The following is a 108,415-nucleotide window of genomic DNA, read 5'->3' on the forward strand; positions in this document are numbered from 1 at the left end:
TTCAACAGGCCCGCCATGTCGAGCTTGACCGGCTCGAGCGCGAACGAGCGTGACGCCTCGGTCCAGACCGCGCCGAGATCGGCATCGACGGCCATCCAGTCGATCCCGGCGGCGACGAGTGCCTGTTGGCGCGGATCGGTCGCATCCAGCGGTGCCGCCATCTTCGCGACCAGCCGCAGCTTGCTCGGGATCGTTCCGACGAACTGGCCCCAGTCGAGGCTGAGGACGTCGATGTTGACCGGCTTGCCGGTGGCCTTGTAGGGCGAGGTGACACCCTTGATCTCGACCCCCTCGATCAGCGGGAACAGCGTGAGCGCCTGTTCAGGCGACGGCTTCTGCGCGGCGAACTGCGCCGAGAGCCGGATGAAACTGGCGACATCGAGCGACTTCAGCGCGAAGCGTCCGACTTTGAAGGGACCATTCGGGGCATTGCCGTCAAGTCCCTCGACCGCAAGCTCGCCGATCTTGCCGTGTTCGAAGTTGAACCGCATCGAGGCAAGCCTGAGCGGGCCTTTCGGAGTCTCGACCGAGAGCCCATGCAGCTCGGCATTTCCGATGCTGGCACCCGAATAGAGGCCGGCGACTTTCTCCAGCAGTTCGCGCGCCTGGGCCGGAGACGGCGGTGGACTGCCCGGTGGCGGGACCATTGCCAGCAGCGCCGGCAGTTGCATCTTTGACGGGTTGACCCTGACGTCGTCGATGGTCATCCCATCGATCCGCATGTTGAGGGGAGGCGTGGTCGTAGTGGTGATCACGTAGGGGCCGGCGGAAACGTGCCCCTGAACCCGGTACTCGCGGTCGTCGTTGGCCTTGGCGGGATCGAATATCGCCGCCATCGCGCCGACGTCGATATCGGTCGCGACCATATTCGCAAGATCGCCGGTCGTCTTGATCGCCTTGCCCGCCGCCTGCGAGTTGATCGTGAACGCGACCTTGTCGATCTTGTTGGTGCCGATCTTTCCGTTCTTCATGTTTTCGATGGCAAGGCCCGAATAGGCGAATTCGCCGCCGGCGCCGTCGCCGACATGTGCGGCGGCGCTGAAGGTCATCGTTCCAGTCAAGGTGGGCACGGTCACGGACGATGCGTTGATGCTCGCGCGCTGGGTGAATGCGAACCGGTACAGCTCGAAGATCGAGGACGAGGCCGGAAGCTGGGGCAGGCCGGCCGGACCGGAATAGTCCTTCACGGCGATGCGCGGCGCCTTGTAGGTCAGGGTGGCGATGGTCGGCGTCGGCCCCGTCGCACCGATCTCGACATCATTGAATGCGATATTGTCAGCGGAGATCCGGCCCGCGTCGGTTTGACCGAGGCCCGTCATGGTGAGGCTGGCAATCCTGACGTTGACCGGAGATTGCGACCCCGACTCGGTGGCGATGTCCGAAATCGTCAGGGTGCGGCTCTTGGTGTCGAAGGTGATCTTGCCGTGGCTCGCCTTGGTGCCGGCGGCACGGACCTGCTCGAAGGCGGCCTCGACGTCGCGCGTGACCCGGCGCTGGGCATAGAAGTCGAAACCGAAGTAGCCGCCGGCCGCGACGACTGCGACGGCGACCAAGCCGAGCAGAATTTTCTTCATTCGGTCAACTCCGGATCATCAAGGAAAAAAATTGCCAATCGGCGGTCGGAAGGTGCAGCATCGATGAACGGGCCCGCCCGGGCCTGTTGACGGGGATAGTATCCGATGTTGCATCCAAGCGGCGGGACATGCTTCACATCCGGCTCGATTTGCCGGACAACTGACTTTTGCCTGGATTAGCACAGAAACAAGAAATTTGGGCCGGAAACGCGGGAAGCACGCATGTCGTCATCGTCTGAAGAACTCCATAACGCCGCGCTCGCCTATCACCGGCTGCCGCGGCCGGGCAAGCTCGAGATCCAGGCGATCAAGCCGCTCGCCAACCAGCGCGACCTGGCGCTGGCCTATTCGCCGGGCGTGGCCGCCGCCTGCACCGAGATCGCCAAGAACCCGGCCGAGGCGGCGACGCTGACCGCCCGCGCCAATCTGGTGGCCGTGGTCTCGAACGGCACGGCGGTGCTCGGGCTCGGCAATATCGGCCCGCTGGCCTCCAAGCCCGTCATGGAAGGCAAGGCGGTGCTGTTCAAGAAATTCGCCGGCATCGACGTGTTCGACATCGAGATCAACGCCAATACGATCGAGCGCGTGGTGGAGACCGTCGCGGCGCTGGAGCCGACCTTCGGCGGCATCAATCTGGAAGACATCCGCGGGCCGGAGTGCTTCGAGATCGAGGCGCAGCTCAAGGAGCGCATGAAGATTCCGGTGTTCCACGACGACCAGCATGGCACCGCCATCATCGTCGCGGCCGCGATCGTCAACGCGCTGCTGCTGAATGGCAAGAAGCTGCCTGACGTCAAGATCGTCTGCTCGGGCGCAGGCGCGGCGGCGATCGCCACGCTCAACCTGCTCGTGTCGATGGGCGCGCAGCGCAAGAATATCTGGGTCTGCGACATCGACGGCGTCGTCTATGAGGGCCGCAACACCACGATGGACCGTTGGAAGGCGGTCTATGTCCAGAAGACCGACGCGCGCGTGCTGGCCGATGTCATTCCGGGCGCGGACATCTTCATCGGGCTGTCGGCGCCGGGCGTGCTGAAGCCTGAGATGGTCAAGCAGATGGGGGATGGGCCGCTGGTGATGGCGCTTGCCAATCCGGTGCCGGAGATCATGCCGGAAGAGGCGCGCGCGGCGCGTCCCGACGCGATGATCTGCACCGGCCGGTCGGACTATCCGAACCAGGTCAACAACGTGCTGTGCTTCCCCTTCATCTTCCGCGGCGCGCTCGACGTCGGCGCCACCGCGATCAACGAGGCGATGAAGCATGCCGCAGTCGACGCGATCGCGCAGCTCGCGCGCGATCCGCCGTCGGATGCGGTGGCCCATGGTTTCGACACCGGCGAGACGCAGGGGTTCGGCCCGGGCTCGCTGATCCCGAGCCCGTTCGATCCGCGCCTGATCCTGCGTATCGCACCGGCCGTGGCCAAGGCCGCGATCGAGTCCGGTGTCGCGACCCGGCCGATCACCAATTTCGACGAGTACGCCGCCAATCTCGAACGTTTCGCGTTCCGCTCCGGCCTCACCATGAAGCCGGTGTTTGCCAAGGCGAAGACCCAGCCGGTGCGCGTGATCTACGCCGAAGGCGAGGATGAGCGCGTGCTGCGCGCGACCCAGGTGGTGCTCGAGGAAAAGCTGGCGCGGCCGATCCTGGTCGGCCGTCCGTCGGTGGTCGAAACCAGGATCAAGCGCTTCGGCCTGTCGATCAAGGCCGGCCGCGATTTCGACCTCGTCAATCCCGAGGACGATCCGCGCTACCGTTCCTACGTGCAGTCCTACATCGACGTCGCCGGCCGTCGCGGCGTGACGCCGGAGGCCGCGCGAACAGTGGTCCGCACCAACAATACGGTGATTGCGGCGCTGGCGGTGTCGCGCGGCGAGGCCGACGCGATGCTGTGCGGCGTCGAGGGCCGCTACATGAGCCATCTGCGCCATGTCCGCGAGATCATCGGCTTCCTGCCGGGGGTCAGCGACTATGCCGCGCTGGCGCTGATGATCACCTCCACCGGCGCCCATTTCCTCGCCGACACCCAGGTGCGGCCGAATCCGAGCGCGGAGGAACTGGCGGAAGTCGCATCGCTCGCGGCGATCCACGTCCAACGCTTCGCCTTCAAGCCGAAGGTCGCCTTCGTGTCACATTCCGACTTCGGCAGCTATGATACGGACTCCTCGCGCAAGATGCGGCGGGCCACCCAGCTCTTGAAGGACAAGCATCCGGAGATCGAGGCCGACGGCGAAATGCAGGGCGACACCGCGCTGTCGGCGGTTGCGCGCAAGCTCGTCCTGCCGCAATCGCGGCTCGAAGGCGAGGCCAACATCCTGATCATGCCGAACCTCGATGCCGCCAACATCGCCTACCAGATGATCAAGTCGCTGGCCAACGCGTTGCCGGTGGGGCCGATCCTGATCGGTCCGGCGCGTCCGGCGCACATCCTCACCCCCGGCGTGACGGCGCGCGGCATCCTCAACATGACCGCGGTTGCCGCGGTCGAGGCCCAGGAGCGCGCCGGCCGCGCGCAGCCGACGCTGTTCGGCTGAGCAAGAGTTGTTTTCAGCATGATCTCCGCGCAAACGCATGGCGTTTGTCGCGGGGGAAAACCGCTAGGCACTTTGCGCTAGCGCGGCCCTTCGGGTCCGGATCATGCTCGAGACGGATTCGATTTGATCGAAGCAGGCGGGGCGGCCATACTCGCTCCGCCTGCTTCGTCCGATTTCTGCCATCCAGTGAGGCCGACCCATGCCAGCGTTCATTACCTTCGGGCGCATTCTGTTCGCCGTGCTGTTCCTCTATTCGGGGGCGAGCAAGCTGTTCGGCATCCAGGCGACGGCGGATCTGCTCACGGCCAAGGTGACGATCCCGGTAATCGTCGCGCCCTATACGCAGCAGATCGAAACCTTCGTCGGCATGCCATTCATGCAACTGCTGGCGATCACGATCGGCGGCTTCGAGATCATCGCGGGGCTGATGATCGCGGTGAACGTGCTGGCAAGGTTCTTCGCGATCCTGCTGATCATCTTCGTGTGCTTCACGACTTTCTATTTCCATGATTTCTGGAATCAGCCGGCGCCCGACAACGCCAAGACCCTGATCGACGCGCTGAAAAACCTGTCGCTGATCGGCGCGCTGTTCATCATCGCAGGCTACGGCCGCGGCCCGCGCCGCGACGACCCGGCGTATGGGGACGTGTAGGAAGATACGGCGTAGGATGGGTAGCTGCGTAGGATGGGTAGAGCGAAGCGAAACCCATCACCGTGCCGCAGGTTAGAAGTGATGGGTTTCGCTTCGCTCTACCCATCCTACGGGCATCGCCGCTTTCAACCCACCCGCCGCCATGGCGTGACGCTGACATCCTGCGCGGCGTCGATCAGTTGCGGCGCGCCGGCGTGAAGGCCGTGCGCTGACAGCACCTGCTGCGGGGTGCGGGCAGGGACGCCGGGAAAGCACGGCTCGCCGTCGGGGATGCGCACCTTGGGTGCGACCGAGAGCCAGAACGTGTCGTAGCGGTCCATGAACATGCCGAACACGCCGGGGCCGCCGATGATCGCGACCATGCCCGAGGTCACGCCGGCCTCGCGGCTCGCGGCCTCGAACGGGCAGCCGGCGGGATTCCACAACAGCGCCTTCGGATTGTCCGGGTCGGCTGCGATGGCCGCGACCTTGCCGGTCAGGATCAGGCGGCGCCGTTTCGGTGCGTTCGGCTGTTCTTCCTGGGAGTGGCGGCCATGCACCACGAGATCGGCACGGTCGAGGGCTGCGGTGAAGAACCGCTTGTCGCCCTCGACCTTGAGATCGTCGGGCATCACGTTGTGCGAGTTCGCCAGCCGGCCGTCGGCCGAGACGATGACAAAGCCCTCAATACGCAACGCAGACACCAGGATGGTCGCCGGCGCGGCTACTGATCGACGGTGGTGACGACGCTGTTCACCGGCCGCGAGCTTACCGTCGGCAGCTTGACGTCCTTGGCGAGCTCCTGCTCGTATTGCGGCAGCACGGTCGCCGGGAATTTGGCGCGCATCGCGACCACCTTGTAGCCGCCGGCCTTGAGCTGCGTCAGCAGCGTGGGCAGGGCCTCTGCAGTGTGCTTCTGGAAGTCGTGCATCAGGATGATGCCCTTGCCGAGCTTGGCGAGCTTCTTCATCACCGTGTCGATCACCTGTTGCGAGTTCTTCGACTTGAAGTCGAAGGAGTCGAGGTCGCAGGAGAAGATCGCGATGTTGCGGTTGCCGAGATAGGTGACCATCTCCGGCGGATGCTGCAGCGCCGGGAAGCGGAAGAACGGCGAGGGCGACGTCTCGAGCGCCCACTTGACCGCAGCCAGGCCGCGCTCGATCTCGTCCTTCTTCTGATCCTCGGTCAGCTTCTTGTTGTTCAGATTCTCGTGCGACCAGGTGTGCGAGCCGACGGTGTGGCCGGCGGCATAGACCTGGCGCAGGATTTCGGGGTGATAGGTGGCGTGCTTGCCGATCGGGAAGAAGATGCCCGTGGTGCACTCATCCGCGAGCGCCTTCAGCACCGCCGGTGTGTTGGCCGGCCACGGACCGTCGTCGAAGGTCAGCACCACCTCATGGTCGCGCAGGAAGTCGAGCTGCTTGAAATGCTCGAAGCCGAAGCCCGGACCGCCAGTGGTGTCGATCTCGACGGTGCGGGCGACGCCGAGCGCATTCGGATTGTTGCAGGCGGCACGTGCCGGCTGCGGCGGTTGCTTCGGCGGCACTTGAGCAGCCGTTGCGGCGGGCGCCGGTGCAGCGGCGGCAGGCGCCGCGGCCGCCGGCGCCGCGGCGGCGCCCTTGGCGGGCGGCGTCTGCGACCAAGCTGCGCTCGACGCGAGCAACGATACGGTCCCTGCGAAAATCAGACCTGCCGCAATGCGCATGGCGTGTTCCCTGCTGATCGCGCTCCCGGTGTCGGCACTGCCGCAACCAAGGCCGCTTCACCCCCAACCGATCGTACCCTAGTCACAGTGCCGACGCCAAGGCAATGAACGTGGCGCCCTCATGCCCAAAATCCCAGTTAATTCCGGGGATTATCGTGGCATCTCAGGCCGCCGCCAGTGCCCGTGCGATCCCGGTCTTGATGCGCGTGTCGTCCGGTGTGACCGACTCAGGGAAGACGTCGGCGATATAGCCGTCGCGGCCGATCAGGTATTTGTGGAAATTCCAGCGCGGCACGTCCTTCGGCCGTGCCTCCGCCGCCCAGCGGTAAAACGGGTGCGCGTTGGCGCCCTTGACCACGGCTTTCGCCGCGATCGGGAAGGTGACGCCGTATTGATGCTGCGCGGTCTCGGCGATCTCGGTCGGGCCGCCGGGTTCCTGGCCGCCGAAATCATTGGAGGGTACGCCGATGATGACGAAGCCGCGATCGCGGAATTCGGTCCACAATTGCTGCAGGCCGGCATATTGCGGCGTGAAGCCACAGAGCGAGGCCGTGTTCACGATCATCAGGGGATGGCCGGCATAGTCGGCAAGGCGGATGTCGCCGCCGGAGAGGGCCGGAAATGAGAAGGCGTAGGCGGTGATCCGGCTCATCGCCGGCTGCTCCGCATGCAGCGCACGGGATCCCGCGGCCGCGGCGAAGGCCGCCACGATCAGTGTCCTGCGGTCCATCATGGTCTCGTCCCCGGAACAGATGTCACTGACATCATAATCCAGCGGGCAGGCGCTGGCCTTCAAGAAGGCGTTATAGGTCGCGGTTAGCGCAGCGGCAGGATGAAGTCGGTGCCTTCGCCGGTCTCGCCCTGGTTCACGCCGAGGTCGGAGACGATGATCGATCCGCCGGTGCCGAGCGCTTCGTTAATCCGCGCCATCGCGTCGGCCGGGATTGAGATGCGGTCGAGCGCCTCGGTCGGGGTGTCGGTCGCCGGCTGCGGCTTGACCTCGGCCGGCGCTGCGGCCGCGAGCTTGCGACGATGCGCGGCACGTTCCTCGACATCGATGCGGGGGGCGTTGCGGATCGGCAGCGTCACCACCGACCAGCGCAGCAGGTTCACATCGGTCTTGTCGGCCTCCGCGGTGAACACATGCGTGCCGAGCGGCCGGTCACTCGCCGCGATCGTCACCGGCGCCTCGAACAGCGGCGCAAAGTTCTGCCGCACATAGAGCTTGGAATCCTTGCGGCTGATGAATACCGCGATCTGTCCGGCGCGCTTCGGCGCGTCGATCTTGGCTACGCCCGGCAGCCGTGCTGGATCCTTGGCTGCGTCCTGCTTTGCATCCGGGGCATCAGCGGCGGTTGCGGCCTCGGCGGCCTCGTCCGCCGTCTTGACCGCATTCGCCGCATTGGCGGCGTCCTTGGCCGCATCAGCCTTCGATGCGTCGGCCTTGGGCGCCTCGACAACGCCAGGCTTGGCGGCGTCCGGCTTGGGCTCGTCGGCCTTAGCTTCGGCCTTCACCGGGTCGCTTGCGGACACCTCGGACTTCGGGGTGTCGGTGCTGCCGGTGACTTCGCCGACCGTCCTGTCGTCGTTGGCGACGCTGCTGTCGCCAGCAGCGGAGTTGGTCTCGGCCGGCTTGTCGGCCGCGGCAGTCTCGGTCGCGCTCGTCTCGGACTTGTCAGCCGCGATCTTCTCCGCAATGGCGTCGCGCGCGGTCGAGGAGGAGGCATCGGACATCGTCGCCGACGCGCTCGCCGCCGGCATCGCGCTGCTGGCGTCGGCGGTGTGGGTGTTGTCGCGCAGCGACGCGGCGGCGGCATGGCCGACGCTGGTGCGCAAGTCGAGACTGGATTGCTTGTCCGCACCCTTGTCGCTCTTCACGCCGAGCGGCGCATCCATCTTCAGGACTTCATCGGCAACCGGCTGCTGCGGGATGACCTTCTGCGTCACCAGCAGCGGATGCGAAAAACTCTCCGGCGAGATCGTGCCCGGCGTGACGAACACGCGGGCGCCCATCCGCGTCCAGTTGTACATCTTGACCGCAAACGACATCGGCATGCGGATGCAGCCATGCGAGGCCGGGTAGTTGGGCAGCACGCCGGCGTGCATGGCGATGCCCGACCAGGTGATGCGCTGCATGTACGGCATCGGCGCGCCGCTGTAGATGTTGGACTGGTGGTATTTCTGCTTCTGGATGACGCTGAAGACACCCATCGGGGTCGAATGCCCCTTCATGCCCGTCGATACCGGGCTCTCGGCGTAGAGGCCGTTGGCGTCGTAGATGCTGATGCGCTGCTGGTCGATCGAGACCGAGATGATCAGGGGCCCCTGCGGCTTGCGGCCAGCCTCCTTCTCGATCGCCGGATTCTTCTTGGCCGTACTGCGCTTCGGCTTCGGCCGGGGCTGCTGCTGCGGCATCGGCTCGACATCGCCGTAATAGCCGGAGTCACGGTTCCAGTAGAACAGCGCTGCATCGGCCTGCGAAGAGGCGGCCACGGTGCCGGCCGCTGTCAGAATTGCAAACTGCCAGAACCGCCCGTTCGCAGAATCAAAAATCGAAATCCGACGTCCGCTTGCGCGCATATTCCGAATCCCAGTCCAAACTATCTGTTGGTTGTCGCAGACGCCGAACGCGTTCACCAGCGCAAGCGATCTAACCCTTCCGTGAGGGGCGATTTTTCGACGAAAGAGTAGCAAAAAAGCCTCACAGGAGGTTAAAGCGCCCGGTTTGATCACCGAACTGTCAGCGCCTTCCCGTGCGGCGTTTGCGCATTACATAGGCGGGACCCACCCCGCGGAGACCTCAATGACATCGAGAAATGTGAGCTTGTGTGACGTGCGATTGTTGTCTCGATGGGGCTGCGCGGCACTGCTGATGTTGCTTGCTTTGGGGCAGACAGTTCCCGCGGCCGCGGCTGACGAGCCGGACCTGATCTTTCGCCGCTCGACGGTGTTCAAATGGGTGAGCCCTAACGACAAGCTTGCGACCTATGGCGTCGACGACCCCGAGGTCGAGGGCGTCGCCTGTCACTTCACGGTGCCGGAGAAGGGCGGCTTCAAGGGCTGGCTCGGCCTTGCCGAAGAAGTCTCCGATATCTCGCTGGCTTGCCGGCAGATCGGGCCGATCCGCTTCAAGGGCAAGCTCGGCCAGGGCGACGACATGTTCAGCAAGCGGCGGTCGCTGTTCTTCAAGAAGATGCAGATCGTGCGGGGCTGCGACGCCAAGCGCAACGTGCTGGTCTATATGGTCTATTCTGACAAGCTGATCGAGGGCTCGCCGAAGAACTCGACGTCGTCAGTGCCGATCATGCCATGGGGCGCGGCCGACAGCACCGCCGTGCAGAAGTGCGGCGAGTTCATTCAGTAGCGGGAGCAGGGGCTTGGCCCGGGCGGCTGACGCGGTGGACGAGCTAGCGCTTGGTTTGCCCGAACTGCTTCGCGCTGATGCTGAGGCCGGGGCGCGCCTTCGGGTCGTGGCAGCCGACGAGGCGGACCAGCTTCTGTTGCGCGCACTCATTGTCGCCCATCACATAGGCGCCCTGCTGTGGCATCGCGGCCGTCATCTGTTGCTGCTGGCCGGATTTGCTGGCCGCGGATTGATTGCCAACACCGATGTTGCCATTGCCCACGACTGACATCCTTCGTTGGATCGGGAATCACCTCAACGTGCCACCGCGGAGATGGTTGCACGGCGCCCAGATGAGTCGGCCGAACCGCCGGCCGGTTCACGCCGCCCTTGCTGTGCTGCTTCCTGTCTCAGCAGAGGAAAGTTAAGAAAGCGCGGTAGCCCGCTCAATTTGCACGCATAATCCGTAGGCGGTTCCCAGACGCCGGGCGGTACTCGGCGCGCGAAATCTTGAACAGCTTACCGGCGGCGTGCTCTCACTGAAAACATTGGTGTTTTCCGGCTAATGTTTCGTGGGCTGCCGGCCGACGAAACAATTCTCCGGCCGACGAAACCATTTTCAGCTTGTTCCGCAGAACTCCCGAAACCGCAGATCGTTATCAAACCGTCAACACAACGGCGCCGGACGCCGAACAGGAATGACGGAGACTGTCAGATGCGGACCATGAGCCTGATCCTCGCCTTCGCTTTCGTGATGGCCGGTTCGTCGATGGCTGGTACCCCGGACAATGGTTTGCCCGGCATCGGCACCTTCTCCTACAACGGCTCGCCGGTGGTCACCTCGGCCCCGATGGTGGTGGCGCAGGCCAACTGAGCGCGACGCGACAAACAGAACTGCCGGTAAAGGCTCCCCATGTTGCTCCGTATCTGTTTCGCCGCGATCCTGGCATCGCTCGCCCTCGTAGGTTCCGCGCAAGCCCAATCCCAACTTCCGCTCGACTCGATACAGATCCGGTCGCTGTACCGGGTGCCCGAACCGCGCGACGAGTTCGTACGCCAGTGCGCGCCGCATATGCTCGGGCGCTGGGCGCATCCGGAGGCCGTGTGCGGTTGCCTCCACGACCATGCTGCCGCCACGGTGGACGATCCCGATCTGCGCCAGGCGCTGCTACGTGGCATCAGCGAGACCGGCGTGCCGACCATCGAGACCGATTGGGTGCCGCCGTCCAAGCAAAACGAGATTGGCCCGACCTTCACCAAGATCGCCAAGCCGACGCTGCAATGCATGTTCGAGCCGATCTCGAACTGAGCGGCGTGTTGCCGAATGCAATGATGGACGAGGCGCCTCGCGACAGCGGGGCGCTTTACTTTTTGGCGAGGCGCGGCACGCAGCTTTGGGTCCGCACCACACCGTTCTGGCTCAGCCTGGCACCGATCACCTGCTTGATCTGCCCGGCCGGGCAGGAGCCGTCATCGACCAGGACGCGCTGACCGACCCGGAGGTCGACGATGTCAGCCTCGCGCATGACGGTCTGTGCGGAAGCGGACTGAATGATCGCGGGAAATGCCGCGGCGCTGACCAGCGCGACCAATCCAATGCGCGGCATCGCAGCCTCCTTCACTTGTTCTGAATCTTGACCCCGTCGGGGCCGACATTGATCTGCAGGCCTTCGGGCTGCTTCTTTGCCTGATACAGATTGTAGCCGAGCATTCCTGCGATCACGACCAGCGCGCCGATCACGAGATACAGGACGTTGCGATTGGGCATCCGGTATCTCCGTAAGCGGACACAAAGCGCTTTCGAGCGAAGTGGATACCGCTTCGCGTGAAGAAAACGCGTCAAAACGAGAATCCAGAGCCCCGTTCCGATTCCATCGGAACGGAAAAGGCTCTGACTGAACGCGGGCGACCATAGTCAGGTGGTTGCGATTCTCCTAGAGCGCTGCGGCCCGGCGGATGGCTTCACCGATATCTTGCGCGTTGCGCGTAGCGCAGTCAGCGTTGTCTTCGCCAATTGTTCCGCCGACGCGACCAGTTGCGGAACCGGATGACCGGAGAATCCCAGCACGAAGCCGGGTAGTGGGCGTGCACGATGATAGGTCTCGGCGAGCAGCCAGCCACCGACGCCGCCAGCCGCTTTGGCCTGCGCGGCAACCAACGGATCGGTCGCGGGATCGAGCCGCGCCACCAGATGCAGGCCCTGCGACGGCACGGGAACCGTGAGCTCGCCCTCGGATGCGCGGGTGAGTGTCGACGCCAGCACGTCGCGCGCCTCGCGATAGAGTTTTCGCGATTTGCGCAGGTTCGCAGCGAAGGCGCCGGAGTTCAGCATGTCGGCGACCGCGCCTTCCATCAGGGTGCCGGGAAAGCGATCGAGCGCGGCGCGCGCCGCCGTCACCGGACCGATCAAGGCTTCGGGCAGGGCGCAGTAACCGATCCGCAATCCCGGAAACAGCGTCTTTGCAAACGTCCCCATGTAGATCACGCGGCGCAGATGATCGATGCCGGCGAGCGACAGCAGCGGCGCGCCGTCATAGCGGAACTCGCTGTCGTAATCGTCTTCGAACACGAAGGCGCCGGCATCGCGGGCCCAGTCGAGCAGCTCGAGCCGGCGCGGCATCGCCATCTGCACGCCGAGTGGAAACTGGTGCGATGGCGTGACATAGGCGGCGCGCGCCGCGGGAGCGGATAAGCGTCCCTTGTCGACGCGCATGCCCGAGCCATCGACCGGCACCGAGACCGGGCGATAGCCGCAATGCTCGATCGCGCGCCGAGCCGCCGGATAGCCGGGGTCCTCGCACCACACCTGATCGCCGGGCTTGAGGATTGCCCCGAGCACGATGCGCAGCGCATGCAGCGTGCCCGAGGCCAGCATGATCTGGTCGGGATCGCAGCGCAGCCCGCGCGCCGACAGCAGATGGTCCGAGATCGCGGCGCGCAACTCGCTGCTGCCGCGGGGATCGCCGTAATGCAGATGCTCGGAGCCGAAGGCGCGCAGCCGGCGGCCGGCAAAGGCGCGGAAGCGCTGCAGCGCGCGGTCATCGATATGGGTGCAGCCGAGCGACAGCGCATTGTGCTGCGGCGGCTCGATCTCGATCTTCGCGCGTCGCGGCGCTGTGGCCTGGGCCGGAATGCGCGCCGCGACGAAGGTGCCGGAGCCGGTGATTGCGACCGCGAAGCCGTCGGCGATCAGCCGCTCATAGGCCGTGGTGACCGCGTTGCGGCGGAAGCCGGTCTGCTTGGCGAGGGCGCGCGACGGCGGCAGCGGCTCGCCTGGCTTGACGAGGCCGCCGACGATCGTGTGGCACAGCGCCTGATAGAGCCGCTGCTGCGAGGCCGCTGCTGCCGTCACGTGCGGGCCGGTGAGGTCGAGCGGCAGCTCGGGCTTGCGCGCCGCGGGCTTGCGGGAATTGGTCGGAATTTTTCGCATAGAATTGGCACTATCGCAGACCAAATGGGCCGCTACAACTCTGGACAGATTCCAGATTTCGAAAGGCACTGCAGTGACCGAAGGCGCGTCCACTCCGTCCTACCCCATGTCGTCCCGCAACCGGGTCAAGCGTCGCCATGACCGCGGCTTCTACGACCACGCTACCGTGCACAAGATCCTGGACGCCTCGATGCTGTGCCACGTCTCCTACGTGATCGACGGACAGCCCTATTGCACGCCGACCTTCTTCTGGCGCGAGGGCACCAAGCTCTATTGGCACGGCTCCAGCGCGAGCCGGATGCTGGAGAACCAGTCGGAAGGGCAGCGGGTGTGCCTGACGGTCGCCCATCTCGACAGCCTGGTGCTGGCGCGCTGCGGCTTCAACCATTCGGCCGACTATCGCGCGGTGATGGCGTTCGGCACCGCCCATCTCGTCACCGATCCGGAAGAGAAGGAGCGCGCGATCGTTGCGATGGTCGACCGCTTCTTTCCCGAGCGCACCGCAAGCCTGCGCGCCAGCAACAAGCAGGAGATCAAGGCGACCTCGTTCATCGCGATGGAGATCGAGGAGGCCTCGGCAAAGGTGCGCGCCAAGGGCGTCGCCGACGACGACGAGGATTACGAGTTGCCGATCTACGCCGAGCGCATTCCGGTGCGCACCGTGCTCGGCGCGCCCGAGCCGTGTCCGCGGCTGCTCGACGGCGTGACGCGGCCTGCGACGCTCGATGGCTATTCGGAAGGCCGTCTGCTCGAAGATGCATTGCGGGATGCTTATTTTGCGCAATACAAGGAGGGGTGAAATCGGGTTACGGTGCGGCTCCCGCCCTTTCTGATGTCCCCCATGGAGCTGCCGAATGACTGCCGAGACGCAACAACGAATCCTTGCTGCCGTAGACGAGGGATTCGATGCGCAGCTTGCGACGACGCAGGCCCTTGTCGCGATCCCCTCGACCCGCGGCGCCGAGGGGCCGTGCCAGGACATGATCGGCGATCTCCTGCGCGAGCGCGGCTATGAGGTCGACGACTGGCACATCAATCTCGACGAGCTGAAGGATTTGCGCGGCTTCGGCCCGATCGAGCATGATTTCTCCAAGGCGCGCACGGTGGTCGGCACCTACCGCCCGGCCACCAATGCCGGCAAATCGCTGATCCTGCAGGGCCACTGCGACGTGGTGCCGACCGGTCCGCTCGAGATGTGGGAGACGCCGCCGTTCTCGCCCGTCATCAAGGACGGCAGGATGTATGGCCGCGGCGCCTGCGACATGAAGTCCGGCACCATCGCTGCGCTCTACGCGCTGGATGCGATCAAGCAGGCCGGCCTGAAGCCGACGGCGCGGATTCACTTCCAGTCTGTGATCGAGGAGGAGAGCACCGGTGTCGGCGCGCTCTCGACTTTGCAGCGCGGCTACCGCGCCGATGCCTGCTTCATCCCGGAGCCGACCAACGGCAAGATGATCCGCTCGCAGGTCGGCGTGATCTGGTTCCGCCTGAAGGTACGCGGCTTCCCGGTGCATGTGTTCGAGGCCGGCGCCGGCTCGAACGCGATCATGGCGGCGTATCACCTGGTGCATGCGCTGGAGAAGCTCGAGATCGCCTGGAACGAGCGCGCCAAGGCCGATCGTCATTTCAAGAACGTCAATCATCCGATCAACTTCAATCCGGGCATCATCAAGGGCGGTGACTGGGCCTCCAGCGTGCCGGCCTGGTGCGATGTCGACTGCCGCATCGCGGTGCTGCCGGGCTGGTCGATCGCCGAGTGCCAGAAGGAGATTCTGGCCTGCGTGTTGGCCGCGGCGCGCGATCACCGCTTCCTCTCCAACAATCCGCCGCAGGTGGAATGGTCGGGATTCCTGTCGGAAGGCTACGAACTGGTGAACTCCGAAGCGCCGGAAGCGGCCTTCGCCATGGCGCATCAGGCGGTCTATGGCGGGGCGGTGGAAGACCGCGCCTTCACCGCGCTGACCGACACGCGCTTCTACGGCCTGAACTACGACATCCCGAGCCTCTGCTTCGGCGCCAGTGGCGCGGCGATGCACGGCTTCAACGAATACGTCGAATTGGACTCGCTGCGGAAGTCAACCAAGGCCATCGCGCTGTTCATCGCGGAATGGTGCGGAGTGGAGAAGGCGTAGGGTAGCCTCTCCGTCATTGCGAGGAGCGAAGCGACGAAGCAATCCATTTCGCGGCAAGCGGTGACATGGATTGCTTCGCTTCGCTCGCAATGACGGCGCAGTTGTCCTATGCGCGCCCCGCCCATAACGCCTTGACGATCGCATCGAGCCCGTCGGTCAGTGCGGCGGGGCCGGGCTGCAGGATAATCGGCGACTTGATCTCGACGATGCGGTTGTCGCGCACCGCTGGGATGTCGCTCCAGCCACAGCGCTTGCGGATGCGGTCGGGCACGACCCTCTTGCCGCACCAGGAGGCCAGGATGACGTCGGGCATCGCCGCGCGCACGGCGTCGGGCGTGACGATGCGATCCTTGGCCGCCTGGTGCACCCGCAGATGCGGCAGCGCGTCCTCGCCGCCGGCTATCTCGATCAGTTCGGACACCCAGCCGATGCCGCTGATCAGCGGATCGTCCCATTCCTCGAAATAGACTCTTGGCCGCGGGGCCGGACGCGGCGCTGCCGCGATAGCGGCCAGCCGTTGTTCGAGGCCTTGCGCGAGTTGCCCGGCGCGCTCGGCGGCACCGACCATCGCACCCAAAGTGCGGATCATCGCAAGGATCCCGGCGACGTCGCGCTGGTTGAAGACATGGACGGCGACACCGGCACGCACGAGATCGGCGACGATGTCGGCCTGCAGATCGGAGAAGGCGAGCACCAGATCGGGATCGAGTGCCAGGATCTTTGGGATGTCGGCGGAGATGAACGCCGACACACGCGGCTTCTCGCGGCGGACCTGCGGTGGCCGCACCGCATAGCCGGAGACGCCGACGATGCGGTCCTGCTCGCCGAGCAGATACAGCGTCTCGACCGTCTCTTCGGTCAGGCAGACGATCCGGCAGGAAGGGAAGTCACGCATCGCGGACGGTATGCAGACTCGCCAAGGATTGTCACGGCGGCCATGACGTCATCCGTTCCATTACCTCGCACGTCATTGCCGGGCTTGACCCGGCAATCCATCATGCAGAGGAAGCTTCTCGCGAGGACGATGGATACGCGGGTCAAGCCCGCGTGTGACGCCAGAAAAACCGGAGGAACGTGATGACGCCGCTCGAAAAGATCCAGTCCATGAAGATGCCGTTTGCGGAACTGAAGGGCGTCACCTTCACCGAGGCCGGCCCGGATCGCGTGGTTGCGAAAATGCTGGTGCGGCCGGACCTCTGTACCCTCCGCAACACCATCCACGGCGGCGCGGTGATGGCCTTCGCCGACTCGGTCGGCGCCGCCGCCACCGTGATCAACCTGCCTGAGGACGCCAAGGGCACCACGACGCTGGAGAGCAAGACCAACTTCATCGGCGGGGCCAAGGAGGGGACCACCGTGATCGCAACGGCGACGCCGGTCCATCGGGGCCGGCGAACCCAGGTCTGGCAGACCAGGCTGGAGACCGAGGACGGCAAGCTGGTCGCGGTGGTCACTCAAACTCAGCTGGTATTATGATGAGGTGATGATATGATTTTCCGATCACATCATTGTTTATTTAAATGAATCTCAGTACTTGAATTATATGCTGCGATGCACAATACTGGGGTGCTAGGGACTCGACGCCTCCTCGAGGGCTACCAAGAGGAGTTATGAAATGAACTATGATTCCATCCGTCCGACGTCCGCCAAGGGCACCGTGCGGACGTTGAGCCAGCAGGAGGAGCTTCCTCTGCTGCGCGATCACCTGTTGCGACTGGACCGTACCAGCCGCCATGATCGTTTTCATGGCTTCATCGACGACAGTTTCATCCGCCGCTATGCCGAGCGTTGCGCCAACGACGGCACGGTCATCATTGCCTATTTCGAGGATGGCGTGGTCCGCGGCGCGGCCGAACTGCATCCGCCGGAGCAGTCACCGGATGTGCAGCCGGAAATCGCCTTCAGTGTGGAGCGGTCGGTGCGGCGCAAGGGCGTCGGCAGCACCCTGTTCCGCAAGCTGATCGCTGAGGCGCATGCCAATGGCTACAGCAGCCTGCGCATCACCACGGGCGCGCAGAACGACGCGATGCGTGCGCTCGCCACCAAGTTCGGTGCGCAGCTGACCTTCCGTCACGGTGAATCCACCGGCAGCATCGATCTGACCGAGCGGAACCAGCCTGAACCGGCGCCGGCCGCTGCACCGGTTACGCCGGTCGAGGCCGCGCGCGCGATCGTCGACATGAACCGCGCCTATTGGCGAATGGTGATGCAGATGTCCGGCTGGGGCCGGGCAGCTTGACCGATAGCGTTTCCAAGCGAAGTGGACACCGGTTCGCGTGAAGGAAACGCGTCCAATAAGAGTCTCGGATCAGACGCAAAAAGGGCAATCCGCTCAGCGGATTGCCCTTTTTCTTTAACTCGCCGGATGTCGTTGTTCAGGTGCCGGTGCGCTTGGCGGGCGCGAGACGGCGGACCACGCGGCGCTCGACCACGACCGAGCGCTGCGCGCCCTGTTCGCCGGCGATCACGCGGGTTGCCGTACCGGTGCGGGCGCTGACGCGCGCGGTCTTCTTCACCTCGGCCAGCACCTCTTCATAGGGCAGCCCCATCAGCGACGACGCGATCTCGGCCTGGGCCTCCACGTCATCGGTGATGCCGATGGCGGCGAAGATTGCCTCCTCCAGCGTCGGCGGATCATGCCGCACGCGCCGGGTGCCATACTTGGTGTTCCAGTCTCCGCTCATCGCCGCCTCATCTTTGAATCGCGGGAGATACGTAAGGTCCCCAATGTTGCATTGCAATATGAATATGAGATGGCAATCCAGCCATGCAGCTAGAGTCTCTCAATCTTGTGAGCGTCATAAAGTTCGATGGTGGTCGCCGCGGCCGCAAGGGATTGCAGGGACCGGACGAAATCGCGTGAGGCAGGGACCGCGAAATGCGCCGCCAGCGCGGCGCGGTCGGCCCATTGCTCGAAAAATACCAGCCTGAGCGGATTCTCGCAGTCGACCTGGACCGCGTGGGAGATGCAGCCGGGCTCGGTGCGCGAGCGATGGACATGTTCGAGGCTCAACCGCCGCACCTCGTCGAACGAGTCGAGGCGGGCGGTGACGCTGCCGGTGACGACAATCATGATCTCCCCCAGTCCGTTACGGGGCGGCTTCCGCCCCTGACGCATTGATCGGTTGCTGCGGCCAGCGCTTCAGCGCGGCACGGCCGGCATCGGTCAACACATAGATGCCGCGCTCCGCGCGATCGAACCAGCCGTAGACATTATGCTGCAGGATCTTGCCGGCGTCGGGAATCTCGGCGCGGAGGTCGCGCACCCGCCGGGGCCCATCGGACAGCGCACAGGCGCAGGCCAGCGCCTGCTGCCGGTAGGCGGTCATGATCGGCGCGCGCGTCGATCCGCCCGTGGCTGGATCGCCCTTGCGCTTCCGGTGCTCGGAGATCAGGCGCGAGCGCTTCTTCGGATTGCGGCGCGGTGCCGCAGTCGGCGGCGGCACCAGCACCTCGACGTCGCCGCGGTCGGTGACGCCGAGCATGCCGAAGCCGAGCCGCCGGCACAGATTGCGATACCGCGCGTCGCTCTCGCGGCCCTTGCCGCGGGCCGAAACCTTGGCCGCGATCCACACCTCGTCGGCGGCGCCGGCGCGATCGACCGCCTGCAGGATCAGTTCGAGATTGAAGGCGAGCTTCAACTCACCGACCACGACGACAGGTGGATCGCCGCCGCTCAGCGCCACGAGGTCGCAGCCGCCGATCTCGCCCTTCACCGTGAAGCCGAGCTTTTCGAGGAAGTGTTTGACGGGCAGATAAAGCGCGGTTTCCAACAGGCAGGCTCCTGCGGCATCCGGCCGCGACTCAGGCGCCAGCATAGCGCGGAATTGCACCCACTGAGGCGGATGGAATTTGCCCAAAGCGCAGCCAGGCGGCTATTATTGGGCCGGGACAGGGCGCGACCATTACATGATCCGGAACGGCCTCTATCACATCACCGTCGAATTTCTCGATGGAGTCTCTGGCGGCAACCAGGGCGTCATGGTGCTGCGCGACGGCCAGATGCGCGGCGGTGACTCGTTCTTCTTCGCCCATGGCAGCTACACCGCGGCCGACGGCAAGTGGAAGGGCGAGGTCACCAACGAGGAGCATTCGCCGACCTATGGCGAGCGCCCGGTGTGGGAACGCAAGGTGGTCACCATCGGTTTTACCGGCACCTACACCGACGAGACCGCCGAGGGCAACGGCATGGCGCTGGCCGGCAAGCAGAGCATCCGCTTCAGGTCGAAGCTGCGGCTGCTGGTTGCTGACTAAACCCGCCCATTCACCGGCAGCAACGCGCCGGTGACGGCGCTTGCGGCGTCGCTGGCGAGGAACAGGATCACGTCGGCGAGTTCCTTTGGCGTCACCCATTTCGAAATGTCGGCCTTCGGCATCGCGGCGCGATTGGCGGCGGTGTCGATGATCGAGGGCAGCACGGCATTGACCGTGACCTTGCCCTTGAGTTCGGCGGCGAGCGACTCGGTGAGGCGGTGCACGCCGGCCTTTGACGCAGCGTAGGGGCCCATCCCGGACGCCGCCTGCAGTGCGCCGAGCGCACCGATATTGATGATGCGTCCGGCGCCGGATTTGGTGAGATGCGGGATCGCCGCATGCGACGTATTGAAGGCGGTCATCACGTTCATCGCGTACATGCGCTGCCAGGTCGCGGGATCGCCGTCGCTCACCGCCTCGAAGGTAAAGCCGCCTGCGATATTGATCAGCCCGTCGAGCCGGCCGAAATGCGCCGCCGCCTTGTCGATCGCAGCCGTCGCCTGCGCGGTGTCGGTGAGGTCGACGCCGCCGAGCTCGATACGATCGGCCGTCGCGGCAAGCTGCGAGGCCGCATGATCGATGCCGGCAACGCGCGCGCCGCGCGCCAGGGCTTCTTCGGCGACCACCTTGCCAAGCGCGCCGAGCGCGCCGGTGATGACGATGGCTTTTCCGTTCATGGCGGTCTCCGTATCAGCAACAGGTTGCTACCCACTATGATCAGGCGGATTTCATTTGCAATGCCGCCAATTTCGTCTCCTACTGCGCGCATTAATCAATTTATTCGCCTCAAGGATGTTTGCGATGCCGACACCAAGGCCGTGCGAAACCCATCTCGAACTCGTCAAGTTCGGACATCGGCTGCCGCACTTCGCGGAAGCGCTCAGACATCAGCGCAAGATCAAGGTGGTGGCGCTCGGATCGTCGTCGACGGCGGGCGCAGACAACATCCTGCCATACCCGCCGCGGCTCGAAATGCTGCTGCGGCAACGCTTCTTCGGCCGGATGATCGATGTGATCAACCGCGGGATCGGCGGCCAGGAGGCGCCGGAGGAATATTCGCGCATCGAGTCCGACGTCACGACCGAGGCGCCGGTGCTGGTGATCTGGCAGGTCGGCACCAACGCCGTCTACAAGAGCTACAATCCGGCCGAGGTGCGCGCCACGCTGGAGGCCGGGCTCGACGTGCTCGCCGCGCAGCCGCTCGACGTGGTCGTGATGGATTCCCAGTACACGCAGGCGATCGTCGGAACGGACGCTGCGCTCAATCTCGCCAATGTGATCATGCCGATGATCGCGGAAGTCACGTCAAGCAAGGGCGTCAATCTGTTCAGTCGGTTCGCGCTGATGAAGCGTTGGGCCGATGCCGGGATTCCGCTTGGCGAGCTCGACGATGGCGGCCAACTTCACACCAGCGAATGGGCGACCAATTGCGTGACCCAGTCGCTGTTCGGCGCGATCGACGAGGCTTTGAAGCCGGAGGCGATCACGTAGCGCTGACTACGTAAGACTACGGAGGTGGGCCGGTTGGATAAAATTTGCGGCACTTCCGTAAGTCGTTTTCAGAATCCTTTCCTTAGAAGCGGAACTCCAGCCAAGGTAGGGGTTATTCGAATGGGAAATCTTCCGGATCACGGTTTACCGCTCGTTCAGCTTAAGGAGCAGCGGCGCGATCTCGTGGTGGCGCTGCAAAACCGCAACGGACCGGTGGGCAGCTGGGAATTGATGCAGATCGCGGCGATCCAGCAGGCGATCTCGGCGTTCGAGGATGTGATTGCCGACCTCGATGCGGAGCTTGAGCTCGAGGCCGCGGCGGCCTGAGCTTTTTTCAGTTTGGCTGCGTTTTCTTCACGCGAACCGGTGTCCACTCGATAACGCTCTCGCGTAAATTGATCAGGCCTGCAAATAGCGGCCTTCAAGCGCCTTGCGCTCGGCCTGGCCGAGCCCGAGGCCTTCGCGGAAATAGCCGTCGAGGCCGCCATAGTCGGCATCGATCGCCTCGAACGCCGCCTCCAGAAACGCCGCGCGTACGGTGCCGAGCACCTGCTTGACGTCATCGGGCAGCTCGGTGCTGTGGGCCGGGTCGCGCTTGTAGAACTGGTTGGTCAGGAGATAGTCGTCCGCGATCACCTGATCGGACACGCCGAGCGCGTGCAGGATCAGCGCGCAGGCAAAGCCGGTGCGATCCTTGCCGGCGGTGCAGTGGATCACCAGCGGGGCGCGGTCCTCGAGCAGATGGGCGAACAGCGTGCGATAGCGCGGCGTGTTGTCCTGCACATAGCCGCGGTAGGAACCCCGCATCACATCGATCGCGTCGGCTTCCAGGAGCTGACGTTGGCTGGCGATCGCGCGCAGCGAAGCAACCACCGTCGGCTCGACCGGAAGCGAATGCACGGTGACATCAGTCATGCTGCACAGCGCCTCGGCGCGCTCGGCGACGCCGCGGAAATCGAATGCGCTCTTGACGCCGAGGCCGCGCACCACGGTGACGTCGTGCTCGGTGAGATGCGCCAGATGGTTGGAGCGGAAGATCTGCCGCCAGCGCACCGTCCGGCCGTCACGCGTCTGGTAGCCGCCAAGGTCGCGAAAATTGCTGGCGCCGGCGAGGTTGAGGTGACGGGCAGGGACTTCTGACATCGGGCGGGCCTGTTGCAGCTGATGAGCTCTTGGCGCAGGAATCTTGGCGCACGAATCCCTGGCACAGAAATCCTGGCGCAGGAGTATGGGCGCAGACAGGTCTATAACCGGCCTCTCGGGGGGAGAATATGACTTATCGCGGAGGCGCCATTCTCGTCGGCGCAATTCTTTTCGAGATTTTTGGTTCCTCGGCAGCGCCGGCGCAGTCAGCCTTCCGGAATTATCATTGTGCCGACGGCACGCAGTTCATTGCCGCGTTCTTCGACGGGGACACCCGCGCGCATCTGCAACTCGACGGCAAGGCGGTGACACTGACGAAGCGTCTGTCGCTGACGGGCACGCGCTACAGAGGCGGCGGGGTCACGCTTGAGATCACGCGGGCCGGATTGACCAGGCTCCGGCATGCGAAGCGGCCGGTGACGGCTTGCGAGCAGGCATGAAAAAAGGGCCGAAACGCTTCGTTCCGACCCTTTCCTATTGCCCTGCTGCTGTCTGACGTTTTTGCGCCACGCCTTTGCGTTGCGTCGGCATCAGTGATCGCGGCTCGGTTTGGCATCGTCGATGGCCGCCTGATGGTACCAGCTCTCGCTGCAGGCCGAGGTCGCGACCTCAGCGGCCAGCTCGCGTACCGTCCGCATCTCGCCGTAGCGGCGTCCGCCGAGAGCCGCGCGGCCCCCAGCCGGGAATTGATAGATCGTTGCCGATCCCTGATTTTGGCCCGTCGTAATCATGTCAAAGTCTCCTATGGCCGGAGCGAGCCTCCATGGTGCGCCCGACTCATTCGTGTGTCGTTACCGTCATTTTGATATCGGCCTGGGTCCGACAGGGTGCAAGTTGACCAAGAAACAGTCATTCTCTGTCTAATTCGTGTGCAAATCCCGGTTTGCATCCTGCGAGGCAGGATGCAGCTGACCAACGCTTGGGCCGAGCCGATGGTTGCTCGGCGCCCGATGGTTGGACACGAACTGTCACATGGCTCTGCCGCTGCATTAATCGGCGGCGGACGCCGTAGCTGAATTTGCTGCAGAAACGAGCGGCGGACGGCGCTGGGAGAAGATTTTGGCTGGCCGCGACGCATGCCAGCTGCGCTGCTTTGTCGCAGCTAAAAATGCGATGTCCGCTGTGGACATCCGCGGGCCCGGCGGGTGCCGCAGTGCAGCGACTGGCATTTTAATTGCTTAGTAAGAGCCGGCCGATGGTGGCCGGGTACGCGTGCGGCGGCCGACTGGCTTTCGGTTCCTCACGGTTTTGCATCATCAACAGAGAGGTTCAATGACCAAGTACAAGCTCGAGTATATCTGGCTCGACGGATATACGCCGACGCCGAGCCTGCGCGGTAAGACGCAGATCAAGGAATTCGCGTCGTTCCCGACCCTCGAACAGCTCCCGCTGTGGGGCTTTGACGGTTCGTCCACCCAGCAGGCTGAAGGCCACAGCTCTGACTGCGTGCTGAAGCCGGTCGCCTGCTATCCCGACGCCGCGCGCGAGAACGGCGTGCTGGTGATGTGCGAAGTCATGATGCCCGACGGCAAGACGCCGCATGTCTCGAACAAGCGCGCCACCGTTCTGGATGACGAAGGCGCCTGGTTCGGCTTTGAGCAGGAGTACTTCTTCTACAAGGACGGCCGTCCGCTCGGCTTCCCGGAAGAGGGTTATCCGGCGCCCCAGGGCCCGTACTACACCGGCGTCGGCTACAAGAACGTCGGCAGCGTTGCCCGCAAGATCGTCGAAGAGCATCTCAATCTCTGCCTCGCCGCCGGCATCAACCACGAAGGCATCAACGCCGAAGTGGCGAAGGGCCAGTGGGAATTCCAGATCTTCGGCAAGGGCTCCAAGACCGCCGCTGACCAGATGTGGATGGCCCGCTATCTGATGCTGCGCCTCACCGAGAGCTACGGCATCGATATCGAATTCCATTGCAAGCCGCTCGGCGACACCGACTGGAACGGCTCGGGCATGCACGCCAACTTCTCGACCAAGTACATGCGCGAAGTCGGCGGCAAGGAGTACTTCGAGAGCCTGATGAAGGCCTTCGACAAGAACCTGATGGATCACATCGCCGTCTACGGGCCGGACAACGACAAGCGTCTGACCGGCAAGCATGAGACCGCGCCGTGGAACAAGTTCAGCTATGGCGTGGCTGACCGTGGTGCCTCGATCCGCGTGCCGCACTCCTTCGTCAACAATGGCTACAAGGGCTATCTGGAAGACCGCCGTCCGAACTCGCAAGGCGACCCCTACCAGATCGCTTCGCAGATCCTGAAGACGATCTCCGAGGTTCCGACCGGCGCCAAGGCTGCGGCTTAATGGCTGCGGCCTAAGCAGCTGTCGGACCCGGATGGAGCCATCCGGTACCGCAATCGGGTCCGCCAGGGCGACTGCCTTGGCGGACCTTTGCTTTTTAACGACAGTCTTTGCGGCGGGCTTGCCGCCGAAAGCGGTTTCACTGCGTTATGAACCGCGCTAGACAACGGTTGTATCTTGGCTGCCGGGGACACGGCGCTTGTTTGAAGGGTTTTACAAGGTCCGGTTCGAGTTGGGCGGCGCTGCTGGCCGCAGCGTGATGTATGTCGGCGACGGCAAGATGCTCGGCGGCAACTCGGCCTTCGCCCATATCGGCACCTACCAGAAAGCCGGCGACGAGGTCGCGGTCGAGATCCAGACCGTCCGCCATAACCCCGATCCGAACTACCGCGCGATGGCCGGCACCGATGACGCGACGCTCATCGCCAGGGGCGGGCCCGATGGCGAGCTCTACCGCTTCAAGGGCGAGCTGAAGGAATTACCCGGCGTGCCGTTCCAGTCGGTGATGACGCCGATCACCGAGGACGAGGTCCCGATCGCAGGCGGGGTCGGCGAGGGCGGCATCATCAACGGGCTCTATTCGATCCACATCCAGCTGCTCGACGGTGTCGACGGCAGCCTCACCGGCGTGATGCTGCTGAACAACGGCCGCATCCTTGGCGGCGATGCGTTCTTCTATTATCTCGGCACCTACACCTCCGAGAAAGGCCGCTGGAAGGGGCAGATCCTCAATCAGGAGCACACCTCGGCGATGGGCGAGAACCCGGTCTTCGGCGGCCATGAGGTCGGCATCGGCTTTGCCGGCACCTGCGACGCGGAAGGCGCCGTGCTCGAAGCGACGGCGCTCGCCGGCAAGCGCAGCCTTCGCCTCAAAGCCGCGCTCAAGCTGATGCGGCGGGCGTAAGCGGGATGGACAATTCGGTTCGCGTGCTCTCGACGCTGGCGCTGAAGGGCGCGGTCGCGCGCCTTGCCGCGGCTTACCAGGCCACAAGTGGTGTGCGGATCGATGCCGACTTCGCGCCGACGCTGGCGCTGCTCGAACGCCTGCGCGGCGGCGAGGCCGCCGACCTCGTGATCCTGACCCGCGAAGGCCTCGACCAGATGACCGGCGAGGGCTGCGTTGCGCGGGAAAGTGTTGTCGATCTCGCACGCTCCTATGTCGGCGTCGCCGTGAGGGCGGGCGCTGCGCATCCCGACATCGCGAGCGAAGCCGCATTGCGTGCGGCGCTGCTCGGCGCGCGGGCGGTGGCCTATTCGCGGCTCGGCGCCAGCGGTATCCTGTTCGCGCAGCTGATCGCGCGTCTCGGCATTGCCGAGGCGATCAACGCCCGTGCGGTGGTCATTCCGGCAGGCTTCACCGCGGAACAGCTCGTCAGCGGCGAAGCCGATCTTGCGATCCAGCAGATCAGCGAGTTGATGCAGATCGATGGCATCGAAATCGTCGGGCCAATCCCCTTAGGCTTGCAGACGCCGGCGGTGTTTTCCGCGGGCCGCATGGTCGACTCACGACGCGCAGCGGCCGCCGATCATCTGCTGCGGTACCTGGCGTCGGCCGAGGTCGCGCCGGTGCTGCGCGAGACCGGGCTCGAGTCTTGAATTTGTCCACACCGAGACGCAACCTGCCGGTCATGTTCAGAACACTCCATGCAATTGTCCTTGCCGTGGCGCTGGCCGCACCTGTGCTAGCCTACGCGCAATCGGCCGACCTCGTGCTGTGCGACCGGCTTGCCGCCGATCCCACCGATCCCGACAAGCCGGCTGACGTGAAGGGCGTGCCCGAAATTGCGTCGGCGGATATCGCGACTGCGATCAAGTATTGCGCGGTGGCGGCAAAATCGTCGCGCCGCGCGATGTACGAGCTCGGCCGTGCCTATGCGGCCAACCGGCAGACCGCGGAAGCAATGTCGGCCTGGCGCAAGGCGGCCGACAAGGGCTCGACGTCGGCGATGGTCGAGCTCGGTGTGCTCTACGGCAATGGCACCGGCGTCGCCAAAGACGAGGCGCAGGCGCGCAAATTGTTCGAGCGCGCGGCGCAGGCCGGCAACGCGCGCGGCGTCAGCAATCTCGCCGCGCTCGGCGGCAGCGTTGCGTCCGACCCGGCACGCGCGCGCGAATTGCTCGCCAAGTCTGCCGAGACCAATGCGGAGGCGCAGTACCAGCTCGGCATGATGCTGGCTGAGGGCAAGGGCGGCGCGCAGGACGATGCCGGCGCGCGGGCGTTGTTCGAGAAGGCTGCCGCGCAGAACCATCCGGGCGCGCTGGAGCGGATGGGCGCCTTCGCGCAGGCCGGCCGCGGCGGTCCGAAGGATAGCGATGCGGCAAAAGCCTATTACGAGCGCGCAGCGGCGCTCGGCGACGAGGACGCCAAGAAGGCGCTGGAGCGCGCCCGCTGTCCGTACGTGATCAAGGACAAGCGCGGCAATGCCGTGACAAATCTCTGCTTCTAAAGCGTTTTCGAGCGAAGTGGACACCGGTTCGCGTGAAGAAAACGCGTCAAACAAGAATCTAGAGCTTCGGTTCTGATTCACTCAGAACCGAAGCTCTAGGAACGCTCGCGGTCGCATGTCGTTGCCGTGCGACAGGCATTGGTGAGGCGATGTCATGATCCGCAAGCTGCTTTCCGGCGAGTACCGGCTGTATTCTCGCAAGGTCAATCCGAAGACCGGCAAGCGCCGCAATCTCGGCACCTTCAAGTCACGCGCGGCAGCAGAGAAGCACGAGCGCGACGTGCAGTACTTCAAGCGCCACTAAGCGTGTGTGCTAGGGCGCAGGGCAGGCTGCGCCGGTCTTCACCCAGGCCTCGACCAGAGCGCCGGCCTCTGCCTGCGTGCCCGGCGCCGGCGAGCGGCCGAAACCGGGATGCCAGGCCCAGCCGACCAGCGTGTCCTTGCCGATATGCTCGATCAGATCCTCGACCTTGCGGCCGCCATTGCGCGCGGGGTCGCGGATTTGCTCGCAGATCTCGCCGATGGTTTTCCCGGCCCAGGCCATCTCGCGCGGCGCGAGATGCCATTCCGGGTGACCCGGCACCCGGCCGGGATCGAAATTGGCGTGCTGGTGGCAGATCGAACAGCGCATCGCGTTGGTGCCATGGCCGTCGGCGCCGCGCGTGACCGGGGGCTGGTGCATGCGGCCGATGTCGCCCTGCCGCGGGCTGTCGCCGGCGGGATGGCAATTGGTGCAGCGCGGATGGGTGAGCACCTTGCCGAGCTCGGTGAAGATCGCCGCGGAGCGCTGCTCGGCATTCTCGATTCCGGCAAAGCTTTCTGGCGAGGCGAGGGCGTGGCTTGCGCTTTCCGATGCCGCATAGCCGGCACACAGGCTGGTCGCGAGAGCCGTCAGCACTGCCATGATCCGAAACCGCGTTTCCGATGTCATCGCGCGTGCGCTCATTTGTTGGCGGTCAGATAGCGCTTGGCATCGGCGAGGATCACGTCGCGCACCGCCTGATGATACTTGATGTAGCCGGTGCAGCGGCACAGATGGCCATCGAGCGCGTCTGCAATGACGGTCTCGAGCTGGTCCCGCGCCACCGGCTCTCTTGCCAGAAGTTCGAGCAGCACCTGGCCCTCGTTGAGGAAGCCGGCCGTGCAATAGCCGCACTGGAACGCGAAATGCTCGATAAAGGCGCGCTGCAACGCGGAGAGCTCGCCGTCCTTGGCATGGCCCTCGACTGTGCGGATCGCCTTGCCGTCGAAATTCGCCGCCGGCACCACGCAGGTCGGGGTGGTGTAGCTCGTGCCGTCGGGGTTATCGATGATGACGGCGCAGCTCAGGCATTGCGCGGCGCCGCAGCCGAATTTGGTGCCGGTCATGCCGAGCATTTCGCGAAGGAAGTCGTTCATCGAGAGGTCGTCGCGGACCTCGATCGGGCCGTGCTTCCGGCCGTTGATGGTGAGGTTGAGCGTCGTCACGCAAGCGCTCCCTTGAGCAGGCTCGTTGTCACCGGCAATGAACGGAAGCGATAGCCGGTGGCATCGTTGATGGCGTTGAGCAGCGCCGGCACGATCGGGATCATCACCACTTCGGCCATGCCCTTCGGCGGTTCGTCCGGCGTCAGCGGCGGCAGCATCTCGATCTCGAGATCGTGCAGCGGCAGGTCGGAGCCGCGCGCGATCAGGTACTGGCCGAGATTCCACTGCCCGTTGCCGGGGCCGCCTTCGAACGGCGGCAGGGTTTCGAGCAGCGCGTAGCCGACGCCCATGGCAAAACCGCCATGCGACTGGCCCAGCACCACTTCAGGCACCAGCGCCTGGCCGCATTCGAACACGCTGTAGGCCTTCGCGATGCGCAGGATGCCGGTCGTGCGCTCGATCTCGACACGGACCAGCGTGCCGCACATCGAGGTGTAGGCGGTGCCGATCCGGTTGTTGTCGGTCGGCGGAAACTTGACGCTGACGCGGTCGATCCGCTCGAACCTGCTGCGGCCGCGGCGGATCGCGAGTGCGTCGATCTCGGCGCGGTACTGCTCGCCGAACAGCGGGAAGCGCGCGCGCGACCAGGCCCAGCGCGAGAAGCTGTGCGCCACCGCGCCGGTGACGAAGCCGCGCGCATGCGCAGTCGCGGCAAGCTTGGGCAGCGGCAGCGGCGCGAGATCATCGAGCACGAGCTGGCCCTCGTTCCAGCGCGCTCTATCCCATTGCCCGGTGCGCGGATCGGCCTTGCCGATCTGCCAGAGCTCGAGTGCCGCCGGCCACAGGCCGAAGCGGAAGATGACGCGGGCGGCTTCGGCCGACGAATGCGTGCCGACATGGGCGCCGATCGACGCGCTCGTCGCCGAGCTGATCGCGGGAACCCAGCGCGGATTCTTCTCGGCGAGATCCTGGGTCTTCTGATCCATCGTGTAGGGATCACCCGAAGTGATGAGCCCGAGCGCGTCATAGCTGTCGACCCTGGAGACGGCGACCTCATCGGCGACGACGCCGAGATGGCCGGCAACGCGGTTGGCAAGCGCGGTGCCGATGCCGTTGCCCATCTCGACGTGATCGCAGAAGATCGCGATCCGTCCCTCGGGATCGATCTCGACCCGGCCGAGTGAGCAATCCGCGCCCGCGCCGTAATCCTTGGTGACGCATGCGACGCCGGTGCCGACCAGCTGTCCCTCCGATGCCTTCTGCTTGAACGCGGCGCGCTGCTGCCAGATCGGATGCTTTTCGAGCTTGTCGAGGATGTCTGACGTGCGCACCGACACGATGTAGGGATTGCCGGTCATGGTCCGGCCGTTCTGCTTCAGCGCATTGTTGCGGCGGAACGCGATCGGATCGACCTTGAGCTCGCTCGCCGCCTCGTCGATCAGCACTTCCAGCGCGGTCATGGTCTGTAGCGTGCCGTAGCCGCGCATCGACCCCGCGGTCACGCCGCGCGAATGCAGCGCCACCGTGGTGACGTCGACCTTCGGGACGTCGTAGATGCCGATCGCCGCGGTGGCGGCCACGGTCGCGACGTTGGCGGAGAAGTTGGCGAGCCCGCCGCCGTCGAGCACATGGTCGGCGGCGAATGCCGTGATCTTGCCGCTCTTGCGATCGATGCCGATCCGCGAGCGCATCTTGATCGGGTGGCGTTTGATGCCGCCCTGGAATTGCTGGTAGCGGTCGTGCGCCAGCCGCACCGGCCGTCCCGGAAAGAACATTGCCGCCAGCGCCACGTAAAGCACGAACGGGGTGTGGTCGCGGCCGCCGAAGCCGCCGCCGATATGGGCGAACTGCGCGTTGATGTGCGAGGGGCGGAAGGGCGGGCGGGCCTTGCCGAGCATGAAGGCGATCGACTCGGTCGCCTCATAGGGCGATTGCACGCCGAGCACCAGTTCGAGATTGCCGCTGTTGTCGCTGTACCAGGCGAGCCCGCTCTCGGGTTCGAGGAACATCGGATCGACCGACTGGGTCTCGAACTCGCGGTCGAGCACGAGCTGCGACGGATCGTCCTTGGCGAGCTGGGCGCGGATCTTTTCGCCATGGATCGCGGCCTTGGCGTAGTCGGCCTTGGTCTCCTTGGCGAGCGGCAGCCAGACCGGCAGTGCCGCGTTCTGGATCCGGCTCGGTGAGACCCAGCCGGCCTGGATCGGCGAATAGACGTCGGGCGCATCGGGCGTGGCGCCGGCCACGCGGGTGAAGCGATACGCGCCGAAGTTCGGCAGGACGACCGGACCGGTCTCGTCGCCGAACTTGACGAAGCCGACGTCGCGCAGCGCGAGGCGCGCCCGGTCCAAGGCGTCGAACTGCTCGAAGATCAGCAGCGCGACCGGCTGTCCGAGATAGAGCGGCGTCGTGCCGACCGGGCAGAACAGATCGCCGGTGTAGAACTCCGGCACCCGCGTGCCGATCCGGTCGAGATCGGCCGATGTCACGACGACCGAGGGCTTCGCCGGACCATCGAGCCGGGCGAGGTCCATGCCGGCATAGACATGCGTGGCGTCGTTGGCGCGGACCAGGATGGCGTGCGAGGTGGTCGCAGGCCAGCCGGGCATGTCGGCGGCACGAAAGTCGGAGGCGTAGAGCTTTGCGCCGGTGACCTTGGCCATCCCGTCGACCCGGCCGGCGCCCTTGGCCGCCGGATTGAAATGGCCGCGACCGGGAAGCGTCTCGCGGCTCGCGAAGGCCGGTTCCTTCGCAAGCGCCAGATGCGACAGGCTGACCGAGATGCCGCCTGCCGACAACCACTTCACGAAGTCGCGTCGCGAGGGCCGCATGGTCTGATCTCTCATCAACGCTTCGGCGGCGTGTCGCGCCGCGGTTTATGAATTGACAAAATGCACGCTTCAGTGTTGCGGCAAAGCGAGCGCAATCGCAATGCCGCAATAGGTCGTAGCCTTCTCGCTTGTAGATTTGGCCTCACTTGAGGTCGGCGATGGTGGCCGGTCCCGGACCCGGGGTGATCAGGGTCGGCCACTGTTTGGAACCGAACGGCACCAGCGGCGGCAGGAAGGTCGTCATGCCGCGCTTCTTGGTCTCGGCGATGATCGCCTCGCGCGCATCGCCCCCCATCAGCTCGTAGTCCATCAAATGGTAGCTGCCGAAGAACAGCGCGCCGACCGAGCGGTCGGCAATGATCCGGGTCAGCGACTCCAGCATGTCCGACGGCGTGGTCGTGAAGGAGATCGTCTCGATCAGCATCAGGCGGCTGTTGATGGCGTCAGGCCCGAAGAACTGCGCCAGCACGCTGAAGATCACGTTGTTCTGCCGCGCCACATAGATCGTGTTGCTCGCGCCATAGGTCTTGTCCCAGTCAGCGCCGAGCTGGGTCTTCCAGTCGGCCATGACGGTCATCCAGTGCGCGACCTGGGTCTGCGCGGCCCAGGCGACGTTCCTGGCGAGCAGCGGCGCCTGCTTCTTGCCGAATGCCTCGAGCGTCGCGAAGGGGATCGCGCCGGCGGTGAGGCATTCATCCATGAAGGCGATGTTGTTCTTGAGGATGGCGCGGTTGTTGTCGCGCCAGTCCGCCTGCATTGCCGCGGCATCGAGCCCGTCGAGCGCCGACTGCATCCGGCTGCGATAGGCCTGCATCGACCCGCGCCACGCCTTGTCGTCGGGATTGTCGACATAGGGGCCGACCACCTCGGCCAGCGCCATCGTGCTGTGGCCGACCGACTTGAGCAGCTGATAGACCACCGGCACCTGCGGCGCCTCGGTCGGCGGCTTGCCCGGCCGGTACAGGATCAGGCGGCCGCCGGCGCCGGAGAACAGGCCGAGGATCACCGGATGCTTGTCGAGGATGTTCTTCTGGAAGATCCGCGCCGCATCGCCATAGAGCTCGAACATGCCGGTGTTGAGCGCAAGCACGTCCTTGGTCGCGATATCGGCCGGCGTGGAGGCGGTCTTGCCCGAGATCGGCGCCATGTAGTCGGGCTGCGACTGGGCCAGCGCCGCGCCACCGCTGCCGAGCAGCAACGCCAGCGCGGCGACGACCAAACGGAAACGATGGGTCATGTTGTGCTCCTCGCAACCTCCGACTCACGCCGAAGCCCGGGATGCGGCCTCTCGACGCTGGCGGGATGCGCAATTCTTTTGACGCAAATGAACAGGGATGGTCGGTCCCGCATGACGCAACACGACGAGGGCGGGTGCTTACAGCTAAGCGACGAATCGGCGGGTGTCCACACCCGGAGACTGCCCGGGTGCTTGCGTCATAACGTCATTCGACGACGGATTCAGCGGAGCTTTCTCATTCAGGGAATCAATCGCATCGACCGGCTTGCCGATGGCCTCAATCCTTGATCGGAAGCACGCCGCCGATGATCAGCGCGATGCCGGCCAGTCGTGAAATCGATACCGGATGCTGCGCCAGCCCGAACACGCCAAAATGGTCCATCGCGATGCCTGCGGTCATCTGACCCGCGACCACCAGCGCCAGCAAGGTCGCGGCGCCGAGCGACGGCAGCAGCAGGATCATCAGCAGGATGAAGACGCCGCCGAGGATGCCGCCGCTCCAGGCCCACCATGGCACAGCCGATACCAGTTTCCAGGACGGCACCGGCTCCCGCGTCGCGACCAGCACGACCGCCATCGTCACGAGGCCGCCGAGATAGCTGATGAGCCCGGCCCAGGCCGGCGAGTTCAGGGCGGACCGGAGGTTGCCGTTCAGGACCTGTTGAACAGCCACGGCGATGCCGGCGCCGAGCGCGAGCAGATAGAGAAACCAGACTTGCATGTGACGCCCCAAAACCGGCCGCTGAAGAGCCTCATGTCATATTCCATCGGCAACGCTCGTGGCATGCATGGAGCACGGCGCGAAACCCCGAGGAATGGGCTTCCACCCACGTCCCAGATCGAATAAGAGGCCGCAAACCCTCAGTTCCCAGTATGAGAGCATGATCCGCCTCGATAACGTCTCCAAGCAAGTCGGCCACCAGATCCTCTTCATCGAAGCCTCCGCGGCGCTCCAGAAGGGCGAGAAGATCGGCCTTGTCGGCCCGAACGGTGCCGGCAAGACCACGCTGTTCCGGATGATCTCGGGCCGGGAAATCCCCGATGAAGGCCAGGTCTCGCTCGATCGCGGCATCTCGATCGGCTATTTCAGCCAGGATGTCGGCGAAATGTCCGGCCGCAGCGCAGTCGCCGAGGTGATGGACGGGGCGGGGCCCGTCAGCGTGGTGGCAGCCGAGCTTCGGGAACTCGAGGCCGCGATGGCCGACCCCGACAAGGCCGATGAGATGGACGACATCATCGCGCGCTATGGCGAGGTGCAGCATCAGTTCGAGGAGCTCGACGGCTACGCGCTCGACGGCCGCGCGCGCGAGGCGCTGTCCGGTCTCGGCTTCAGCCAGGAGATGATGGACGGCGACGTCGGCAAACTCTCCGGCGGCTGGAAAATGCGCGTCGCGCTTGCGCGTATTCTGCTGATGCGTCCCGACGTCATGCTGCTCGACGAGCCGAGCAACCATCTCGATCTCGAAAGCCTGATCTGGCTGGAGCAGTTCCTGAAGGGCTATGAAGGCGCGCTGCTGATGACCTCGCATGACCGCGAGTTCATCAACCGCATCATCAACAAGGTGGTCGAGATCGACGGCGGCCAGCTCACCACCTATTCCGGCAATTACGAGTTCTACGAACAGCAGCGCGCGCTCTCCGACAAGCAGCAGCAGGCGCAGTTCGAGCGGCAGCAGGCGATGCTCGCCAAGGAGATCAAGTTCATCGAGCGTTTCAAGGCGCGCGCCTCGCACGCAGCCCAGGTGCAGAGCCGGGTCAAGAAGCTCGACAAGATCGAGCGGGTCGAGCCGCCGCGGCGGCGGCAGACGGTGGCGTTCGAATTCCAGCCGGCGCCGCGTTCGGGCGAGGACGTCGTCAGCCTGAAGAATGTCCACAAAGCCTATGGCAGCAAGCGCATCTATGACGGCTTTGACTTCATGATCCGCCGCCGGGAGCGCTGGTGCGTGATGGGCATCAACGGCGCCGGCAAGTCGACGCTGCTGAAGCTGGTCGCCGGTTCAACCGAGCCCGACGACGGCGCGGTCGCGGTCGGCGGCAGCGTCAAGATGGGCTATTTCGCCCAGCACGCGATGGACCTGCTCGACGGCGAGCGCACCGTGTTCCAGTCGCTGGAGGACGCATTTCCGCAAGCCGGGCAGGGCTCGTTGCGTGCGCTCGCCGGCTGCTTCGGCTTCTCGGGTGACGATGTCGAGAAGAAGTGCCGGGTGCTGTCGGGCGGCGAGAAGGCGCGGCTCGTCATGGCCAAGATGCTGTTCGATCCGCCGAACTTCCTGGTGCTGGACGAGCCGACCAACCATCTCGATCTCGCCACCAAGGAGATGCTGATCAATGCACTCTCCGAGTTCGAGGGCACGATGCTGTTCGTGTCCCACGACCGGCACTTCCTCGCCGCGCTCTCCAACCGTGTGCTGGAGCTGACGCCGGATGGCATCCATCAATATGGCGGCGGCTACACCGAATACGTCGCGCGCACCGGACAGGAAGCGCCGGGATTGCGGAGTTAGTACTGCTTCGTAGCCCGGATGTAGCGAAGCGAAATCCGGGTCAGTCCTTCCGCTCGCCAAAGTCGTCGTTGTCTGTCGCTCCGCTGCCGCCCCAATCAGCCGGCAATATCCCATCCCGGATGTATCGGTGAAGGGACGTGTGTTGCCAGTCGGCAGGCGAGGAGGCCAGCCGGTGCTTGGCAGGATTGTGGTGGATGTAGTCCGATGCGCCGCTCAAGATCGTGTTCGTTGCGGATGGTGTGTTCCCAAAACCGTCTCTGCCAAAGCGGGTACTCGCCGCGGTGGTTTGCGGAGAGCGGCACGCCGGCGGCAACAACGGAGCGCGTGAAGTGGCTCTTGATCTGGCGCCACCGATCAGAGAAGTCGGCATCGCCGCGTGGCAATGTCATCAACGTGTGCAGGTGCTCTGGCAGGATCACGATGGCGTCCACCGTGAACGGCTTCTTGGCGCGCGTTGCGCGAAAGGCATCGCGCAACAGCCCGACATGCTCGACCAGTAGCGACGATGCGCGGTCTTCCAGCGTAACCGCAAAGAAGAACGTGCCGCCGGGTATGAAGTTACGTCGATATTGCACCATACGGATAGATTACCCCGGATTTCGCTTCGCTTCATCCGGGCTACGGGGTTTGCTAAACCCGCCACCGTGCGCAGAACGCCTCGACGTCGCCGGCCTGGAATTCCGGTAGCCGCTCCCAGATGGTTTCGGGTGGCCAGTTCCACCAGGCGATCTGCGACAGCTCGGCCGCGATCTTGCGGTTGAACCGCTCCTTGATCGGCCGGGCCGGCACGCCGCCAACGATGGTGTAGGGCGCGACATCGCGCGAGACCACCGCACCGGCCGCGAGCACTGCGCCGTCTCCGACGGTGACGCCGGGCAGCACGATCACGCCATGGCCGATCCAGACGTCGTTGCCGATCACGACGCGGTCGGCGCGCCGATCGCTGAAGAAGCCATGATCGCGCTCGGCGGACGCCGAGTAGTATTCGGGGCAGTAGGTGAAGCGATGCTGCGAGGGACGCTCGACCGGATGATTGGGCGCGCCGATCCGGACTTGCGCCGCGATCGCGCAGAACCGGCCGATCTGGGCATCGGCGACCATGCAGCCGCTGCCGAGGTAGGAGTAATCGCCGAGCTCGGTGTATTCGACCGCGGTGTCGCCGAGGACTTCGCAGCAACGGCCGACCTTGACCTCCCGCAGCTTGACCGTCGGCTCGATGACGGTCTCGGCAAGCTTGGGGCGGGGCGGGTTCGATTCGGTCATAAGGTTTGTCCTCGATGCGGCGAGCGGCGGCTTCAGTCGCACGATTTCTATGACGGCGAGATGACAGGAGACGCCGGATCTAGCGGCCGGCCAGACGGGCGATAGTCTCGATCTCGTTGGTCCAGATGCCGCCGGAATAGTTCTCGGGCAGGCGCCGGAATAGCTCGGCATCGTCGACCCCGGTCGAGAATTCGCCGCCCTGATAGGGGCCGAGCACGAACACCACGCTGTTTGCCGCCGCCATGCGGTTGAGGAAACGGTCCGGCCATCCCCACAGCCACGGCGCGTAGTTGATCGGCACCAGCACGATGGCGTCGCGGCAGGCGTCCGGCACGATGCCGGTCCAGCCATAGCCGAGATAGCGCACGAGGCAGCGCTTGATCGCTGCGCGCGAGATCGTCCACATCCCCGGCGCAAGACGCCGGATCGCCTCGATCGGATCGTCGCCGCCATAGACCATGATCAGCTTGCGTCGCTCGGTGGGAAGCCCATTCAAGGCCGCCGCGAGCTTCTCGCCCTCGGAGGGATCGCGGCTCTTGACGTTGATCAGGAGCCGGCGATCCGGAAAGGTCGTGAGCACCTCGTCCAGCGATGGCATCAACCCGATGCCCTTGCCGCGGAATGGAAAGGTCTTGCCGCCATCGGCGGTGTAGCCATAGCCGATATCGAGCATCTTCAGCCGTGCCATCGGCTGTTCGCGGGTGACGCCCTGGCCGTCGGTCCGGCAATCGACCGTCCAGTCGTGAAACACCGCGAATTCGCCGTCGGTCGTTGGATGGACGTCGAGCTCGACGATATCGGCGCCGCGATCGAAGCTCGCCTGCATCGAGCGGATCGTGTTCTCGAGATAGTCGTGGGTTGGCGGCAGCATGCGCGCCGCGGTGCAGGTGTCGTTCCTGAGGTCGCGTTCGTCGAAGCGCTGCGCCATGCCGCGATGGGCGAGGAGCACCGGCTTGCCGCCGGCGTGGGTTGCGAGAAGACTGGAGTTGTTGAGGTAGATGCCGGCGGTGATGGCAACGATAGCCGCTGCCGCGTATTTCAATTTCCTGCCCAAGCGACTCGTTTCCCTGCTGGATGGTTGCTCCGGGTAGGAGGCGTTTCTGGTCGATTTGCGGCGGCCTAATCCTTCAAGCCGTCGACTGCGGCAATCGACCTCACCATCGCATCCCTGAGCGCCGCGCTGTGAAGTCGTGGGTCGCACCGGGATGGACCACGACGTCGATCTTGCTGCCGGCAGCGATCGAGCGGCGGGCGACGTCCTGGCACCGTTCTGGCGATACTTCCTCGTCGTCTATCACGGCGAGCGGGCAAGGCGATGGTGGTTCGCAGTTTGCTGCCGCGGCCTGGTTCTTTGAACTCGTCGACAACGGCAATCGCCTTGCTGAGCAAGTCCGCGCGCGGAATCAAGGCGCTAGCCGGGTCGAGAAATATACACTGCAGATTGTTGCGCATGCTTGCGTTTCGGGCCTCGATAGGTTCTAAGCCCGGTGACTTCATGACCGTTGGCATGAACAAGAAGCGCACTGCGTGGCTCTACCACATTCTGGACAGAGTTACATCGTAGCTCGCGCGCCCCCCAAATTCAGAGGATTTCAGCATGGCCAAGATGACGAAAAATCAATTGATCGACGCGATTGCCGAGGGCACGCAGATATCGAAGAACGACGTGAGGACCGTCATCGAGCATATGGCGACTGTTGGCTACAAGGAGCTGAACGAATCCGGTGAGTTCGTCATTCCTGGCTTTGTGAAAATGTCTGTCGTGCATAAGCCTGCCACGGAAGCTCGCAGCGGTGTAAATCCTTTCACGAAAGAGCCGATGGAATTTGCAGCGAAGCCGGCCAGCAAGTCGGTCAAGGCATCGCCTCTCAAGGTCGCCAAGGACGCTGTTTAAAGACTACGGTTTGCGGCAAGCCACGCGCGCAAGCAATGCAGCGGCGCATGGCCTGCCGCGCTGTGTCCGGCTTGTCCGGCCCACCATCGCCCGCTACGCTTCTCAAAAAAGAGCGGGAGCGAAGCGGCATGAAGCAGATCAGGATCGGCGACATCACGATCGATGCGGTGATCGAGCGCGAGGGGCCGTGGCGGCGGCCGCAGGATTTCTTCCCGACCTATGACGACGATGTGTTCAGGCATCACCTGAAGACGATGGAGCCGGAGGTCTTCGATGCCGCGCGCGGCATGATGGTGATCACCTATCAGACCTTCGTGGTGCGGACGCCGCGCTACACCATCCTGGTCGACACCTGCACCGGCGAGGACAAGGGACACCCGCCGCCGTTCGACTTCCCGGGCAAGGAGCGCTGGCGCAACGAACTGTTCGCGCTCGGTATCTCCTATGAGCAGATCGACTACGTGTTCTGCACCCATCTGCACATCGATCACACCGGCTGGAACACCACGCTGCGCGACGGGCGCTGGGTGCCGACCTTCCCGAATGCGAAATACGTCTTCCACAAGGGCGAGTATGCGGCCTGGGAGGCCGAGAACGCCAAGGGCGCCAATCCGCCCGGCACGGTGTTTCGCGACAATTGCCTGCCGATCGTCGAAGCCGGGCAGGCGCTCCTGGTCAACGACGACTATGCGCTCGACGACACCGTCACGCTGACGCCGACGCCGGGCCATTCGCCCTGCCATTGCTGCGTCAACATCTTCTCGAAGGGGCAGCGCGCGGTGGTCGCCGGCGACCTGATGCACCACGCGATCCAGTGCCGCGAGCCGGAGTGGTCGGCCAGGCCCGATTGGGATCCGAAGCAATCGGCGGTCTCGCGGCGAAAGTTCTTTGCCTCCGTTGCCGGGACCGACACGCTGATCTTGCCGATCCATTTTCCGGCCCCCACGGTCGGCCTGATCAAGGCGGACGGCGACCGCTTCGACTATCGCTTCAAGCGCGAGTAGGCGGCGCGGGCGTTCGGGGCAATGTCAGCCGGACCGCGCCGCGCTGGTCCGGCGCGGAACCTGGGTCAGAAACCGTTCGAGATCGCTGCACAGGCGATGGGCCAGCTCCTCGTCGATCTCGAACGTCGCGACGCTGCCGGCACACTCGATTGCGATGGTGCCGCGCAATGGTGCGGCGGAGACCGCCGATACCGCGATGCTTGTTGCTCTCTGCATGGTCATGTCGTCAACTTCTCCTCGTGCCGGTTGCCGCCAATCCTGATCTCGGAATGACGGCGCGTCCCTTTCGCTTTCGTTCTTCGATGAATCGCACGCCGATCTCGGTGCCGTCGACACGAACCAGCTCGCAGCGGCGGAACGCCAGTCCGCGCGAGGACAAGACCAGGAAGAACTCCTGGGCCTTCAGCACATCAAGCGTTCCGTCGACCTCGAGCCGGGCACCGCTTTGCGAGACGTCGAGCAGGATGCAGCTCCGCCGCCACGTTCCGTCGACCCCCATGAGATTGACGGGATGGCGCGTCTCAAGCTTGACGCGCTCCGCCCTGCGGTCACCATACGCCATTGCGCAACTCACACTGCCTGAAGGGGTTTCGCAGCCAGGTCGCTCAGCGAGCCAAACCGGATCATGCGCTGCGCATTTGAGAGCGGCAGCGCTTCGAACATCTTCCGGGCCTGCTCAAGCTGATCCGGTGGGACCTTCGATCCGGCCTTCCGGTAGCTGACGATGGTGGCCGTCGTATTCCAGTTCAGTCGCGATGCACGGCAGGCGATCACGAGCCCGCTGATGTCGGCGGCTTCCATCAACGGCGCGATCGTCGCGATCGGAACGGTCGCGAGCTGCGCCAGCGCCGCGACGACGTTGTGGACTTCCTGCCGGATCGCGAAACGGTTGACGCTGGAATCGTTCAGCTGTCCGGAATTGTTGAGGGCCATCACCGTGGCCCGCGCCTCCGCATAGTCGATCGTGGCTGGTGGGCTTGCGGAGGCGCGGGCGGCGCTTGCATCGATGGCGGCGCGGATCGCGTGCTGGATTTCGGGGCGGGCGATCCTGAGCAGCCGGGCCTGCTGGCGCGGCGTGGATCGCATGACGAGATCGGCAAGAACGCGGTGAGGCAGGTCCTTGCGCGAGACCAATGCGGCTGCGATGTCCCCGTCGCGTTCGGCGGCATCGACCATCATGGCAAGGCCTGCGCTGGTCATGTCCGCGCCGGGATTGCGTGCGAGCGCGCGAAGCACATTGCTGTCGCCTCGCATCAGCAGAATGTCCGTGAGCTCCTGGTTGACCGCCTTGCGTCCTGCGATCGCGCAGAGATGTCCCTCGGCCCGCATCCAGGCAATGTCGATCAGATCGGCGTCCGGAATGCACGCGCAGTTTCGCAGGATCGGCGCGGCGACATCGGCATCGTCATGGTTGGCGAGGCGACGGGCGAGCTCCCGCGGCACCAGGTGCAAGTCGGCGAGCGAGCGACTGAGCGTGGTCAGGGTGCGCAGCTCGACGCTCTCGGTCAGACGGATCAGGATGTCGTCGAACAGCCCGACCTGGTGCTCGCTGAGACGGTGAGCGTCGTCGAGAAACAGCCCGGCCACCTCCTGCAGCATGCGCGTGCGGAGGTCTGGGGAACCTGCTCTCAAGACATGGTCGAGCTTGGCAATCAGATCGGGCGAGGCAATGGCTGTCATTGCGGTCCCTAAAATGTTCCGCGACGGGGAACAGCATCGTTCCCAGCGTCAATCTGCTCCCCGAATCTTTAATAGGGGTATAGAAATCGATGTGGAGGCTGATCCCAACGGTGGATATCCCGGCAAACACTATCGAAATTCGGCAGCAGCGCTATTTTTCCAGATTGTCCGGTTCGACCAACGGATCGCATTTTTCCTGATTGAGCTCATTGGACGATTCGAATTTTGTGCATGCAATTTATCAATGCGGCCGGTGCGCTGTGCGCGGCGCCGCGTGCAAATTTTAGAGACCATTTTGCAGGAGCAGTCATTTGACGGCGCCATTGCTGGTGCCGAGAGTCTTTCGTTTTGACGATGTTGATGCATTCCGGAGTTCGATCCGAGATCTGGATGTTGATTTCACGCCACTTGCGCGGAAGATTTCGGCCGAGCAGGTCATCCTGAGTTTGCCGGGATGCGAGCTCAACTACACGCAGTCGTTCCCGCGAATCGTCGACGCGCAGCTTGCGCGGCAGACCACCGCGGTCGGCTTCACGATGGATGACGGCGTTCCGATCCGGTTCAACGGCGTCGAGCGCGATCGTGCGGTGATCGTACTCGGTGGCGGCGGCGCGTTCTACACCTCCGTGGAGGAGACGCCCCGCCAATATGTCTCGGTAATGTTCACGCCCGAGATTGTCGACCGCGGCTGGCCGAGTGCCGGGCTCCATTTCAGCATTCACGAGATCTCTCAACGCGCGCAGGATCGCCTGCGCGAAGTGGTGAGGCAGGTCCTGCTCGTCACGTCAGACCAGGTCACGATTGCGGAGTTCGCGACGGGCGTGTCGATCAAGGAGACGCTGCTCGCCGCAATCGACAACGCGTTCGCCGAGATCGTGCCGGCCAAGTGGGCGACGCGGGCCAACACGACGCGCCAGTTCAAGGTCTTCAACGACGCGCGCGCCATTCTGGCCGGCGACGTGGCTCACCCGATCTACAGCGGCGAACTCGCCAGGCAGATCGGTGTGTCGGTGCGCACGCTGCACGACGCGATCCAGCGCTACCGGGGCATCAGCCTGCATCGCTATCTGCGGCTGCGCCGGCTCTGGCTGGTGCGCCAGCAGCTGCTCGCAGGTGCACCCAGCGTCAAGGCCTGTGCGCTGGCTTACGGGTTCTGGCACCTCAGCGATTTTTCGCGGAGCTACCGGTCGCAGTTCGGGGAAGCGCCATCGGAGACGCTGGCGGCTTCGCGCCGTGCCGGCGTCGCGCCCGCCGATCCGGCTGGTGGCGGACACGAATCGTAACGATCCGCCTGAACGAAATCTTAACGGCCGTCGAGGAATCTGTTGGTACGATTCCACCAGAGGCGGGCTGATGCATCCCCGACGATTTGCGCGTGTTCGACCGACAGGATGTGTATCCAGCGTGGTCAAGCTCCAGCTCGAACCGAAGGCGCCGCTGATCGAATGCCGGCTGGTGGATTATTCCGCGGGCGGAGCCTGCCTGGAATTCTCCAAGCCGGTCCAGTTGCCCGAGCGTTTCGAGATGTTTCACGGCAACACCCGGAAGCGTTGCCGGCGGGTCTGGAGCAAGGGCGTCCGGGTCGGCGTCTCGTTCTGAGGACGCCGATCAACGGCGGTTCGGGCCGCGCCCTGCGCGACCCGATTGAGTCCCGATGAAGTCTGTCCCGATTGAGGGGGCTAAATAAGCGCCGGCGAGGGGCTCAGGCGCCGCTCTGGCACTTCTTCATGAACGAGTTCTTGGCCGCGCCGGCGAGCTTCTTGCCGTCGGAGCCCACCGCCTTGGTCTCGCAGGTATCCATCGTGCACTTCTTCATGAACGAGGTCTTGGCCGCGCCGGCCAGCGGCTTGCCGTCCTTGCCGACGGCCTTCGTCTCGCAGGAGGCGTCCTGTGCAAATGCCGAACCGGCGGCAAAGGTCGCGATCACGGCCGCCAAGAAAATCCGCTTCATCTGGGTTCTCCCTAAACCAAACCAGTGGCCGGATTGGATATCGGATTCTTGGCCCGATCAAGTTCCCACAGCCGAATTTGTCTATAAAATACCCGGTGAGCTGCGAGAAAATTCCGTGTGCAGCGCGGAACAAAATGGGGGAAACGCGGAATGGAATTCGAGACGCTGGTACAGACACGCAAAAGCGTGCGCGGGTTCAAGAAGCAGCCGGTGTCCCGGGCGACCGTCGAGGAGATCATCGAGGTGGCCAAGCGCGCGCCGTCCTCGATGAACACCCAGCCCTGGCACGTCCATGTCCTGACCGGGGCGCCGCTGGAAGAAGTGCGCCGCCGCAACATGGAGGAGATGATCGCCGGCGCCAAGGCCAAGCGCGACATCATCAGCCATGGCGAGTACCAGGGCGTGCACCGCGGCCGCCAGGTCGACATCGCCAAGAAGCTGTTCGGCGCCATGGGGATTGCCCGCGACGACAAGCCGATGCGACAGGATTGGGTGCTGCGCGGCTTCCGGCAGTTCGACGCCCCGGTCTCGCTGGTGCTGGCCTATGACCGGATCCTCGATCCCGGCGCGGTCTGCCATTTCGACCTCGGCGCGCTCTGCTACGGCATCGTGCTGGCAGCCTGGGATCGCGGCCTCGGCAGCGTGATCAACGGCCAGGGCATCATGCGCTCCGACATCGTGCGCGAGGTCGCCAATATCCCGGAAGACCAGGCGATCATGACCTGCGTCGCGATGGGCTATCCCGACGATAGTTTTGCCGCCAACGCGGTGCGGTCGGACCGCGAGGCCAACAGCGATTTTGTCCGCTATGTCGGCTTTGCCGACTAGGGAGGCCGCGACCCGTGCGGAGGTGCGGCAGCATCGGCGATCTGAGCACTGATCGTCGATCGCTTGCTTGCAGCCAATCACCTCGTGCTGCGTGATCGATTGCTCGACGCGCCCGGTCGGCCGGCGCAATTGCGCACGCGCTGACCGCGCCGCGGGATATTGAATTCCGCTCCATGAAACCCTTGCGCGAGCGTGAGCGCGTGCGCGCGTTTCCGCTATTCCTGCCGATAAAAAATGCGCTACTGGTTTTGTGAAGCGAAACAGCACAGGCGAGGAATCTCAGATGAGCGATGATGAACAGACAGCCATGATCCGCGAGACCGTCGCGAGATTCGTCGATCGCGAACTCATCCCGCTCGAGCCGCAATATCTGAAATCGAAACTGCCCGGCAGCGATCATCCCGAGCTCACCGCAGAGCAGCGCAAGCGGCTGCGCGACGTCTCCAAGGAGCTCGGCCTCTGGGGCCTCGACGCGCCCGAGGAGCTCGGCGGCCACGATTTGCCGACGCGCACGATGGCCGCGGTGCATGAAGAGCTCGGCCGCAGCTGCGTGCCGTTCGTGCTGCCGCCGGATTCGCCGAACCTGCGCATGCTGCAGGCGGTCGGCACCGACGCGCAGAAGAAGAAATATCTGCAGCCCTATATCGAGGGCCGGATGGCGTCGGCGATCGCGATCTCCGAGCCCGGCGCCGGCGGCGATCCCGCGGGCATGAAGACGCGCGCGGTGCTCGATGGCGAACAGTGGGTGCTGAACGGCCGCAAGATCTGGATCAGCAATGCGCGCGCCGCGGACTTCATCATCGTGATGGCGCGCGTCGGCAACGACCAGCGCCAGGGCGGCATCACCTCCTTCATCGTCGAGAAGGGCACGGCGGGCTTCATCATCGAGCGCGAGATCCCGATGGTCGGCGGCGGCTCGACCTATGAGATCGTGTTCGAGGATTGCCGCATCCCGAAGGACTCGGTGCTGGGCGAAGTCGGCAAGGGCTACGCGCCGATGCAGTTGCGCCTGCGCACGCGGCGGCTCGAGATGGGATCGACCTGCGTCGGCATCACCAAGCGCGCGCTCGACATGATGTGCGAGCACGCCAGGCAGCGCGAGACGTTCGGCGTGAAGCTCGCCGAGCGCCAGGCGATCCAGTGGTGGATCGCCGACATCTCCACGCGCATGCATGCGTGCCGGCTGATGGTGCGCGAGGCCGCCGACAAGACCGATCGCGGCGAGGACATTCGCCACGAGGCCTCGATGATCAAGGTGTTCGCGACCGAGATGGCCTATGACGCCTGCGACCACGCCATGCAGACGCTCGGCGCACTCGGCGTGACGCTGGAATTGCCGCTCAACGCGCTCTGGCAGAAGGCCCGCCTGATGCGGGTGTACGAAGGCCCGAGCGAGGTCCATCGCCAGGCGATCGCCCGCCGTGTGCTCGGCCTGCGTGGCGGCTAGCACGTGGAGTGAGCCACGTTACCCTTCGATGACGTCATGACGAACGTAGGATGGGTAGAGCGCAGCGAAACCCATCAACACTCGCAGCGAAGCGATGGGTTTCGCTGCGCTCTACCCATCCTACGGATTCAGGACTACGCCGCCCGCACGTCGGAGAGGAAGCGGTTGACCTGGCCGGCGAGGTCCTTGGACTGCGTCGAGAGCTGCTCGGCGGCGCCCAGTACCTGGGTTGCCGCCGCGCCGGTGTCGTCGGCGGCGCGCTGCACGCCGGAGATGTTGGAATTGACCTCCTGGGTGCCGCGCGCGGCTTCCTGGACGCTGCGCGAGATCTCCTTGGTCGCCGAGCCCTGTTCTTCGATCGCGGCGGCAATCGCAGTGCCGATCTGGTCGATTTCGGTGATGACGTCGACGACGCTCCGGATCGCCGTCACGGTCTCGTCGCTTGCGGTCTGGATCGCGGTGATCTGCTCGGAAATCTCCGTGGTCGCCTTCGCGGTCTGGCCGGCCAGCGACTTCACTTCCGAGGCGACGACGGCAAAGCCTCGACCGGCCTCGCCGGCGCGGGCCGCCTCGATGGTGGCGTTGAGCGCGAGCAGGTTGGTCTGCGCCGCGATGCTCTGGATAAGCGTCACGACGTCGCCGATCTTCTGGGCGCCCTCGGCCAGCGAGCGCGCAGTGTCGCCGGTGCGCCTTGCATGGTCGACCGCACGGGCGGCGATCTCGGTCGAGGTCGCGACCTGGCGGGCGATCTCCGAGATCGAGGAGGTCAGTTCCTCGGTCGCGCTCGCCACCGTCTGCACATTGGTCGAGGTCTGATCCGACGCCGCGGCGACGACCGCGGCCTGACGGTTGGTGGCGGCCGCGGTGGCCGACATCGATTGCGCCGTGTCCTCCATCACCGAGGACGCTGCGGACAGGCCGCCGACCAGTTCGGTGACCTTGGCTTCGAAAGCACGGGTCAGATCGTCGAGCACGCGGGCGCGGCGCATCTTGACGTCATTCTCGGCTTCCTTCTCGCTCGCGAGTCGATCGGCTTCGATCCTGTTGTCCTTGAACACCTGCACGGCTGCGGCCATCGCGCCGATCTCGTCGTTGCGCGCGGCGCCCGGGATCGCCTCGGCGACGTCGCCCGCGGCGAGGCGCGACATCCGGCCGGTGAGGGCGGCGATCGGGTTGAGGATGCGGCGGCGGACCACGACGATGAGGCCGGCGCTGACGGCAATGACCGCGAGCAGCCCGATCAGTGCGATCACGAAGCTGAAGCGCGCCGACGAATAGGCGCTGGCAAGCACTTGCTCGGCATTCTCGTAGAACGCGTCGCGCACGGTGATGATGGCGGCGAGGCCGATCTGCGATTCCGGATAGTAGGTGTCGAGATCCAGCTCATACTTGCCGGTTACTGCGCCTTCCTTGGCAAGCTTCAGCGCTTTGCCGAAGCGCTCGACATAGTCGGCCTGCATCTTGCCGAGCGCCGTCATGACGTTCGCGGGCGTCGCCGGATTGTTGCGCAATTCCTGCAGGGTCGAGAGGATCTGCTCGGTGCGGCCGGTCGAGCGGTAAAGTTCCAGCTTCTCCTGATCGGTCGCGACGCGCTTGGCGCCGACCAGCGCCTTGTGCAGGCTGGCATTGAGGCCGCCGGTGTCGCGCAGCATCCAGGCAACGTTGGCGTAGCTGGCCTGGCGATAGGCATTGCCGTCGAGGCCGGCGAGGCGGCGCACCTGCTCGTCGAGCAGCGTGGTGACACCGGCGTTGAACACGGAATTGTCGGCGACGATCTTGCCGGCGGCGGCGCGGCGGGCATCGGCCGGACCGGCGATTGCAGCCGCGATGGCGTCGCGCAGCCCGGCAAACTTCACCTTCAGCGCGTCGATCTCGCGCGCGACGGCCTCACCATCGTCGAGCGATCCCGGCAGGGTGGCGCGCACCTGGTTAACCTTGGCCAGCGCGCCGTCGGTCAACTGGCGCTGGCGGTCGAGTTCGGCGATCTGCTTCGGATCGATCGTGCCGCCTGCGAGCAGCAGGTTGGTGGCATAGCCCCGCTCGGGGTTCATGTAGCGCGGGATATCGCCGACGGCGCGGACGATCTCGAGCCGGCTCTGCGCGGTCGAAACCTTGTCCATGGTCTGGTACTTGGTCGCCGCGACATAGGCCGCCAGGCCACCGCCGACCGCGGACAAGGAGACGATCGCGGCCGTCAGGAGAGTACCGATTTTCATGGGATGCGCGCCATTTCTTGACGAAAGAGGGAAGGCCTCAACCGTACCGGGTGCGCATTAAGCTTGGGTTTATGATGCGGGAGCCGTGTGTGGCACGGCGTACATCCCGATCGTCGTCCCTGCGGAAGCAGGGACCCATAACCACAGGGTCGTGTTGTTAGAGAGGGCTGTGGCCCCAGCGTCGCGCAACAATCACCTTCGGTGGTTATGGGTCCTGGCTTTCGCCAGGACGACACCGGATGTGTGGCGGTCCCGCCCATTCCGCATTGTCCGAAAGTCGAAGACGCGGTGCCGCCCGGCCGTGCGTGGCGGCGCGGCGTGACGGTCAGTGCTCGTCGTCCTCAGCGCCCTTGGTCGCGGCGCGGTGCTGGGTCGCGCCGCCCGTGCCCGCTTCGCCGCAGGGAAGCTGGTTCCAGGTGCCGTCGGCGGCCTGTTGGTAGGCTTGGCAGCCGGTCGAATTGGTTGTGGTGGCGGCTTTCTCGTCGGCTTTCTGCCGCTCGGCACTCTTCGCCAGCGCCGGCGTGGCAACGGCGGCGATGGCCGCGAGCGAGCCTGCGAAGACCAGCTTTGCGATCCGCATGTCGGGTTCTCCTTCTCGAAGCGAACGCATATCCAGAAAACAAATCTGGCAATTTTTGGCCGCAGCGAGGGACCTGCGACGAATTGCTTAATGCCGGGAAAACGCGCCGGAATGCCGTTAACGTCTGCGCGCCAGCCGCAGGACGGCGGTCGCAGCGCTGTGGTAGGATCGCGCCATCATGACCCACCGCATTCTCGTTCTCTATGGCTCCTATCGTTCGGATCGCATGGGCATCCGCCTGGCGCATTTCGTCGTCGACAGCCTGCGTGCGCGCGGCGACGATGTCGAGTTGATCGACGGAGGTCGGCCTGCCGATGCTCGACCGGATGTACAAGGAACATCCCAAGGGCCAGGCGCCGGCCGTGCTCGAAACGCTCGCTGCAAAGATCCGCGACGCCGACGGCTTCCTGTTCGTCACCGGCGAATACAATTGGGGCATCCAGCCCGGGCTGAAGAACCTGACCGATCATTTCCTCGAGGAATGGTTCTGGCGTCCGGCGGCGATCGCAAGCTATTCGGCCGGGCGGTTCGCCGGTGCGCGCGCCGCAACCGCCTGGCACGGCACGCTGTCGGAGATGGGCATGGTGGTGGTGTCGAGCACGATCAGCGCAGGGCCGATCGCGCAGACCCTGTCCGCCGAAGGCAAGCCGATCGGCGAGGGCGGCAAGTCGCTCGAACGCGCCTTTCCGCGCTTTGCCGACGACTTCACCTGGTGGATCGAAGCCGCCAAGGCACAGCGGGCGCGCAAGGCGCCGCCATACTGAGTGCAGGTCTGCACGTCCTCGGAGATCGGCATCATGAGCCTTTTCACATCGCCCTTCGATCCCGCGCGCGAGGCAGCCCTGGTGACCGGCGCCGGCAATGGCATTGGCCGCGCCATCGCGCAGGCCCTGGTCGGCGAGGGCGTGCGCACGGTGTTCGCCGACTCGCATGAGGACAGGGTCATGGCCGCCATCCAGGCCGCCGCACATCCCGAACTTGCCGTGCCCTGGGTCGGTGATCTCGCACAACGTGCGGCGTGCGACGCCCTGCTGGCACATGCGCAAGCCGCGGTCGGGCAGGTGACGCATTTCGTCCACAGCGCTTCGCCGCCGCGCCGCGAGGCCGATCACGCGATGGCGGTCGATGAAGAGACGTGGCGGCAGATGCACGCGGTCAATCTCGATGCCGGCTTTCATCTGTCGCGCGAACTGGCGCGCAAGCTGATCGCGGCGAAGCGGCCTGGCTCGTTTCTGCTGCTCACCTCGCTGCATGCGGGCACGCCGCGCAACCTGCCGCATTATTCGACGGCGAAGGCCGGCATGGCGATGCTGGTGAAGGAACTGGCCAAGAGCTGGGGCCGCTACGGCATCCGCGTCAATGCGCTGGTGCCCGGTGCGATCGCGGCGGGCGGCTTCGTCGCCGACCCCGCGCTGGCCAGGCACATTCCGCTGGGGCGGCTAGGCCAGGCGGACGATCTCGCGCCGATGGCGCTCGCCGTGCTGTCGCACAAGCTCTCCGGCTACGTCACCGGCGCATCGATCGTCGTCGACGGCGGCCTGTCGCTGACCAACTGGTTCGCGCCGCCGGAGCTCGATTGAGAATCGAAATTTACTCCTTCGTCCGGATGTAGCCCGCAAGCCGCGTCTTCTGGTCTTGGCACCAGGTCGTCATGCTGCCGGCGCGGCGCTGGTCGAGGTCGGTGGTCTGGGTTGCGATCGCGACTTCGGTCATCAGGTCGTCGGCCTGTTTCTCGCCCATCTTGCCGCCGGTATGCATGAAGGCGATCGCCTTGCGCACCTGCTCGGTGGTGCCGTCGGGCAGGTGCATGTCCTGCGCGCGCTGCACGAGGTCCTGATAGACGAGATCGGTGCCGGGGCACTCGACCTTGGCGGCAAAGGCCTGCAGCACCATGGTGACATAGGCCGCACGCGGATCGGCGTGGGCCGGTGTTGCCGCGACAATCAGGCCGCCAATCAGCAGAGCGTAACGCATCGAATTCCTCCCGATGTTTTAGATATTTTGCCGCAAGGCTAGCGTCCGCGGGAACCGACTGCAACCGGAAGGACACACTTGCCGAAGGAACCGATCAAACAGCCGTGTTCCAATCTGCGCTGCCACGATTTCAGCACGATTTCGGCAGCAAGTGCCACAACTTGACGCAGGGGAGAATGATCGTGTCGAAGTTGGGGCTTGCTGCGGTGCTGATGGGTTCGCTCGCACTTGGCGGCTGCATGCAGGCGACGCTGTCGCCGGTGACGGATGCCGCGATGACGCCGCGCGATCGGCAATTGCTGGCGCATCCGCCCTATGCGGACGCCAAGATTCCGGATCAGTTCCAGCGCCACATTGTCGATTACAGGCGGAAGGAGCAGCCGGGTTCGATCCTGGTCGATACCGACGCGCGCTATCTCTATTACGTGCTGCCCGGCGGCAAGGCGATCCGCTACGGCGTCGCCGTCGGCGAAGAGGCAATGGCGTTCTCCGGCGTCGCCACCGTTGGCCGTCTCGCCGAATGGCCGGATTGGGTTCCGACCAAGGACATCCAGGAGCGGCTCGGGCCGTATCCGGCGCGTGTCGCCGGCGGACCGGCCAATCCGCTCGGTGCCCGGGGCATCTACCTCTACCAGGGCAACAAGGACACGCTCTACCGCATCCACGGCACCAACCAGCCCGAATATATCGGGCAGGCGATCTCGTCGGGCTGTATCCGCATGAACAACGCCGACGTGATCGATCTCTACCAGCACGTCAAGCCGGGCGCGACCGTGGTCGTGCTGCCGCCGGGACAGAGCGCGTAAAGCCAAGGCCGTAGGGCGGATTAGCCGAAGGCGTAATCCGCCATCATTCGAGGCAGCGGCGGCGGATTACGCTTGCGCTAATCCGCCCTACTTTTTTGTGAGTCCCGTCAGCGCAACGGCATCGGCGGCCGGACCACGGGGCCGTTATCATCAGCATCGACAACAGAGGACGGCTGCGATTGCACTGGCCGCGGCGCGACAGCCTGCGGTGCGGCTGCAACGGGTGCCGGCAGCGGGGCCGCTGATGCAGCCGGTGGCGGTGGGATGTAGGCCTGGGTCGGCGGGTACGACCGGCGCACCGGCGGTGAAGCAACGGCCGTGCGTGGCGCCGCAGGCGGCGGCGTGATCGCGGCACGCGGGCGCGGCGCGACCGGCCGCGGTTCGACGGCCCTGGTCTCGGTCGTCCGCGCGACCCGCTGCGTCAACTGATCCTGGCTCGCCTTCAGCTGATCGATGCTGGTCTTGAGCTGCTCGATCTGCTGTCCCATCGACGCGAGATCGCGCGCCATCGACTGCAACAGCTGCGTTTGGTCAGCTGGTGCCGCCGGGGCAACCGGCGCCGCCGCTGCAGCGGGTGCTGCGGCCACCGCAGGCTGCGCTGCAGCGACGTCCTGTGGCGCAGCCGCTGGAGCAGCCTCAGCCGGCTGATCGGCGGCAGCCACCTGCGCGGGCCGGCTCGCCTGGTCGGCAGCGGGAGTGGCCTTGCCCGGCAGCAGCGACGTCAGGGCCTCGACCTGGGGCACATACTCCGCCACCACCTGCTTGACGCGATGCCCGTAGTGTTGCCACGCCGCGGTGCCCATGGCGCCGGCGATCGCGAACACGAACCAGAAGGCGCGGATCGCCCATTTATTGGTCGGACGCGGCGCGCGCTCCAGTCTGATGTCGTCCAGCCTGCCGTCATGGCTTGCGGCGCTGTATTCCGGCGCGGCCGGCGGCGCCGTCACCGGTATCGGCGTCACCGGCGGCACCGAGGTGACCGTGGCGGCGGCCGCGACCTGTGGCGTGGAAGAGGGGGCAAGGCTCGGGCCGAACCAAGGCTCGCGTTGCCCTGCCGCTCCCTTGGCGGCGGGTGCCGGCGCGGCGGCATTGTCCGGGCGGGTTGCAGTGAAGCTAGGTTCGATCGCGAAAATATCGTGCGGATCTGCGTCTTTCAGTGTCGATTGCATGGCGGTCCCCGTTTCAGTCCAAGGTCAACCGCAAATGGGCGGCCGGCAATTTGAGCTCTGTATCGACCCCTGGCCCTGACCCCACGACTCCAGTCCGGTTTGACCAAAGCAAGGCGAGAGGGTGGAGAGGTTGGGGAGTTTCGGGAACCGACGCTGGGAGCCGAGGACGCTAGGAATCCTTGGACGCGCGCGGAGAGCTCCGGGACGCATTTCCGGGTGAACCTCCCTGGTTGTGTGGCGCATCCACCACACCCGAGGGGAAATCGGTTCGCCTGCGGCCCGTCCGACCGCGCTCCGCCACCGTTCCGCCCCGATTGGATTCGGCCATGCGGGTGTTGGATTTTCGGCTTGGGCTGGGGCGCGAGTTGGGGATGCAACATGTCACGCGACGATGCAGTCATTTCGTACGTCGACGTCAAACGCAGCGCGCGCGGTGTTGCGCCCGCAATTGCATTGGCTCGTGCGCGAAAGCCGCTGCGGCTCTGCGCCATCGTGATCGGCGCCGCGTCGCTTGCGGCCTGTGCACAGTCCTCCGTCGTCAGCCAGCGCTCGCAGGCGCTCGCGAGCCGGCCAGCATCGCTCGAGCCGACCCGGGCTGCGTCATCGGCGACGCGCACACATGTCGCAACCGCGCGCAAGCACACGCCGTACGCGTCACGCAAAGGCGGCGATACCAGGATCGCGTCGCAGGGCGTCGCGAGCTTCTACAGCGACGAGCAGGAGACCGCGAGCGGCGAGAAGTTCAACGCGCACGAACTGACCGCCGCGCATCCGACATTGCCGTTCGGCACCAAGCTGCGCGTCACCGACGTCAAGACCGGCCGCTCGGTCACGGTGCGTGTCAACGACCGCGGGCCTTACGTTCCCGGGCGCATCGTCGACGTCTCGTATTCTGCTGCACAGTCGCTCGGCATGATCGGCAAGGGCGTCGCGAATGTCCGGCTCGACGTGGTGCAGTGAGCGGCGTCGCAAGTCAGGTTCGGGATTTCTTGCCGGACGGATCGGGAAAAAGTCCCGGTGTTGCGCGCGCTTTAATCCTGTTGTCCGAACGCTGGCAACAAATAGGATTGATGCCGCTACTTCCCGCGCTCTCCTTTTCCAGGCGCGTGGATTTTCAACCCAATGAACCTTCCCCGCCTTGGCGTCCCACCGAGGCGGGGTTTTTCTTTGAGGCATGCGCGCGGAGTGCGTTCACGGGGTGGGCCTGAGCCATCAGCGGCAAGACCACATGCTGGATAAGCCGACCTTGATGGGTAAGTTGCGCCGCCGCGACCGCACGTTGCGCTCTGCCGCATCTGGCGCCTGTGCTTCCACCAAATTGTCATGCTCCCGGCGAATTGCGGCCCAACGCCGCTGCCAACACACCGCCGAACGGATGACGTCGGCGAGGGACAAGCATTGGCCTACAAGATGATCGCAGAACGCGAGAACGAAACGGTCAGGATCGAGCGGGAGAGCACCTTCATCATCATCGCCAAGGCCAAGGTCTGGGCGAGCGAGGGATGGCAGGTGGTGATCACCGACAAGGATGGAAAATCATACCCGCCCGAGGAATTCGACAAGCTGCTCGCGGCGTAGTGCTCTATTGCCGTTTGCGCATGATCTTTTCGGAAAACCGCTTCGCACTTTTCCGGATCATGCGCTAGCGCTGCGCTGACACCAGCATCATCATCGGCCGTTCGAGTTCGTCGGCCAGTTCGGGCACAGCCTTGATCTGCTCCCGCGTCGGGGAGAATTCCTCGACGTGGCGAAGCGTGAAGCCGGCGCCGATCAGCGCATTGAGCGTGGTGCCGATGGTGCGGTGATATTTCAGCACGCCTTTCACGTACCAGTCGGTCCGGCGTTCGCCTTCGATGAAGTAGCGGTTGACCGGCCAGGACTTGCGGCCGTCCTGGTCCTGTCCCCAGCCGGGATGGGCGGCGGCCATGTAGATCGGATGCTCGATGGTGAAGACCAGATGCCCGTCCGGGGCGAGGGTGCGATACAGCATCCGCGCCAGGCGATCGAAGTCTCTGATGTAGTGGAAGGTGAGGGCGCTGTAGGCGAGGTCGAATGTGGCCTTCGGCAGCTCCAGCGTTTCGAGGTCGGCGATCTCATAAGCGATGGCCGGATCCTGCGTCATCGCCGTGGCGCGCGCGATCATGTTCTGCGAGAGGTCGACGCCGAGCACGCCGGAGGCGCCTTGCTCGCGCATCCAGCGCGACATCCAGCCGAAGCCGCAGCCGAGATCGACCACGCGCTTGCCTGCGATGTCAGGCAGCATGGCGCGGATCGCGGGCCATTCGGGCGCGCCGAGCAGCCCGCGGACCTGCCGCGGCAACTGGCTGTAGCCGGCGAAGAAGCCGGGATCGTCATAGATGTTCTGCGCCATGGTCACGGCAACTCGGGAAGGAGCGGGGTCCGCCTCTCTGTATCCGCCGCCGCGGCGCGTGGAAACCGTTGATTCCATCGCGCCGGCCGGTCTGCTGGAACCAGACGCGGCGTTCGGCCGTTTTGAAGTCAGTCCGCGGGACGCGCGGTCACGGCTGTCCCTGCGGCGTCGGACAGCAGAGGAGAGCGCCATGATAGCCGAGATGCAGATCCACACCATCGCGCGGCAGATGCTCGAGAAGCACGGCCTGCAGGCGATTGCCGAGGCGGCGCAGAACGCGATCGCCTGCGAGAGCAAGGGCGAGACCGAAGAGGCCCGCGAGTGGCGCCATATCGAGGACGCCATGAAGATGATGCGCGGACCGCATCAGAGCTGACCGCGGGGAGCCCGCGATGCCTGACCGAATGATCCGGCGCTGGGCGCTGGACCATTCGACTTGCGAATCCCCAAGGTTGCGAATCCCCAAGGCCGCTTGCCTTCGCCGGAAATTCCGGGAACTCTGTTCCGGCAAGCATCAGACAAATTTTCTATCTGGGGGAATTCGCCATGACCTTTTCACTCTACGACGCGACCGTTGCCAACTATCTGCAGATCCTCGGCGCCGCCTCGGGCTTTCTCGACAAGAGCCTCGCGCATTTCAAGGAGAACGGCATCGATCCGGCCGAGATCGTCGAGACCCGGTTGTTTCCGGACATGTTGCCGTTCCGCTTTCAGGTGGTCTCGCTCGCGCATCATTCCCGCGGCGCGATGGAAGCCGCGAAGAGCGGCGTGTTCGTCCCGCCGTCCGGCAAGCCCGATCTGGATTACGCCGCACTGCAGGCGCTGGTGAAGGACGCGCACACCGAATTGTCGGCGCTGACGCCGGATGCGGTCAATGCGTTGCTCGGGCGCGAAGTGATGTTCAAGCTCGGCGAGCGGTCGATGCCGTTCACGGCCGAGGGATTCCTGATGTCGTTCTCGCTGCCGAACTTCTTCTTCCACTCGACCACCGCCTACGACATCCTCCGCCACAAGGGCGCGCCGCTCGGCAAACGTGACTTCATTGGCCGGTTGAACATGAAGAAGTGATCGAGCCGCGCGCCGACTGGTCTTGCTGAGGCGGCAACACCGGCCGCCCCGCACGAAGCAAGATCAAGACCGCGCGCGGACGGGCGCGGTCAACAGAGTCTAAAGCCTGCCGGCGCTAGCCGGCCCTGCGCCAGTGCGGCACGGGGTCGAGCGGCGTCCGGTAGAGCTCGCGCCGGTCGATGTCGGTGACGCGCACGGCGCAGCCGCGCGCCTTCAGCTCCGGCTTGACCTGCGACAGCTCGTTGGCGAGCTGATCGGCGCGATCGGAGGCAAGGCTGATGTCTTCGAGGATGATCGTTCCTTGATTCCGGAACTCGTCCCCCACCACGAGATCGAAGGTGTAGTACGGCATCCGAAGTTCTCCGTTTCGGTTTGCATCACAGGGTAACACTGAGTCGTGCATTCCCTAAGATGCATCGCGCACAATCGTCGGGTGATCGGCGCAAAAACGATGTGCAACGCATCCAGCGCGATGAACGACTACACGCGCGGCACGGCGAAGGAGTCCTGTCATCCAGCTCACCGCCATGCCGTTAAGATTTGATTAAAGCTGTCGTCGCAAGCTTGCGACCAGGTGGAATTGCGGCGGAACCGGACTCCGGGAACCGGCAGCCGCAGGAGAAGGCCGGTGGCGTAACGCCCATCGGCCTTTTCTCGTCGCTCAAACCCTCGGACTAGTTGCGCAACCCGGCTTGCCGCCTGGCGCGGCATTTCGGACCCGGCCCGCGCATGTAGTACAGCTCGGGGCGATAGGGGTGGATGACGCCCTCGATCAGCGCGACGCAGCGCTGAGCGAGGCGGGTGAGGTGGCGCCGCAAGGGCTGCAGGGCGAGTTCCATCGAGTTCATGGCATGCCCTCAGTGCAATTCGCCGAGGACGGCGGTGAACGGCAGCTCGAAGATCTCGGTACCGATATCGTCGGTGACGTGGACCGCCCAGTTGCGCCAGTCCTCCACACTCGGTGTCATGACAAAGCTGCGCGCGAGCTGCTCCGCATGCACCCGCACCTCCGAAAAATCCATCGCGGCGCCGATGCGATCCAGGATGACGTGCTTGTCGTCGGAGCAGTGAAAGTAAACTGCGGACATCTTCCGATTCCCATGCCGAAGCGATTCTCTGGCGCTGAAATAGCAGCGCGCGCGGGCACTTAGAATCCGGGTGATCCCCCATCGGTAAACTACGGGGAATCCAGACGATTTGAATCACGCCGCCGTGATCGGGTCGGGTCGTCAGAAGATCGGCTCACCGATCGCAACCTCGCTGCGCGGGCCGAGCACGATCACCTGGCCGCCGGCATCCTTGGCGCCCAGGATCAGCAGTTCCGAGGTGAAACCCGCGATGTTCTTCGGCCCGAGATTGCAGATGCAGACGACCTGCGAGCCGACCAGCGCCGCTGGCTCGTAATTCGTGATCTGCGCGCTCGACCACATCGTCCGACCGGCGCCGACATCGACGCCGACCTTGTATGAGGGGTTGCGGGCGCGCGGAAACGGCTGCACCTCGACCACCTTGCCGATCCTGATGTCGAGGCGGGCGAAGTCGTCATATGTGGCTTGCGGCTTGAGCGGAGACATCAGCGCTCCTGAAACGCGAGGCGGATGCCGAGCGCGACATAGATCGTGCCGACCACGCGGCCCTGCCACTGGCCGATGCGGCGATGCCGCCGGATCCATGGGCTGATCTGGCTGGCGGCGAGCGCGAGCAGCGAGGTGTAGGCCGCGCTCATCGCAACGAAGATCAGGCCGAGGGTCGCGAACTGCGCGACGGCGGAGCCGTGGCCGGGATGGACGAACTGCGGCAGGAAGGCGAGGAAGAACAGCGCGGTCTTCGGGTTGAGCATTTCCGCCCAGATCGCCTGCCGGAACGCGCGCCGCGGATCGACCGGCTGCGATGCCGGCAAATGCAGGTCGTCATTCTTCTCGAACAAAGCGCGGACGCCGAGCACGATCAGGTAGATCACGCCGGCATATTTGACGATCGAGAACGCGAGCGCCGAGGTCATCAGCACGGCCGACAGGCCGAACGTCGCCATGGCGGTGTGGACGAGGTCGCCGAGCGCGATGCCGAACCCGGTCGCGACGCCGACGCGCGGCCCGCCGGTGACGGAACGCGCGAGCACAAGCAGCACGGCTGGCCCCGGGATCAGGAACAGGCCGAGCACGACGGCGGCGTAGGTGAGGAGGGTGGTGATGTCGATCATGAAACGTGTCCCGAATGTCAGGATGCAGGGATGGCGACCGCCGCGAAGCGCGGCTTCGGATCAAGCATCAGTTCGGCGCTTTCGACAATGCGCATTTCCTCGGTTGCTCGCTCCGCAGTGCGCACCAGCACGCCGTGGATGCCTGACGCGGCGTGGCTGAGCGCCTCCGGCGTCGCCAGGCCACGCACGCGGGCGGCGACGAACAGCGCGGCGAACAAGTCGCCGGTGCCGGACGGGCTGATCGGCACGCGCGGGGTGCGCACGCGCCACGCTCCCGTGTGCTCGATCGCCAGCGTCTCGATCTCACCGTCGGGCGTGCCGGCAAGCTCGGCGCTGGTGATGACGATGGTTGCAGGCCCCCGCGCCATCAGCGCGCGGGCTTGCGCAATGACGTCATCGGTCGTCGTCACGCGCGCGCCGCAGAGGAATTCGAACTCGAAATGGTTGGGCGTGATGATGTCGGCCAGCGGACAGAGCTGGTCGCGCACCAGCGGCGGGATGTCCGATCGCACGAACATGCCGCGATCACGGTCGCCGAGCACGGGATCGCAGCAATAGAGCAGGGCCGGGTTTTCCGCTTTCGCGCGGGCGACGAAGTCGGCGACCTCAATCGCGATGTCGGCCGAGCCGAGATAGCCCGACAGGATCATCCGGGCGCTTTCGATCGCGCCGCGCTCCTCGATGCCGCGCAAGAGGTCGGCGACCAGCTGCGCGTCGAGCACCCGTCCACGGATCGTCGGATAGCCCGGCCGGTTGCTGAGCAGCGTGGTCGGCACGGCGACGACGTCGATGCCGTGCAGCTGGATCGGAAAGGTGGCCGCGCTGTTGCCGACATGGCCCCAGGCGACCTGTGACTGGATCGAGATGACGGTCATGTCGCCCGCATCACCCGAACAGCGCAGCGTAGATCACGTAGAGCCAGCCCAGGATACCGTGGATGATCGCCCACAGGATCGAATGGTTCTTGGTGTACGAGATCGCAATCGCCAGCGCCGAGCCGAACCCCACGCCGTATTTCGCGCCCTCGACGCGGACGCCATAATATCGATTGCCGTTCATGGTGATCCTTCCAGCGAGAGGGCGTGAGATTGGCGGCAGCGTAACCTGCGAGTTGGCGCGAGTTCAACGGTGCATCGTGACTTTGCGCAGGGATGACGGGGCGGGCGCCTTGCACACCAATGTCGTCCTGGCGAAAGCCAGGACCCATAACCACCGCATTTGATAATGGACGGGATCGCGGCCCCAGCATCGCGCAACTAGTCTCATTCGGGGTAATGGGTCCTGGCTTTCGCCAGGACGACGTCGAATGAGTTGCCCGTCGGGTTGTTTTGTCGCAGCTCTCGCACCGGATTTGACTTGCGCGCAGGCAAACTCGGTTGTGGCCGCTCGGGCCTCCGGTCCCGGCGGTCACGCTCCGATCAATCGAATGTGTCGAACCGAGCCGCAGGACAGGCAAATTCGCTGCGTCGTCGCGGAATAATCAGGTGGCGCCGCCCGTCATGGTTCTAGCGAAAACGCTTCAGCAGGCCGGCGAGATGATCCCATCCTGTTGAATCCAGCAGGAGACGCTCGATGACCACGATCAAACACGTCGCCGCGGGCTTGCTCGCCCTCGGCATGCTGACGACATCGGCCATGGCGCGCGAAGTCCCGGCCGGCCCATCCGCGTTCGTGAAGGGACATGCCGCGGCCGCCAGCCGCTGGGGCGGCGGACCGCCGCGCATGGCCGTGCCGCGCTTCGGCGAGTTCGAAACGCTGCCCCGGGATCAACCCGGCGGCGTCTGCGACCACGGCGACAACGCCATGATCTGCTGAGCCGGACTGTGCATGGCGGTGATCTCCGGCAAAAGTTGCGCTAGCTTCGCTGGGTCGTCTCCCTCCAGCCGCGAGCGCCGCCGCCATGCACATCCTCCGTCCCCAATTCCGCATCGAGGACGACCACGCGCTGGCCTTTGCGGCAGCGCGCGGCTTCGGCGCCATCGTCGCCACCGATGCGCGCGGCCCGCGGGCATCCCATGTGCCGTTCGTGATCGCGCGGCGCGACGATCGCGTGATCCTGCAGATCCATCTCACCGCGAAGAATCCACTGGTCGAGCTCGCCGACGGTATCAGGCGTTTCCTGCTGATCGTCTCCGGCGACGACGCCTACATCTCGAACGACTGGTACGTCTCGCGCGATAACGTCTCCACCTGGCTCTACGAGGCGGTGCACCTGTCCGGCGTCGCGCATCTGCGCGATCACGGGGAGAACCGCGGCCACGGCGATGCGCTGCTCGCGGTTTCCGAAGCGCGGCTGCAGAAGCAGCCCTGGGACCTCACGCAGATGGAGCCCGGCAAGCGCGATCAGATGCTGGCGGGGATCAGGGTGATCGATATGGTCGTCGACGAGATCGAGGGCCAGTCGAAGCTCAACCAGCACAAGAGCGATGCGGACTATGTCGCGCTCGTCAACCGGCTCGCGCATGCGGAGGAGACCTCGAGCCACAGGCTTGCGGAGAAGATGCGCGCGCTGCGGCCGGAGCTTGCGTATGAGGATGGACGATGCGTAGGGCGGGTTAGCGAAGCGTAACCCGCCGCTCAGGTGTTGCGGACCGATGGCGGATTGCGCTTCGCTAATCCGCCCTACAAAGTCGATCACGAAACTGCAAACGTGTTGTTAAGAGTTTCGCCGCGCTGATTTGTTCGACTCCGATTCGTTCTTTGCGAACAAAATGGAGTCGTATCGAGAACACTTACGGTGCGGACCCCAGAAAATTCGCGACTACATCGTTGAATCGATCCGCCTGCTCGACATTGAGAATGTGAACGCCGGGCAGCAGAACGAGCTTTGCATCGGGGATCGTCGCCGCGATTGCCCCGCTGTGATTGGCCCGTGTGACGGTGTCGCTGTCGCCGCCGATGACCAGCGTCGGCGCCGTGATCAGCGAGATGACGCGGCGAAGATCGACATCGCGCAGTGCGGCGTAACAGCCGGCGAGACCGCGGGGCGGGGTGGTGAGCACCATGCCGCGGAATTCGTCGACAATCGCGTTCGGCGCAGCCAGCATCGTCGCGGGAAACCAGTTGCGCATGAAGCCATCAGCGATCGCGTCCATGTCGCTGGCGGCCAGCACCGCGCGGATCTGGTCGTCGAACGGCAGCTCCGACGCAAGACAGGACGCGGTGTTCGAGAGGATCAGGCGATCGATGCGTTCAGGCGCGAAGATGCCAAGCCACTGCCCGATGAACCCGCCGAGCGACAGGCCGAGGAAATGTGCGCGATCGATCCCGAGGGCGTCGAGCAGTTCGACCACGTCGCGGCCGAGCCGATCCATCGAATAGGCGCCCACCGGCGCGTCTGAACCGCCGTGACCGCGGGTGTCATAGCGGAGCAGGCGAAAGGAGCGGCTGAGGGCCGGCAACGAGCGGTTCCACATGTGCAGGTCGGTGGCGATCGAATTCGACAGCGCGAGCACCGGCCGATCGTCGGGACCGTCGATACGGTACGCAATCCGGCAGCCGTCCCCCGTCGTGAAGTGTCGATCGCCGCTCATTTCGTCAGTCCCTTCTGCTGGAGGAAGCCCGCGGCCAGGCTAGGGCTCGCGCTCGGCAGATGAAATTACTAAGATCGAACGATCTCTGTAGGATTTATGGACAATGGACCGGATCAAGCTCCACGACTTGCGCTGCTTCGACGCGGTCGCGGCCAGGGGAAGCTTTCAGGCTGCGGGCGCCGCCCTGAACCGCTCGCACCCGTCGGTGTTCGCGGCGGTCGCCCGCCTCGAACAGCAGCTCGGCCTCACGCTGTTCGACCGCAGCGGATACCGCGTCGGGCTGACGGATGCAGGGCGGACGTTTCACGAGCGCGCGCGGCTGACGCTGCGCGAACTCGATCTGCTGCAGGCCTATGCGGACCAGCTTGTCAGCGGGGAAGAGGTTGTCCTGCGTGTCGTCATCGGTGACCTCTGCCCGCGGCCACCCGTCTTGCAAATGCTCTCGGGGTTCTTTGCCAAATATCCCAACACGCGCCTGCATTTGGAATATGAGGCTGTCGGGGGACCGCTCGAGCGCTTGATCGATGACAACGCCGACCTCGTGTTTCATCGCGCGGACCCGTCCGATCCGCGCTTCGAACGAATCGAACTCTCAACTACGGCCATGGTGCCGGTTGTCGCTCCCGGGTTTCTGCCGTTCGCGTGGACGAAGAAGATCGCGCCGGAGCAGATGCGCCCCTTCACGCAGTGCGTGATCCGTGACACGGCGCGGCGACCTTCGTCGGAAAGCTTCTTCCTGATCGACGGCGCCCATCGCTGTACCGTGCCGGATCAGATGATGAAGAGGGAGCTGATCCTGCATCGTCTCGCGTGGGGCCATCTGCCGGCGTGGCTGATCGAGGATGAGCTCAGGGATGGCCGACTGATCAGCATCGCGGGACCGAATTTTCCGGGCCGTGAGGAACATCTCGCGGCAATCCGCTATCGGCAGCATGCGCACGGGCCCGTCGCGGAAGCACTTTGGCTTCATCTCGAAGAGTGGCGGCTCGCGTCGCGCGCAGCGCGGGGCAGCAGACGGCTCCGCGCAAAGCGTCGCCGATGACGCGCGAGCGGTAACGCGCCGGCACGAAGTTGTCGAGAGATGTCGGATTACGCTTGCGCTGGTCCGCCGTACGAAATGCATCCGCGACAAGTTATGCAAACGCGTTGTTAAGAATCGCTTTGCGCTGATTTTTCGATTCCGATTCGTTCCTCGCGAACAAACTGGAGTCGGATGGGGAACGTGGCTGTGATGCGATTCGTCGCTTGATCGATGAAGCGATCGATCGCAGTGCGCCCGAAATGCGCGGAGATATTCGGTGTCGGGAGCAATTATCCCATCTCGGTACAACATCAGCTGCTCGGACACGTCGGGCGCACACGTCTTGTTAATGCTTGAGTCGTGCCGATTTTCTCGATTCCGATTCGTTCCTCGCGAACAAACTGGAGTCAGATGCAGAACGGAGCTGTGGCGCGCGATGCGTTTCTCTGCTCCACTCGGCGCCCACAAGAGAGATCGCACCGATGGCCAAGAAGACAGGCAAGAAGACAAGCAAGACGACAGCCAGGAAGACGACGAAGCCCGCGTCGCGCCGGACGGTGCTGGCGATCGACATCGGCGGCACGCATGTGAAGGTCATGACCGACAAGGAGCGCATCAAGCGCGAGTTCGAGTCAGGTCCAACGCTGTCCGCCACCGAAATGGTGCAGCAGGTCAAGGCGCTGACCAGGGACTGGTCCTATGACGTGATCTCGATCGGCTATCCCGGACCGGTGGTTCACAACCGTCCGCTGACGGAGCCGCACAATCTTGGCCGCGGCTGGGCCGGCTTTGATTTTCACGGCGCGTTCGGCCAGCCTGTGAAGGTGGTCAACGATGCGCTGATGCAGGCGATCGGCAGCTATCAGGGCGGGCGGATGCTGTTTCTGGGCCTCGGCACCGGGCTTGGCTCAGCGATGATCGTGGAGGGGGTTTACGAGCCGATGGAGCTTGGGCATTTGCCTTACCACAGGGACGAGACGTTCGAGGATTACGTCGGCGCCGCCGGCCTCGAGCGGCGCGGCCGGAAGAAATGGCGCAAGAGCGTGGACGATGTCATCGCGCGGTTGTCGGCGGCGCTGGAGCCCGATTACATCGTGCTCGGCGGCGGCAATGCCGACAAGGTCGACAACCCGCCGCCGAAAGTGAGGTTCGGCGACAACGCCAACGCGTTCGAAGGCGGCTTCCGGATGTGGAAGAAGGCAACGCGCAAGTCGCGCAGCGCGCGTCGGTGAAACTGGAACTGCCACCAAATTGCCGCAACTGCCGAAGTTTCGCGCTGCTCCGTCACTTCTGTTGCCGGAACTGATTGGGTGCGCCGCTCGTTTTACGCGGCATGACATCCCGTTCCATGAGGAGTGACTGATGCGAAGCTATATTATTCCCGCCATTGCGGCGTTGGCGATCGGCGCGGCGACGCCGGCGATGGCCTACGATTCCGGCAGCCAGATCTCGATGGAGGCAGCCCTCGACGTCGCGACCAATCTCGGCGTTGTGACGGTGTCCAACACCCAGTTCCTCGGCGACGAGTGGGAAGTCGAGGGCCGCGACCGGCTCGGCCGCTGGATGCAGGTCGATGTCGATGCGCGGACCGGCGAGGTGCGCAATGTGGATCGCAGCTGGTAGCCGTATTCACCGCAGCGTGAGCAGCCCGCGCCGGCGATTGGTCCTGATGTCGCCGGCTAAGTGACATCACGCACGCGCGATGCGAGCTACGGTTTTCAGACGGCCGGCGGAGCAGGGCGCACGTCGGCCGTTCGTTATCCAGAGTGTTCGATGCAGTGTGTTGGCGGAATGGCACAAAGGTGGAGTATGCTTGCGGCAGATTCTTATGGATCAGCCGATGCGGCGATCCCTCGAGACAAGGAGACTGGCCGTGGTCAAACCGTTTCCGTCCAGAACCCACATCGGCAATCACCTGCTGCATCCGGAAACCCAGATGCTGAACTACGGCTATGATCCGCAGCTGTCGGAGGGCGCCGTCAAGCCGCCGGTATTTTTGACCTCGACCTTCGTGTTCCGGACCGCCGAGGACGGCAAGGACTTTTTCGACTTCGTCTCGGGCCGGCGCGAGCCTCCGGAAGGCATGGGGGCGGGACTGGTCTATTCGCGCTTCAATCATCCAAACAGCGAGATCGTCGAGGACCGGCTCGCGATCTATGAGCGCACCGAGAGCTGTGCGCTGTTCTCCTCCGGCATGTCGGCGATCTCGACCACGGTGCTGGCTTTCGCGCGGCCCGGCGACGTCATCCTGCATTCGCAGCCGCTCTATGGCGGCACGGAGACGCTGTTCAGCAGGACGCTGGCGGGGTTCTCGATTCAAGCCGTCGGCTTTGCCGACGGCCTCGACGAGACCATCGTCCGCGCCGCTGCCGACGAGGCGATGAAGAAAGGCCGCGTCGCGATGATCTTCATCGAGACGCCGGCCAATCCGACCAACGGCCAGGTCGATATCGCGCTCACAAGGCGCGTCGCCGACGCGATCGGCAAGGCGCAGGGCTTTACCCCGATTATCGCCTGCGACAACACGCTGCTCGGGCCGGTGTTTCAGCGGCCGATCGAGCACGGCGCCGATCTGTCGCTCTACTCGCTGACCAAATATGTCGGCGGCCATTCCGACCTGATCGCGGGCGCGGCGCTCGGCTCGAAGAAGCTGATGAAGGACGTCAAGGCGCTGCGCGGCGCGATCGGCACCCAGCTCGATCCGCATTCCTGCTGGATGATCAGCCGTTCGCTGGAAACACTCAGCCTGCGCATGGAAAAGGCCGACCGCAATGCGCACATCGTCGCCGATTATTTGCGCGACCATCCCAAGGTGGCGCAGGTGCAATATCTTGGCCATCACGACGCGGCGTCTCCTGCCGGGCGTGTGTTCGCAAGCCAAAGCTCTGGCGCCGGCTCGACCTTCTCGTTCGACATCGTCGGTGGGCAGGCGGCGGCGGAGAAATTCCTCAACAGCTTGCAGATCTTCAAGCTCGCGGTGAGCCTCGGCGGCACCGAGTCGCTCGCGAGCCTGCCGGCCACGATGACGCATTCCGGCGTGCCGGCCGACATCAGGAAGAAGATCGGGGTGCTCGATACGACGATCCGGCTCTCGATCGGGATCGAGCATCCGTCCGATCTGGTCGCCGATATCGCGCAGGCATTGAGCAGGGTGTGAGCAAATGCGCAAGGCGGGTAAGCGTAAGCGTAACCCGCCGATGGCGCGCGAGAAACGGCGGATTACGCCTTCCGTCTTCGCTCGTTGAGCTACGGCGAACGTAGTCGGCTAATCCGCTTTACACACTATGCTCGCTAGGCCTTCTTCACGAACTCGGATTTCAGGTTCATCGCGCCGATGCCGTCGATCTTGCAGGCGATGTTGTGTCCGTCGCTCCCCTCGGTGAGGCGGATGTTCCTGACCTTGGTGCCGCCCTTGACGACCGATGACGATCCCTTGACCTTGAGATCCTTGATCACGATGACGCTGTCGCCGTCCGCCAGCGGATTGCCGTGGGCATCACGCACGCCTGCCTCCTGCGAGACTACAGCGGCCGCCTCGGCGCTCCATTCATGGGCGCATTCCGGGCAGACCCAGAGAGCAGCATCCTGATAGGCATGCTCGGAATTGCATTTCGGGCAGTTCATGGCCGCGTCCATTGTCGTTCTCATCCCTGTTTCGCGAGGGCACCGTAGGGTCGTGTCCGGGCAAAGCAAGCGAAAAAGGGAGACCGCAGACAACGTGCTTGCGTCGTCTGCGCGGGCTTCAGTCGGCCATGTCGCCGTGTCCATCCGGGTGACGCCGGCTGCCTGGTGTCAAACCGGCGCGATCTTGCCGGTCGCCAGATCATAGCTCGCCCCGACCACCTTCACCTTTCCCGATTGCACGAAGCTGGACAGGACTGGCCTCGCCGTTTCGAGGCGGCGAACGCCGCGGCGGATATTCTCCACGATCGCCGCTTCCAGCAGGTCATCCGGCTTCCTCGCTTTGGCGGCTTCGACGGCCGGCTTGATCTCTCGGATCAATTGCGGCAGATGGCCCGGCAGCGTGACCTTGTCCTTGAGCACCTTGATGGCCGCGCTGACCGCGCCGCAATTGGAATGGCCGAGCACCATGATGAGCGGGGTGTTCAGGAACTTCACCGTGTATTCAAGGCTGGCAAGGCCATCGTCGTTGACGAAGTTTCCGGCGACGCGCACGACAAACAGGTCGCCCGGCGCCTGGTCGAAAGCGAGTTCAGGGGCAACACGCGAATCGGCGCAGCTCAGGATGGCGGCGAACGGATACTGGGCGCTGACGCGCGCGGCGCGCCCGGCCGAATAGTCCTTGTTGGCGGAGGTGTTCGCGGCGTAGCGGGCGTTGCCGTCCATCAACCGCTTCAACGCCTCGTCCGGCGAGATCGCGTTCTGCGGCGCGGCCGATTGCGCCGAAACATTCCGCAGCGACAGGGTCGCAGCGCCTGTGAACGCCGCGCCGCCCCAAAGCAGGCTGCGACGGGACAGCCGAGGCATCCGGAAACAGTCGTCACACATGATGAGTATCCTTGTGAGCTTGCGCGCCTGAAGCATCGTGCGGGACAACAGCCTTGCGAGACTGGCTGTGCATCGACCTCATTTGCCGCGCGTTCTGGAATATGGAGCGCTCGATTATTGCTATGGGCGCGAGGCGACTGCAAAGTCCAAACTTTGCAGGGATTCGCATGGACAGTGGACGATACCATCGCGGAGACGACGTTCTCTACCCGTCGGTCCGCGCCTATGCCGCGACCGACACGTGGATGCTTGCCAGGCAATTGATTCAAATGCCGGGATTTTGCGCCGCGCTGGCGCAGTATTGCGAAGTGATGACGCGGCCGCCGGCGGTGCCCTGGCCGGTGAACAAGGTGTTCGCCCAGAAGCTCCGCTACATCGTCTGCTTCGTCCTGATTGGAAATTATGCGCGCTGGCGCGGCGTTGGGGGGGAGCCACCCACGCTGGCCGCCCTGCAACGGGCGGCGCCGGCCAGTGCGCGTCAGATCGCCGGATTCGTCAATTCGCTCCGGCACGGCGGCTATGTCATCGCCGAACGGCATGCCAGCGACCGGCGCGCCATCTGCTTGCGTCCATCTTCCGCATTGTTGCAGGAGATCGCACGCTCGCCGTTGGCGTTTCTTGAGGCGGCCGAACGCATTCTTGTGCCGGAGGCGCAGATCGCGGCTCACATCGGTGACGACGATGATCGGCTCGCTGACTGGATCCGTCTGTCCGTCGAGCGATTCCAAGCCGACGACATCCTGTTCGGCCCCTTTGCCACCATCGTCCATTTCACCGAGCACGATTGCGGCTATCCGCTCCTGGCCGCCGTGATGGGCGCCCATTACGCCCCGCTGTCACCGGACGCGCCGCGGGCACTGTCGCTGACATACGCCGTGCTGGCCGAACGGTTTCAGGTATCCCGCCAGCATATCGGCAATCTCCTGATCGAGGCGGAGCGGCGCGGATGGTTTACGGTGGCGTACGGCGGCCGCTCGGTTGCCGTCTCGGAGGAGTTGGTGCGCCAGTTCGAGACGTGGGCCGCGGGCCAGATGGCGCATTACCGGATAATTGCCGCCGAGGTGGCTCGCGATCTCCGTTAAGCAGTTATCCCGCCCGCTTCGGCGATCAGCTCGAACGACCGCAGCCGCTTCGCGTGATCGTAGACGTCGGACACGATCATCAATTCGTCGGCGCCGGTCTCCGCGACCAGCGCGTCGATGCCGGCACGCACCGTCTGGGGCGAGCCGATGATGGAGCGGGCGAGCATCCGCATCGCCTGGACCTTTTCGGATGGCGACCAGTAGGTCTCGATGTCGTCGATCGGCGGCTGGCTCAGGCCACGCGCGCCGCGGAAGATGTTGGTGAACGACATCTGCTGCGTGGTGGCAAGCCGCCGCGCCTCCGCGTCGGTGTCGGCGGCGATGATGTTGACGCCGACCATGGTGTAGGGATGCTGGAGCTGCTCCGATGGCTTGAAGCGCGCGCGATAGATCTGCAGCGCCTGGATCAGCAGCTCGGGGGCGAAGTGCGAGGCGAAGGCGTAGGGCAGGCCGAGCTCGCCGGCCAGCATCGCGCCGAAGTTGCTCGATCCGAGAATCCACAGCGGCACGTCGGTGCCCGCGGCCGGCACCGCCTGGATACGCTGGTTGGGGCCGGCGGCGGCGAGGAAGGCCTGCACCTCGAGCACGTCCTGCGGAAAGTTCTCGGCGGATTCCGGCGTGCGGCGCAGCGCGCGCAAGGTGAGTTGATCGGTGCCCGGCGCGCGGCCGAGGCCGAGGTCGATCCGGTCCGGAAACAGCCGCGCCAGCGTGCCGAACTGCTCGGCGATCACGTAGGGCGCGTGGTTCGGCAGCATGATGCCGCCGGCGCCGACCCGGATGGTCTTGGTGCCCGCCGCGATATGCCCGATCACGACAGACGTCGCGGCGCTCGCGATGCCAGCCATGTTGTGGTGTTCCGCCACCCAGATCCGGCGATAGCCGAGCGCCTCGGCATGGCGAGCGACATCGCGCGCGTTGTAGAGCGCGCCGCGCGCGTCGGTTTCTTCGGTGACGCGGACGAGGTCGAGGATGGAGAGGGCGGCCACGGGAGCTCCGGAACGTTTGGGACGGGGAGCCGATGGTATTTGGCTGTGTCCAGTTGGGGGCGAAACGGCGCGGGCAGCCGGTTCATGCAGATGCATATGGATACGGTCGCCATGCGGGTCAATCCGCCCGTGCCCATTCCCAAAATATCGAAAACAACCCCATGCAAAGTAGCAATCGCCGCGGGGAGGCAGAAAGCGACTTGACGCGTCGGGCAAATCAGCGGTACTTTTCCAGTATTCCGAAATCGTGCGGCGGGCGCCTGCCATGCCGCGTCTGCCTTGCTCCACAGCAACGCGATGCGCGCGAGGTGCTTCAGCGGCGCGCAACTTGCCGAAAATGTGCTGACGATGGCGTCTTACGCCGGCGGCCGGTCCACCCTACCTTTTCCCAGGCACCGCGCAGCCTTAACCGATCCGATCCGGAGCGAACCAATTCCCCAACTCATCTTCGGCCTGACCAGTCTCTTGATCCTGGCCCGCTTCATCTGGCCGCTCGACTGGCCGCTCGCGGCAAAGATCGTCGCAGCGTTGCTGGTGCTGGCCGCCTTGCAGTTTCACCGCTGGAACCGATGGTCGTCGGGATCGGAATTCTCGCCGGAGTTTCCGCGTCCGGTGGTCGCTCTCTTCAACTGGGCGTTCGGCGCGGTCATCCTGCTGGCGCTGCTGCAGCTGGCGCTCGACGCGGGCCTGCTGGTCGCAGCGCTGATCCACGGCGGCTTCGTCGGCGCGCCTGACAGCGTCCGCTACGCAATTGCAGCGCTCGCGGCCGCAGCCGCGGCGATCGGCGTGCATCAGGCCATGCGAATTCCGCCGCTGAAAGACATCGAAGTCGGCATCCGCGGACTTCCGCGCCAGTTCGACGGCTACACCATCCTGCAACTGACCGATCTTCACATCAGCCGGCTGTTTCCTGTGTCGTGGGCGCGCGAGGTCGTCGCGCGATCGAACAAGCTCGGCGTGGACCTGATCGCGATCACCGGCGATCTGATCGACGGCACCATCGACGCGCGGCGCAAGGACATCGAGCCGTTGCGCGATCTCGTGGCCGCCGATGGCGTCTACGTGATCTCGGGCAATCACGAATATATCTTCGGCTATGACGCCTGGATGGCGCACTATGCCGCGTTGGGCCTGCGCTCGCTCGAGAACAGGCACATCGTGCTCGAACGCGGCGGCGGCCGCCTGGTGATCGCCGGGATTACCGACCGCGCGTCGCGTCGCACGAAGCATCCCGTCCGCGATCTTGCCGCGGTGCTCGAAGGCGCCCCCAAGGGCGCGCCCGTCGTCCTGCTCGACCACCAGCCGAGCGACGCACGCAACTCGGCTGCGCTCGGCGTCGCCCTGCAACTCTCCGGACACACCCATGGCGGATTGATCTGGGGGATCGACCGCCTGGCCGCGCCCGCCAATGCCGGCTTCGTCTCGGGCCGCTACGACGTCGACGGCATGACGCTCTACGTCAACAACGGCACCGCGCTCTGGCCGGGTTTTGCGTTGCGGCTCGGCCGCCCGTCCGAATTGACGCGGATCACGTTGCGGGTGGCGGGCGACGCGTGAGTGATTTGTTTCGTATACGTTATGCGATGCGACCAGCCGCCATCTGCAAAAGACGTCAGCAGGGTTGCGTTAAGCGTAACCGGACGCCACGGCTGGATTGCAACCACACAACGTGAGATTGTTTGGCTCGGCACCACGCGGACTGTCGGGTCGATGAATAGACGAAACCTCTGTCTGGCACTGGGGGCGGCTTCCGTGGCCGCGTGGTTGGTGTACGGCTTCCTGTCCAAGTCGAGCGCGTTCGAAGCAGAGTTCGATGAGAACCTGGCCAGATTTCCCTTGGCTGCTTCGATGGCGTCGCAAGATCCTGATCTCCGGGAGATATTCCTTCGTCGGACCGAGGCAGCCTTCGCGCAGGGTGGATGGGTGGCAGCCAACAAGGCCCTCCACATCAGCCTCGCGGCAGAGGTCGAAGTCTATGCTGACGACGAGCATATCAATGCAATCTCCCGCGCCGAGTTGGTGTTGCTCCGCGATCTCGAAAACAAGCCACTGGCGTGCAGGGCATATCTGTTCGCGGGCGGCATGGCCGATGACCTGCCGCAAGCCAAGCCGGACGATCAGCTGTTGTGGCTGGCGCACCGAGCCGCCTTGCAGAACGGATTCGAAAGGCGACGGAGTGGAATTAGCTTGGCGAGAGCCGATGGAAAGGAGACCGCGGATGTTATGCGCGCTATCGGTCGCGGGCCGATCGCGACACTGACGCCTGCAGAACTCACCGCGACCGGCAACTATCTCGACGGTGACCCGAATTTGGCCTGCAGCGCCGCCATCAAGGAAGCGTTGAATCTGACAGCCATGGAGGTAGCCGAGGCCGCCCGGTTCCGGCGCATTCTCATGGCAAATACGGCGAGGATCGACGTTGCCAAGGTGATGTCCAAGATATGCGCCGAACCCAATAACGGGTGGTCCTGCCCGTGATGTTGTCGTCGCGAACGTGTCAGGACAGCAAGTCGGGCGGGTTGGCGCGGCATAATCCGCCGCGACTGCGATCACACCTTCGGCTCATCCGTCCTGCGCATGCTTAAGACATTGGTCATCTCTTTGCTTTCATTTTCACGACCTCATTCAGCAAAGAGGCACCATGTCTGACATCACCATTCCCGGCGGAAAAATTCGTTCCTTCGTCGAGCGGATCGAGAACCTTGACACTGAAATGGCGGAACTGAGCGAGCAGAAGAAGGAAGTCTTCTCGGAGGCGAAGGGCGAAGGTTTCGACGTGAAGATTCTCAAGGAGATCATCAAGCTGCGCAAGCAGGACCAGGACGAGCGCGACGAGCGTGAATCCCTGCTCGATCTCTACATGCGCGCGATGGAAACCGCGCCGGCAGAAGACAAGACTGCGAAGGCGGCGTAATGTCCGGGAAGCGCATCGTTGCGTAGGGCGAGTTAGCCAACGGGTCCGCCCGCAGGGCGGCCCGATGACAGGCTCCGCGTAACCCGCCGCGACTGTTGCCGGCGAAGCGGCGGATTACGCCGGAGCCTGTCATCGGGCCGCGCTTCGCGCGGACCCGGTGGGCTAATCCGCCCTACGCTTGCTCGGAAATGCGGGTGGAGTGTTTTGGACGTGGTCATGCTTTCGCAAAGGCTAGTCATTGTTGCAGCTACGCTCGTGCTCGGGACTTTGTCGGCGCGCGCGCAGCAAGGCACCGAGTATGATGCGTGCATGGACAAGGCCGAAGGGGTGTCAACCAAGATGCTCGATTGCGGCAAGGCTGCCATCGCGCAGTGGGACATCAGGCTCAACGCCGCTTATCAAGCGCTGCTCGCAAAGTCGAAGGGCGAGGCGCACGCGCAATTGCAGACCGAGCAGCGGGCCTGGCTCAAGCATCATCTGGGTGAAACCCACCGCCTCGCCGCGGACCCCGACAACGGGTCCGTCGCGTTCCTCGACTCCCAGGCGTTCGAATTGAAAGACATCGCCGACCGCACGCTGCTTCTTGAACAGCGTGCCGGCCAGTAGGTCGCATGATGTCGCGACGGGTAATCGGCGAACGTGACGAGGCGCGCGACGAAGCGTTGCGAAAGTCAGGCGCGAGGCTCCAGTTGCTCGCCATTGAAAATATGGAGCATCCCGGCAAATCCGGGATGATCGGCCTCAACGACGTAACGCACTGCACCGGCGCGCGTCGTGAAAACTGAAACGATAATGCCAGGATACTCATAACCGGCACGCTTCCTGACGAGATCGCCGACTTTGAAAGGCTGGGACATTGTTCCTCGTAGAGTTGCGAGCGGCCAGTGCTGAATCACACAGGTGAGCTGCCATCATAGCAGGTCGCAACGGCAGGTCGCCGAGCATCAAAGGTCAGCAATCGATGACAAGATAATGCCATGCTCCTTGAAGGGCGAATTGCAGACAGCGAGTAGGGCGGGTTAGCGAAGCGTAACCCGCCGCGATGTTACCAGCGAAGCGGCGGATTACGCCTTCGGCTAATCCGCCCTACGCTTGCTCCTCCACAAGGGGAGCGCAAGCCGCGTAATTCGCCAAATCCAATTGTCGCTTCTTGGCAAATAAACCAACACAGTAGAGGACGTGAAACGATCCTTCGACCACCCAATGTTCGATGCTCGTGGCGGAAAGTCCCGATTTGCGCATCGTGATCATGGCACGGTGCTTCTCCTGTTCGATGTCTAGGAAAATCTGGTGGGCTGTCACCAATAGCTCGGGAGTAACCAGGCTTGTGTCGAATACATCCTCAAATGACTCGGCAAACATCGACGTCGTGTCGGTCTTTGCCTTCTCCGGAAGTCCTTTTAGATATGCGAGGATCAACTGCCCAGCCTTTAGGGCATCAATCGTCTTCTCGGGAGGTAGAGTCGAAACCTCTCCGCGCTTTCGGACATAGTAATATCCTAGGCGATACAAGCCCGCGCCGAGCTTTCGGGCGACTGAATGATTTGCACGAAGGTCTCTCGCGCCAATTCGAGATTGGCTGTTAGTAGCAACCGAAATTTCCTCGATTAAGGAGGGCCGTGATGTTTCGATGATGCGAACGAAAATCGTCACGTCATCGATCTCCGAGCCGCCTTGCCGATGAACCGAAAATACGGTCTCAGCGGTTTGTCTGCCGTTGACGATCTGAGGTCGATGCAGGGTGACCGGAAAGCCGCCGGATTGATACAGGTACTTGTCACAAACGATCGTGATGCCGTTGTTGAGAAAAAAGAAGAAGTCTTTGCTCGAGTCCCGGAGCGTGCCGGCAATTTCTCGATTTACCGGATTTTGGATTCCTAGGTGGCCGCGAACATTCGCGTGAAACAGGCTGTCGTCGACAAAGTTATTCTGGTCGTTGCGAAGAAATTCGTAAAGGTCCGAAACCCTGACTGATCCTATGAGCGATTTAACTTCGCTGCCATCCGTGATCCGCTGATGGTGCTCGAACTGTTCTTTGCCGATGAACCGAAGGGCTTTTGAAGTCGGGGGCGACCAATTCTTTGAAACATCATCTGAGAAGCGGCTCAACGGATGCTCGAAAGCAGTAGCCTTAAATTCGTTTAATCCATCCTGAAGTGACCTAAAGTCGCGCTCGATCAGATTGCTTTGGTTAGAGCAGACATGAACGCAGATATGGAACACGCGGCCGTTGTCGATCGCGTCCCACGCTTCGGTAACCTTAGCTCGGAGAAGGGGGTTGCAGCGGATTGGAAGAGTGTCAGCTCTAGTAACTAGGTCTCTCACAAAGCAAATCAACTTGGAGACTTCGACGCCAGGGAAGTTCTTGTTTGCTTTGTCGTACGCTTCGACGGTCTTGGTAGAGATTAAATGTATCTTGTTGTCGTTGTAGTCGATTACGAAGCAGTCGATGCCGCAGTCGTCCCCTCCGTCTGTTACATACTGGTCTGCATCCGTAGCTAGGATGCCTAGCAACTGTTTCAGGACAAGTCGCTGGAACTTAAGGGTCCTTGCTTCGCAATCGCTGCCGCTTTGCGTTATGGCTTGTTCGACGGTTGCCCAATCTAGGCGACTTGGAGAACGCGAACTGCCGTTTATAACCTTAAGATTTGGACGACTCATGAACCTCCTAGCCAACGACCCGCGTCAAACGTGCCCACGTATCGTCGCCATTGGTATGTTGCTGTCTAGTGCATTGGCGTAGTCCCGAATCATATCTCTTCAGAATACTGCAACACGCCAGTACTCGCTGCCGCCGCACACAGATTTCCGCAACTATTCTCCAGCATCTGAGATTGTTCTTAATTTGTTCTTCTTGGTCCCACAGAGAATTCCTTCCCGCGTAGCTGGCGAATACGCTGATGCAAGTTTGGTCGGCATGTCGAAGCATTTGGCGGTCGCGTGGCGACGCCTAGGGCGCAGCAAAAAGGGCGACCTTTCGGCCGCCCTTCCTGGATGCCCGGGTTAAACCCGCGCATGACGATTGTAGTGGTCTACCGCCTCACGAACACCCCGTCGTGGACCCGCAAGTATCGCACTTCATACAGGTCCCGTTCCGCACGAGGGTAAAATTGCCGCACTCCGAGCACATCTCGCCCTCATAGCCCTTGGCCTTTGCCTCGGCACGACGCTCCGCCTTGCTTGGGGCGGCGGCTGCGGCGGTGCCGGGCTTGCTCCAGTTCAAGGCCTCGAGCTTCTCGGTCGGAGAGAGGTCGTGGCTGACTTCCTGCTTCAGGGCGACCGCGCCTTCGATGGTGTCGGAGGCGCCGCGGGCGGTCGCGCCGTGGGAGGCGAGCGCGGTGACGCGGCTGCCGCCGGCGGGGGCGTTGTCGGCGTTGCCGCTGACTGCGGCCGAGCCGCCGCGCATGACGACGAGGTTGTCGGTGCGCGAACGGGTCAGGCCCTTCGACACGTACTTGGTCGCCTGGTGGGTCGGGGCCTCATCCGGCTCCTTGCCTTCCTCGACGCCCTTGCCGAGCGCGTCGAAGCCACTTTCGTTCGGATCGACATGGGCGAGGTCGAAGCGGCTCATATAGCTCACCGCGAGCTCGCGGAAGACATAGTCGAGGATCGAGGTCGCGTACTTGATCGAGTCGTTGCCCTGGACGGGGCCTGCGGGCTCGAAGCGGGTGAAGGTGAAGGCGTCGACATATTCTTCCAGCGGCACGCCGTATTGCAGGCCGAGCGAGACCGCGATTGCGAAGTTGTTGATGAAGGAGCGCAGCGCCGCGCCTTCCTTGTGCATGTCGATGAAGATCTCGCCGAGCCGGCCGTCGTCATATTCGCCGGTACGGAGATAGACCTTGTGGCCGCCGACCACCGCCTTCTGGGTGTAACCCTTGCGGCGATCCGGCATCTTCTCGCGCTCGCGCATCACGATGATGCGCTCGACCAGCTTCTCGACGATCTTCTCCGAGACCTGGGCGGCACGCGCCGCCATCGGCTTCTCGTAGAGCGCTTCCACCGCATCGTCCTCGTCCTCATCGTCGGAGATGAGCTGCGAGTTGAGCGGCTGCGACAGCTTTGAGCCGTCGCGGTACAGCGCGTTGGCCTTCAGCGCCAGCTTCCACGACAGCAGGTAGGCGGACTTGCAGTCCTCCACCGTGGCGTCGTTCGGCATGTTGATGGTCTTGGAGATCGCGCCCGAGATGAACGGCTGCGAGGCCGCCATCATTCGGATGTGGCTCTCGACCGAGAGGTAGCGTTTTCCAATTTTGCCGCAGGGATTGGCGCAGTCGAACACGGGGTAGTGTTCGGCCTTCAGATGCGGAGCGCCTTCCACCGTCATCGCGCCGCAGATGTGGACGTTGGCGGCCTCGATCTCGCGCTTGGAGAAGCCGACCGCCGCGAGCAGGTCGAAGCCCGGCGCAGCAATGGCCTCCGCGCCGATGCCGAGCGTGTCGCGAATGAAGTCTTCGCCAAACGTCCACTTGTTGAAGGCGAACTTGATGTCGAACGCGGTCGGCAGTGCCTTCTCGACCTTGGCAATGGCTTCATCGGTGAAGCCTTTTGCCTTCAGCGTCGTGGCGTTGATGCCCGGCGCATTCGACAGCGAGCCGTGGCCGACGGCGTAGGCCTCGATCTCCGCGATCTCGCTCTCGCGATAGCCGAGCGCGCGCAAGGCGGCCGGCACCGCCTGGTTGATGATCTTGAAGTAGCCGCCGCCGGCGAGCTTCTTGAACTTCACCAGCGCAAAATCAGGCTCGATGCCGGTGGTGTCGCAATCCATCACCAGGCCAATGGTGCCGGTCGGCGCCACCACCGTCACTTGCGCGTTGCGATAGCCGTTGACCTCGCCGAGGGCGAGGGCGTCGTCCCACGCCAGCTTGGCATGCGCGACGATGTCGGCCTGCGGGCACGATTCGTGGTCGAGCGCCACCGGATTGACGGCGAGCGCCTCATAGCCGCGGCTTTCACCGTGGGCGGCGCGGCGGTGGTTGCGGATCACGCGCAGCATGTGCGCCGCGTTCTTCTTGTAGCCCGGGAAGGTGCCGAGCTCGGCCGCCATCTCGGCCGAGGTCTTGTAGGAGATGCCGGTCATGACCGCGGTCAGCGCGCCGCACAGCGAACGGCCTTCCTTCGAGTCATAGGGCAGGCCCATGGTCATCAGCAGGCCGCCGATATTTGCAAAGCCGAGGCCGAGGGTGCGGAACTCGTAGGACAGCTCGGCGATCGCCTTCGACGGGAACTGAGCCATCATGACGGAGATTTCGAGCACGATGGTCCAGAGCCGGCAGAGGTGCTCGTAGGACTCGATGTCGAACCGCTTGGTGGTCGAGCTGTAGAACGTCAGCAAATTGGCGGAGGCGAGGTTGCACGCCGTGTCGTCCAGGAACATGTATTCCGAGCACGGATTGGAGGCGCGGATGTCGCCGGACGCCTTGCAGGTGTGCCAGTCGTTCATCGTGGTGTTGAAGTGCAGGCCGGGATCGGCGGAGGCCCAGGCGGCGTAACCGATCTTCTCCCAGAGGTCGCGCGCCTTCAGCGTCTTGGTCACCTTCTTGGTGGTGCGGCCGATCAGGTTCCAGTCGCCATCGGTCTCGACCGCGCGCAGGAAGTCATCCTTCAGCGACACCGAGTTGTTGGAGTTCTGGCCGGAGACGGTGAGGTAGGCCTCGGAATCCCAGTCGGTGTCGTAGATGTCGAACGAGATGTCCTTGTAGCCCTGCTTGGCGAACTGGATGACGCGCTTGATGTAGTTGTCGGGCACGAGGCTGCGGCGGGCGAGCTTGATCTCGCGGCGGAGCGCCGGGTTCTTCTCGGGATCGAAGCAGTCGTCGCCACTGCCTTCGCAGTTCACGCAGGCCTTCATCACGGCCTTGAGGTGCTTCTGGTTGATCTTGGAGCCGGTGACGAGCGCTGCGACCTTCTGCTCCTCCTTCACCTTCCAGTCGATATAGGTCTCGATATCGGGGTGATCGGCATCGACCACGACCATCTTGGCGGCGCGGCGGGTGGTGCCGCCCGACTTGATCGCGCCCGCGGCGCGGTCGCCGATCTTGAGGAAGCTCATCAGGCCCGACGAGCGGCCGCCGCCGGAGAGCTTTTCGCCTTCGCCGCGCAGGCTGGAGAAGTTGGAGCCGGTGCCGGAGCCGTACTTGAACAGGCGCGCCTCGCGCACCCAGAGGTCCATGATGCCGCCCTCGTTGACGAGGTCGTCGCCGACGCCCTGGATGAAGCAGGCATGCGGCTGCGGATGCTCATAGGCCGACTTCGATTTTGTCAGTTTGCCGGTCTTCCAGTCGACGTAATAGTGGCCCTGGCCGGGACCATCGACGCCATAGGCCCAATGGAGCCCGGTGTTGAACCACTGCGGAGAGTTCGGCGCGACCATCTGTTTTGCCAGTTGGAAGCGAAGCTCGTCGAAGAAGGCGAGGGCATCTTCTTCCGTGGAGAAGTAGCCGCCCTTCCAGCCCCAATAGGTCCAGCAGCCGGCGAGGCGATCGAACACCTGCTTGGCAGAGGTCTCACCGACGATGCGCTCGTTCTCGGGCAGCAGGCTAAGCGCCTCGGTGTCCGGCACCGAGCGCCACAGCCACGACGGCACGGTCTCTTCCTGGACCTTCTTCAGGCGCGCGGCAACGCCGGCTTTGCGGAAATACTTCTGCGCCAGCACGTCGGAGGCGACCTGCGACCAGAACTCCGGAACCTCGACGTTCTCGGCACGGAACACGACCGAGCCGTCCGGGTTGCGGATCTCAGATGTGGTCAGGCGGAAATTGATCCCGGCATAGGGAGATTGTCCGCTGGTGGTGTTGCGTCGTTCGATTCGCATGGTCGAGCCCCGTCTCTTCTTCTGCCCGGTCCCACGTTATTCGCAGGTTGCCGGAATGTTATCTGTTCGCGGACTTGAGGGAAAACGCGTCAGCACGCCTCCCGTCATCCGCAGCTCAGCCGGTGGATCCGGCCTGTTTTCTCTCATCCGCCAGACGCCGGTTTGACCCGGCCCAGCGGCGGCATGATCCCGCGGCGGCGCCCGACTGGTCGGGTCCTCCGGGTCATGCATTCAACGCCCCAAACGCTCACGCGACACGTCACGCGTACGCTTCTTGCGGGCCGGTTACGGCCTCTGTTTCCGGGTCCTTCTCGGCCCGTTTGTCGTTCCCAACCTGGCCCAAAAGACCCGGCCCAAAATCAGGGCAGACAAGCCCTTCACCCGCGGCCCAAAGGCCTGGCGGAGTGGTCATTTTGGAACCCTTGTGGGAGCGACCGGCGGGGACCCAAACACACTCGCGCCGAACAGGTTGAAAGCTAGGCCATGTCCGTTGCGCCCGTCAAGGACTAGTACGAGTTTCTGAATCAAACACTAAATATGGTGGACGGAGGGGGATAACAGGGGGCGGTGCCGCGCCTGTGATCGAGCCAACTATCGGTGAGTCCTCAGGGATTCCCAAGCCAAAAAAATTCGCTCCGCCTGTGGATTGGAGTTTCGCCCCGCTGTTCACAGGCGAACTATTTATTCGCGGTGGCGGATTGAAATTTCAGGACTCACGTAGCCCTACGGGCAAAGTACGGATCAGGCATGTCAGAGCCGTGATGGTCGGGCGACAAAATCGCGGGCAAGGTGCGGCCGACTCACTCCTCTTCATACCTTTGCTCTTCACACCCTTGCCGGGTTCCATGACAGACCAGAAGCCTCAAGCGCGGCCGCGCCTTGCGCCCGCCGGCCTGATGTTCCTCGCCATCACCTCGGTGGGCTGGGGGTTCAACTGGCCGTCCACCAAGTTCCTGCTCAGCGAGCTGCCGCCTCTGACCCTGCGCGGCATCACCGGCGTGATCGGCGCCGTGCTGCTGGCGGCGCTGGCGCTGCTCCGCGCCCAGAGCCTGCATGTCGAGGCAAGGCTGTGGCCGCGCCTCGTGCTGTATGCGGCGCTCAACGTCTCCGGCTGGATGGTGCTGATGGGGCTCGCGCTCTTGTGGCTGCCGGCGAGCGAGACCGCATTGATCGCCTACACCATGCCGGTCTGGGCCTCGCTGCTGGCCTGGCCGGTGCTCGGCGAGCGGCCGACGCTGTTGCGGACCATTGCGCTGGTGATGGCGTTCGCGGGGCTTGCCGCGATCATGGGCGGCAACGGGATTTCCGCGAGCAAGGACAAGCTGCCGGGAATCATCATGGCGCTCGGCGGCGCGTTCGGCTTTGCGCTCGGCACGGTGCTGGCGAAGAAATATCCGCTGGTGATGCCGCCGATCCCGGCCGCGGCCTGGCAGATCGGCCTCGGTTGCGTGCCGATCGCGATCATCGGCCTCATGATCGAGACCACGCATCTCGATCGCGTCACGACGGTCGGCTGGTGGCTCTTGGTCTATTCGACGCTGATCCAGTTCTGCGTCGCCTATGTCGCGTGGTTTGCCGCGCTTGCCCGCCTGCCGGCCTCGGTGGCGGCGATCGGCACCATGGCGGTACCGGTGATCGGCGTGATCGCCTCCGCCGTCGCACTGCACGAGCCGCTCGGGCCGACCCAGATCACAGCGCTGCTGTTCACGCTGGCCGGCGTCGCGTTGGCGACAAGGTAGCGCTGATCACTCGCCCAACGCCTGCTGCAGCATGCTGGCGAGCTGCGCCTTGCGATAGGGCTTTGCCAGCAGCAGCACGCCTTCGTCGAGGCGGCCGTGATGCACGATCGCGTTCTCGGTATAGCCCGAGGTGTAGAGCACCTTCATGCCGGGCCGCCGTTTTGCCACTTCGTCGGCGAGCTGCCGGCCGTTCATGCCGCCGGGCATGATGACGTCGGTGAACAAGAGGTCGAACTTCTCGCCCTTGTCGACCAGCGCCAGCGCGGCGCGGGCGTCGGGCACTGCAATGGTCTTGTAGCCGAGGGCGCCAAGCTGCGTGACCACGTAGTTGCGCACCAGCTGATCGTCTTCCACGACCAGGATGACTTCGCTGCCGCGCCGCGGCGGCTCCGGCGCTGCTACCTCCACCTCGGCCTGGCCGCGGGCAGGCGGCAGATAGAGCTTGATCGTGGTGCCGTGGCCTTCCTCGCTGTAGATCTTGATGTGGCCGCCGGACTGCTTGACGAAGCCGTACACCATGCTCATGCCGAGGCCGGAGCCCTTGCCGACCTCCTTGGTGGTGAAGAACGGCTCGAACACCTTGTCCTGCACGGCGTGCGACATGCCGGTGCCGGTGTCGCTGACCGCGAGCAGCACGTAACGGCCCGGCGTGATGTCGGGATTAACAGCCGCATAAGCGTCGTCGAGCACAATGTTGCTGGTCTCGAACAGCAGCTTGCCGCCGTTCGGCATCGCGTCGCGGGAGTTGATCGCCATGTTGAGCAGCGAGTTGGCAAGCTGCGACGGATCGATATGGACGCTGGCGACATCTGGCGCGAGCACCTGATCAATCTCGATCTGCTCGCCCAGCGTCGGCCGCAGCAGCTTGGCGATATCGACCACGGTGCCGTTGATGTCGACGGTGCGCGGCTCCAGCGGCTGGCGGCGGGCGAAGGCGAGCAGATGCTGGATCAGCTCGCGGCACCGCTCGGCGGCGCGGTCGATCAGCTCGGCGGTTTGCGCAAGCTTCGGCTGGCTGCGCAGGCTGTCGACCAGCGTCTCGGTGGTGCCGGTGATGACCGTCAGCATGTTGTTGAAGTCGTGCGCGACGCCGCCGGTCAGCTTGCCGATGGCGTCGAGCTTCTGCGCCTGCTGCAGCTTGTGCTCGGTTTCACGCGAGGCGGTGATGTCGTGATAGATCAGCGCCGCGCCGGTGATGGTGTTGTCGCCGTCGCGCAGCGGCCGGCCCGACACCACGAGGTGAATCTCCGACGCGCCGCGCACCGGCCGGGCGACGAATTCCAGCCCGTCGAACTCCTCGCCGCGCAGCGCCTTGGCCGAGGGCATGTCGTTGGCCAGCATCGGCGTGACGCCGTCGGCCTGGAACACGTTGCTCATGGCGCGCAGCTCGCGGACAGTCATGCCCGGCTTGTAGCGCAGCATCTTCTCGGCGGCCGGGTTCGAGAGCAGCACGGCGCCGCCGCCGTCGATCACCAGCACCGCCTCCGCCATGCTGCGGAACGTGGTTTCCATCACCGAGGTGGAACGGCGGAGCCCTTCGAGCGCGGCGCCGAGATCCTTGGTGCGTTCGGCCACCTTGCCCTCGAGCGACAGATTGGTCGCCTTGGTCGCGCTGAGCGCGCCCTGCAGTTCGCGGCTGGCGCGCCGGGCCGCCAGCGTCAGCGCGACCGCGAGCAGCAGGATCATCACCACGCCGGCAAGGTCGACCGCCAGCAACAGCCGGCCATTGGTCTTCGACTGTTCGGTGCGAATCCCGAGCAGGCGGCGCTCTTCGGTGACCAGGCGGTCGAGTGCCGCACCGACACTGTCCATCAGCGCGCGGCTCTCGCCCGCGGAGATCAGTGCCGCTGCGGCGGCCGTGTCGCCCGCCGTGCGCAACCTGATCAGTTCGGCACCGAGCGCAACGGCGCGCTCGACCTGTCCCTTGGTGCCCGCGATCAGCTGCGCCTCGTCCGGGGCCGACTTCACCGCAGCCATCAAATCGTCGAAGGCGGCGGTGAGGGCGGTGCTCTGCTCGCGAAACTCGTCGGCGAAGGAGGCATCGCCCGTCAGCGCGAACCCGCGCGCCGCGCTCTCGACGCCGCGCGGCAGCGAACGCGCATCCGAAATGCGCTTGAGGATGCCGAGTGCGTGATCGACCGAATCAATCTCGCTGCGCGACTTGACATCCAGCCCGATCGACGCCGCGCTGATGACGAGGAGGATCGCAAGGCCGCTGCCGAGGATGAGACGCTGGGAAGCCATCGACGATTAGTACGAGCAATTATTTGGAAAGACGAGCAGAAGGAGCGGACTTCGCAAGACATTCGTTAACGGCGGCAATCAGCGCCTGCGGGGTAAACGGCTTGCGCAGGCAGGCTGACGCGCCGAGCTCGATCGTCATCCGCAGGAAATCCGGCGCACGGTCGGCATTGGCGAAGGCATAGCCGGACATCGCGATCACGGGAATATGGGGCGCGCGCTCGTGGAAGACGCGGATCGCCTCGAAACCGCGCATATGCGGCATGAAGACGTCGACCAGCATGACGTCGAACGACGCCTTGTCCAGCGCGCGCATGCCCGCTTCACCGCCATCCGCGACGGTGACGTCGAAGCCCTGGCGCTGCAAACACACCTCGATGGCGACACACACCATCGGGTCGTCATCGACCACGAGAACGCTCGGCACGATGCATCCTCTTCCTGCGGCCTCGCGTGCCGTCGACTCGCTTGGCCCGTCTGCCGATTAAGGCGGAACCTGGACGGAAAGTCTGTATCATAGAATGCATATGCTGTTTGCTGACAAGCAGATTTCCAGCTAGCCCTGACACCATCACTTGTATTTGTCCGCCCACATTACGACGGGTCCATGACCGCAGTTCCAGTCGCCGGCCGCGCCCCGCTGTCACCGCTCGGTCTCGCATTCCTGGTGGTCGCATCGACCGGCTGGGGTCTCAATTTCCCGATCATGAAGTTCCTGCTCACGGAGTGGCCGCCGCTGTCGTCGCGCGGGCTCTGCGGCGTGGTCGGCGCGATCGCACTCGCTCTGGTGGCGGTCGCACGCGGACAGCCGTTGCGCGTCCCTGACGGCATGTGGTTGCGGCTTGCGCTGGTGTCGACGCTGTCGATCGGCGGCTGGGTCGCGTCGATGGGGCTGGCGCTGATCTGGCTGCGGGCCAGCGAGGCGGCCGTGCTCGGGATCTCGATTCCGGTGTGGGTCGCGCTGGTCGCCTGGCCGGTGCTCGGCGAGCGCGTGTCGCTGCCGCGTGCGCTCGCGCTTGGCGTGGCGCTCGTCGGGATCGCCGCACTGATCGGCGGTGGCGGTCTTGACGCAAGCCTCGGCAAGTTGCCGGGCATCCTGTTCGCGCTCGCCGGCGCGCTCTGCGTCGGGTTTGGCACGGTGCTGACCAAATTCTTCAAGCTCGCAATGCCGCCGCTGTCGCTCGCGGCCTGGCAGCTCGCGATCGGCTGCGTGCCGATCGCGATCGCCGGCGTCCTGATCGAGCAGCCGCAGCTTGCGGCGCTGTCGCAGTTCGGCTGGGCGTCGATGCTCTACATGACGCTGATCCAGTTCTGCCTTTGCTATGTCTGCTGGTTCGCGGCGCTGGAGCGGCTGCCGGCGGCGACCGCGTCGATCGGCACGCTGCTGGTGCCCGTCGTGGGTGTGCTGGCGGCGGCGGCCATGCTGCGCGAGCCGCTCAGCCCGAGCGACATCGCGGCGCTCGTTGTGACGTTCGCGGCCGTCGCGGTGGCGTTGCGGACATGAAAAAGGGCGGCGCTGCCGCCGCCCTTCCCTGGATTTTTGTTTTTACGCGTTTTCTTCACGCGAACCGGGGACCACTTCGCTTGAAAACGCTCTCGCCGGCATTGAGGCCGTTACGGGCAGGGGTGCCGCAGGCCGTCAAAGCCGAGATAGGTGCCCGAACCCGGGTCGTAGGACCTGTAGCGCTGCGCACAGTAGCTTGCGTCGCCGCCCGGGGCGACTTCCACGGCGACAGGCGCACTGTCGTCGTAATAGCCGTAGCTGTCGTCATAGTAGCCGTATCCGGGGCCATAACCGCTGTAATACGCGCCCGAGGCGAGCGCTCCGCCGACGACTGCGCCCGCAACCGCGCCCGGCCAAAAGCCGCCGCCGCCACGGTGATAACCGCCGTGCCAGCCGCCACCGCCGCCGCGCCAACCACCGCCGCCACCGCCGCCGGCCCACTGGCCGCCGCCACCACCGCCATGCCAGCCGCCGCCACCGCCCATCGCAGCACCACGGCCGCCGCCAAAGCCACCACCGCCGCCGCCGACATGGCCACCGCCACCGCCGCCGCCGCGCGCACCACCGCCGCCACCGCCCATTGCGCCCATCTGTGCGGCAGACTGGGCGAATGAGATGGTCGGCGCCACAGCCAACGGCAGCGCAAGCGCCAGCGCCGCGGCGGTGCTCAGAACCTTCATATTGATCATTTTGGACTCCATTAAATCGGACAATGTCTAACCATCTCTGCGGTCGGACGTTCCTGCGCTCGACATTGATTGTCCGTCATCTTTGCTTGAGCGGCGGCGCATGTATGGCGGGTGAACAAAACTCCTCGTGACCGCGTCATTTGGTCGCCAAAGGGCCCGCAACCGGGGCCCATCCCGGGAGTGTCGGGCTACCTTGGGGGCGGCTGGACATTTGGAGATTCAGGTGGCATCAGAGCCGGACTGCCTCGAACCGACCGGCCACGCATGAAACAATTCCTGCTGAAATTCTTCACCTGGTGGAACGGCCAGACCTTTGGCACGCAATTGTGGACCTCGCGCTACGGCGAATTGGTCGGCGAGGACGGGCAGGGCAATCGCTACTACCGGACCAAGGGCGGGGAGATCGATCCGACGCTGCATTTCGAGCGCCGCTGGGTGGTCTATAACGGCTATGCCGAAGCGTCCCGGATCCCGGCCGGCTGGCACGGCTGGCTGCATCACACGGTTGATGTGCCCCCGACCGAGGAGACGTACGCGCCGCGGGAATGGGAAAAGCCGCATCTGCCGAACATGACCGGCACCGCGCAGGCTTACCGTCCGTCCGGCTCGACGCTGGCGAGCGGCCGCCGCCCCAAGGCGACCGGCGACTATCACGCCTGGACGCCGGGAAGCTGAGCTTCACGCATTGTTGTTTCGGATGTGCGCGCGCGTAACACCGCGCGTGCGTCGCACACGCGCCTGTGGCAGCGCAAGCGCGCCTGTGGCAACGCAAGTGCGTGCCTGTGGACAACGGTAACAGCGGGGACAGGTGCGCCGCATCCGATGTTGTCGGCTTGCGCTATGCGCGCCTTCGCGGCTCAATGAAGCCATCTTACGGAGATGGGAAACCATCGCGTCGGATCGGGCTCCAGATCGCGACTGTCCCGATGAGCAGCGGCCTCCGAGTTGGATGCGGCCGGGAGATAGGCCCCCGGTGCAGACGTCCGGAAATCGCCCGCAAATGTGAGGCTGCCGTAAGACAGGAAGGGCCGCTCGGGAAACCGGGCGGCCTTTTTCTTTGTCTCACGATCTTCTTTGTCTCACGATCGGGTCAGGACAGCCGTGCCGCGGCGCGGCTCATCAATTCACCCCGGCGCGCGTGTGCCGGTCCCATCCGCTCCTTCATGAAGGCGAGGATCTCGGCCGGCGCGGTATCGGGCGAGCCGGCATTGAACGGCGGGGCCGGGTTGTATTCGAGCCTGAGCTGGATCGCTTCCGCGGTCTTGCGATCGACCAGCTCGGACACCAGCGTCAGCGCGAAATCGATGCCGGCGGTGACGCCGCCGCCCGTGAAACGGTTGCGGTCGACGCAGACGCGCGTCTTGGTCGGGATGGCGCCGAAGCCCGCCAGGAAATCGATCGCACTCCAATGCGTGGTGGCGCGATAGCCCTGCAGCAGACCGGCGGCGCCGAGCACCAGCGATCCCGTGCAGACCGACGTGACGTATTTCGCTCCCTCGGCCTGCTTGCGCAGGAAGTCGAGCATCTCCTCGTCGCCGACCATGTCGTCGGTGCCGAACCCGCCGGGCACGCAGATCACGTCGAGCTTCGGGCAGTCGGCAAAGGTCGTGGTCGGCGTCAGGACCATGACGGAGTCGGTCGGGACGGGTTCGATCCGTTTCCAGACCAGATGCACCTTGGCGCCGGGGACCGAGGAGAACACCTGCAGCGGGCCGGTCAGGTCGAGCTGGGTCACCTTCGGGAAGACGAGGAATCCAATCTGCAGGGGTTCGGACATCGGAGGTCTCCAAATAGCGCTTGACGGAACCACGATGCCATGGTGCCCTCCTGTCCAAAATGGCGTAATTCCCTCATTTTCGGACGTCGACGCCATCTCCGAGTATTCGGCATTGCGAGGATTTGGCAGATGATCGGCATCCTGATCTTTCCCGACTTCCAGCTGCTCGACGCAGCCGGCCCGATCGCGGCGTTCGAGATCGCGGCGCGCTTCGCCAACAACCCGCCTGATATCAAGACGATCGCGCTGAAGGCCGGGCCGGTGCGCTCTTCGTCCGGCGTCGAGATGCTGGCGCGCGGCTTCAAGCCGTCGGCGGCGATCACGACGCTGATCATCGCAGGCGGCAACGGCGTGCGCACACCGGCAACGTGTCCGGTCACGCTGTCATTCGTGCGGCGGATGGCGAGCCGCGGCATCCGCGTCGCCAGCGTCTGCTCGGGCGCCTATGTGCTGGCCGAGGCCGGCCTGCTCGACGGCCGCCGCGCCACCACGCATTGGCAGCGCACGCCGCATTTCGTGAAGACCTATCCGAAGGTCAAGCTCGAGCCGGACCAGATCTTCGTCCGCGACGGCAACATCTGGAGCTCGGCGGGCATCACCGCCGGCATCGATCTCGCACTCGCCATGATCACCGAAGACTACGGCGACGAGATCGCGCAGAGCACCGCGCGGCAGCTCGTGCTGTACCATCGGCGCAGCGGCGGGCAGTCGCAGTTTTCCTCGCTGCTGGAATTGAAGGCGCCGAACGGCCGGTTCGGGCCGCTGCTCGCCTGGGCGCGCGAGCATCTCGACGCGCCGCTGACGGTCGAGGACCTCGCCGACAAGGCCGGGATGAGCTCGCGGCATTTCACCCGCGCCTTCATCGCGGAGACCGGCACCACGCCGTCGAAAGCGGTCGAACGGTTGAGGATCGAAGTGGCGCGGCAGCGCGTGCAGTCGTCGGGCGAGGCGATCGAACGCGTCGCCGAGATCACCGGCTTCCGCGATCCGGAGCGGATGCGCCGCGCCTTCATCCGCGCCTTCGGCCAGCCGCCGCAATCGCTGCGCCGGGCGTCGCGCGCCGGGTAGGTCGTGGACGCGCGGAACTCCGGCGCGTTGTTGGAAAGAACGGTGATCATTCCAGCGGCGAAGCGAACGCGGCTGCCGATGAGCGACCGTCGCCAAGCTCGCCGGTGCTGCCGGCAGCGGCAATTTGAGTTTGGGACAAGCTCGTTGTCCGATCTCACACGATTCATTCGTCGTTGCACCGATGAACCCGCGCGAAGGTTCCTGTGACCCACGTTAGGTGGGGCGTTGCGGACCCGAGGAGGTTCCACATGACAAAGCATCGAACGATTACCGGGTTCGTGGCCGTCACCTTGCTGGCTGTCACTGCAACCGCTGCGACGATCAGGTCGCACCTGCCCCGGACCGAGAGCGTTGTCGTCTCTGACACGGACGCGCTCCCGGCCAAGGATTTCAGCGACCGCTGGTCCCCGATTTCAGCCTTGCCTCCGGCGACGGACATGGCTGAGCGCGCACCTGACGTGCGTTGAATAGGTCATTGGCGCAGGTCCGGCCCAGTCGCGGACACGCCGCGCGCAGAGTTCACCGCAGCACAAAGGCCCCGCCGAAGCGGGGCCGGATGTTGAACCACTTGATGTTGAACGACTTAATCCCGAACGACTTGGTCTCGAATAGAACTAACGGTTCCGCCGCGCCGGAATAGCGCAGGCCTTCACCTATGCACGCCCAAGAATCCACGGATGGCTGAGCACGAAACGTGCCCGAGCCGAAATATCAATTGCTCAATGTGTCGGTCGCGATCTTCTTCTTGAGAGCTTCACAGGTGTTCCTGACCTCCGTGGTCATCAACGAGACCGCTTCGATCTGCAGGAAGAAACGCTTGCCCTGATCGCGGTAACCCGCGGCAAACTCCTTGATCTCCGCTATCATGTCGTGGACGCCCGCCACCATGACTTCGCAGTTCTTGGCGGCCGCTTGCAGTTCCGATCCAAGGGCCTCGATTTCTTTCACCGCCGCTTCGTATTCACGCACGACCGCCTCGGCCGATAGCTTGCCCACCTCGTTGACGCCGTTGCGGTGCTCGACGTAGTCCGGCATCGGCGAGAGAGGCCGAATGTTGCTGCGTGGGCGATGCGTACTCACCGTGTCGATTTCCCCCTCGGTCGTTTCCAACGGGGCGCGGGCGAGGACTTCTGCACTGACACTCATGCGAACGCTCCATAAGTTGTTACGGCGAATGGAGTTTAGCAATGTCAACGGATTTGTCTCGCTTTTCCACAAGTTTGAAACAGTCCAATTGTGCATCGCAGCATGACGAATCCCAGCCGCAATCACTACGCCGGGCATGGCGCGCCGGGTATTGGCGTCGGGCGATCAGGTTCGTTTGCCGTCGGCGAAGCGTCACGGGTGCGCAGCCGCCTCTTTGCGCTGACGACGCGCGTGGGCCACTCCCCAACCGAGCCCAAACAGGGCGGCGGCGAGCGAGCCCCCGAGCACGCCCAGCTTTGCTGCATTGAGCAGGGCCTCGTCGGGGAAGGCGAGCATGGCGGTAAAGATAGACATGGTGAAACCGATTCCAGCCAACAGGCCGATGAGGCAGACGCCGCCCCACGTAATGCCTGGCGCCAGCCGACAGCGCCCCAACTTGACCGCAAGCCAGGTGGCACCGATCACGCCGACAGGCTTTCCCAAGGCAAGGGCAAGCCCCACGCCCAGCATCACGGACTGAGCTCCGGCAGTGAGGCCGGAAGCCGTCAGGCTGATGCCGGCGTTCGCCAACGCGAACAGGGGCATGATGCCGAAGGCGACCCAGCCATGCAGCGCCGTCTGCACGCGCACGACGGGCGGCAACATTTCGCGATGCGCGACGTGGAGCGCACGGCGCCGTGACCTGAGGCGATGGGTATCGTTCCAGGCCGCATCGCTGTCGCGCAACTCCGCGATCACGCGCGACACCATTTGCAGGGGCGGCTCCCGCAGCGGCATCGGCCGCACCGGAGTCATCAGGCCGAGCACGACGCCGGCGAGGGTCGGATGCGCTCCGCTCATCAGCAGCCCGGTCCAGACCAGCGCGCCCGGCGGAACGTAGGCGAGGGCGGAGCCGATGCCGATCCGCTGAAGCCCGACGACCATCAGAATGCCGAGCGCCGCCACGATAAACCCGCTCGGCTCCAGTCCGCCGGAGTAGATGAAGGCGATGATCAACACCGCGATGACGTCGTCGATGATGGCGAGCGCCAGCAGGAACACCCGTAGATTGACCGGGATCGATCGTCCCAGCAAGGCGAGCGCCCCCACGGCAAAGGCGATGTCCGTCGCCGTGGGCACGGCCCAGCCCTGGCCGCGCACGGGATCGGCATTCAGGCCAATGTAGATCAGTGCCGGGGCGATGACGCCGCCGGCCGCCGCGATCACGGGCAGCAGCGCCTGGTCGAACCTGCTGAGCGCGCCTTCATGTATTTCGCGCCGAATCTCCATGCCGACGACGAGGAAGAAAATCGTCATCAGCCCGTCGTTGATCCAGAAATGCAGCGAACGGCGGCTGACGAAGTCGCCAAACCCGATCAAGAGCTGCTGGTGCCAGAGAGCGTGATAGCTGTCGGCGAAAGCAGAGTTGGCCCAGATCATTGCAGCGGCTGCTGCAGCCAGCAGTACGCCGCCGCCGACAGCTTCGACGTGCAGGAAGCGCTGGAGCGTGGCGAACGCCCGCTCGGCAAGTCGTTGGGCTCGTGGCAGGTCCTGGGTGGGCAGTCGGTGATCCATCGGGCACGCGCACTCGGCGTGGTGGCCCGACCATCGCTTCACCTGTTACTGCGGCATGCAGTTAACACCCATGGCCGGTTTTGCACGGCGACAGGCATAGGGCAACCCTATTCGGGCGTCCTGCGACCGTTTGGCATATCGCTCGGAACCGTACTCGGAACGAAGTGCATTTCGGCGCTAGTCTAGAACCGCTCAGGCCTCAGCAGGGCGTAGATCAGGTAGGCCAGCAGGCCTGCGGCGACGACGGCGGCGAGTGAATAATCGAAGATCATCCACACTCTCCCTGAAACCATTGATAGGCATCCTGAGGGTCCCGCGCCGAGGGCTGGCGATCACAGCCAGCTCGCGAGCGGGCTGAGCTGGGTTGCTGCACCGAAGATCAGCAGAACCGCAATGCACGCCGGCAGAGAGTAGGGGGGCCGATTGTTTCCTTGCGACATGGCAGCACCAATTCAGGAGGGAGTTCCCATGCGCGTGAAAGCTACGCGCTGATTGCCTGGTGCAATATCAAGCCGATCGCATAGGAATGCGAGACGGACGCCAGACCGGCGTTATAAATGCGGAATAAGTGTCAGCGCTAGCCCTCGTCGGTTTCCAACAGCCCGAGCTTCGAGGCAAGCCAGCGCGTGGTGGAGGCCTGGATCAGGATCGTGGTGAGGATCGCGACGAAGGTGACGGAGGCGATCATCTCCGCGCCCGGCGCCTTCATTCCCAGCATCAGGCCGGCGAGCGCGGCGGGGATGACGCCGGTTTCTCGCGTCCAGCACATGAACAGCAGTTCCGCAAGACTCCAGCGTGCGCGGCGATCCGGCATCGCGCAAAGGAATACGGTGATGGGGCGGGCCACGAACATCAGCACCAACGTCACCGCAACGCCGCCGAGCCAGTATTGGTGCATCAGCACAAAATTCACCTGGGCGCCGAGCAGGATAAAGATGAACAGGCGCAGGATGAAGGCGGTGGTCAGGACGAACTCACTGAGCTTCTGGGATTCGCCCGGCTCCATCGCGAAGCCGAAGGTCTCCTTGTTGCCAAGCATGATGCCGAACACGAACACCGCCATGAAGCCTGAGGCATGCAGGCCCTCGGCCGCGAAGTAGGCGGCGATCACCGCGACCACGGTGACGACGGGGGCATATTCGGCAAGGAAGGCCCACTTCTCATGGGCGATGAAGATCGTTGCCAGATAGCCCAGTACGATGCCGGCGGTGATGCCGATGATGGAATGCTCGAGCAGTTCACGCAGCGAGGTCGCGACGGAGACGGTGCTGCCGGTCGCCACGCCGAGCAGGGTAAGGGTGATGATCGCGCCCATGGCATCGTTGAAGGCGGATTCGCTCATCACGGTCTGGGCGACGCGGTCGCGGATCGGGATCTGGCGGAAGATCGGCACCAGTGTCGCCGGATCGGTCGAGGCCAGTGTCGCCGCCAGCAGGAACGCCACGATCGGAGGAACGCCAAGAATGAATTGCGCGGCGAAACCCGTGATTGCCGCCGTGACGATCACGCCCAAGGTTGCGATCACCGCGATGGTGATCCAGACCTGCCTGAGCACGGTCAGTCGAAGCGTCGCTCCGCCGTCGAACAGGATGTAGCTTGCGCCGAACAGCAGGATGATCTGGTTCAGCGCGGAATCGGCTGCGATATTGACGAGTCCAAGGGCATGCGGGCCGATCAGGATGCCGACGATGAGGAATACCGCGACGTCGGGAATTCTGACCTTCTGAGCGAAGAGCGCCGCGACCGTGCCGATCGCCAGGATCAGGCCGCATGAGAGCAGCGTGTGCCTGGCGATCTCGATCGAGGACGACATGATCAGCCCAGCGTCTTCAGCCAGGCGCTGATCTCGGTCACCGCGACATTGGCCTGGTTGAGCAGCTTGCCCATGGTGAAGAAGCCATGGAACTGGCCGGGGAAATGCCGGTAGGTCACGGGTACGCCGGCGTCCTTGAGGAATTTCGCGTACTCGTCGCCTTCGTCGCGCAGCGGATCGGCGCCGGCGGTCAGCACATAGGCCGGCGGCAATCCGGCGAAGTCTTTCGCGCGCGCGGGCGAGGCGCGCCAGTCGCTGTTGTCGGCGTCGCCGAGATAATGGTCGCCGAACCAGCCGATCACCGAATGCGTCAGCAGGATGCTGGTCTCGGGCTCGCGATGCGAGGGATGCTTCCGCGAGAAATCGGTCGCGGGATAGACCAGCAGCTGGGCCGCGAGCTTCGGTCCGCCGTCGCGGGCGGTGAGGGCAACCACGGCTGCGAGGTTGCCGCCGGCGCTGTCGCCGCCGACGATCAGGTGCGTGGCGTCGATGCCGAGATCCCCGGCGTTGGCCGCAACCCATTTGGTCGCGGTGACGGCGTCGTCCACCGCGGCAGGGAAGCGGTGCTCGGGCGCCAGCCGGTAATCGACCGAGATCACGATCAACTCGCCCTCATGGGCAAGCTTCTGGCAAACCACCTCATGAGTATCGAGATCGCCGATCACCCAGCCGCCGCCGTGGAAGAACACCAGGCACGGCGCGAGCCCGTCCTTCTTGCGCAGTGTTTTCGGCGTGTAGATGCGAGCGGGGATCGCGCCGTGCGGCGCCGGGATCGCAAGCGCCTTGCTCGATTCAAGCGCGGGCGGCTCGGGATTGGAGACGATGCGGGCGGCCCGATAATATTCGCGCGCTTCCGGTGCGGTCAGCGATTCATAGGCAGGGCGGCCGGCCTCCTGGAAGGCCTTGTAGACGGCGGCGGCATCGGGATCGAGAACGACGGGCATAGGCAAACAAACCTTCTTGTGATGCTGAACTGAAGCGTCAGGCGGCGGTGCGGCCGCCGTCGACGGTGTAGGCGGAGCCGGAGACGTAGCTCGCCTCGTCGGAAGCGAGGAAAGCTACGATCGATGCGACCTCGCTCGCGAGGCCGAGCCGGCGTGCGGTCGACGATCTTCTCGACCGGTGGCGGCGCGTTGCCGCCGGAACGTCCTTGCAGGATGCTGCTCAGCATCCGGCTCTCGATCATGCCGGGGCAGACGCAATTGACCCGCACGCCGGTGCCGGTGCATTCCCAGGCCGCGCTCTTGGTCAGCCCGATCACCGCGTGCTTGCTGGCGCTGTAGACCGCGATCATCGGCGATCCCATCAGGCCGGCGATCGAGGCGGTGTTGATGATGCTGCCCTTGTTCTGCTTCAGCATCACCGGCAGCACATATTTCATGCCGAGGAAGACGCCGACGACATTGACGTCGAGCACCCGGCGAAAGCTCTCCAGCGAATACTCCGGGATCGGCCTGACGTCGCCCTCGATGCCGGCGTTGTTGTAGAAGGCGTCGATGGTGCCGAAGCGGTCGACGGCGGCGCGGACATAGTCCCTGACCTCGTCCTCATCGGTGACGTCGGCGGCGATCGCGAAGGCCTCGGCCGAGGCGGGGAGGTCCTTGATGGCGGCTTTGAGGTCGGCCTCCTTGCGGTCGACTGCGACAATCCGCGCCCCGCGTTCGGCGAGCAGTTGGAGCGTGGCGGTTCCGATGACGCCGGCAGCCCCGGTGACGACGGCAACCCGGCCGTCGAGCCTGATGCGATCGGGCATGTTTGGGTTTCCTCTGGCTGGTCCGGTTCGGTCCGGATTTTCTCAGGTTTTCACGCGGTGCCGCGCGCCTTCAGCGTGAGGACTATCACACGTGTTCCCAAGGGTGACCAGAGGGTGACCTGAGGGTGAGCCGTGCCTGGCCTGCGGGCCGGGGACGGGCCTCCTGGCGCCCTTTCCCCGCCGTATTCGGCGTGTTAACCGGTGGCCTGCGAGCGGCCGATATCAAGGTAGACTGTCGCGAGCCCGATTCGCCTTTTAAAGCCCGCGAGATGCTTCGAACCATTGCCCTGACTGGCTTTGCGGCCCTGGTCGCCGCCTCAACCATCTCGCTTGCGCCGCCCGCGCGCGCGCAGATCGGAACGATTTTCTCCGATCCCGCGCCGCGTCCGCCCGGGTCGATTCCGCGTGGCCAGGTGGCGCCTCCCGGCGACGACGACGAGGAAGTGCCGGAATTGCCGCGTGGCCGCCTGCTGCCGACGCAGCCGCGGGCGTTGCCGCCGGGCCAGGCGGTGCCGCCGCCCGGTAATGTGCAGTCCCAGCCTTTGGCACCGCCGCCAGGCAGCACGGTCGCTCCGCCCGGCGTTGCGGTGCAGCCGCCGCAGCCCGGCGGGCCCGCCGTTGCCAACACACCGCCCGGTGCCAATCCGCTGCCCGGCCTGCCGCCGGGCCAGCGTCAGCCCAAGGGGACGCCGCAGGGTGCGCCACAGGGCGCTCCACAAGGCACCCCGCCGCAGACGCCTGCCGCCTTGCAGCCGGGCGACGAGGTCGTGCAGGAGCCGCCGTCGACCAAGATCACCAACAAGAAGGCGAGCTTCTCCGGCCTCGACAAGATCACCGGACGCATCATCAATTTCGACGAGGATATCGGCGAGACCGTGCAGTTTGGCGCGCTGCGCGTGAAGACTGACGCCTGCTATACGCGGCCGTCGACGGAAGCCGCCAACACCGACGCCTTTGTCGAGGTCGACGAGATCACGCTGCAGGGCGAGGTGAAGCGGATCTTCTCGGGCTGGATGTTCGCAGCGAGCCCGGGCCTGCATGGCGTCGAGCATCCGATCTACGACATCTGGCTGACCGACTGCAAAGGGCCGGACCAGACCATCGTGACCGCCGCGCCCGATCCGCCGAAGGCGCCGACGCCGCCTCCGCCGCCGGCCCAGAAGCGCGCGCCGCCGAAGCAGGCCGCGCCACGTCCGCCGCCGCAACCGCTGCCGCAATACCAGCAGCAGCAGCCGCCACCTCCGCCGCCCCAGCAGCAGCGGCCGGGCGGTTTGTTCGGCGGCTTGTTCGGAAATTAGTCGGCGCTGCGTAGCCCGGATGGAGCGAAGCGAAATCCGGGTTTCTCTCCGCGGAGAGACTTGTCCCGGATTACGCTTCGCTCCATCCGGGCTACGTGCACGGTCAGATCAATTGCGCGCGGCGATGATCGCCAGCGCGTCGGCACCCTTGACCGGCTGCGTGGCGTCGAGCTTGCGGAATTCCGCCGGCGCGCCTGCGATCGCCTTGTCGAGCAGCGCGCGATAGCGGCGGCGCGAAATCTCCACCGCACCGAACGTCTTCAGATGCTCGGTCACATATTGCGTGTCGAGCAGTTCGAACCCGCCCGCGATCAGCCGCGCCACCAAGTGCACCAATGCTACCTTCGACGCGTCGCGCGTGGTGTGAAACATGCTTTCGCCGAAGAAGGCGCGGCCAAGGCTGACGCCATAGAGCCCGCCGACCAGATTGTCGTCCTGCCAGACCTCGACGCTGTGGCAATGGCCTGACGCGTGCAGCCCGACATAGAGGTCGCGGATGCGCTTGTTGATCCAGGTGTCGTCGCGGCCGGGCTGCGGTGCTGCGCAACCGGCGATCACGGCCTTGAACGCGGTATCGACCGTGACGGTGAACACATCCGAGCGCACGGTGCGCGCCAGGCGGGAGGCGACACGGAAGCTGTCGAATGGAATCACGCCGCGCAATTCGGGCTCGACCCAGAACAGGGTCGGATCGTCGGCGCTCTCCGCCATCGGGAAGATGCCGCAGGCATAGGCGCGCAGCAGCACCTCGGGCGTGATCTCGGAAGAGGCGGAGTCGCGTGACGTCATGCCGGCGAAGATAGCAAAGCGCGGGCAGACTTGCGATGGGGCCTGCCAGGGGTCGCGACGTGTTGACGAAACGCGCCGGTTCCTCCACAAGCCGCGCCATTCCGCCGCAGTTCCCCGAGACGGACTGCGCGGCCATGCTACATTGCCACGAAAAGATGGCGCCGCCGCCCGGGACATGGCGGCTTGCGCGCCGACAATCGACACAGGTGAGGGGGACGCTGCATGAAATCGTCATGGCGGACGTTTGCGCCGCTGCTGGTCTGGCTGGTGATCTATCTGGTCCCGGTGCCATCAGGGCTGAACGCCAATCAGTGGCACTATTTTGCGGTGTTCGCCGCTGTGATCACCGGGCTGATCCTCGAATCGATGCCGGTCGGCGCAGTCGGCCTGATCGGGCTTACGGTCGCCGGTGTCGGCGGCTATGTCGAGCCCGACCCGAACAAGTCGCTGCGCTGGATGCTCGCCGGCTTTTCCGAGAGCACAGTGTGGCTGATCGTCGGCGCTTTCGTGTTTTCGATCGGCTATCGCAAGAGCGGGCTCGGCCGCCGGCTGGCGCTGCTCCTGGTGCGTGGGCTCGGCCGCCGCACCATCGGGCTCGGCTATGCGGTGGCGTTCTCCGATCTGGTGCTGGCACCGGCGACGCCGTCCAACACCGCGCGCTCGGGCGGCACCATCTATCCGATCGTCAGCAACATCCCGCGCATCTACGGCTCTGAGCCCGGTCCGACCGCGGGCAAGATCGGCACCTTCGTGATGTGGACCGCGTTTGCGACCACGGCCGTCACGAGTTCGCTGTTTCTGACCGCGCTGGCGCCGAACGCCGCCGCGCTCTCGATCGCCAAGAAGCTCGTCAACATCGAGGTCGGCTGGTCGCAATGGTTCATCGGCTTTGCGCCGCTCGGTATCCTTTTGCTGCTGCTGGTGCCGCTGCTGAGCTACGTCATCTGCCGGCCCGAGATCAAGGAAAGCCCGGAGATCGTCATCTGGAGCGAGGGAGAACTCGCCAAGATGGGGCCGCCGTCGCGGCACGAATGGATCATGGCGGTGCTGGTGCTGCTCGCGATGTTCCTGTGGATCTGCGGCTCCAATCCCAATATCAGCGTGCCGCTGCTCGGCTCAAACTTCATCAACGCGACCACGGTGGTGTTCGTCGTGATCTCGCTGATGCTGCTCACAGGCGTGATCGCATTCGAAGACATCGTCGCGGAGAAGAGCGCGTGGGAGGTCTTCTTCTATTTCACCTCGCTGCTCACGCTGTCGTCGGGTCTCAACGAGATCGGCTTCATCAAATGGGTGGCCGAGGGCTATGCGAAGCCGCTCGCAGGCACCTCGCCGCTGGTCGGGATGATCCTGCTCGTCACATTCTTCTTCTGGATCCACTATTTCTTCTCGAGCATCACCTCGCATACCGCCGCGGTGCTGCCGGTGGTGCTCGCCGTCGGCTCCAGCATTCCCGGCCTGTCGGTGCAGACCCTGATGCTGCTGTGCGTCTATTCGCTCGGGCTGATGGGGGTGATCTCGCCCTACGCCACCGGGCCGGCGCCGATGTATTACGGCAGCGGCTATATCGGCAAAGGCGACTTCTGGAAGTTCGGGCTGATCTTCGGCGTAATCTACTTTGCCGGATTGTTGCTGATCGTGTTGCCCTGGCTACAGATGATCGGGTAAAATAGCCACAATCCAGCGAGAAACAGCGGCCGATCGGGAAGGAGGACTTTCCTTTCCGATTCTTAACGCGCTTTGTCTGACGGAAGCGTCCAAAATGCTTCCTAATGTGGCGCGCGCGGATTTCAGGGGACACATAGAGCCGCACCGGCTCATTCGTGTTTCTTCGTGGGCAAGTTATGGACCAGCATATCAAAGACCCGTCTATCGTGGCGCCCGAGCAAACCAGGCGGCCATCGCGCGGGCGAGGCTTTCTGACAGGGTGTGTTGTGCTGGCGGTGCTCGCCGGCATCGTCTGGTGGACGCGGCAGCAGGCCGCGCCGCCGCAGGCCGGCGGCGGCCGCAATGCCGGGCCGATGTCGATCGTGCCGGAGGCCGTCGGCAAGGGCGATATCGGCGTCAGCCTGAATGCGCTCGGCACCGTGACGTCGCTCGCGACCGTGACGATCAGAAGCCAGATCAGCGGCTACCTGATGAAGATCGATTTCAAGGAGGGCGATGAGGTCAAGAAGGGTGACCTGATCGCCGAGATCGATTCGCGTCCCTATGAGGCGACGCTGGCGCAGGCCAAGGGCACTCTGGCGCGCGACGAGGCGCAGCTGAAGGGTGCCCAGGTCGATCTCACTCGCTACCAGAATCTCGCCACGCAGAACGCCGTGCCGCATCAAACGCTCGATACCCAGGTCGCGCTGGTCGCGCAGTATCAGGGCACGGTCGAGGCCGACCGCGCGTCGGTGAAGTCGGCCGAGGTAAATCTGCAATATTGTCGCATCGTCTCGCCGATCAACGGGCGGGTCGGGTTGCGCCAGGTCGACCTCGGCAACTATGTGACGGCGGGCGACACCAACGGCCTTGTCGTGATCACGCAGCTCGAGCCGATCAGCGTGCTGTTCACGCTGCCGGAGGACAATCTGCAAGCGGTCGCGAAGCGGTTGAAGGAGGGCGCGGTGCTGCCGGCGGCGGCCTATGACCGCAGCGGCGCCAATAAGCTCGCCGAGGGATCGCTGCAGACCTTCGACAGCCAGATCGATGCGACCACCGGCACGATCAAGCTGCGCGCCCAGTTCGAGAACGACAAGCGCACGCTGTATCCGAACCAGTTCGTCAACATCCGCCTGCTGCTCGACACCCACAAGGATGCCACGACGATGTCGACCGCCGGCATCCAGCGCGGCGTCCCCGGCACCTTCGTCTATCTCGTCAACGCCGATAGCACGGTCTCGGTACGGCCGGTCAAGATCGGCGTCACCGACGGCGACCGCGTCGAGGTGCTCTCGGGGCTGACACCCGGCGATCGCATCGTGATCGACGGCGCCGACAAGCTGCGCGAGGGCGCCAAGGTGGTGGTGCGCTCCGCCGCCGATACCGCGAGCCCGGCCGGTGCAGCCAAGGGGACGGCGAGCGGCGCGGCGAATGGGGCCGCCAAGGGAGACGGCAAGGGAGACACCAAGGCAGATAGCAAGGGCAGCGCCGATCCCGACAAGGCGGGAGGCGACAACCACAAGGGTGCCGCGGACGGGCAGACGAAATGAACCCGTCGCGGCCATTCATCCTGCGGCCGGTGGCGACGACCCTGATGATGATCGCCATCATGCTGTCGGGCATGCTGGCGTTCAGATTCCTCCCCGTCGCGGCGCTGCCGGAAGTCGATTATCCGACCATCCAGGTGCAGACCTTCTATCCGGGCGCCAGCCCCGACGTGATGACGTCGTCGGTGACGGCGCCGCTCGAGGTGCAGTTCGGCCAGATGCCGAATCTGAACCAGATGAGTTCGGTGAGTTCGGCCGGCTCGTCCGTGATCACGCTGCAGTTCGGCCTGTCGATCTCGCTCGACGTCGCTGAGCAGGAGGTGCAGGCCGCAATCAACGCCGCGGGCAATCTGTTGCCGTCGGACCTGCCGGCGCCGCCGATCTACGCCAAGGTCAATCCGGCTGACGCGCCGATCCTGACCCTCGGCCTGACCTCGAAGACAATGCCGCTGACGCAGGTGCAGGATTTCGTTGACACGCGGCTGGCGCAGAAGATCTCGCAGCTGCCCGGCGTTGGCCTCGTCAGCATCAGCGGCGGCCAGCGGCCCGCGGTGCGCATCCAGGCCGACATCCGCAAGCTCGCGGCCTATGGTCTCAACATCGACGATCTCCGCACCACGCTCGGCAACGCCAACGTCAACACGCCGAAGGGCAATTTCGACGGCGCGATGCGCGCCTACACCATCAATGCCAACGACCAGATCCGCAATGCCAGCGACTACCGCTCGCTGATCATCGCCTACAAGAACGGCTCGCCGGTTCGCCTCAGCGACGTCGGCAACGTCGTCGACGGCGCGCAGAACGACAAGCTCGGCGCCTGGATGAACGAAACCCAGGCGATCATCCTCAACATCCAGCGCCAGCCCGGCGCCAACGTGATCTCGGTGGTTCAGGGCATCAAGGACCTGCTGCCGCAGCTGCAGGCGACCCTGCCGGCCGCGATCGATCTCAACATCCTGACCGACCGGACCGTGACGATCCGGGCCTCGGTCCGCGACGTCGAATACGAGCTGGCGCTCGCGGTGATCCTGGTCGTGCTGGTGATCTTCGTGTTCCTGCGCTCGACCCGCGCCACGCTGATCCCGAGCCTGTCGGTGCCGCTCTCGCTGGTCGGCACGCTGGGGGCGATGTATCTGTTCGGCTTCAGCCTGAACAATCTGTCACTGATGGCGCTGACGATCGCGACCGGCTTCGTGGTCGACGACGCCATCGTCGTGATCGAGAACATCTCGCGCTACATCGAGGAGGGCCTGAGCCCGCTCGAGGCGGCGCTGCGCGGCTCCGAGCAGATCGGCTTCACCATCATCTCGCTGACGGTGTCGCTGATCGCGGTGCTGATCCCGCTGCTGTTCATGGGCGACGTCGTCGGCCGCCTGTTCCGCGAATTCGCCATCACGCTGTCGGTCACGATCCTGATCTCCGCCGTGGTGTCGCTGACATTGGTGCCGATGGCCTGCGCGAAACTCCTGAAGCCGGAGAGCATGACGCGCGAGAACACCTTCCAGCGGCTCAGCCGCGAAGGCTTCGACCATGTCATCGCGATCTACGCCCGGATGCTCAACTGGGTGCTCGATCGCCAGACGTTCGTGCTGCTGATCGCGCTCGCCACCTTTGGTCTCACGGCGCTGCTCTACGTGGTCATTCCGAAAGGCTTCTTTCCGGTGCAGGACACCGGCGTGATCCAGGCGATCTCGGAGGCGCCGCAATCGGTCTCCTATGCGGCGATGGCCGAGCGGCAGCAGCGGCTCGCCAGCGCGATCCTCAGGGATCCCGACGTCGAGAGCCTGTCGTCGTTCATCGGGGTCGACGGCACCAACACCACGCTCAACAGCGGCCGCATCCTGATCAATTTGAAGCCGCATGAGCAGCGCAAGGCCGGCGTGGCGACGATCATGAACCGGATCAAGGCCAGTACGGCTGATCTGACCGGCATCACGCTCTACATGCAGCCGGTCCAGGACCTCACCATCGAAGGCACGGTGAGCCGGACGCAGTATCAGTTCATCCTGCAGGACGCCGATCCGAACGAGCTTGCGGAATGGACGCCGAAACTGGTCGACAAGCTCAGGGAATTGCCCGAGCTCAGCGACGTCACAAGCGACATCTCCGCGCAGGGGCTTTCGGTGTTCGTCGACATCGACCGCGACCAGGCCGCGCGCTTCGGCATCACGCCGGCGACGATCGACAATGCGCTGTACGATTCCTACGGCCAGCGCATCGTCTCCACCGTCTTCACCAATTCGAACCAATACCGCGTCATCCTCGAGGCCGATCCGTCGCTGCAGAACTCGCTGGACTCGCTGTCGTCGATTTATCTGCCGTCATCGGTGGGCTCGACGCCGGTGCCGCTGTCCGTCATGGCCAGGATGCGGGTCGAGACCGCGCCGCTGCAGGTCTCGCATCTCGGCCAGTTTCCGTCGGCAACGGTCTCGTTCAACCTGGCGCCGGGCGCCTCGCTCGGCGGCGCGGTGACCGCGATCAAGCAGGCGCAGGCCGAGATCAACCAGCCGCTCGGCATGATCACGAGCTTCCAGGGCGCGGCGCTGGCGTTCCAGTCCTCGCTGTCCAACCAGCTGTTCCTGATCCTCGCCGCGATCATCACGGTCTACATCGTGCTGGGCGTGCTCTATGAGAGCTTCATTCATCCGCTGACCATCCTGTCGACGCTGCCGTCGGCCGGGATCGGCGCGTTGCTGGCGCTGATGATGGCCGGCCAGGACCTCACCATCATCGCGATCATCGGCATCATCCTCCTGATCGGCATCGTGAAGAAGAATGCGATCATGATGATCGACTTTGCGCTCGACGCCGAGCGCAACGAGGGCAAGCCGCCGCGGGAGGCGATCTACCAGGCCTGCCTGTTGCGGTTCCGGCCGATCATCATGACGACGATGGCCGCCGTGCTCGGCGCGCTGCCGCTGATGATCGGCAGCGGTGCCGGCTCCGAGCTCCGGCATCCGCTCGGCATCTCGATCGTCGGCGGCCTGCTGGTGAGCCAGATGCTGACCCTGTTCACGACGCCGGTGATCTATCTCTGGTTCGATCGCCTGGCGCTGCGGTTTGCCGGGCGGGCGGACGAGGTCGGCGAGGCGAGCGGGTCGCGTTGAGCCATGGATCCGTCAACGCCCTTCATCCGCCGGCCGGTCGCAACCACGCTGTTGACGTTCGGGCTTGCGGCGGCCGGCCTTGTCGCGTTCTTCAAGCTGCCGGTGTCGCCGCTGCCGCAGGTGGATTTTCCGACCATCTCGGTACAGGCGACGCTGCCCGGCGCCAGCCCGCAGGACGTCGCGACCACGGTTGCAAGCCCGCTTGAGCGGCATCTCGGCCAGATCGCCGATGTGACGGAGATGACGTCGTCGAGCTCGGTCGGCTCGACCCGGATCACGCTGCAGTTCGGGCTGAACCGCGACATCAACGGCGCGGCGCGGGACGTGCAGGCTGCGATCAATGCCGCGCGGGCCGATCTGCCGACCAGCCTGCGCAGCAATCCGACCTACCGCAAGGTCAATCCGGCGGACGCGCCGATCCTGATCCTGACGCTGACGTCGGATACGCTGACCCGCGGCGCTCTCTATGATGCCGCCTCCACGGTGCTGGCGCAGAAGCTGTCGCAGGTCGAGGGCATCGGCGAGGTCGTGGTCGGCGGCAGCTCGCTGCCCGCCGTGCGCGTCGATCTGATCCCGCAGGCGCTCTACAAATACGGCATCGGTCTGGAAGACGTCCGCGCGGCGCTGTCGAGCGCCAATGCCCACAGCCCCAAGGGCGGCATCGATGTCGGCGACCAGCGCTACCAGGTCTACGCCAACGACCAGGCCAACAAGGCCGACGACTACAGGTCGCTGATCGTGGCCTACCGCAATGGCGCGCCGGTTCACCTCTCCGATGTCGGTGAGGTGGCCGACGGCGTCGAGAATTTGCGCAATGCCGGGCTCGCCAACGGCAAGCCCGCGGTGCTGCTGATCCTCTACCGGCAGCCGAACGCCAACATCATCAGTACCGTTGACCTGGTGAAGGGGCTGATGCCGCAATTGCAGGCCTCGATTTCACCGGCGATCGACATCGGTCTCGCGGTCGACCGCTCGACGACCATCCGCACCTCGCTCCGCGACGTCGAGCGGACGCTGGTTCTGGCGGTGATGCTGGTCATCATCGTGGTGTTCGCGTTCCTGCGCAATTTGCGCGCCACCTTGATTCCGGTGGTGGCGGTCTCGGTGTCGCTGGTCGCAACCTTCGGCGCGATGTACCTGATCGGCTACAGCCTCGACAATCTGTCGCTGATGGCGCTGACGGTGGCGACCGGCTTCGTGGTCGACGACGCCATCGTCGTGCTGGAGAACGTCACCCGCTACATCGAGGAGGGCCTGAGCCCGCTCGAAGCGGCGCTGAAGGGCGCCAACGAGGTCGGCTTCACCGTGCTGTCGATGAGCATCTCGCTGATCGCGGTGTTCATCCCGATCCTGTTGATGGCCGGCATCGTCGGGCGGTTGTTCCGCGAATTCGCGATGACGATCTCGATCTCGATCCTGATCTCGCTCGCGGTCTCGCTGGCGACCACCCCGATGATGTGCGCGGTGCTGCTCAAGCCGGACCACGGAGGCCACGGCCGGCTCTATTGGGCCAGCGAGCGCTTCTTCGAGGCGATGCTGAATTTCTATCGCAGGACGCTGACCGCGGCGCTGGCGCATCCGCTGTCGGTGATGCTGATCCTGGCGGCGGTGTTCGGCCTCAACTTCTATCTCTACAGCGTGATCCCGAAGGGCTTCTTCCCGCAGCAGGATACCGGGCGGCTGGTCGGCTCGATCCAGGCCGACCAGAGCGTGTCGTTCCAGCTGATGCAGCAGAAGCTCGCGCAATTCGTCGGGATCATCCAGAAGGATCCGGCGGTCGAGACCGTGGTCGGCTTCACCGGCGGCGGCCAGACCAATTCCGGCTTCGTGTTCGTCTCGCTGCGTCCGCTCGACCAGCGCAAGATCGGCGCTGACGGCGTGATCTCGCGGTTGCGCCGCGAGATGGCGGTGGTGCCCGGCGCGAGCCTGTTCCTGCAGGCGGTGCAGGACATCAGGGTCGGGGGCAGGGCCTCGAACGCGCAGTATCAGTACACGTTGCAGGGGTCGACGCTGGAGGAGCTCAATGACTGGACGCCGAAGATCGCGGCGGCCATGCAGCGCGATCCGAACCTTGCCGACGTCAACAGCGACCAGCAGAACAAGGGCCTGGAATCCGACCTCGTGATCGACCGCGACGCGGCGGCGCGGCTCGGCATCACCGTGAGCCAGATCGACAACACCCTCTACGACGCCTTCGGCCAGCGTCAGGTGTCGACGATCTATGTCGCGCGCAACCAGTACCATGTCATCATGGAGGTCGCGCCGCGCTACTGGCAGACCCCCGAGACGCTGAAGGACGTCTACATCAGCACGTCGGGCGGATCGGTCGGCGGCTCGCAATCGACCAACGCGGTGGCCGGCACCGTGGTGGCGCCGGGAACCTCGAGCGCGGCCAGTTCGACCAATGCTCAGGCCGCGCGCAACCAGGCCACCAATTCGATCGGTTCGACCGGGAAGGGCGTGGCCTCGACCGGATCGGCCGTCTCGACCAACAGCGAGACCATGATCCCGCTGTCGGCGGTGGCGGCGTTCAAGCAGGGCGCGACGCCGCTTGCGGTCAATCACCAGGGCCTCCTGGTCGCCAACACCATCTCGTTCAACCTGCCGCCGAACGTGTCGCTGAGCACCGCGGTCGGCAGCATCGAGGCGACCATGAACCGGATCGGCGTCCCGGCCACGATCCGCGGCACCTTCCAGGGCTCCGCCAAGGCGTTCCAGGATTCGCTCAGCAACCAGCCGTTCCTGATCCTGGCCGCGATCGTCACGATCTACATCGTGCTGGGCGTACTCTATGAGAGCTACGTCCATCCGCTGACCATCTTGTCCACACTGCCCTCGGCAGGTGTGGGTGCCTTGCTGGCGCTGATGGCATTCAAGACCGAGTTCAGTATCATGGCGCTGATCGGCGTCATGCTGCTGATCGGCATTGTGAAGAAGAACGCCATCATGATGATCGACTTTGCGCTGGACGCGGAACGCAGGCGCGGGCTGGAGCCGCTCGAGGCGATCAAGGAGGCATGCCTGCTGCGTTTCCGTCCCATCATGATGACGACGATGGCCGCGCTGCTCGGCGCCGTGCCGCTTGCCATCGGGATGGGCGACGGCGGCGAGCTGCGGCAGCCGCTCGGCATCGCCATCGTCGGCGGCCTGATCCTGAGCCAGGTCCTGACGCTCTACACGACGCCGGTCATCTACCTCTATCTCGACCGGTTCCGCTTGTGGGCCCTGCGCGTCCGCCGCGGCGGCGCCATGCGGATGCCGGGCTCCTCACTTCAACCGGGCGAGTAAATGCCGACAGGTGCAGCGTTGCATAGTCTTCGAATATTGCGGAAACCGGTCCGGTTTCGGCGCGCGGCCGCGTTCGGCGGCCTCGGCCTTGGTCTGAGCCTCGGCCTGACCGGCTGTATTCCCGGGGTGGAGAAACCCGAGCTCAGTCTCGAAGTGCCGGCGAGCTATCGCGCCGCGGCCAAGGGCGATGCCGACGCCGCCGTTCCGGCGCTCGCCTGGTGGCGCGGCTTCCGCTCGCCCGAGCTGACCGGGCTGATGGAATCCGCGCAGCTCTACAATCTCGATATCGCGGTGGCGATCGCCCAGATCGTGCAGGCCGACGCGCAGGCCGGCGTGTCCGGCGCCGCGCTGCTGCCGTCGATCTCGGGGTCGGCCAATGCGGAGCGTCAGAAGGTCGCGACGGGATCGAATTCGTCGCTCGGCGGCAGCAGCGGTACGTTCTCGCAGTACAGTCTGGGACTCAGCGCAAGCTATATCGTCGATTTCTGGGGCAAGAACCGCGCGACGTTGTCGGCGTCGGAAGAGAGTGCGACGGTTTCCCGCTACAATCGCGAGGTGGTCGCGCTGACCACGATGGCGACGGTGGCCAACACCTATTTCCAGGTGCTTGCGGCGCAGGACCAGATCAAGGCCACCCGGCGCAATTTGGCGGCAGCCGAGCGCATCCTGGCTTTGATCAAGTCGCAATTCGCCGGCGGCACCGCCTCGCAGCTCGACCTGTCGCAGCAGGAGGCGCTGGTCGCCACGCAGCGCGCGGCGATCCCGCCGCTCGAGGTGACGCTGGGGCAAAACACCGCCGCGCTCGCACTGCTGGTGGCGCGCGCGCCGGCCGATTTCTCGGTGCGCGGCGGCAGCACCACGCAGATCTCGGTGCCGCGCATCACGCCGGGGATGCCGTCGGAATTGCTCTACCAGCGGCCTGATGTCCGTCAGGCCGAGGCGCAGCTCGCGGCCTCCAATTTCAGCGTCGACGCGGCGCGGGCGGCGTTCTTCCCGCAGATCCAGCTGACCGGCACCACGGGCTTCCAGAGTGCGGCGCTCGCCTCGCTGTTCGCGCCGGGCGCCTGGTACTACACGCTCGCGGCCGGGCTGACCCAGCCGCTGTTCGACGGCTTCCTGCTGGAGAGCCAGCTCAAGCTCGCCAAGGGCCAGCAATTGCAAAACCTGCAGGCCTATCGCAAGGCGGTGCTGTCGGCCTTCGCCGATGTCGAGAAGGCGCTGATCGCGTTGCAGAAGTATACGCTGCAGGAGCGGCTGCAGTCCGACGTGGTGGCGAGCTCACGCAAGGCGTTCGAAGTCTCCGAGACGCAGCTGCGCGGCGGCACGGTCAATCTCATCACGGTGCTGCAGACACAGCAGACGCTGTTCACGGCTGAACTCAACCTTGTCTCGGTGCGGCTCAACAAGCTGCTGGCGGCGAGCAGCCTGTTCCAGGCGCTCGGCGGCGGCTGGACGCCGGCCGGCACGCTCGCGGCGGCAGTGCCATGAGGTCGGTCATGCAACGGTTCGTCACACCGTTCGTCGTTACCCTCGTCATCGCGCTGACCGCGCCGGTGGGCGCGGCCCGTGCGCAGCAGCGGCCACCGAACAGCATTCCGCTCGCCTTCGGCATGAGCGCCGACCAGGCCAGCCAGTCGCTCGGCGTGCCCCTGAACTATGTTCGCGGCACGCCGGGCAATGAATTGTTCGTCGCGCTGCCCAATGTCAGGGGCAGCGTGCTGTCGAGGCGCAGCGACGGGCTTTATCTGCAATTCGGCAAGGGACGCCTGATTGCCTGGAAGGGCGACTGGGGGACCATTCCGCAATGAGAGCCTTCGCCATGACCGCCATCAGAGCATTGATCGCCTGCGCCGCCATCGCGCTCGGCACCGCCGCTGCCTCGGCCCAGAACTTGTCTCATGACTTGGAGCCGCAACGGTCGCTGCGTTACGGCAGCACCGGCGGCGTGTATTTCGACGGCAGGAATGACGACCGCGACTTCCGCAGCAACGGCTCCTTTCCGGGCAGCTTTGCCGCCGATCCCTTCAGCGCGGGCTTCGGCGCGGCGGGTCTGTTCGGTTCGACGCCGTATCACTCCGCGCGGCCCTATCCGTCGCAGGTGATCTTCGGCGCGCCATGTCAGGACTGCCGTCCACATCGCACGCGGCGGCACCGCGATCGGCCTGATTGAGAGGTTGGGGAAGCGGAAGGCGCTTCTAGCTCTTGCGCAGAAGGTCGTCGATGATGCGCAGCTTCATCCAACCGGCCTTGTCGATAATCTCCCTGCGCAGCGTGTCCTTTTCCATCTCATATTGCTCGCGCGAGATGTCGCGGCCGCCGCTCGCGGTGATTCCGAATGTCTTGAGCAGGGCGTTGTGCTGCGCCTCCCAGGCGATCACATGCTCGGTCATGAGCTGCGTCACCGCCGGAAGGAAGCCGGGATGGCCTGCCAGGCCGCATGTTTCCGTGGTCTGCGGATCTTCCGCCAGCATGATCACGTTCCACTCGTCGTAGCCGATCAGACCCAGCTGCGCGTAGAGAAACGCGCCATGCGGCCCGTCCCAGATCTTGTGGTCGATGACCAGGAACGGCAACGCACGGCAGTGGCCGTGGCGCGCCGTCATGTCACGGTTGAAACTCTCGGTGCGCTCTTGCAGCCGTTGGTTGGCCGCGGCAAACACGGCAAGGCGATTGTCCGCCGCCGGCACGATGCTGGCTGCGTCGTCGGGCACGAACCCCGCATCGCGCAGCATCGGCCCGATCCGCGGATCTTCCCACTGCCTCCTGTGAAAGGCGGGTGCCGCGCCGTCGGCGCCCGGTGCCGGACGCACGGACTCCCTAGGATCGCCCGACGTCGCCTGCTTCTTTCCAAAAACCACCCTGCGCTCGAACATCGTGCCGTTCCTGCCAAGCTGGAGGAAAAGCATGGCAAACAACGCCCAGATTTGTCTTAACCCGTCAGGGCAAGCGGCCGCGATCGAACAACAGGGTGACGCGGCCGTTAAGGCCAACGCGAAAATTCGATCAATCCGCCACCATCAGCGGCCTAACTGGCGGCAGCGCTTGTCGATTTCGCCGGCGCCGGGGTGACGCGGGCAAACCGCACCACGAAGCGGGTGCCCTTGTGGCTGGGGTCGCGCTCGACGCTGGCGTCGAGCTTGACGGCCATCGCCGCGACGATGCGCTGGCCCATCCCGGTGC

At 64.6% G+C, this 108,415-nt stretch carries 114 protein-coding genes and 4 pseudogenes (2 of these 118 running past the window's edge); 57 read left to right on the forward strand and 61 right to left on the reverse strand.

What is annotated here, in order from left to right:
• Positions 1-1,574 carry the 5' portion of a hypothetical protein gene (locus JQ573_RS02360; protein ID WP_212317680.1) on the reverse strand. 424 nt of this gene lie to the left of the window's left edge, so 1,574 of the gene's 1,998 nt are visible here — the first part of the coding sequence; it begins with the start codon at positions 1,572-1,574; its stop codon lies off the left edge, out of view.
• 222 nt (positions 1,575-1,796) lie between these two features.
• Between JQ573_RS02360 and JQ573_RS02365 the strand changes: the two genes are divergently transcribed.
• Positions 1,797-4,106, forward strand: coding sequence for an NADP-dependent malic enzyme (locus JQ573_RS02365; protein ID WP_212317678.1), 2,310 nt, complete (start codon positions 1,797-1,799; stop codon positions 4,104-4,106).
• A gap of 199 nt (positions 4,107-4,305) precedes the next feature.
• Positions 4,306-4,758, forward strand: coding sequence for a DoxX family protein (locus JQ573_RS02370; protein ID WP_212317676.1), 453 nt, complete (start codon positions 4,306-4,308; stop codon positions 4,756-4,758).
• 125 nt (positions 4,759-4,883) lie between these two features.
• On the opposite strand, the gene JQ573_RS02375 is transcribed toward JQ573_RS02370, so the two are convergent.
• The 4 genes from JQ573_RS02375 to JQ573_RS02390 form a co-directional block, all read right to left on the reverse strand.
• Positions 4,884-5,441, reverse strand: a complete 558-nt coding sequence (locus tag JQ573_RS02375; RefSeq protein ID WP_212317674.1) for a dihydrofolate reductase — start codon at positions 5,439-5,441, stop codon at positions 4,884-4,886.
• Positions 5,442-5,461: 20 nt separating this feature from the next.
• Positions 5,462-6,442, reverse strand: coding sequence for a polysaccharide deacetylase family protein (locus JQ573_RS02380; protein WP_212317672.1), 981 nt, complete (start codon positions 6,440-6,442; stop codon positions 5,462-5,464).
• Between the two features lie 163 nt (positions 6,443-6,605).
• Positions 6,606-7,175, reverse strand: coding sequence for a glutathione peroxidase (locus tag JQ573_RS02385; RefSeq protein WP_212317670.1), 570 nt, complete (start codon positions 7,173-7,175; stop codon positions 6,606-6,608).
• Between the two features lie 83 nt (positions 7,176-7,258).
• Positions 7,259-9,022 carry a L,D-transpeptidase gene (locus JQ573_RS02390; RefSeq protein WP_212317668.1) on the reverse strand — a complete coding sequence of 588 codons (1,764 nt, stop codon included), beginning with the start codon at positions 9,020-9,022 and terminating at the stop codon, positions 7,259-7,261.
• A 223-nt stretch (positions 9,023-9,245) separates the two neighbouring features.
• On the opposite strand from JQ573_RS02390, the gene JQ573_RS02395 reads away from it, so the two are divergent.
• Positions 9,246-9,806 carry a CreA family protein gene (locus JQ573_RS02395; protein WP_212317667.1) on the forward strand — a complete coding sequence of 187 codons (561 nt, stop codon included), beginning with the start codon at positions 9,246-9,248 and terminating at the stop codon, positions 9,804-9,806.
• A gap of 43 nt (positions 9,807-9,849) precedes the next feature.
• Here JQ573_RS02395 and JQ573_RS02400 read toward each other — a convergent pair whose 3' ends face one another.
• The gene (locus JQ573_RS02400) at positions 9,850-10,077 is read right to left on the reverse strand and encodes a hypothetical protein (RefSeq protein WP_212317665.1); all 228 of its coding nucleotides are present in this window, start codon (positions 10,075-10,077) and stop codon (positions 9,850-9,852) included.
• A gap of 423 nt (positions 10,078-10,500) precedes the next feature.
• On the opposite strand from JQ573_RS02400, the gene JQ573_RS02405 reads away from it, so the two are divergent.
• Positions 10,501-10,659: a hypothetical protein gene (locus tag JQ573_RS02405; RefSeq protein WP_021079698.1), complete on the forward strand. Its 159-nt coding sequence runs from the start codon at positions 10,501-10,503 to the stop codon at positions 10,657-10,659.
• Between the two features lie 39 nt (positions 10,660-10,698).
• Positions 10,699-11,094 (forward strand): hypothetical protein, encoded by a 396-nt coding sequence (locus JQ573_RS02410; RefSeq protein WP_212317663.1) that lies wholly within the window; start codon positions 10,699-10,701, stop codon positions 11,092-11,094.
• 55 nt (positions 11,095-11,149) lie between these two features.
• On the opposite strand, the gene JQ573_RS02415 is transcribed toward JQ573_RS02410, so the two are convergent.
• The 3 genes from JQ573_RS02415 to JQ573_RS02425 form a co-directional block, all read right to left on the reverse strand.
• Positions 11,150-11,392, reverse strand: coding sequence for a DUF6719 family protein (locus tag JQ573_RS02415; RefSeq protein ID WP_249131187.1), 243 nt, complete (start codon positions 11,390-11,392; stop codon positions 11,150-11,152).
• A gap of 11 nt (positions 11,393-11,403) precedes the next feature.
• On the reverse strand, positions 11,404-11,553 hold the full coding sequence (locus JQ573_RS02420) for a hypothetical protein (protein ID WP_165445530.1): 150 nt from the start codon (positions 11,551-11,553) through the stop codon (positions 11,404-11,406).
• A gap of 147 nt (positions 11,554-11,700) precedes the next feature.
• Positions 11,701-13,215, reverse strand: coding sequence for a PLP-dependent aminotransferase family protein (locus JQ573_RS02425; protein ID WP_212317659.1), 1,515 nt, complete (start codon positions 13,213-13,215; stop codon positions 11,701-11,703).
• Positions 13,216-13,321: 106 nt separating this feature from the next.
• Here JQ573_RS02425 and JQ573_RS02430 point away from each other — a divergent pair, with 106 nt between their 5' ends.
• Both JQ573_RS02430 and JQ573_RS02435 read left to right on the forward strand, forming a co-directional pair.
• A complete protein-coding gene (locus JQ573_RS02430; protein ID WP_249131188.1) occupies positions 13,322-14,014 on the forward strand; it encodes a pyridoxamine 5'-phosphate oxidase family protein in 693 nt (230 codons plus the stop codon).
• 55 nt (positions 14,015-14,069) lie between these two features.
• A complete protein-coding gene (locus JQ573_RS02435) occupies positions 14,070-15,347 on the forward strand; it encodes an ArgE/DapE family deacylase (protein ID WP_212317655.1) in 1,278 nt (425 codons plus the stop codon).
• Positions 15,348-15,453: 106 nt separating this feature from the next.
• On the opposite strand, the gene JQ573_RS02440 is transcribed toward JQ573_RS02435, so the two are convergent.
• The gene (locus tag JQ573_RS02440; RefSeq protein ID WP_212317653.1) at positions 15,454-16,242 is read right to left on the reverse strand and encodes a cobalamin-binding protein; all 789 of its coding nucleotides are present in this window, start codon (positions 16,240-16,242) and stop codon (positions 15,454-15,456) included.
• A gap of 182 nt (positions 16,243-16,424) precedes the next feature.
• Between JQ573_RS02440 and JQ573_RS02445 the strand changes: the two genes are divergently transcribed.
• Positions 16,425-16,823 carry a PaaI family thioesterase gene (locus tag JQ573_RS02445; protein WP_212317651.1) on the forward strand — a complete coding sequence of 133 codons (399 nt, stop codon included), beginning with the start codon at positions 16,425-16,427 and terminating at the stop codon, positions 16,821-16,823.
• Between the two features lie 139 nt (positions 16,824-16,962).
• Positions 16,963-17,586 carry a GNAT family N-acetyltransferase gene (locus JQ573_RS02450; protein ID WP_212317649.1) on the forward strand — a complete coding sequence of 208 codons (624 nt, stop codon included), beginning with the start codon at positions 16,963-16,965 and terminating at the stop codon, positions 17,584-17,586.
• Positions 17,587-17,722: 136 nt separating this feature from the next.
• Here JQ573_RS02450 and JQ573_RS02455 read toward each other — a convergent pair whose 3' ends face one another.
• The 3 genes from JQ573_RS02455 to JQ573_RS02465 form a co-directional block, all read right to left on the reverse strand.
• Positions 17,723-18,031: a hypothetical protein gene (locus JQ573_RS02455; protein WP_050401418.1), complete on the reverse strand. Its 309-nt coding sequence runs from the start codon at positions 18,029-18,031 to the stop codon at positions 17,723-17,725.
• Between the two features lie 89 nt (positions 18,032-18,120).
• Positions 18,121-18,420, reverse strand: a complete 300-nt coding sequence (locus JQ573_RS02460) for a putative quinol monooxygenase (RefSeq protein WP_212317647.1) — start codon at positions 18,418-18,420, stop codon at positions 18,121-18,123.
• Positions 18,421-18,436: 16 nt separating this feature from the next.
• A complete protein-coding gene (locus tag JQ573_RS02465) occupies positions 18,437-19,120 on the reverse strand; it encodes a DUF2161 domain-containing phosphodiesterase (protein WP_212317645.1) in 684 nt (227 codons plus the stop codon).
• A 79-nt stretch (positions 19,121-19,199) separates the two neighbouring features.
• Between JQ573_RS02465 and JQ573_RS02470 the strand changes: the two genes are divergently transcribed.
• Positions 19,200-19,601: a GrlR family regulatory protein gene (locus tag JQ573_RS02470; protein WP_249131189.1), complete on the forward strand. Its 402-nt coding sequence runs from the start codon at positions 19,200-19,202 to the stop codon at positions 19,599-19,601.
• Here JQ573_RS02470 and fabG read toward each other — a convergent pair.
• Positions 19,598-20,278 carry a 3-oxoacyl-ACP reductase FabG gene (fabG, locus tag JQ573_RS02475; protein ID WP_212317641.1) on the reverse strand — a complete coding sequence of 227 codons (681 nt, stop codon included), beginning with the start codon at positions 20,276-20,278 and terminating at the stop codon, positions 19,598-19,600. The genes JQ573_RS02470 and fabG overlap by 4 nt on opposite strands.
• A 124-nt stretch (positions 20,279-20,402) precedes the next feature.
• Between fabG and JQ573_RS02480 the strand changes: the two genes are divergently transcribed.
• A complete protein-coding gene (locus JQ573_RS02480) occupies positions 20,403-21,092 on the forward strand; it encodes an SGNH/GDSL hydrolase family protein (RefSeq protein WP_212317639.1) in 690 nt (229 codons plus the stop codon).
• A gap of 120 nt (positions 21,093-21,212) precedes the next feature.
• Positions 21,213-21,419 carry a hypothetical protein gene (locus tag JQ573_RS02485; RefSeq protein WP_038375209.1) on the forward strand — a complete coding sequence of 69 codons (207 nt, stop codon included), beginning with the start codon at positions 21,213-21,215 and terminating at the stop codon, positions 21,417-21,419.
• Between the two features lie 72 nt (positions 21,420-21,491).
• On the opposite strand, the gene JQ573_RS02490 is transcribed toward JQ573_RS02485, so the two are convergent.
• Positions 21,492-22,235, reverse strand: coding sequence for a tyrosine-protein phosphatase (locus JQ573_RS02490; protein ID WP_212317637.1), 744 nt, complete (start codon positions 22,233-22,235; stop codon positions 21,492-21,494).
• A gap of 128 nt (positions 22,236-22,363) precedes the next feature.
• Between JQ573_RS02490 and JQ573_RS02495 the strand changes: the two genes are divergently transcribed.
• On the forward strand, positions 22,364-22,675 hold the full coding sequence (locus JQ573_RS02495) for an MliC family protein (RefSeq protein WP_212317635.1): 312 nt from the start codon (positions 22,364-22,366) through the stop codon (positions 22,673-22,675).
• A 90-nt stretch (positions 22,676-22,765) separates the two neighbouring features.
• Here the strand turns inward: JQ573_RS02495 and JQ573_RS02500 are convergent, their stop codons facing one another.
• Entirely contained in the window at positions 22,766-22,966 is a 201-nt protein-coding gene (locus JQ573_RS02500; RefSeq protein WP_212317633.1) for a DUF2735 domain-containing protein, read from the reverse strand.
• A gap of 541 nt (positions 22,967-23,507) precedes the next feature.
• Here JQ573_RS02500 and JQ573_RS02505 point away from each other — a divergent pair.
• From JQ573_RS02505 to JQ573_RS02525, 5 genes are all read left to right on the forward strand, one after another.
• On the forward strand, positions 23,508-24,542 hold the full coding sequence (locus JQ573_RS02505; protein WP_024581543.1) for a glutamine synthetase beta-grasp domain-containing protein: 1,035 nt from the start codon (positions 23,508-23,510) through the stop codon (positions 24,540-24,542).
• Positions 24,543-24,738: 196 nt separating this feature from the next.
• On the forward strand, positions 24,739-25,443 hold the full coding sequence (locus tag JQ573_RS02510; protein WP_212317631.1) for a hypothetical protein: 705 nt from the start codon (positions 24,739-24,741) through the stop codon (positions 25,441-25,443).
• Positions 25,444-25,448: 5 nt separating this feature from the next.
• A complete protein-coding gene (locus JQ573_RS02515) occupies positions 25,449-26,135 on the forward strand; it encodes a substrate-binding domain-containing protein (RefSeq protein ID WP_212317629.1) in 687 nt (228 codons plus the stop codon).
• Positions 26,136-26,167: 32 nt separating this feature from the next.
• Positions 26,168-26,986, forward strand: coding sequence for a tetratricopeptide repeat protein (locus tag JQ573_RS02520; RefSeq protein WP_212317627.1), 819 nt, complete (start codon positions 26,168-26,170; stop codon positions 26,984-26,986).
• A 154-nt stretch (positions 26,987-27,140) separates the two neighbouring features.
• Positions 27,141-27,290 carry a hypothetical protein gene (locus JQ573_RS02525; RefSeq protein ID WP_212317626.1) on the forward strand — a complete coding sequence of 50 codons (150 nt, stop codon included), beginning with the start codon at positions 27,141-27,143 and terminating at the stop codon, positions 27,288-27,290.
• 9 nt (positions 27,291-27,299) lie between these two features.
• On the opposite strand, the gene JQ573_RS02530 is transcribed toward JQ573_RS02525, so the two are convergent.
• The 5 genes from JQ573_RS02530 to JQ573_RS02550 all read right to left on the reverse strand — a co-directional run bounded on the left by JQ573_RS02530 (position 27,300) and on the right by JQ573_RS02550 (position 33,182).
• Positions 27,300-27,917 (reverse strand): Isoquinoline 1-oxidoreductase subunit, encoded by a 618-nt coding sequence (locus JQ573_RS02530; protein WP_212317624.1) that lies wholly within the window; start codon positions 27,915-27,917, stop codon positions 27,300-27,302.
• A gap of 11 nt (positions 27,918-27,928) precedes the next feature.
• Positions 27,929-28,453, reverse strand: a complete 525-nt coding sequence (locus JQ573_RS02535) for a (2Fe-2S)-binding protein (RefSeq protein ID WP_212317622.1) — start codon at positions 28,451-28,453, stop codon at positions 27,929-27,931.
• Positions 28,450-31,224, reverse strand: a complete 2,775-nt coding sequence (locus JQ573_RS02540) for a xanthine dehydrogenase family protein molybdopterin-binding subunit (protein WP_212318040.1) — start codon at positions 31,222-31,224, stop codon at positions 28,450-28,452. The genes JQ573_RS02535 and JQ573_RS02540 overlap by 4 nt, the downstream gene beginning before the upstream one ends.
• 142 nt (positions 31,225-31,366) lie before the next feature.
• A complete protein-coding gene (locus tag JQ573_RS02545; protein WP_212317620.1) occupies positions 31,367-32,461 on the reverse strand; it encodes a hypothetical protein in 1,095 nt (364 codons plus the stop codon).
• Positions 32,462-32,738: 277 nt separating this feature from the next.
• Positions 32,739-33,182 (reverse strand): DMT family transporter, encoded by a 444-nt coding sequence (locus tag JQ573_RS02550; RefSeq protein WP_212317618.1) that lies wholly within the window; start codon positions 33,180-33,182, stop codon positions 32,739-32,741.
• 160 nt (positions 33,183-33,342) lie between these two features.
• On the opposite strand from JQ573_RS02550, the gene JQ573_RS02555 reads away from it, so the two are divergent.
• The gene (locus JQ573_RS02555; RefSeq protein WP_212317616.1) at positions 33,343-34,965 is read left to right on the forward strand and encodes an ABC-F family ATP-binding cassette domain-containing protein; all 1,623 of its coding nucleotides are present in this window, start codon (positions 33,343-33,345) and stop codon (positions 34,963-34,965) included.
• A gap of 40 nt (positions 34,966-35,005) precedes the next feature.
• On the opposite strand, the pseudogene JQ573_RS02560 reads toward JQ573_RS02555, so the two are convergent.
• From JQ573_RS02560 to JQ573_RS02570, 3 genes and pseudogenes are all read right to left on the reverse strand, one after another.
• A pseudogene (locus JQ573_RS02560) lies at positions 35,006-35,543 on the reverse strand (REP-associated tyrosine transposase).
• Between the two features lie 52 nt (positions 35,544-35,595).
• Positions 35,596-36,228, reverse strand: coding sequence for a DapH/DapD/GlmU-related protein (locus JQ573_RS02565; RefSeq protein ID WP_212317614.1), 633 nt, complete (start codon positions 36,226-36,228; stop codon positions 35,596-35,598).
• Between the two features lie 79 nt (positions 36,229-36,307).
• A complete protein-coding gene (locus JQ573_RS02570; RefSeq protein ID WP_212317613.1) occupies positions 36,308-37,282 on the reverse strand; it encodes a glycerophosphodiester phosphodiesterase family protein in 975 nt (324 codons plus the stop codon).
• A 543-nt stretch (positions 37,283-37,825) separates the two neighbouring features.
• Here JQ573_RS02570 and JQ573_RS02575 point away from each other — a divergent pair.
• The gene (locus JQ573_RS02575; RefSeq protein WP_092113589.1) at positions 37,826-38,122 is read left to right on the forward strand and encodes an HU family DNA-binding protein; all 297 of its coding nucleotides are present in this window, start codon (positions 37,826-37,828) and stop codon (positions 38,120-38,122) included.
• A 128-nt stretch (positions 38,123-38,250) separates the two neighbouring features.
• On the forward strand, positions 38,251-39,126 hold the full coding sequence (locus JQ573_RS02580; protein WP_212317612.1) for an MBL fold metallo-hydrolase: 876 nt from the start codon (positions 38,251-38,253) through the stop codon (positions 39,124-39,126).
• 24 nt (positions 39,127-39,150) lie between these two features.
• Here JQ573_RS02580 and JQ573_RS02585 read toward each other — a convergent pair whose 3' ends face one another.
• From JQ573_RS02585 to JQ573_RS02595, 3 genes are read right to left on the reverse strand one after another with little or no spacing between them, the layout of a single operon-like run.
• Positions 39,151-39,348, reverse strand: a complete 198-nt coding sequence (locus JQ573_RS02585) for a hypothetical protein (RefSeq protein ID WP_212317611.1) — start codon at positions 39,346-39,348, stop codon at positions 39,151-39,153.
• Between the two features lie 4 nt (positions 39,349-39,352).
• Positions 39,353-39,688, reverse strand: a complete 336-nt coding sequence (locus tag JQ573_RS02590; RefSeq protein WP_212317610.1) for a PilZ domain-containing protein — start codon at positions 39,686-39,688, stop codon at positions 39,353-39,355.
• Positions 39,689-39,696: 8 nt separating this feature from the next.
• Positions 39,697-40,806, reverse strand: coding sequence for a DUF2336 domain-containing protein (locus JQ573_RS02595; protein WP_212317609.1), 1,110 nt, complete (start codon positions 40,804-40,806; stop codon positions 39,697-39,699).
• Here JQ573_RS02595 and JQ573_RS02600 point away from each other — a divergent pair.
• The 3 genes from JQ573_RS02600 (at position 40,796) to JQ573_RS02610 (ending at position 42,405) form a co-directional block, all read left to right on the forward strand.
• A complete protein-coding gene (locus JQ573_RS02600; RefSeq protein ID WP_212317608.1) occupies positions 40,796-41,158 on the forward strand; it encodes a hypothetical protein in 363 nt (120 codons plus the stop codon). The two genes, JQ573_RS02595 and JQ573_RS02600, sit on opposite strands and share 11 nt — an antisense overlap.
• The gene (locus JQ573_RS02605; RefSeq protein ID WP_249131191.1) at positions 41,118-42,089 is read left to right on the forward strand and encodes an AraC family transcriptional regulator; all 972 of its coding nucleotides are present in this window, start codon (positions 41,118-41,120) and stop codon (positions 42,087-42,089) included. The genes JQ573_RS02600 and JQ573_RS02605 overlap by 41 nt, the downstream gene beginning before the upstream one ends.
• 70 nt (positions 42,090-42,159) lie before the next feature.
• Positions 42,160-42,405 carry a PilZ domain-containing protein gene (locus JQ573_RS02610; protein ID WP_171947549.1) on the forward strand — a complete coding sequence of 82 codons (246 nt, stop codon included), beginning with the start codon at positions 42,160-42,162 and terminating at the stop codon, positions 42,403-42,405.
• A gap of 103 nt (positions 42,406-42,508) precedes the next feature.
• Here the strand turns inward: JQ573_RS02610 and JQ573_RS02615 are convergent, their stop codons facing one another.
• A complete protein-coding gene (locus JQ573_RS02615) occupies positions 42,509-42,757 on the reverse strand; it encodes a hypothetical protein (RefSeq protein WP_092113602.1) in 249 nt (82 codons plus the stop codon).
• 150 nt (positions 42,758-42,907) lie between these two features.
• Here JQ573_RS02615 and JQ573_RS02620 point away from each other — a divergent pair, with 150 nt between their 5' ends.
• Together JQ573_RS02620 and JQ573_RS02625 are read left to right on the forward strand one after the other, a co-directional pair.
• A complete protein-coding gene (locus JQ573_RS02620; protein WP_212317607.1) occupies positions 42,908-43,585 on the forward strand; it encodes a nitroreductase in 678 nt (225 codons plus the stop codon).
• Positions 43,586-43,868: 283 nt separating this feature from the next.
• Positions 43,869-45,032 (forward strand): acyl-CoA dehydrogenase family protein, encoded by a 1,164-nt coding sequence (locus JQ573_RS02625; RefSeq protein ID WP_212317606.1) that lies wholly within the window; start codon positions 43,869-43,871, stop codon positions 45,030-45,032.
• 134 nt (positions 45,033-45,166) lie between these two features.
• Here the strand turns inward: JQ573_RS02625 and JQ573_RS02630 are convergent, their stop codons facing one another.
• Together JQ573_RS02630 and JQ573_RS02635 are read right to left on the reverse strand one after the other, a co-directional pair.
• Positions 45,167-47,248 carry a methyl-accepting chemotaxis protein gene (locus JQ573_RS02630; RefSeq protein WP_212317605.1) on the reverse strand — a complete coding sequence of 694 codons (2,082 nt, stop codon included), beginning with the start codon at positions 47,246-47,248 and terminating at the stop codon, positions 45,167-45,169.
• Positions 47,249-47,573: 325 nt separating this feature from the next.
• Positions 47,574-47,828 carry a hypothetical protein gene (locus tag JQ573_RS02635; protein WP_092113611.1) on the reverse strand — a complete coding sequence of 85 codons (255 nt, stop codon included), beginning with the start codon at positions 47,826-47,828 and terminating at the stop codon, positions 47,574-47,576.
• A gap of 178 nt (positions 47,829-48,006) precedes the next feature.
• Between JQ573_RS02635 and JQ573_RS02640 the strand changes: the two are divergent.
• A pseudogene (locus tag JQ573_RS02640) lies at positions 48,007-48,592 on the forward strand (NADPH-dependent FMN reductase).
• A 33-nt stretch (positions 48,593-48,625) separates the two neighbouring features.
• On the forward strand, positions 48,626-49,408 hold the full coding sequence (locus tag JQ573_RS02645) for an SDR family NAD(P)-dependent oxidoreductase (protein ID WP_212317604.1): 783 nt from the start codon (positions 48,626-48,628) through the stop codon (positions 49,406-49,408).
• 10 nt (positions 49,409-49,418) lie between these two features.
• On the opposite strand, the gene JQ573_RS02650 is transcribed toward JQ573_RS02645, so the two are convergent.
• Entirely contained in the window at positions 49,419-49,802 is a 384-nt protein-coding gene (locus JQ573_RS02650) for a hypothetical protein (protein ID WP_212317603.1), read from the reverse strand.
• A 176-nt stretch (positions 49,803-49,978) separates the two neighbouring features.
• On the opposite strand from JQ573_RS02650, the gene JQ573_RS02655 reads away from it, so the two are divergent.
• Entirely contained in the window at positions 49,979-50,608 is a 630-nt protein-coding gene (locus tag JQ573_RS02655) for a L,D-transpeptidase (RefSeq protein ID WP_244549440.1), read from the forward strand.
• 107 nt (positions 50,609-50,715) lie between these two features.
• Here JQ573_RS02655 and JQ573_RS02660 read toward each other — a convergent pair whose 3' ends face one another.
• Positions 50,716-51,777: a hypothetical protein gene (locus tag JQ573_RS02660; protein ID WP_212317602.1), complete on the reverse strand. Its 1,062-nt coding sequence runs from the start codon at positions 51,775-51,777 to the stop codon at positions 50,716-50,718.
• A 378-nt stretch (positions 51,778-52,155) separates the two neighbouring features.
• Here JQ573_RS02660 and JQ573_RS02665 point away from each other — a divergent pair, with 378 nt between their 5' ends.
• Positions 52,156-52,737 carry a septal ring lytic transglycosylase RlpA family protein gene (locus tag JQ573_RS02665; protein WP_212317601.1) on the forward strand — a complete coding sequence of 194 codons (582 nt, stop codon included), beginning with the start codon at positions 52,156-52,158 and terminating at the stop codon, positions 52,735-52,737.
• 438 nt (positions 52,738-53,175) lie between these two features.
• Positions 53,176-53,355 (forward strand): hypothetical protein, encoded by a 180-nt coding sequence (locus tag JQ573_RS02670; RefSeq protein ID WP_092113623.1) that lies wholly within the window; start codon positions 53,176-53,178, stop codon positions 53,353-53,355.
• 64 nt (positions 53,356-53,419) lie between these two features.
• Here JQ573_RS02670 and JQ573_RS02675 read toward each other — a convergent pair whose 3' ends face one another.
• A complete protein-coding gene (locus JQ573_RS02675) occupies positions 53,420-54,148 on the reverse strand; it encodes a bifunctional 2-polyprenyl-6-hydroxyphenol methylase/3-demethylubiquinol 3-O-methyltransferase UbiG (protein ID WP_212318036.1) in 729 nt (242 codons plus the stop codon).
• Positions 54,149-54,338: 190 nt separating this feature from the next.
• Here JQ573_RS02675 and JQ573_RS02680 point away from each other — a divergent pair, with 190 nt between their 5' ends.
• A complete protein-coding gene (locus JQ573_RS02680; RefSeq protein WP_092125583.1) occupies positions 54,339-54,524 on the forward strand; it encodes a hypothetical protein in 186 nt (61 codons plus the stop codon).
• Between the two features lie 170 nt (positions 54,525-54,694).
• Complete coding sequence (locus tag JQ573_RS02685; RefSeq protein WP_212317600.1) at positions 54,695-55,216, forward strand: DUF1993 family protein; 522 nt, start codon at positions 54,695-54,697, stop codon at positions 55,214-55,216.
• 115 nt (positions 55,217-55,331) lie between these two features.
• Here JQ573_RS02685 and JQ573_RS02690 read toward each other — a convergent pair whose 3' ends face one another.
• The 7 genes from JQ573_RS02690 to JQ573_RS02720 form a co-directional block, all read right to left on the reverse strand.
• Positions 55,332-55,568 carry a hypothetical protein gene (locus JQ573_RS02690; protein WP_092113629.1) on the reverse strand — a complete coding sequence of 79 codons (237 nt, stop codon included), beginning with the start codon at positions 55,566-55,568 and terminating at the stop codon, positions 55,332-55,334.
• A 322-nt stretch (positions 55,569-55,890) separates the two neighbouring features.
• Positions 55,891-56,064: a hypothetical protein gene (locus JQ573_RS02695; RefSeq protein WP_212317599.1), complete on the reverse strand. Its 174-nt coding sequence runs from the start codon at positions 56,062-56,064 to the stop codon at positions 55,891-55,893.
• 9 nt (positions 56,065-56,073) lie between these two features.
• Positions 56,074-56,304, reverse strand: coding sequence for a DUF6894 family protein (locus JQ573_RS02700; protein ID WP_092113631.1), 231 nt, complete (start codon positions 56,302-56,304; stop codon positions 56,074-56,076).
• Between the two features lie 141 nt (positions 56,305-56,445).
• Positions 56,446-56,790 (reverse strand): tRNA-binding protein, encoded by a 345-nt coding sequence (locus JQ573_RS02705; RefSeq protein ID WP_212317598.1) that lies wholly within the window; start codon positions 56,788-56,790, stop codon positions 56,446-56,448.
• On the reverse strand, positions 56,790-57,416 hold the full coding sequence (locus JQ573_RS02710; RefSeq protein ID WP_212317597.1) for a LysE family translocator: 627 nt from the start codon (positions 57,414-57,416) through the stop codon (positions 56,790-56,792). The genes JQ573_RS02705 and JQ573_RS02710 overlap by 1 nt, the downstream gene beginning before the upstream one ends.
• Before the next feature lie 17 nt (positions 57,417-57,433).
• Positions 57,434-58,291, reverse strand: a complete 858-nt coding sequence (gene pdxY / locus JQ573_RS02715) for a pyridoxal kinase PdxY (protein ID WP_212317595.1) — start codon at positions 58,289-58,291, stop codon at positions 57,434-57,436.
• A 10-nt stretch (positions 58,292-58,301) separates the two neighbouring features.
• Positions 58,302-58,475: a hypothetical protein gene (locus JQ573_RS02720; RefSeq protein WP_016840760.1), complete on the reverse strand. Its 174-nt coding sequence runs from the start codon at positions 58,473-58,475 to the stop codon at positions 58,302-58,304.
• Positions 58,476-58,988: 513 nt separating this feature from the next.
• Between JQ573_RS02720 and JQ573_RS02725 the strand changes: the two genes are divergently transcribed.
• Positions 58,989-59,231: a hypothetical protein gene (locus JQ573_RS02725; protein ID WP_212317594.1), complete on the forward strand. Its 243-nt coding sequence runs from the start codon at positions 58,989-58,991 to the stop codon at positions 59,229-59,231.
• Between the two features lie 85 nt (positions 59,232-59,316).
• Positions 59,317-59,985: an FMN-binding negative transcriptional regulator gene (locus tag JQ573_RS02730; protein WP_212317593.1), complete on the forward strand. Its 669-nt coding sequence runs from the start codon at positions 59,317-59,319 to the stop codon at positions 59,983-59,985.
• Between the two features lie 163 nt (positions 59,986-60,148).
• On the opposite strand, the gene JQ573_RS02735 is transcribed toward JQ573_RS02730, so the two are convergent.
• Positions 60,149-60,949: an alpha/beta fold hydrolase gene (locus tag JQ573_RS02735; protein WP_212317592.1), complete on the reverse strand. Its 801-nt coding sequence runs from the start codon at positions 60,947-60,949 to the stop codon at positions 60,149-60,151.
• 103 nt (positions 60,950-61,052) lie between these two features.
• On the opposite strand from JQ573_RS02735, the gene JQ573_RS02740 reads away from it, so the two are divergent.
• The 4 genes from JQ573_RS02740 (at position 61,053) to JQ573_RS02755 (ending at position 65,127) form a co-directional block, all read left to right on the forward strand.
• Positions 61,053-61,991, forward strand: coding sequence for a LysR family transcriptional regulator (locus JQ573_RS02740; RefSeq protein ID WP_212317591.1), 939 nt, complete (start codon positions 61,053-61,055; stop codon positions 61,989-61,991).
• Positions 61,992-62,452: 461 nt separating this feature from the next.
• Positions 62,453-63,202 carry an ROK family protein gene (locus tag JQ573_RS02745; RefSeq protein WP_249131192.1) on the forward strand — a complete coding sequence of 250 codons (750 nt, stop codon included), beginning with the start codon at positions 62,453-62,455 and terminating at the stop codon, positions 63,200-63,202.
• A gap of 130 nt (positions 63,203-63,332) precedes the next feature.
• Positions 63,333-63,593, forward strand: a complete 261-nt coding sequence (locus tag JQ573_RS02750) for a PepSY domain-containing protein (protein WP_212317590.1) — start codon at positions 63,333-63,335, stop codon at positions 63,591-63,593.
• A gap of 250 nt (positions 63,594-63,843) precedes the next feature.
• Positions 63,844-65,127, forward strand: a complete 1,284-nt coding sequence (locus tag JQ573_RS02755; RefSeq protein ID WP_212317589.1) for a cystathionine gamma-synthase family protein — start codon at positions 63,844-63,846, stop codon at positions 65,125-65,127.
• Positions 65,128-65,261: 134 nt separating this feature from the next.
• On the opposite strand, the gene JQ573_RS02760 is transcribed toward JQ573_RS02755, so the two are convergent.
• Complete coding sequence (locus JQ573_RS02760) at positions 65,262-65,606, reverse strand: zinc ribbon domain-containing protein YjdM (protein ID WP_212317588.1); 345 nt, start codon at positions 65,604-65,606, stop codon at positions 65,262-65,264.
• Positions 65,607-65,762: 156 nt separating this feature from the next.
• Positions 65,763-66,479, reverse strand: coding sequence for a carbonic anhydrase (locus JQ573_RS02765; protein WP_212317587.1), 717 nt, complete (start codon positions 66,477-66,479; stop codon positions 65,763-65,765).
• 53 nt (positions 66,480-66,532) lie between these two features.
• Here JQ573_RS02765 and JQ573_RS02770 point away from each other — a divergent pair, with 53 nt between their 5' ends.
• Complete coding sequence (locus tag JQ573_RS02770) at positions 66,533-67,561, forward strand: MarR family transcriptional regulator (protein WP_249131194.1); 1,029 nt, start codon at positions 66,533-66,535, stop codon at positions 67,559-67,561.
• Here the strand turns inward: JQ573_RS02770 and JQ573_RS02775 are convergent.
• Positions 67,558-68,547, reverse strand: a complete 990-nt coding sequence (locus JQ573_RS02775; protein ID WP_212317586.1) for an LLM class flavin-dependent oxidoreductase — start codon at positions 68,545-68,547, stop codon at positions 67,558-67,560. The genes JQ573_RS02770 and JQ573_RS02775 overlap by 4 nt on opposite strands.
• Positions 68,548-68,979: 432 nt before the next feature.
• Between JQ573_RS02775 and JQ573_RS02780 the strand changes: the two genes are divergently transcribed.
• From JQ573_RS02780 to JQ573_RS02795, 4 genes are all read left to right on the forward strand, one after another.
• Positions 68,980-70,104 carry a metallophosphoesterase gene (locus tag JQ573_RS02780; RefSeq protein ID WP_212318030.1) on the forward strand — a complete coding sequence of 375 codons (1,125 nt, stop codon included), beginning with the start codon at positions 68,980-68,982 and terminating at the stop codon, positions 70,102-70,104.
• A 195-nt stretch (positions 70,105-70,299) separates the two neighbouring features.
• Entirely contained in the window at positions 70,300-71,025 is a 726-nt protein-coding gene (locus tag JQ573_RS02785) for a hypothetical protein (protein WP_212317585.1), read from the forward strand.
• A 163-nt stretch (positions 71,026-71,188) separates the two neighbouring features.
• Positions 71,189-71,461, forward strand: a complete 273-nt coding sequence (locus tag JQ573_RS02790) for a DUF2312 domain-containing protein (RefSeq protein WP_106322595.1) — start codon at positions 71,189-71,191, stop codon at positions 71,459-71,461.
• 309 nt (positions 71,462-71,770) lie between these two features.
• A complete protein-coding gene (locus tag JQ573_RS02795) occupies positions 71,771-72,067 on the forward strand; it encodes a lysozyme inhibitor LprI family protein (RefSeq protein WP_249131196.1) in 297 nt (98 codons plus the stop codon).
• Between the two features lie 65 nt (positions 72,068-72,132).
• Here the strand turns inward: JQ573_RS02795 and JQ573_RS02800 are convergent, their stop codons facing one another.
• The 3 genes from JQ573_RS02800 to JQ573_RS02810 all read right to left on the reverse strand — a co-directional run bounded on the left by JQ573_RS02800 (position 72,133) and on the right by JQ573_RS02810 (position 78,275).
• Positions 72,133-72,318 (reverse strand): hypothetical protein, encoded by a 186-nt coding sequence (locus JQ573_RS02800; RefSeq protein WP_212317584.1) that lies wholly within the window; start codon positions 72,316-72,318, stop codon positions 72,133-72,135.
• A gap of 229 nt (positions 72,319-72,547) precedes the next feature.
• Positions 72,548-74,122, reverse strand: a complete 1,575-nt coding sequence (locus JQ573_RS02805; RefSeq protein ID WP_212317583.1) for an AIPR family protein — start codon at positions 74,120-74,122, stop codon at positions 72,548-72,550.
• A 379-nt stretch (positions 74,123-74,501) separates the two neighbouring features.
• On the reverse strand, positions 74,502-78,275 hold the full coding sequence (locus JQ573_RS02810; RefSeq protein WP_212317582.1) for a vitamin B12-dependent ribonucleotide reductase: 3,774 nt from the start codon (positions 78,273-78,275) through the stop codon (positions 74,502-74,504).
• 845 nt (positions 78,276-79,120) lie between these two features.
• Here JQ573_RS02810 and JQ573_RS02815 point away from each other — a divergent pair.
• Positions 79,121-80,014 carry a DMT family transporter gene (locus JQ573_RS02815; RefSeq protein ID WP_212317581.1) on the forward strand — a complete coding sequence of 298 codons (894 nt, stop codon included), beginning with the start codon at positions 79,121-79,123 and terminating at the stop codon, positions 80,012-80,014.
• Between the two features lie 6 nt (positions 80,015-80,020).
• Here JQ573_RS02815 and JQ573_RS02820 read toward each other — a convergent pair whose 3' ends face one another.
• Positions 80,021-82,258, reverse strand: coding sequence for a CHASE3 domain-containing protein (locus tag JQ573_RS02820; protein WP_212317580.1), 2,238 nt, complete (start codon positions 82,256-82,258; stop codon positions 80,021-80,023).
• Positions 82,259-82,277: 19 nt separating this feature from the next.
• Positions 82,278-82,682, reverse strand: coding sequence for a response regulator (locus JQ573_RS02825; protein ID WP_092113679.1), 405 nt, complete (start codon positions 82,680-82,682; stop codon positions 82,278-82,280).
• Positions 82,683-82,862: 180 nt separating this feature from the next.
• On the opposite strand from JQ573_RS02825, the gene JQ573_RS02830 reads away from it, so the two are divergent.
• The gene (locus tag JQ573_RS02830) at positions 82,863-83,759 is read left to right on the forward strand and encodes a DMT family transporter (protein ID WP_212317579.1); all 897 of its coding nucleotides are present in this window, start codon (positions 82,863-82,865) and stop codon (positions 83,757-83,759) included.
• 110 nt (positions 83,760-83,869) lie between these two features.
• Here JQ573_RS02830 and JQ573_RS02835 read toward each other — a convergent pair whose 3' ends face one another.
• Positions 83,870-84,448 carry a BA14K family protein gene (locus tag JQ573_RS02835; protein ID WP_212317578.1) on the reverse strand — a complete coding sequence of 193 codons (579 nt, stop codon included), beginning with the start codon at positions 84,446-84,448 and terminating at the stop codon, positions 83,870-83,872.
• Between the two features lie 264 nt (positions 84,449-84,712).
• Here JQ573_RS02835 and JQ573_RS02840 point away from each other — a divergent pair, with 264 nt between their 5' ends.
• Complete coding sequence (locus tag JQ573_RS02840; protein WP_212317577.1) at positions 84,713-85,123, forward strand: NADH:ubiquinone oxidoreductase subunit NDUFA12; 411 nt, start codon at positions 84,713-84,715, stop codon at positions 85,121-85,123.
• 415 nt (positions 85,124-85,538) lie between these two features.
• Here the strand turns inward: JQ573_RS02840 and JQ573_RS02845 are convergent, their stop codons facing one another.
• Positions 85,539-86,225: a DJ-1/PfpI family protein gene (locus tag JQ573_RS02845; RefSeq protein ID WP_212317576.1), complete on the reverse strand. Its 687-nt coding sequence runs from the start codon at positions 86,223-86,225 to the stop codon at positions 85,539-85,541.
• 129 nt (positions 86,226-86,354) lie between these two features.
• Between JQ573_RS02845 and JQ573_RS02850 the strand changes: the two genes are divergently transcribed.
• Together JQ573_RS02850 and JQ573_RS02855 are read left to right on the forward strand one after the other, a co-directional pair.
• Complete coding sequence (locus tag JQ573_RS02850) at positions 86,355-87,293, forward strand: GlxA family transcriptional regulator (RefSeq protein WP_212317575.1); 939 nt, start codon at positions 86,355-86,357, stop codon at positions 87,291-87,293.
• 248 nt (positions 87,294-87,541) lie between these two features.
• Positions 87,542-87,760, forward strand: coding sequence for a hypothetical protein (locus JQ573_RS02855; RefSeq protein ID WP_212317574.1), 219 nt, complete (start codon positions 87,542-87,544; stop codon positions 87,758-87,760).
• Between the two features lie 244 nt (positions 87,761-88,004).
• Here the strand turns inward: JQ573_RS02855 and JQ573_RS02860 are convergent, their stop codons facing one another.
• From JQ573_RS02860 to JQ573_RS40570, 7 genes and pseudogenes are all read right to left on the reverse strand, one after another.
• Positions 88,005-88,439, reverse strand: coding sequence for a hypothetical protein (locus tag JQ573_RS02860; protein ID WP_212317572.1), 435 nt, complete (start codon positions 88,437-88,439; stop codon positions 88,005-88,007).
• Between the two features lie 192 nt (positions 88,440-88,631).
• A complete protein-coding gene (gene nhaA / locus JQ573_RS02865) occupies positions 88,632-89,993 on the reverse strand; it encodes a Na+/H+ antiporter NhaA (protein ID WP_212317570.1) in 1,362 nt (453 codons plus the stop codon).
• Positions 89,994-90,175: 182 nt separating this feature from the next.
• A complete protein-coding gene (locus JQ573_RS02870) occupies positions 90,176-90,265 on the reverse strand; it encodes a K(+)-transporting ATPase subunit F (protein WP_212317569.1) in 90 nt (29 codons plus the stop codon).
• A gap of 305 nt (positions 90,266-90,570) precedes the next feature.
• On the reverse strand, positions 90,571-91,806 hold the full coding sequence (locus JQ573_RS02875; protein ID WP_212317568.1) for a sodium:proton antiporter: 1,236 nt from the start codon (positions 91,804-91,806) through the stop codon (positions 90,571-90,573).
• A gap of 2 nt (positions 91,807-91,808) precedes the next feature.
• Positions 91,809-92,750 carry an alpha/beta hydrolase gene (locus tag JQ573_RS02880; protein ID WP_212317567.1) on the reverse strand — a complete coding sequence of 314 codons (942 nt, stop codon included), beginning with the start codon at positions 92,748-92,750 and terminating at the stop codon, positions 91,809-91,811.
• A 37-nt stretch (positions 92,751-92,787) separates the two neighbouring features.
• Positions 92,788-92,874 (reverse strand): annotated as a pseudogene (locus tag JQ573_RS40565) (SDR family NAD(P)-dependent oxidoreductase); the annotation flags it as partial.
• A gap of 142 nt (positions 92,875-93,016) precedes the next feature.
• Positions 93,017-93,559, reverse strand: a pseudogene (locus tag JQ573_RS40570) (SDR family NAD(P)-dependent oxidoreductase); the annotation flags it as partial.
• Positions 93,560-93,828: 269 nt separating this feature from the next.
• On the opposite strand from JQ573_RS40570, the gene JQ573_RS02890 reads away from it, so the two are divergent.
• Positions 93,829-94,857: a DUF2155 domain-containing protein gene (locus JQ573_RS02890; RefSeq protein WP_212317566.1), complete on the forward strand. Its 1,029-nt coding sequence runs from the start codon at positions 93,829-93,831 to the stop codon at positions 94,855-94,857.
• A 108-nt stretch (positions 94,858-94,965) separates the two neighbouring features.
• Here the strand turns inward: JQ573_RS02890 and aat are convergent, their stop codons facing one another.
• Entirely contained in the window at positions 94,966-95,646 is a 681-nt protein-coding gene (aat, locus tag JQ573_RS02895) for a leucyl/phenylalanyl-tRNA--protein transferase (protein WP_212317565.1), read from the reverse strand.
• A 222-nt stretch (positions 95,647-95,868) separates the two neighbouring features.
• On the opposite strand from aat, the gene JQ573_RS02900 reads away from it, so the two are divergent.
• The 7 genes from JQ573_RS02900 (at position 95,869) to JQ573_RS02930 (ending at position 107,405) form a co-directional block, all read left to right on the forward strand.
• Complete coding sequence (locus JQ573_RS02900) at positions 95,869-97,314, forward strand: DASS family sodium-coupled anion symporter (RefSeq protein ID WP_212317564.1); 1,446 nt, start codon at positions 95,869-95,871, stop codon at positions 97,312-97,314.
• A 176-nt stretch (positions 97,315-97,490) separates the two neighbouring features.
• Positions 97,491-98,843, forward strand: coding sequence for an MdtA/MuxA family multidrug efflux RND transporter periplasmic adaptor subunit (locus tag JQ573_RS02905; protein WP_212317562.1), 1,353 nt, complete (start codon positions 97,491-97,493; stop codon positions 98,841-98,843).
• Positions 98,840-101,947, forward strand: coding sequence for an MdtB/MuxB family multidrug efflux RND transporter permease subunit (locus JQ573_RS02910; protein ID WP_212317561.1), 3,108 nt, complete (start codon positions 98,840-98,842; stop codon positions 101,945-101,947). Before JQ573_RS02905 ends, JQ573_RS02910 begins: the two co-directional genes overlap by 4 nt.
• 3 nt (positions 101,948-101,950) lie before the next feature.
• A complete protein-coding gene (locus tag JQ573_RS02915; RefSeq protein WP_212317559.1) occupies positions 101,951-105,235 on the forward strand; it encodes an efflux RND transporter permease subunit in 3,285 nt (1,094 codons plus the stop codon).
• Positions 105,236-106,723, forward strand: a complete 1,488-nt coding sequence (locus JQ573_RS02920) for an efflux transporter outer membrane subunit (protein ID WP_212317557.1) — start codon at positions 105,236-105,238, stop codon at positions 106,721-106,723.
• Positions 106,724-106,731: 8 nt separating this feature from the next.
• Positions 106,732-107,043 carry a hypothetical protein gene (locus JQ573_RS02925; RefSeq protein ID WP_212317555.1) on the forward strand — a complete coding sequence of 104 codons (312 nt, stop codon included), beginning with the start codon at positions 106,732-106,734 and terminating at the stop codon, positions 107,041-107,043.
• 11 nt (positions 107,044-107,054) lie between these two features.
• Positions 107,055-107,405 (forward strand): BA14K family protein, encoded by a 351-nt coding sequence (locus tag JQ573_RS02930; protein WP_249131198.1) that lies wholly within the window; start codon positions 107,055-107,057, stop codon positions 107,403-107,405.
• Between the two features lie 25 nt (positions 107,406-107,430).
• On the opposite strand, the gene JQ573_RS02935 is transcribed toward JQ573_RS02930, so the two are convergent.
• Together JQ573_RS02935 and JQ573_RS02940 are read right to left on the reverse strand one after the other, a co-directional pair.
• The gene (locus JQ573_RS02935) at positions 107,431-108,225 is read right to left on the reverse strand and encodes a hypothetical protein (protein WP_212317551.1); all 795 of its coding nucleotides are present in this window, start codon (positions 108,223-108,225) and stop codon (positions 107,431-107,433) included.
• Between the two features lie 35 nt (positions 108,226-108,260).
• Positions 108,261-108,415, reverse strand: the end of a protein-coding gene (locus tag JQ573_RS02940) for a sensor histidine kinase (protein WP_212317549.1). 937 nt of this gene lie beyond the right edge of the window; the window shows 155 of its 1,092 coding nt (coding positions 938-1,092); its start codon lies beyond the right edge, outside the window; it ends in the stop codon at positions 108,261-108,263.

The sequence above is a fragment of the Bradyrhizobium sp. AUGA SZCCT0105 genome (assembly GCF_018129565.1).
Classification (GTDB): domain Bacteria; phylum Pseudomonadota; class Alphaproteobacteria; order Rhizobiales; family Xanthobacteraceae; genus Bradyrhizobium.

What these genes read in the sequence shown, in the direction of transcription:
- JQ573_RS02365 (WP_212317678.1), top strand. Translation starts at nt 1,797, where the DNA reads ATGTCGTCATCGTCTGAAGAACTCCATAACGCCGCGCTCGCCTATCAC.
- JQ573_RS02370 (WP_212317676.1), top strand. Translation starts at nt 4,306, where the DNA reads ATGCCAGCGTTCATTACCTTCGGGCGCATTCTGTTCGCCGTGCTGTTC.
- JQ573_RS02380 (WP_212317672.1), bottom strand. Translation starts at nt 6,442, where the DNA reads ATGCGCATTGCGGCAGGTCTGATTTTCGCAGGGACCGTATCGTTGCTC.
- JQ573_RS02385 (WP_212317670.1), bottom strand. Translation starts at nt 7,175, where the DNA reads ATGATGGACCGCAGGACACTGATCGTGGCGGCCTTCGCCGCGGCCGCG.
- JQ573_RS02390 (WP_212317668.1), bottom strand. Translation starts at nt 9,022, where the DNA reads ATGCGCGCAAGCGGACGTCGGATTTCGATTTTTGATTCTGCGAACGGG.
- JQ573_RS02395 (WP_212317667.1), top strand. Translation starts at nt 9,246, where the DNA reads ATGACATCGAGAAATGTGAGCTTGTGTGACGTGCGATTGTTGTCTCGA.
- JQ573_RS02400 (WP_212317665.1), bottom strand. Translation starts at nt 10,077, where the DNA reads ATGTCAGTCGTGGGCAATGGCAACATCGGTGTTGGCAATCAATCCGCG.
- JQ573_RS02405 (WP_021079698.1), top strand. Translation starts at nt 10,501, where the DNA reads ATGCGGACCATGAGCCTGATCCTCGCCTTCGCTTTCGTGATGGCCGGT.
- JQ573_RS02410 (WP_212317663.1), top strand. Translation starts at nt 10,699, where the DNA reads ATGTTGCTCCGTATCTGTTTCGCCGCGATCCTGGCATCGCTCGCCCTC.
- JQ573_RS02415 (WP_249131187.1), bottom strand. Translation starts at nt 11,392, where the DNA reads ATGCCGCGCATTGGATTGGTCGCGCTGGTCAGCGCCGCGGCATTTCCC.
- JQ573_RS02420 (WP_165445530.1), bottom strand. Translation starts at nt 11,553, where the DNA reads ATGCCCAATCGCAACGTCCTGTATCTCGTGATCGGCGCGCTGGTCGTG.
- JQ573_RS02425 (WP_212317659.1), bottom strand. Translation starts at nt 13,215, where the DNA reads ATGCGAAAAATTCCGACCAATTCCCGCAAGCCCGCGGCGCGCAAGCCC.
- JQ573_RS02430 (WP_249131188.1), top strand. Translation starts at nt 13,322, where the DNA reads ATGTCGTCCCGCAACCGGGTCAAGCGTCGCCATGACCGCGGCTTCTAC.
- JQ573_RS02435 (WP_212317655.1), top strand. Translation starts at nt 14,070, where the DNA reads ATGACTGCCGAGACGCAACAACGAATCCTTGCTGCCGTAGACGAGGGA.
- JQ573_RS02440 (WP_212317653.1), bottom strand. Translation starts at nt 16,242, where the DNA reads ATGCGTGACTTCCCTTCCTGCCGGATCGTCTGCCTGACCGAAGAGACG.
- JQ573_RS02445 (WP_212317651.1), top strand. Translation starts at nt 16,425, where the DNA reads ATGACGCCGCTCGAAAAGATCCAGTCCATGAAGATGCCGTTTGCGGAA.
- JQ573_RS02450 (WP_212317649.1), top strand. Translation starts at nt 16,963, where the DNA reads ATGAACTATGATTCCATCCGTCCGACGTCCGCCAAGGGCACCGTGCGG.
- JQ573_RS02455 (WP_050401418.1), bottom strand. Translation starts at nt 18,031, where the DNA reads ATGAGCGGAGACTGGAACACCAAGTATGGCACCCGGCGCGTGCGGCAT.
- JQ573_RS02460 (WP_212317647.1), bottom strand. Translation starts at nt 18,420, where the DNA reads ATGATTGTCGTCACCGGCAGCGTCACCGCCCGCCTCGACTCGTTCGAC.
- fabG (WP_212317641.1), bottom strand. Translation starts at nt 20,278, where the DNA reads ATGAACGGAAAAGCCATCGTCATCACCGGCGCGCTCGGCGCGCTTGGC.
- JQ573_RS02480 (WP_212317639.1), top strand. Translation starts at nt 20,403, where the DNA reads ATGCCGACACCAAGGCCGTGCGAAACCCATCTCGAACTCGTCAAGTTC.
- JQ573_RS02485 (WP_038375209.1), top strand. Translation starts at nt 21,213, where the DNA reads ATGGGAAATCTTCCGGATCACGGTTTACCGCTCGTTCAGCTTAAGGAG.
- JQ573_RS02490 (WP_212317637.1), bottom strand. Translation starts at nt 22,235, where the DNA reads ATGTCAGAAGTCCCTGCCCGTCACCTCAACCTCGCCGGCGCCAGCAAT.
- JQ573_RS02495 (WP_212317635.1), top strand. Translation starts at nt 22,364, where the DNA reads ATGACTTATCGCGGAGGCGCCATTCTCGTCGGCGCAATTCTTTTCGAG.
- JQ573_RS02500 (WP_212317633.1), bottom strand. Translation starts at nt 22,966, where the DNA reads ATGATTACGACGGGCCAAAATCAGGGATCGGCAACGATCTATCAATTC.
- JQ573_RS02505 (WP_024581543.1), top strand. Translation starts at nt 23,508, where the DNA reads ATGACCAAGTACAAGCTCGAGTATATCTGGCTCGACGGATATACGCCG.
- JQ573_RS02515 (WP_212317629.1), top strand. Translation starts at nt 25,449, where the DNA reads ATGGACAATTCGGTTCGCGTGCTCTCGACGCTGGCGCTGAAGGGCGCG.
- JQ573_RS02520 (WP_212317627.1), top strand. Translation starts at nt 26,168, where the DNA reads ATGTTCAGAACACTCCATGCAATTGTCCTTGCCGTGGCGCTGGCCGCA.
- JQ573_RS02525 (WP_212317626.1), top strand. Translation starts at nt 27,141, where the DNA reads ATGATCCGCAAGCTGCTTTCCGGCGAGTACCGGCTGTATTCTCGCAAG.
- JQ573_RS02530 (WP_212317624.1), bottom strand. Translation starts at nt 27,917, where the DNA reads ATGACATCGGAAACGCGGTTTCGGATCATGGCAGTGCTGACGGCTCTC.
- JQ573_RS02540 (WP_212318040.1), bottom strand. Translation starts at nt 31,224, where the DNA reads ATGCGGCCCTCGCGACGCGACTTCGTGAAGTGGTTGTCGGCAGGCGGC.
- JQ573_RS02545 (WP_212317620.1), bottom strand. Translation starts at nt 32,461, where the DNA reads ATGACCCATCGTTTCCGTTTGGTCGTCGCCGCGCTGGCGTTGCTGCTC.
- JQ573_RS02550 (WP_212317618.1), bottom strand. Translation starts at nt 33,182, where the DNA reads ATGCAAGTCTGGTTTCTCTATCTGCTCGCGCTCGGCGCCGGCATCGCC.
- JQ573_RS02555 (WP_212317616.1), top strand. Translation starts at nt 33,343, where the DNA reads ATGATCCGCCTCGATAACGTCTCCAAGCAAGTCGGCCACCAGATCCTC.
- JQ573_RS02565 (WP_212317614.1), bottom strand. Translation starts at nt 36,228, where the DNA reads ATGACCGAATCGAACCCGCCCCGCCCCAAGCTTGCCGAGACCGTCATC.
- JQ573_RS02575 (WP_092113589.1), top strand. Translation starts at nt 37,826, where the DNA reads ATGGCCAAGATGACGAAAAATCAATTGATCGACGCGATTGCCGAGGGC.
- JQ573_RS02580 (WP_212317612.1), top strand. Translation starts at nt 38,251, where the DNA reads ATGAAGCAGATCAGGATCGGCGACATCACGATCGATGCGGTGATCGAG.
- JQ573_RS02585 (WP_212317611.1), bottom strand. Translation starts at nt 39,348, where the DNA reads ATGACCATGCAGAGAGCAACAAGCATCGCGGTATCGGCGGTCTCCGCC.
- JQ573_RS02590 (WP_212317610.1), bottom strand. Translation starts at nt 39,688, where the DNA reads ATGGCGTATGGTGACCGCAGGGCGGAGCGCGTCAAGCTTGAGACGCGC.
- JQ573_RS02600 (WP_212317608.1), top strand. Translation starts at nt 40,796, where the DNA reads ATGGCTGTCATTGCGGTCCCTAAAATGTTCCGCGACGGGGAACAGCAT.
- JQ573_RS02595 (WP_212317609.1), bottom strand. Translation starts at nt 40,806, where the DNA reads ATGACAGCCATTGCCTCGCCCGATCTGATTGCCAAGCTCGACCATGTC.
- JQ573_RS02610 (WP_171947549.1), top strand. Translation starts at nt 42,160, where the DNA reads ATGCATCCCCGACGATTTGCGCGTGTTCGACCGACAGGATGTGTATCC.
- JQ573_RS02615 (WP_092113602.1), bottom strand. Translation starts at nt 42,757, where the DNA reads ATGAAGCGGATTTTCTTGGCGGCCGTGATCGCGACCTTTGCCGCCGGT.
- JQ573_RS02620 (WP_212317607.1), top strand. Translation starts at nt 42,908, where the DNA reads ATGGAATTCGAGACGCTGGTACAGACACGCAAAAGCGTGCGCGGGTTC.
- JQ573_RS02625 (WP_212317606.1), top strand. Translation starts at nt 43,869, where the DNA reads ATGAGCGATGATGAACAGACAGCCATGATCCGCGAGACCGTCGCGAGA.
- JQ573_RS02630 (WP_212317605.1), bottom strand. Translation starts at nt 47,248, where the DNA reads ATGAAAATCGGTACTCTCCTGACGGCCGCGATCGTCTCCTTGTCCGCG.
- JQ573_RS02635 (WP_092113611.1), bottom strand. Translation starts at nt 47,828, where the DNA reads ATGCGGATCGCAAAGCTGGTCTTCGCAGGCTCGCTCGCGGCCATCGCC.
- JQ573_RS02645 (WP_212317604.1), top strand. Translation starts at nt 48,626, where the DNA reads ATGAGCCTTTTCACATCGCCCTTCGATCCCGCGCGCGAGGCAGCCCTG.
- JQ573_RS02650 (WP_212317603.1), bottom strand. Translation starts at nt 49,802, where the DNA reads ATGCGTTACGCTCTGCTGATTGGCGGCCTGATTGTCGCGGCAACACCG.
- JQ573_RS02655 (WP_244549440.1), top strand. Translation starts at nt 49,979, where the DNA reads ATGATCGTGTCGAAGTTGGGGCTTGCTGCGGTGCTGATGGGTTCGCTC.
- JQ573_RS02660 (WP_212317602.1), bottom strand. Translation starts at nt 51,777, where the DNA reads ATGCAATCGACACTGAAAGACGCAGATCCGCACGATATTTTCGCGATC.
- JQ573_RS02665 (WP_212317601.1), top strand. Translation starts at nt 52,156, where the DNA reads ATGTCACGCGACGATGCAGTCATTTCGTACGTCGACGTCAAACGCAGC.
- JQ573_RS02675 (WP_212318036.1), bottom strand. Translation starts at nt 54,148, where the DNA reads ATGGCGCAGAACATCTATGACGATCCCGGCTTCTTCGCCGGCTACAGC.
- JQ573_RS02680 (WP_092125583.1), top strand. Translation starts at nt 54,339, where the DNA reads ATGATAGCCGAGATGCAGATCCACACCATCGCGCGGCAGATGCTCGAG.
- JQ573_RS02685 (WP_212317600.1), top strand. Translation starts at nt 54,695, where the DNA reads ATGACCTTTTCACTCTACGACGCGACCGTTGCCAACTATCTGCAGATC.
- JQ573_RS02690 (WP_092113629.1), bottom strand. Translation starts at nt 55,568, where the DNA reads ATGCCGTACTACACCTTCGATCTCGTGGTGGGGGACGAGTTCCGGAAT.
- JQ573_RS02695 (WP_212317599.1), bottom strand. Translation starts at nt 56,064, where the DNA reads ATGAACTCGATGGAACTCGCCCTGCAGCCCTTGCGGCGCCACCTCACC.
- JQ573_RS02700 (WP_092113631.1), bottom strand. Translation starts at nt 56,304, where the DNA reads ATGTCCGCAGTTTACTTTCACTGCTCCGACGACAAGCACGTCATCCTG.
- JQ573_RS02705 (WP_212317598.1), bottom strand. Translation starts at nt 56,790, where the DNA reads ATGTCTCCGCTCAAGCCGCAAGCCACATATGACGACTTCGCCCGCCTC.
- JQ573_RS02710 (WP_212317597.1), bottom strand. Translation starts at nt 57,416, where the DNA reads ATGATCGACATCACCACCCTCCTCACCTACGCCGCCGTCGTGCTCGGC.
- pdxY (WP_212317595.1), bottom strand. Translation starts at nt 58,291, where the DNA reads ATGACCGTCATCTCGATCCAGTCACAGGTCGCCTGGGGCCATGTCGGC.
- JQ573_RS02720 (WP_016840760.1), bottom strand. Translation starts at nt 58,475, where the DNA reads ATGAACGGCAATCGATATTATGGCGTCCGCGTCGAGGGCGCGAAATAC.
- JQ573_RS02725 (WP_212317594.1), top strand. Translation starts at nt 58,989, where the DNA reads ATGACCACGATCAAACACGTCGCCGCGGGCTTGCTCGCCCTCGGCATG.
- JQ573_RS02730 (WP_212317593.1), top strand. Translation starts at nt 59,317, where the DNA reads ATGCACATCCTCCGTCCCCAATTCCGCATCGAGGACGACCACGCGCTG.
- JQ573_RS02735 (WP_212317592.1), bottom strand. Translation starts at nt 60,949, where the DNA reads ATGAGCGGCGATCGACACTTCACGACGGGGGACGGCTGCCGGATTGCG.
- JQ573_RS02740 (WP_212317591.1), top strand. Translation starts at nt 61,053, where the DNA reads ATGGACCGGATCAAGCTCCACGACTTGCGCTGCTTCGACGCGGTCGCG.
- JQ573_RS02745 (WP_249131192.1), top strand. Translation starts at nt 62,453, where the DNA reads ATGGCCAAGAAGACAGGCAAGAAGACAAGCAAGACGACAGCCAGGAAG.
- JQ573_RS02750 (WP_212317590.1), top strand. Translation starts at nt 63,333, where the DNA reads ATGCGAAGCTATATTATTCCCGCCATTGCGGCGTTGGCGATCGGCGCG.
- JQ573_RS02760 (WP_212317588.1), bottom strand. Translation starts at nt 65,606, where the DNA reads ATGGACGCGGCCATGAACTGCCCGAAATGCAATTCCGAGCATGCCTAT.
- JQ573_RS02765 (WP_212317587.1), bottom strand. Translation starts at nt 66,479, where the DNA reads ATGTGTGACGACTGTTTCCGGATGCCTCGGCTGTCCCGTCGCAGCCTG.
- JQ573_RS02790 (WP_106322595.1), top strand. Translation starts at nt 71,189, where the DNA reads ATGTCTGACATCACCATTCCCGGCGGAAAAATTCGTTCCTTCGTCGAG.
- JQ573_RS02795 (WP_249131196.1), top strand. Translation starts at nt 71,771, where the DNA reads ATGGACAAGGCCGAAGGGGTGTCAACCAAGATGCTCGATTGCGGCAAG.
- JQ573_RS02800 (WP_212317584.1), bottom strand. Translation starts at nt 72,318, where the DNA reads ATGTCCCAGCCTTTCAAAGTCGGCGATCTCGTCAGGAAGCGTGCCGGT.
- JQ573_RS02805 (WP_212317583.1), bottom strand. Translation starts at nt 74,122, where the DNA reads ATGAGTCGTCCAAATCTTAAGGTTATAAACGGCAGTTCGCGTTCTCCA.
- JQ573_RS02810 (WP_212317582.1), bottom strand. Translation starts at nt 78,275, where the DNA reads ATGCGAATCGAACGACGCAACACCACCAGCGGACAATCTCCCTATGCC.
- JQ573_RS02815 (WP_212317581.1), top strand. Translation starts at nt 79,121, where the DNA reads ATGACAGACCAGAAGCCTCAAGCGCGGCCGCGCCTTGCGCCCGCCGGC.
- JQ573_RS02820 (WP_212317580.1), bottom strand. Translation starts at nt 82,258, where the DNA reads ATGGCTTCCCAGCGTCTCATCCTCGGCAGCGGCCTTGCGATCCTCCTC.
- JQ573_RS02830 (WP_212317579.1), top strand. Translation starts at nt 82,863, where the DNA reads ATGACCGCAGTTCCAGTCGCCGGCCGCGCCCCGCTGTCACCGCTCGGT.
- JQ573_RS02835 (WP_212317578.1), bottom strand. Translation starts at nt 84,448, where the DNA reads ATGATCAATATGAAGGTTCTGAGCACCGCCGCGGCGCTGGCGCTTGCG.
- JQ573_RS02840 (WP_212317577.1), top strand. Translation starts at nt 84,713, where the DNA reads ATGAAACAATTCCTGCTGAAATTCTTCACCTGGTGGAACGGCCAGACC.
- JQ573_RS02845 (WP_212317576.1), bottom strand. Translation starts at nt 86,225, where the DNA reads ATGTCCGAACCCCTGCAGATTGGATTCCTCGTCTTCCCGAAGGTGACC.
- JQ573_RS02850 (WP_212317575.1), top strand. Translation starts at nt 86,355, where the DNA reads ATGATCGGCATCCTGATCTTTCCCGACTTCCAGCTGCTCGACGCAGCC.
- JQ573_RS02855 (WP_212317574.1), top strand. Translation starts at nt 87,542, where the DNA reads ATGACAAAGCATCGAACGATTACCGGGTTCGTGGCCGTCACCTTGCTG.
- JQ573_RS02860 (WP_212317572.1), bottom strand. Translation starts at nt 88,439, where the DNA reads ATGAGTGTCAGTGCAGAAGTCCTCGCCCGCGCCCCGTTGGAAACGACC.
- nhaA (WP_212317570.1), bottom strand. Translation starts at nt 89,993, where the DNA reads ATGGATCACCGACTGCCCACCCAGGACCTGCCACGAGCCCAACGACTT.
- JQ573_RS02870 (WP_212317569.1), bottom strand. Translation starts at nt 90,265, where the DNA reads ATGATCTTCGATTATTCACTCGCCGCCGTCGTCGCCGCAGGCCTGCTG.
- JQ573_RS02875 (WP_212317568.1), bottom strand. Translation starts at nt 91,806, where the DNA reads ATGTCGTCCTCGATCGAGATCGCCAGGCACACGCTGCTCTCATGCGGC.
- JQ573_RS02880 (WP_212317567.1), bottom strand. Translation starts at nt 92,750, where the DNA reads ATGCCCGTCGTTCTCGATCCCGATGCCGCCGCCGTCTACAAGGCCTTC.
- JQ573_RS02890 (WP_212317566.1), top strand. Translation starts at nt 93,829, where the DNA reads ATGCTTCGAACCATTGCCCTGACTGGCTTTGCGGCCCTGGTCGCCGCC.
- aat (WP_212317565.1), bottom strand. Translation starts at nt 95,646, where the DNA reads ATGACGTCACGCGACTCCGCCTCTTCCGAGATCACGCCCGAGGTGCTG.
- JQ573_RS02900 (WP_212317564.1), top strand. Translation starts at nt 95,869, where the DNA reads ATGAAATCGTCATGGCGGACGTTTGCGCCGCTGCTGGTCTGGCTGGTG.
- JQ573_RS02905 (WP_212317562.1), top strand. Translation starts at nt 97,491, where the DNA reads ATGGACCAGCATATCAAAGACCCGTCTATCGTGGCGCCCGAGCAAACC.
- JQ573_RS02910 (WP_212317561.1), top strand. Translation starts at nt 98,840, where the DNA reads ATGAACCCGTCGCGGCCATTCATCCTGCGGCCGGTGGCGACGACCCTG.
- JQ573_RS02915 (WP_212317559.1), top strand. Translation starts at nt 101,951, where the DNA reads ATGGATCCGTCAACGCCCTTCATCCGCCGGCCGGTCGCAACCACGCTG.
- JQ573_RS02920 (WP_212317557.1), top strand. Translation starts at nt 105,236, where the DNA reads ATGCCGACAGGTGCAGCGTTGCATAGTCTTCGAATATTGCGGAAACCG.
- JQ573_RS02925 (WP_212317555.1), top strand. Translation starts at nt 106,732, where the DNA reads ATGCAACGGTTCGTCACACCGTTCGTCGTTACCCTCGTCATCGCGCTG.
- JQ573_RS02930 (WP_249131198.1), top strand. Translation starts at nt 107,055, where the DNA reads ATGACCGCCATCAGAGCATTGATCGCCTGCGCCGCCATCGCGCTCGGC.